Origin of the sequence: Streptomyces sp. NPDC058052 (genome assembly GCF_042885515.1) — a bacterium.
GTDB lineage: Bacteria > Actinomycetota > Actinomycetes > Streptomycetales > Streptomycetaceae > Streptomyces.
Genome location: NZ_JBHVRX010000029.1, coordinates 1 through 106394, shown reverse-complemented (window position 1 = coordinate 106394; position 106394 = coordinate 1). Strand labels below are relative to the sequence as shown.

At 73.3% G+C, this 106394-nt stretch carries 87 protein-coding genes, 1 pseudogene and 1 riboswitch; of the genes and pseudogenes, 27 read left to right on the top strand and 61 right to left on the bottom strand.

The window, feature by feature from the left end; genetic code table 11:
* The first annotated feature begins 292 nt into the window (after nt 1-292).
* The 3 genes from ACFVU3_RS31140 to ACFVU3_RS31130 all read left to right on the top strand — a co-directional run bounded on the left by ACFVU3_RS31140 (nt 293) and on the right by ACFVU3_RS31130 (nt 1862).
* The gene (locus tag ACFVU3_RS31140; RefSeq protein WP_390071461.1) at nt 293-481 is read left to right on the top strand and encodes a hypothetical protein; all 189 of its coding nucleotides are present in this window, start codon (nt 293-295) and stop codon (nt 479-481) included.
* 98 nt (nt 482-579) lie between these two features.
* Entirely contained in the window at nt 580-1164 is a 585-nt protein-coding gene (locus ACFVU3_RS31135; protein WP_390071460.1) for a hypothetical protein, read from the top strand.
* Entirely contained in the window at nt 1161-1862 is a 702-nt protein-coding gene (locus tag ACFVU3_RS31130) for a hypothetical protein (protein ID WP_390071458.1), read from the top strand. The genes ACFVU3_RS31135 and ACFVU3_RS31130 overlap by 4 nt, the downstream gene beginning before the upstream one ends.
* A 686-nt stretch (nt 1863-2548) precedes the next feature.
* On the opposite strand, the gene ACFVU3_RS31125 is transcribed toward ACFVU3_RS31130, so the two are convergent.
* Both ACFVU3_RS31125 and ACFVU3_RS31120 read right to left on the bottom strand, forming a co-directional pair.
* Nucleotides 2549-3877: a class I SAM-dependent RNA methyltransferase gene (locus ACFVU3_RS31125; protein WP_390071457.1), complete on the bottom strand. Its 1329-nt coding sequence runs from the start codon at nt 3875-3877 to the stop codon at nt 2549-2551.
* Nucleotides 3878-3937: 60 nt separating this feature from the next.
* Nucleotides 3938-5989, bottom strand: a complete 2052-nt coding sequence (locus ACFVU3_RS31120) for an APC family permease (protein ID WP_390071455.1) — start codon at nt 5987-5989, stop codon at nt 3938-3940.
* Nucleotides 5990-6223: 234 nt separating this feature from the next.
* Between ACFVU3_RS31120 and ACFVU3_RS31115 the strand changes: the two genes are divergently transcribed.
* Together ACFVU3_RS31115 and ACFVU3_RS31110 are read left to right on the top strand one after the other, a co-directional pair.
* Entirely contained in the window at nt 6224-6892 is a 669-nt protein-coding gene (locus tag ACFVU3_RS31115) for a potassium channel family protein (RefSeq protein WP_390071453.1), read from the top strand.
* Nucleotides 6892-7566, top strand: coding sequence for a TrkA family potassium uptake protein (locus ACFVU3_RS31110; protein ID WP_169094115.1), 675 nt, complete (start codon nt 6892-6894; stop codon nt 7564-7566). The genes ACFVU3_RS31115 and ACFVU3_RS31110 overlap by 1 nt, the downstream gene beginning before the upstream one ends.
* 112 nt (nt 7567-7678) lie before the next feature.
* Here the strand turns inward: ACFVU3_RS31110 and ACFVU3_RS31105 are convergent, their stop codons facing one another.
* From ACFVU3_RS31105 to ACFVU3_RS31070, 8 genes are all read right to left on the bottom strand, one after another.
* Nucleotides 7679-8431: a DUF3159 domain-containing protein gene (locus tag ACFVU3_RS31105; protein WP_390071451.1), complete on the bottom strand. Its 753-nt coding sequence runs from the start codon at nt 8429-8431 to the stop codon at nt 7679-7681.
* 3 nt (nt 8432-8434) lie between these two features.
* Nucleotides 8435-8833, bottom strand: a complete 399-nt coding sequence (locus ACFVU3_RS31100) for an OB-fold nucleic acid binding domain-containing protein (protein WP_078868359.1) — start codon at nt 8831-8833, stop codon at nt 8435-8437.
* A 45-nt stretch (nt 8834-8878) separates the two neighbouring features.
* Nucleotides 8879-9565: a response regulator gene (locus ACFVU3_RS31095; protein WP_390071449.1), complete on the bottom strand. Its 687-nt coding sequence runs from the start codon at nt 9563-9565 to the stop codon at nt 8879-8881.
* Between the two features lie 129 nt (nt 9566-9694).
* On the bottom strand, nt 9695-12241 hold the full coding sequence (locus ACFVU3_RS31090; RefSeq protein WP_390071447.1) for an ATP-binding protein: 2547 nt from the start codon (nt 12239-12241) through the stop codon (nt 9695-9697).
* A 134-nt stretch (nt 12242-12375) separates the two neighbouring features.
* Nucleotides 12376-13044: an ABC transporter ATP-binding protein gene (locus tag ACFVU3_RS31085; protein ID WP_390071468.1), complete on the bottom strand. Its 669-nt coding sequence runs from the start codon at nt 13042-13044 to the stop codon at nt 12376-12378.
* 335 nt (nt 13045-13379) lie between these two features.
* Nucleotides 13380-14147 carry a DUF3710 domain-containing protein gene (locus ACFVU3_RS31080; protein ID WP_390071445.1) on the bottom strand — a complete coding sequence of 256 codons (768 nt, stop codon included), beginning with the start codon at nt 14145-14147 and terminating at the stop codon, nt 13380-13382.
* Nucleotide 14148: 1 nt separating this feature from the next.
* On the bottom strand, nt 14149-14661 hold the full coding sequence (dut, locus tag ACFVU3_RS31075) for a dUTP diphosphatase (protein ID WP_390071444.1): 513 nt from the start codon (nt 14659-14661) through the stop codon (nt 14149-14151).
* Nucleotides 14661-15245: a PaaI family thioesterase gene (locus tag ACFVU3_RS31070; protein WP_390071442.1), complete on the bottom strand. Its 585-nt coding sequence runs from the start codon at nt 15243-15245 to the stop codon at nt 14661-14663. Before ACFVU3_RS31070 ends, dut begins: the two co-directional genes overlap by 1 nt.
* A 58-nt stretch (nt 15246-15303) precedes the next feature.
* Between ACFVU3_RS31070 and ACFVU3_RS31065 the strand changes: the two genes are divergently transcribed.
* Nucleotides 15304-15819, top strand: coding sequence for a DUF3093 domain-containing protein (locus tag ACFVU3_RS31065; RefSeq protein ID WP_390071440.1), 516 nt, complete (start codon nt 15304-15306; stop codon nt 15817-15819).
* A 55-nt stretch (nt 15820-15874) separates the two neighbouring features.
* Here ACFVU3_RS31065 and ACFVU3_RS31060 read toward each other — a convergent pair whose 3' ends face one another.
* The 4 genes from ACFVU3_RS31060 to ACFVU3_RS31045 form a co-directional block, all read right to left on the bottom strand.
* Nucleotides 15875-16939 carry a hypothetical protein gene (locus ACFVU3_RS31060; protein ID WP_390071438.1) on the bottom strand — a complete coding sequence of 355 codons (1065 nt, stop codon included), beginning with the start codon at nt 16937-16939 and terminating at the stop codon, nt 15875-15877.
* Nucleotides 16940-16952: 13 nt separating this feature from the next.
* A complete protein-coding gene (locus ACFVU3_RS31055) occupies nt 16953-17249 on the bottom strand; it encodes a DUF4193 domain-containing protein (protein WP_003955561.1) in 297 nt (98 codons plus the stop codon).
* 396 nt (nt 17250-17645) lie between these two features.
* A complete protein-coding gene (locus ACFVU3_RS31050) occupies nt 17646-18884 on the bottom strand; it encodes a sensor histidine kinase (RefSeq protein ID WP_390071436.1) in 1239 nt (412 codons plus the stop codon).
* A gap of 4 nt (nt 18885-18888) precedes the next feature.
* Nucleotides 18889-19542 (bottom strand): response regulator transcription factor, encoded by a 654-nt coding sequence (locus tag ACFVU3_RS31045; protein ID WP_189852678.1) that lies wholly within the window; start codon nt 19540-19542, stop codon nt 18889-18891.
* A 369-nt stretch (nt 19543-19911) separates the two neighbouring features.
* Between ACFVU3_RS31045 and ACFVU3_RS31040 the strand changes: the two genes are divergently transcribed.
* Nucleotides 19912-20094: a hypothetical protein gene (locus tag ACFVU3_RS31040; protein ID WP_356728754.1), complete on the top strand. Its 183-nt coding sequence runs from the start codon at nt 19912-19914 to the stop codon at nt 20092-20094.
* 82 nt (nt 20095-20176) lie between these two features.
* Here the strand turns inward: ACFVU3_RS31040 and ACFVU3_RS31035 are convergent, their stop codons facing one another.
* Both ACFVU3_RS31035 and ACFVU3_RS31030 read right to left on the bottom strand, forming a co-directional pair.
* Nucleotides 20177-20986: an inositol monophosphatase family protein gene (locus tag ACFVU3_RS31035; protein ID WP_390071434.1), complete on the bottom strand. Its 810-nt coding sequence runs from the start codon at nt 20984-20986 to the stop codon at nt 20177-20179.
* A gap of 11 nt (nt 20987-20997) precedes the next feature.
* Entirely contained in the window at nt 20998-22125 is a 1128-nt protein-coding gene (locus ACFVU3_RS31030; protein WP_390071432.1) for a ferrochelatase, read from the bottom strand.
* A gap of 159 nt (nt 22126-22284) precedes the next feature.
* Between ACFVU3_RS31030 and ACFVU3_RS31025 the strand changes: the two genes are divergently transcribed.
* Together ACFVU3_RS31025 and ACFVU3_RS31020 are read left to right on the top strand one after the other, a co-directional pair.
* Complete coding sequence (locus ACFVU3_RS31025; protein ID WP_390071430.1) at nt 22285-23544, top strand: MFS transporter; 1260 nt, start codon at nt 22285-22287, stop codon at nt 23542-23544.
* The gene (locus ACFVU3_RS31020; protein ID WP_390071429.1) at nt 23486-24823 is read left to right on the top strand and encodes a D-arabinono-1,4-lactone oxidase; all 1338 of its coding nucleotides are present in this window, start codon (nt 23486-23488) and stop codon (nt 24821-24823) included. Before ACFVU3_RS31025 ends, ACFVU3_RS31020 begins: the two co-directional genes overlap by 59 nt.
* 7 nt (nt 24824-24830) lie before the next feature.
* Here the strand turns inward: ACFVU3_RS31020 and ACFVU3_RS31015 are convergent, their stop codons facing one another.
* Nucleotides 24831-25850, bottom strand: coding sequence for a hypothetical protein (locus tag ACFVU3_RS31015; protein WP_390071427.1), 1020 nt, complete (start codon nt 25848-25850; stop codon nt 24831-24833).
* Nucleotides 25851-26228: 378 nt separating this feature from the next.
* Between ACFVU3_RS31015 and sepH the strand changes: the two genes are divergently transcribed.
* Nucleotides 26229-27287 (top strand): septation protein SepH, encoded by a 1059-nt coding sequence (sepH, locus tag ACFVU3_RS31010; protein WP_390071425.1) that lies wholly within the window; start codon nt 26229-26231, stop codon nt 27285-27287.
* A 61-nt stretch (nt 27288-27348) separates the two neighbouring features.
* Here sepH and ACFVU3_RS31005 read toward each other — a convergent pair whose 3' ends face one another.
* Complete coding sequence (locus ACFVU3_RS31005) at nt 27349-28176, bottom strand: sulfurtransferase (protein WP_390071423.1); 828 nt, start codon at nt 28174-28176, stop codon at nt 27349-27351.
* Between the two features lie 161 nt (nt 28177-28337).
* Here ACFVU3_RS31005 and ACFVU3_RS31000 point away from each other — a divergent pair, with 161 nt between their 5' ends.
* On the top strand, nt 28338-29114 hold the full coding sequence (locus ACFVU3_RS31000; protein ID WP_390071421.1) for a VOC family protein: 777 nt from the start codon (nt 28338-28340) through the stop codon (nt 29112-29114).
* Between the two features lie 21 nt (nt 29115-29135).
* Here ACFVU3_RS31000 and ACFVU3_RS30995 read toward each other — a convergent pair whose 3' ends face one another.
* The 7 genes from ACFVU3_RS30995 to ACFVU3_RS30965 all read right to left on the bottom strand — a co-directional run bounded on the left by ACFVU3_RS30995 (nt 29136) and on the right by ACFVU3_RS30965 (nt 40073).
* Nucleotides 29136-30497, bottom strand: coding sequence for a polysialyltransferase family glycosyltransferase (locus ACFVU3_RS30995; protein ID WP_390071419.1), 1362 nt, complete (start codon nt 30495-30497; stop codon nt 29136-29138).
* Between the two features lie 2 nt (nt 30498-30499).
* Entirely contained in the window at nt 30500-31465 is a 966-nt protein-coding gene (locus tag ACFVU3_RS30990; protein WP_390071417.1) for a glycosyltransferase family 2 protein, read from the bottom strand.
* 64 nt (nt 31466-31529) lie between these two features.
* Complete coding sequence (locus tag ACFVU3_RS30985; RefSeq protein ID WP_390071415.1) at nt 31530-34154, bottom strand: YfhO family protein; 2625 nt, start codon at nt 34152-34154, stop codon at nt 31530-31532.
* 328 nt (nt 34155-34482) lie between these two features.
* Nucleotides 34483-35133 (bottom strand): thymidine kinase, encoded by a 651-nt coding sequence (locus tag ACFVU3_RS30980; protein ID WP_390071413.1) that lies wholly within the window; start codon nt 35131-35133, stop codon nt 34483-34485.
* Nucleotides 35134-35202: 69 nt separating this feature from the next.
* Complete coding sequence (locus ACFVU3_RS30975; protein ID WP_390071412.1) at nt 35203-36408, bottom strand: alkaline phosphatase family protein; 1206 nt, start codon at nt 36406-36408, stop codon at nt 35203-35205.
* Nucleotides 36408-37004: a DUF5998 family protein gene (locus ACFVU3_RS30970; RefSeq protein WP_390071410.1), complete on the bottom strand. Its 597-nt coding sequence runs from the start codon at nt 37002-37004 to the stop codon at nt 36408-36410. Before ACFVU3_RS30970 ends, ACFVU3_RS30975 begins: the two co-directional genes overlap by 1 nt.
* 39 nt (nt 37005-37043) lie before the next feature.
* Nucleotides 37044-40073, bottom strand: coding sequence for a GNAT family N-acetyltransferase (locus ACFVU3_RS30965; protein ID WP_390071408.1), 3030 nt, complete (start codon nt 40071-40073; stop codon nt 37044-37046).
* A 204-nt stretch (nt 40074-40277) separates the two neighbouring features.
* On the opposite strand from ACFVU3_RS30965, the gene ACFVU3_RS30960 reads away from it, so the two are divergent.
* Complete coding sequence (locus ACFVU3_RS30960; RefSeq protein WP_043227291.1) at nt 40278-40559, top strand: HPr family phosphocarrier protein; 282 nt, start codon at nt 40278-40280, stop codon at nt 40557-40559.
* A gap of 204 nt (nt 40560-40763) precedes the next feature.
* Here ACFVU3_RS30960 and ACFVU3_RS30955 read toward each other — a convergent pair whose 3' ends face one another.
* The 4 genes from ACFVU3_RS30955 to ACFVU3_RS30940 form a co-directional block, all read right to left on the bottom strand.
* On the bottom strand, nt 40764-41447 hold the full coding sequence (locus ACFVU3_RS30955) for a GntR family transcriptional regulator (RefSeq protein WP_390071406.1): 684 nt from the start codon (nt 41445-41447) through the stop codon (nt 40764-40766).
* Nucleotides 41448-41640: 193 nt separating this feature from the next.
* Nucleotides 41641-42411 (bottom strand): M23 family metallopeptidase, encoded by a 771-nt coding sequence (locus ACFVU3_RS30950; RefSeq protein ID WP_390071404.1) that lies wholly within the window; start codon nt 42409-42411, stop codon nt 41641-41643.
* Nucleotides 42412-42418: 7 nt separating this feature from the next.
* Nucleotides 42419-42580: riboswitch (cyclic di-AMP (ydaO/yuaA leader) on the bottom strand.
* 200 nt (nt 42581-42780) lie between these two features.
* Nucleotides 42781-44145, bottom strand: a complete 1365-nt coding sequence (locus ACFVU3_RS30945) for a M16 family metallopeptidase (RefSeq protein ID WP_390071466.1) — start codon at nt 44143-44145, stop codon at nt 42781-42783.
* Nucleotides 44146-44171: 26 nt separating this feature from the next.
* Nucleotides 44172-45593: a M16 family metallopeptidase gene (locus tag ACFVU3_RS30940; protein WP_390071402.1), complete on the bottom strand. Its 1422-nt coding sequence runs from the start codon at nt 45591-45593 to the stop codon at nt 44172-44174.
* A gap of 182 nt (nt 45594-45775) precedes the next feature.
* Here ACFVU3_RS30940 and ACFVU3_RS30935 point away from each other — a divergent pair, with 182 nt between their 5' ends.
* On the top strand, nt 45776-48235 hold the full coding sequence (locus ACFVU3_RS30935; protein WP_390071401.1) for a DNA topoisomerase (ATP-hydrolyzing) subunit A: 2460 nt from the start codon (nt 45776-45778) through the stop codon (nt 48233-48235).
* Between the two features lie 215 nt (nt 48236-48450).
* Here ACFVU3_RS30935 and ACFVU3_RS30930 read toward each other — a convergent pair whose 3' ends face one another.
* Nucleotides 48451-49119, bottom strand: a complete 669-nt coding sequence (locus ACFVU3_RS30930; protein ID WP_390071399.1) for a TetR/AcrR family transcriptional regulator C-terminal domain-containing protein — start codon at nt 49117-49119, stop codon at nt 48451-48453.
* Nucleotides 49120-49222: 103 nt separating this feature from the next.
* Between ACFVU3_RS30930 and ACFVU3_RS30925 the strand changes: the two genes are divergently transcribed.
* Nucleotides 49223-50689, top strand: coding sequence for an FAD-dependent monooxygenase (locus ACFVU3_RS30925; protein WP_390071397.1), 1467 nt, complete (start codon nt 49223-49225; stop codon nt 50687-50689).
* Between the two features lie 4 nt (nt 50690-50693).
* Here ACFVU3_RS30925 and ACFVU3_RS30920 read toward each other — a convergent pair whose 3' ends face one another.
* A complete protein-coding gene (locus ACFVU3_RS30920; RefSeq protein WP_390071396.1) occupies nt 50694-51746 on the bottom strand; it encodes a CobW family GTP-binding protein in 1053 nt (350 codons plus the stop codon).
* 260 nt (nt 51747-52006) lie between these two features.
* Between ACFVU3_RS30920 and ACFVU3_RS30915 the strand changes: the two genes are divergently transcribed.
* Both ACFVU3_RS30915 and ACFVU3_RS30910 read left to right on the top strand, forming a co-directional pair.
* Entirely contained in the window at nt 52007-53710 is a 1704-nt protein-coding gene (locus tag ACFVU3_RS30915; protein WP_390071395.1) for an ATP-binding protein, read from the top strand.
* Nucleotides 53707-54387, top strand: a complete 681-nt coding sequence (locus ACFVU3_RS30910; protein WP_390071393.1) for a response regulator — start codon at nt 53707-53709, stop codon at nt 54385-54387. Before ACFVU3_RS30915 ends, ACFVU3_RS30910 begins: the two co-directional genes overlap by 4 nt.
* Nucleotides 54388-54403: 16 nt before the next feature.
* Here ACFVU3_RS30910 and ACFVU3_RS30905 read toward each other — a convergent pair whose 3' ends face one another.
* The 3 genes from ACFVU3_RS30905 to ACFVU3_RS30895 all read right to left on the bottom strand — a co-directional run bounded on the left by ACFVU3_RS30905 (nt 54404) and on the right by ACFVU3_RS30895 (nt 58767).
* Nucleotides 54404-55996, bottom strand: coding sequence for a cation acetate symporter (locus ACFVU3_RS30905; RefSeq protein WP_390071392.1), 1593 nt, complete (start codon nt 55994-55996; stop codon nt 54404-54406).
* On the bottom strand, nt 55993-56433 hold the full coding sequence (locus ACFVU3_RS30900; protein ID WP_390071391.1) for a DUF485 domain-containing protein: 441 nt from the start codon (nt 56431-56433) through the stop codon (nt 55993-55995). The genes ACFVU3_RS30905 and ACFVU3_RS30900 overlap by 4 nt, the downstream gene beginning before the upstream one ends.
* A gap of 216 nt (nt 56434-56649) precedes the next feature.
* Complete coding sequence (locus ACFVU3_RS30895) at nt 56650-58767, bottom strand: type IIA DNA topoisomerase subunit B (RefSeq protein ID WP_390071390.1); 2118 nt, start codon at nt 58765-58767, stop codon at nt 56650-56652.
* A 436-nt stretch (nt 58768-59203) separates the two neighbouring features.
* Here ACFVU3_RS30895 and ACFVU3_RS30890 point away from each other — a divergent pair, with 436 nt between their 5' ends.
* Nucleotides 59204-59434 carry a hypothetical protein gene (locus ACFVU3_RS30890; protein ID WP_030495106.1) on the top strand — a complete coding sequence of 77 codons (231 nt, stop codon included), beginning with the start codon at nt 59204-59206 and terminating at the stop codon, nt 59432-59434.
* Between the two features lie 127 nt (nt 59435-59561).
* Here ACFVU3_RS30890 and ACFVU3_RS30885 read toward each other — a convergent pair whose 3' ends face one another.
* From ACFVU3_RS30885 to ACFVU3_RS30855, 7 genes are all read right to left on the bottom strand, one after another.
* Nucleotides 59562-60383 (bottom strand): S1 family serine peptidase, encoded by an 822-nt coding sequence (locus ACFVU3_RS30885; protein WP_390071388.1) that lies wholly within the window; start codon nt 60381-60383, stop codon nt 59562-59564.
* A gap of 150 nt (nt 60384-60533) precedes the next feature.
* Nucleotides 60534-62090 carry an RNA polymerase sigma factor gene (locus tag ACFVU3_RS30880; protein WP_390071386.1) on the bottom strand — a complete coding sequence of 519 codons (1557 nt, stop codon included), beginning with the start codon at nt 62088-62090 and terminating at the stop codon, nt 60534-60536.
* 381 nt (nt 62091-62471) lie between these two features.
* Nucleotides 62472-63362, bottom strand: a complete 891-nt coding sequence (locus ACFVU3_RS30875; protein WP_390071384.1) for a FadR/GntR family transcriptional regulator — start codon at nt 63360-63362, stop codon at nt 62472-62474.
* A 160-nt stretch (nt 63363-63522) separates the two neighbouring features.
* A complete protein-coding gene (locus tag ACFVU3_RS30870) occupies nt 63523-65262 on the bottom strand; it encodes an ATP-binding cassette domain-containing protein (RefSeq protein ID WP_390071383.1) in 1740 nt (579 codons plus the stop codon).
* 123 nt (nt 65263-65385) lie between these two features.
* Entirely contained in the window at nt 65386-66150 is a 765-nt protein-coding gene (locus ACFVU3_RS30865) for an NUDIX domain-containing protein (protein ID WP_390071381.1), read from the bottom strand.
* A 108-nt stretch (nt 66151-66258) separates the two neighbouring features.
* The gene (locus ACFVU3_RS30860; protein WP_390071379.1) at nt 66259-68316 is read right to left on the bottom strand and encodes a glycogen debranching N-terminal domain-containing protein; all 2058 of its coding nucleotides are present in this window, start codon (nt 68314-68316) and stop codon (nt 66259-66261) included.
* A gap of 115 nt (nt 68317-68431) precedes the next feature.
* On the bottom strand, nt 68432-69823 hold the full coding sequence (locus tag ACFVU3_RS30855; protein WP_390071378.1) for a DUF4192 domain-containing protein: 1392 nt from the start codon (nt 69821-69823) through the stop codon (nt 68432-68434).
* A gap of 142 nt (nt 69824-69965) precedes the next feature.
* On the opposite strand from ACFVU3_RS30855, the gene ACFVU3_RS30850 reads away from it, so the two are divergent.
* Together ACFVU3_RS30850 and ACFVU3_RS30845 are read left to right on the top strand one after the other, a co-directional pair.
* Complete coding sequence (locus ACFVU3_RS30850; protein WP_390071376.1) at nt 69966-72149, top strand: RecQ family ATP-dependent DNA helicase; 2184 nt, start codon at nt 69966-69968, stop codon at nt 72147-72149.
* Between the two features lie 228 nt (nt 72150-72377).
* A complete protein-coding gene (locus tag ACFVU3_RS30845; protein WP_390071374.1) occupies nt 72378-73004 on the top strand; it encodes a hypothetical protein in 627 nt (208 codons plus the stop codon).
* A 52-nt stretch (nt 73005-73056) separates the two neighbouring features.
* On the opposite strand, the gene ACFVU3_RS30840 is transcribed toward ACFVU3_RS30845, so the two are convergent.
* From ACFVU3_RS30840 to ACFVU3_RS30830, 3 genes are all read right to left on the bottom strand, one after another.
* Nucleotides 73057-73680, bottom strand: coding sequence for a hypothetical protein (locus ACFVU3_RS30840; RefSeq protein WP_390071372.1), 624 nt, complete (start codon nt 73678-73680; stop codon nt 73057-73059).
* 106 nt (nt 73681-73786) lie between these two features.
* Complete coding sequence (locus ACFVU3_RS30835) at nt 73787-74494, bottom strand: ribonuclease HII (protein WP_390071370.1); 708 nt, start codon at nt 74492-74494, stop codon at nt 73787-73789.
* Nucleotides 74495-74679: 185 nt separating this feature from the next.
* Nucleotides 74680-75057, bottom strand: coding sequence for a TetR/AcrR family transcriptional regulator C-terminal ligand-binding domain-containing protein (locus ACFVU3_RS30830; RefSeq protein ID WP_390071368.1), 378 nt, complete (start codon nt 75055-75057; stop codon nt 74680-74682).
* A 76-nt stretch (nt 75058-75133) separates the two neighbouring features.
* On the opposite strand from ACFVU3_RS30830, the pseudogene ACFVU3_RS30825 reads away from it, so the two are divergent.
* Nucleotides 75134-75292 (top strand): annotated as a pseudogene (locus ACFVU3_RS30825) (MFS transporter); the annotation flags it as partial.
* 138 nt (nt 75293-75430) lie between these two features.
* On the opposite strand, the gene ACFVU3_RS30820 reads toward ACFVU3_RS30825, so the two are convergent.
* From ACFVU3_RS30820 to ACFVU3_RS30810, 3 genes are read right to left on the bottom strand one after another with little or no spacing between them, the layout of a single operon-like run.
* Complete coding sequence (locus ACFVU3_RS30820) at nt 75431-76345, bottom strand: ADP-ribosylglycohydrolase family protein (RefSeq protein WP_390071366.1); 915 nt, start codon at nt 76343-76345, stop codon at nt 75431-75433.
* 12 nt (nt 76346-76357) lie between these two features.
* Entirely contained in the window at nt 76358-77017 is a 660-nt protein-coding gene (locus ACFVU3_RS30815; RefSeq protein WP_390071365.1) for a histidine phosphatase family protein, read from the bottom strand.
* A gap of 33 nt (nt 77018-77050) precedes the next feature.
* The gene (locus ACFVU3_RS30810; RefSeq protein ID WP_390071363.1) at nt 77051-78667 is read right to left on the bottom strand and encodes an ABC-F family ATP-binding cassette domain-containing protein; all 1617 of its coding nucleotides are present in this window, start codon (nt 78665-78667) and stop codon (nt 77051-77053) included.
* A 92-nt stretch (nt 78668-78759) separates the two neighbouring features.
* On the opposite strand from ACFVU3_RS30810, the gene ACFVU3_RS30805 reads away from it, so the two are divergent.
* Complete coding sequence (locus ACFVU3_RS30805; RefSeq protein ID WP_390071361.1) at nt 78760-79440, top strand: TetR/AcrR family transcriptional regulator C-terminal ligand-binding domain-containing protein; 681 nt, start codon at nt 78760-78762, stop codon at nt 79438-79440.
* 48 nt (nt 79441-79488) lie between these two features.
* Here the strand turns inward: ACFVU3_RS30805 and ACFVU3_RS30800 are convergent, their stop codons facing one another.
* Nucleotides 79489-80094 carry a YdbC family protein gene (locus ACFVU3_RS30800; RefSeq protein WP_390071359.1) on the bottom strand — a complete coding sequence of 202 codons (606 nt, stop codon included), beginning with the start codon at nt 80092-80094 and terminating at the stop codon, nt 79489-79491.
* Nucleotides 80095-80337: 243 nt separating this feature from the next.
* On the opposite strand from ACFVU3_RS30800, the gene ACFVU3_RS30795 reads away from it, so the two are divergent.
* Nucleotides 80338-80865 carry a TerD family protein gene (locus tag ACFVU3_RS30795; RefSeq protein ID WP_390071357.1) on the top strand — a complete coding sequence of 176 codons (528 nt, stop codon included), beginning with the start codon at nt 80338-80340 and terminating at the stop codon, nt 80863-80865.
* Between the two features lie 64 nt (nt 80866-80929).
* Here ACFVU3_RS30795 and ACFVU3_RS30790 read toward each other — a convergent pair whose 3' ends face one another.
* Together ACFVU3_RS30790 and nrdR are read right to left on the bottom strand one after the other, a co-directional pair.
* Nucleotides 80930-83830, bottom strand: coding sequence for a vitamin B12-dependent ribonucleotide reductase (locus tag ACFVU3_RS30790; protein ID WP_390071355.1), 2901 nt, complete (start codon nt 83828-83830; stop codon nt 80930-80932).
* A 173-nt stretch (nt 83831-84003) separates the two neighbouring features.
* Nucleotides 84004-84510, bottom strand: a complete 507-nt coding sequence (gene nrdR / locus ACFVU3_RS30785) for a transcriptional regulator NrdR (protein ID WP_390071353.1) — start codon at nt 84508-84510, stop codon at nt 84004-84006.
* Nucleotides 84511-84946: 436 nt separating this feature from the next.
* On the opposite strand from nrdR, the gene lexA reads away from it, so the two are divergent.
* Nucleotides 84947-85735, top strand: a complete 789-nt coding sequence (gene lexA / locus ACFVU3_RS30780) for a transcriptional repressor LexA (RefSeq protein WP_031010805.1) — start codon at nt 84947-84949, stop codon at nt 85733-85735.
* Nucleotides 85736-85862: 127 nt separating this feature from the next.
* Here lexA and ACFVU3_RS30775 read toward each other — a convergent pair whose 3' ends face one another.
* The 5 genes from ACFVU3_RS30775 to ACFVU3_RS30755 all read right to left on the bottom strand — a co-directional run bounded on the left by ACFVU3_RS30775 (nt 85863) and on the right by ACFVU3_RS30755 (nt 94048).
* Nucleotides 85863-87836: an ATP-dependent DNA helicase gene (locus tag ACFVU3_RS30775; protein ID WP_390071351.1), complete on the bottom strand. Its 1974-nt coding sequence runs from the start codon at nt 87834-87836 to the stop codon at nt 85863-85865.
* Between the two features lie 50 nt (nt 87837-87886).
* The gene (locus ACFVU3_RS30770; RefSeq protein ID WP_390071349.1) at nt 87887-89704 is read right to left on the bottom strand and encodes an IucA/IucC family protein; all 1818 of its coding nucleotides are present in this window, start codon (nt 89702-89704) and stop codon (nt 87887-87889) included.
* Between the two features lie 60 nt (nt 89705-89764).
* The gene (locus ACFVU3_RS30765; RefSeq protein WP_390071347.1) at nt 89765-90679 is read right to left on the bottom strand and encodes a GNAT family N-acetyltransferase; all 915 of its coding nucleotides are present in this window, start codon (nt 90677-90679) and stop codon (nt 89765-89767) included.
* 82 nt (nt 90680-90761) lie between these two features.
* Nucleotides 90762-92642, bottom strand: a complete 1881-nt coding sequence (locus ACFVU3_RS30760; RefSeq protein WP_390071346.1) for an IucA/IucC family protein — start codon at nt 92640-92642, stop codon at nt 90762-90764.
* Between the two features lie 38 nt (nt 92643-92680).
* Nucleotides 92681-94048, bottom strand: coding sequence for a diaminobutyrate--2-oxoglutarate transaminase family protein (locus tag ACFVU3_RS30755; protein ID WP_390071464.1), 1368 nt, complete (start codon nt 94046-94048; stop codon nt 92681-92683).
* Between the two features lie 662 nt (nt 94049-94710).
* On the opposite strand from ACFVU3_RS30755, the gene ACFVU3_RS30750 reads away from it, so the two are divergent.
* Both ACFVU3_RS30750 and ACFVU3_RS30745 read left to right on the top strand, forming a co-directional pair.
* Nucleotides 94711-95886, top strand: coding sequence for a trypsin-like serine peptidase (locus ACFVU3_RS30750; RefSeq protein WP_390071344.1), 1176 nt, complete (start codon nt 94711-94713; stop codon nt 95884-95886).
* Between the two features lie 95 nt (nt 95887-95981).
* A complete protein-coding gene (locus tag ACFVU3_RS30745; RefSeq protein ID WP_390071343.1) occupies nt 95982-97181 on the top strand; it encodes a trypsin-like serine peptidase in 1200 nt (399 codons plus the stop codon).
* 69 nt (nt 97182-97250) lie between these two features.
* Here the strand turns inward: ACFVU3_RS30745 and hflX are convergent, their stop codons facing one another.
* The 6 genes from hflX to miaA form a co-directional block, all read right to left on the bottom strand.
* Nucleotides 97251-98744, bottom strand: coding sequence for a GTPase HflX (gene hflX, locus ACFVU3_RS30740; protein ID WP_390071341.1), 1494 nt, complete (start codon nt 98742-98744; stop codon nt 97251-97253).
* 142 nt (nt 98745-98886) lie between these two features.
* A complete protein-coding gene (locus ACFVU3_RS30735) occupies nt 98887-100425 on the bottom strand; it encodes a M1 family metallopeptidase (RefSeq protein WP_390071339.1) in 1539 nt (512 codons plus the stop codon).
* Between the two features lie 86 nt (nt 100426-100511).
* A complete protein-coding gene (locus ACFVU3_RS30730; RefSeq protein ID WP_390071337.1) occupies nt 100512-102647 on the bottom strand; it encodes a RelA/SpoT family protein in 2136 nt (711 codons plus the stop codon).
* A gap of 286 nt (nt 102648-102933) precedes the next feature.
* Nucleotides 102934-103809, bottom strand: coding sequence for a diaminopimelate epimerase (gene dapF / locus ACFVU3_RS30725; protein ID WP_390071335.1), 876 nt, complete (start codon nt 103807-103809; stop codon nt 102934-102936).
* Between the two features lie 67 nt (nt 103810-103876).
* The gene (locus ACFVU3_RS30720) at nt 103877-104329 is read right to left on the bottom strand and encodes a hypothetical protein (RefSeq protein WP_390071463.1); all 453 of its coding nucleotides are present in this window, start codon (nt 104327-104329) and stop codon (nt 103877-103879) included.
* Nucleotides 104330-104437: 108 nt separating this feature from the next.
* On the bottom strand, nt 104438-105376 hold the full coding sequence (miaA, locus tag ACFVU3_RS30715) for a tRNA (adenosine(37)-N6)-dimethylallyltransferase MiaA (protein WP_390071333.1): 939 nt from the start codon (nt 105374-105376) through the stop codon (nt 104438-104440).
* Nucleotides 105377-105547: 171 nt separating this feature from the next.
* Here miaA and ACFVU3_RS30710 point away from each other — a divergent pair, with 171 nt between their 5' ends.
* On the top strand, nt 105548-105961 hold the full coding sequence (locus tag ACFVU3_RS30710) for a hypothetical protein (RefSeq protein ID WP_390071331.1): 414 nt from the start codon (nt 105548-105550) through the stop codon (nt 105959-105961).
* Between the two features lie 28 nt (nt 105962-105989).
* Entirely contained in the window at nt 105990-106271 is a 282-nt protein-coding gene (locus ACFVU3_RS30705; RefSeq protein ID WP_390071329.1) for an antitoxin, read from the top strand.
* The last annotated feature ends 123 nt before the right edge of the window (nt 106272-106394 follow it).

Below are 106394 nucleotides of genomic sequence, written 5' to 3'. Positions count from 1 at the left end.
GGGAACGGCGTGACGACATCCACGAAGCCTTCCTGGGCCTCGCGGCCTGCCTGATCACCCACCGTCATGTCCAACGCCTTTGTTAGGACCTCTAAAGGCTGTCGCAACGACAACCCGCGCGCCATCGCATACTACGAGGCCGCCGCACGGCCACCACGCGCCTCCCCCTGGCCGAGACCTCCATCGGCAAGCCGGCCGCCGCAGCCGGAGACTCCCGGCCGCCCACTACTCCCCCGGCCGCTGGGCACACGGATCTGGCATGATTCTCGTTTGCCTCGGCGACCTAGGAGCCGTGCGCCTCCGCCAAGGCGACGTCGACGGAGCCCTGGCCACCTGGCGTGACTTCCTCGACTGCGCCGACGGCATCCGCTCCGTCAAGGTCCACGCCGCCCTCCAGGACATGCGCGTCCGCCTCCGCCGGTACGACGGAGTCCCGGAGGCCCAGGAACTGCGCGAGAGGGCGATCCGCACTTCGGCGTGACGTGGCGAACCAATCCACACACGATCGACTACTTAGAGTTACCGTGAGAAAGCAATGAGACACCGCCGCCGAAAGGCTTCCCTTTGATTCGCCTCAGCATGTTCACCGTCGCCACAGCCCTCCTGCTCTGCGGGGCTCCCGCGCATGCCGTGGACGGGCCGGAGAAACTGGCCATCATGTCGGACGAGCAATACCAAGAAATGCTCGACAGGCATGAGCTGCGACCCCCGCCGGCCGATTCGACGCCTCGAACCACCGGCAGCACCCTCGCGGCCGCGGGCCCGGGCTGGGCCGCACTGAAGTTCAACAGCAAGGACAAGAGCGGCAGGGTCGTGCCGACTCGCGTGGGAAACGGCACGCTGGGCTGGAAGCACTTCTCGGGACGGCACAACATCACCGATCCCGACGTCATCAAGACGATCATCGGCAACACCAGAAACCCGACGAAGAGCAAAGAGCAGCCGCACAGGCTCGTCTACGACGGCGCCCTCGTCAAGACCAGCAGCAATCCGTTCGTCCTCCCCCGCAAGGTCGCCCATATCCGCATCATCGTCCAGTACCACTGGCAGACAGCGGACGCGCAATACTCGCTCATCGACAGGAGAGCGAAGATCGGGGTCATCACGGCCTACTGCCGCAATGTCGCCCGCAACCGGTGCCCCGACGGAGTCAACCAGACGTGAGCGAGGAACTGCTCCCAAAGGGGGACCCCGAAGGGCTGGCCGACCTCCACCGCATCCTGGTGCGCCGACTGATCCGCTTCACGGTGCCGCCTCTCTCCGGTGGGGCCGGTGCAGTTCTCGTTCGGGGCTGCCTGCCTCCGCCTGAACGACAGGGCGTCACCCGAGTCGTGTTGTGGGACGGCCACGCGCTGGAGAACTCCGTGGCATACGACCTCCCCTTGACCTACCCACAGGGCGGCAATATCCCCTGGTCCCACCTGATCGGAGCCTTCCGGCAGGTCCTCGCCCCTCCACCCGCGCCCGCCGGAACCGACCCCACGGGCATCCCGCTCGCCGACGCCCGACCGCGCATCCTCGAAGCCCTCGACTCCATGACGTTCGACACCGGAGACGCCCTCCATGCCGCCGCTTCCATGATCCAACTCCCTGCCGAGCCGGAGGGCGGCGCCCGTCTCCGGCTGGACGGCTTCCTGCTACAGGACCGCGCCATCGCGCGCCTGTACGTCACCACGCCCGGCATCGTCGGCCCTCTCGGACTCGACGTGTCCCTCTACGACGAAACCGGTCGCGTACGCGTCGGCAATACCGCCCTCATGGCCGCCCTGCCCTCGCTCGTCCCCGACGAGCTCGCATGCAACCGCTCCCCCGCCCAAGACCCTTATGCTCCCGCAGGCGTCTACGACTTCACCCATTGGTAAGAACCCGGACGAGCGCGGACTTCCCGAAAACGTCCGGAGTTTTCGGGAGTGGCCGGCGACCGAGTACGTCCGTGCAGGTCAGCGCCACCCCGCTCCCCCATCCACCGAGTGCCTTCTCAGCGCTTGGCCGCAGGTTCGAGTCCTGCGAAGAGCAAGACGGAAAGCTTTCTTCGGTTACGCGCAGTTCCTCAATGACAATCGGAGGAGCGGCACAGCCGGCGCGTGGGACCGCGTGTTCGACTCCCAAGCTTCGGAGGAAGTTCAGGGGCGGCCGCTGACCGCCCCCAAGCACTCGATTCGGCCCGAAGATGACGCCCCTCTGTGCCCCTGATCATCAGCGCGGTCGGCACGGAGCCATCCCCGCGCCCTGGCCATCAGCACCTGGTCGCCCGTGTCGGAACGGGCGACCGAGGGCTCGTAGAGGAGCGCGTGCGGCATCCGAACACACGCGGGACGGGGCTCTCAGTCGTAAGGAGGCCGCCACAACGCCCAGCGCCACCCAGTGGACGGAGAAGACGCCTTGCGTAGTCAGCGGGACGGGGAGGGGAACGAACCTGAGCGACCCAGCCCTGACCTGACACCCCATCAGAACGAGCGTCAAATGAGCGTCACGAGCGTCGTCTCAGCGTCAGGACATCGCCCGTAACGCCCACCCGGCACATACCGCGCACCCGCGAAACTGCAGGTCAGGCGCCCTTCTTCACCGGCTCCAGGATCGCCACGCACTCCACGTGGTGCGTCATCGGGAACAGGTCGAACGCCCGCAGGGTCCGGACGCGGTAGCCGGACTCCGCGAAATAGCCGAGGTCTCGGGCCAGGGCGGCCGGGTCGCAGGCCACGTAGGCGATGCGGCGGGCGGAGAGGCCGGCGAGGTGGCGGACGGTCTGCTTGCCGGCGCCGGCGCGGGGCGGGTCCAGGACGATGAGGTCGACCTCGGTGATGCCGGTGCGCGGGAGGACGGACTCGACCTTGCCCTGTTCGATGCGGACGCGGGGGAAGTCGGCGAGGTTGTGGCGGGCGTCCTCGACGGCGCGCTTGCCGGACTCGATGCCGAGGACGGCGCCCTGCTCGCCGACGCGGTCGGCGAGGGCGCCGGCGAAGAGGCCGACGCCGCAGTAGAGGTCGAGGGCGGTGTCGCCCTTGCGCGGGAGGAGGCCCTGCATGACGGCCTTCATGAGGGTGTCGGCGGCCTTCGGGTGGACCTGCCAGAAGCCGCCGCTGCCGACGCGGTGGGTGCGCTCGTCGGCGCGCTCGCGGACGAAGGCGCGGCCGTGGACGCGGTGGACGCCGCCGTCCTTCTCGTCGACGCGCATCACGGAGACCGGCTTGTCGAGCTCGACCAGCGGGAGGCGGGCGCCGGGGCGGGGGGTGAGGATGACCTGGCGGTCGTTCGAGCCGGAGGCGGCGATCGCCTCGACGGTGGCCATGCCCTCCCAGGTGCGGGATTCGATGCCCAGCTCGGAGACGCCCTGGGCGGCGATCATGCAGTGGTCGATGATCTCGACCTCGTGGGAGCGGTGCTTGCGCAGGCCCGCGTGGCCCTCGGCGTCGACGGCGTACTGGACGCGGGTGCGCCACTGCGGGACCTCGCCGGCGGGGAGCTTGTCGCCCTCGGCCGGCATGACGGTGCCGTCCCAGCCGGCCTCCTCGGGGGTGAGGCCGGCGAGCCGCTGCAGCTGCTCGGCGATCACCTCGCCCTTGAGGCGGCGCTGCGCGCCGGGCTTGGCGTGCTGCCAGTCGCAGCCGCCGCACTTGCCGGGGCCGGCGAAGGGGCAGGGGGCCTCGACGCGGTCCTTGGAGGGTTCGAGGATGGCGACGGCGTCGGCGCGCAGGAAGCGGGAGGTCTCCTCGCCCTCGGTGACGCGGGCGACGACCCGCTCGCCGGGCAGCGCGTGGCGGACGAACAGGACGCGGCCGGCGTCCGTGCGGGCGATGCAGTGGCCGCCGTGGGCGACCGGGCCGACCTCTACCTCGTACTCCGCCCCGACCAGCGACGTAACAGGGGTGTTCTGCATGACCGGGGACTCCAGAGGAAGAAGAGAGTGGGCTGCCGTGTGCAACGGCAGCCCACCAGTCTAGTTGTTCTTCGCCGTCGGTTCCTTCTTGGCCTTCTCGACCGGGCCGCGGCGGACCGAGCCCGGCGCGTTCCACTCCTGGCGCTTGCGCGCCCGCTTCTTCGCGGCCTCGGAGGACTGGAGCTGGTACGGGACGGAGGTCACCATGACGCCCGGGGTGAAGAGGAGCCGGCCCTTGAGGCGGAGCGCGGACTGGTTGTGGAGCAGGTGCTCGTACCAGTGGCCGACGACGTACTCGGGGATGTAGACCGAGACGGCGTCGCGCGGGCTCTCCTTGCGGAGGTTCTTCACGTACTCGATGACCGGGCGGGTGATCTCGCGGTACGGCGAGTCGAGGATCTTCAGGGGCACGTTGATGCCGCGCCGCTCCCACTCCTCCTTGAGCGCCTTGGTCTCCGCCGGGTCGACGTTGACGGTGAGCGCCTCCAGCTCGTTGGCGTGGAGGAGCTTGGCGTAGGCGAGGGCCCGGAGAGTGGGCTTGTGGAGCTTGGAGACGAGGACGATCGAGCGGACCCGGGAGGGGCGCACGTACTCGTCGGGGCGCTGCTCGGCGGCGGCGATCTCCTCGGAGACGGAGTCGTAGTGGCGCCGGATGGCGGTCATCGTCACGTAGAAGATCACCATGCCGAGGAGGGCGACCCAGGCTCCGTGGGTGAACTTGGTGGCGAGGACGACGACGAGGACGAGGCCGGTGAAGAAGGCGCCGAAGGCGTTGATCGCGCGGGAGCGGATCATGTGGCGGCGCTTGGCGGGGTCGCGCTCGGTCCGCAGGTGCCGGTTCCAGTGCCGGACCATGCCGATCTGGCTGAGCGTGAAGGAGACGAAGACGCCGACGATGTACAGCTGGATCAGGCGGGTGGAGTCCGCGCCGTAGACCCAGACGAGGAGGGCGGCGGCGCCGGCGAGGAGGACGATGCCGTTGGAGAAGGCGAGGCGGTCGCCGCGGGTGTGGAGCTGGCGCGGCAGGTAGCGGTCCTGGGCGAGGATCGAGCCGAGGAGCGGGAAGCCGTTGTACGCCGTGTTGGCGGCCAGGAAGAGGACGAGCGCGGTGGCGGCGGCGAGCAGGACGAAGAAGAACGTCCCGTCGCCGAAGACGGCGGCCGCGACCTGGGAGATGACCGGGTCCTGGACGTAGCCCTCGCCGACCGGCACCCCGTTGTGGAGCAGGTCCTCGGCGGGCTTCTCGGCCATCCGGACGTCGGTGGCCATGGCCAGGAAGATGATGCCGCAGAACATGGTGACGGCGAGGCCGCCCATGAGCGCGAGGGTGGTGGCGGCGTTCTTCGACTTCGGCTTGCGGAAGGCGGGGACGCCGTTGGAGATGGCCTCGACACCGGTGAGGGCGGCACAGCCGGACGAGAAGGCGCGGAGCAGCAGGAAGACCAGGGCGAAGCCCGCGAGTCCCTGGTGCTCGGGCTTGATCTCGAAGTCGGCCGTGGGGGCCTTCATGGTCTCGTCGAGGACGATGCCCTTCCAGGCGCCCCAGAGGATCATGCAGAAGACGCCGAAGACGAAGACGTACGTCGGGATGGCGAAGAGGCTGCCGGACTCCTTCACACCGCGGAGGTTCATCACGGTGAGGAGGATGATCACGCCGACGGCGCAGGCCACCTTGTGCTCGACGACGAAGGGGATCGCGGAGCCGAGGTTCTCGATGCCGGAGGAGATCGACACGGCGACGGTGAGGACGTAGTCGACGAGCAGGGCGCTCGCGACGGTGAGTCCGGCCTTCGGCCCGAGGTTGGTGGTCGCGACCTCGTAGTCGCCGCCGCCGCTCGGGTAGGCGTGGACGTTCTGCCGGTAGGAGGCGACGACCGTGAACATCAGGACGACGACGGCCAGCGCGATCCACGGGCTGAAGTGGTAGGCCGACAGACCGGCGACGGAGAGGACGAGGAGGACCTCGCCCGGCGCGTACGCCACCGAGGACAGCGGGTCGGAGGCGAAGACGGGGAGGGCGACCCGCTTGGGGAGGAGGGTCTCTCCCAGCTTGTCGCTGCGCAGGGCCCGCCCGATCAGGATCCGTTTGGGCACGTCGGTCAGTTTGGACACGCAGAGGATCGTAAGCGTTCGAAAAGAGCCACGCGCACCGGCACCCCCGATGGGCACCGAATCTCCCTGAGTATCACCTCGGATGCGGTCCCGGCCAGCGTTGCCGCTTAAGCTCGGACCGGGCAACCCGGCAGGGTGTTGTCCGCCACGGCCCGGGCCGATCGGGCGAGGAAAGTTGTGAGCAGGGTGTTTTCGCAGGTCAGTAGGGCGATCAGGAGTGCGGGGTAAGGGGACGTGCACATCGTCATCATGGGCTGCGGGCGAGTGGGCGCCGCTCTCGCGCAGACCCTGGAGCAGCAGGGCCACACGGTCGCCGTCGTCGACCAGGACCCGACGGCTTTCCGCCGCCTGGGCTCCGGCTTCGGCGGCCGGCGCGTCACCGGCGTGGGCTTCGACCAGGACACACTGCGCGAGGCGGGGATCGAGGAGGCGGGGGCCTTCGCCGCGGTGAGCAGCGGCGACAACTCCAACATCATCGCCGCCCGGGTGGCCCGCGAGATGTTCGGCATCGAGAACGTGGCGGCGCGCATCTACGACCCGCGGCGTGCCGAGGTCTACCAGCGCCTGGGCATCCCCACGGTGGCGACGGTCCGCTGGACCGCCGACCAGATGCTGCGCCGGCTGCTGCCCTCGGGCGCGGAGCCGCTGTGGAGCGACCCGAGCGGCGGCGTCCAGCTCGCCGAGGTGCACACGTCCCCGGCCTGGATCGGCCACAAGATCAGCCGGCTCCAGGACGAGACCGGCGTGCGGGTCGCCTTCCTCACCCGGCTGGGCGAGGCGGTCATCCCCACGTCCCAGACGGTGCTCCAGGAGGGGGACCTGGTGCACGTGATGATGCGGACGGACGAGATCGCGAAGGTCGAGGAGGCTTTCGCCGAGGGTCCTGAGGAGGGCGGTCACTGATGCGGGTCGCGATTGCGGGCGCGGGTGCGGTGGGCCGTTCCATCGCGGGCGAGCTCCTGGAGAACGGCCACGAGGTCCTGCTCATCGACAAGGCGCCGACCGCCATCTCGGTGGAGCGGGTGCCGCAGGCGGAGTGGCTGCTGGCCGACGCCTGTGAGATCACCTCGCTGGACGAGGCGGCGCTCCAGCGCTGCAACGTGGTCATCGCGGCCACCGGCGACGACAAGGTGAACCTGGTCGTCTCGCTGCTCGCGAAGACCGAGTACGGGGTGCCCCGGGTGGTCGCCCGGGTGAACAACCCGAAGAACGAGTGGCTGTTCAACGAGGCGTGGGGCGTGGACGTCGCCGTCTCCACCCCGCGTCTGATGTCGGCCCTGGTGGAGGAGGCGGTGAGCGTCGGCGACCTGGTCCGGCTGCTCCGCTTCAGCCACGGCGACGCCAACCTGGTGGAGCTGACGCTGCCGCCGGAGTCGGCGGTGGCCGGTACGCAGGTGGGTGAGGTCGCCTGGCCGCAGGACACCTCGCTGGTGACGATCATCCGCGGTTCGCGGGTGCTGACGCCGAGCCCCGAGGAGACGCTGGAGGCCGGTGACGAGCTGCTGTTCGTGGCCGCGCAGGCCCGCGAGGAGCAGCTGGAGGAGCTGCTCCAGGTCCGCCGGGAGCCGGCGGAGTAGAGCCGTACCGTACGGGGAAGGGCCCGGGACCAGCGACTGGTCCCGGGCCCTTCCCCGTACGTGCGCGTTCCCGGGCCGCCCCGGCGGGATCCGTGAGGACCCGGGTGTGGGCCTAGGGGGCGTCCTGTCCCCCGGCGGCGCGGGCGGCGGCCTCGCGCTCCTTCTCGGCCTTCTCCTCCGCCTCCATCTCGGCGAAGACGTCGATCGGCGGCGGCGCCTTGGCGAGGAAGACCCAGGTGAGGTAGACGGCGAGCAGGAAGGGCGGGATCTTCAGCGCGACGAGGACCCAGCCGAGCTGGGTGGTGTCGGCCCACCAGTAGAGCGGGAAGAGGATCGCGCACTTGGCGAGCAGGATCAGGCCCCAGGCCCAGCTGGCCTTGGCGTACGCCTTCTTCCGGCCGGGGTTCCGGGTCCGCCAGGAGAGGTTCTCCTTGAAGACCGGGCCGAGGATGAGGCCGATGAGCGGGACGCCGGCGAGCGTGGTGATGATGTACGCCAGGCCGAGGCCCAGCGTGTACAGCATGCCGGGGAGGTAGAAGTCCTTGGCGTTGCCGGTCATCATCGCGAAGACGACGCCGAAGCCGACGCCGAAGACGCCGCTGAAGGCGTGCTTGACGGTGTCGCGGCGGACGAGCCGGACGACGACGAGCACGAGGGAGATGGCGAGCGCGGCGATGGCCGAGCCGCGCAGGTCCTTGTTGATCGTGTAGATCGTGACGAAGAGCAGTCCGGGCAGGACGGTCTCGACCATGCCCCGGATGCCGCCGAACGCCTCGAAGAGCGCGGCCTCGGTCACCGCCTTGTCGGTCCGGGCGTTCTGGTCCGGGGTCGGCGGTGCGGTGGTCGGCTTGTCGACGGACGTCACCGGCTACTCCTGTCCGAGCGGTCGGAGCTCGTATTTGGGGTTGAAGAGGACCCGCCGGCCGTGGCTCATGGAGATCCGGCCGGAGGCGATCAGCTTGCGGCCCGGCTCGATGCCCACGATGGAGCGCCGGCCCAGCCAGACGACGTCGAGCGGCGCCGTGCCGTCGAAGAGTTCGGCCTCCAGGGCGGGGACACCTGCCCGGGGGCGCAGGGTGACCGTGCGCAAGGTACCAGTCACCTTGACGATCTGGCGGTCGGAACAGTCGGAGATCCGCGTGCAGCCCGAGGCCGCCGTGTCCTCCTGGAGCTCCTCCGACTCCAGGTCCTCCGGCGAGGAGGAGAGCCGGTCGAGCATCCGGCGGAACCGGCCTGCCGGCTTGTCGGTACGGGGTGCAGCACTCATACCCAAAAGCGTACCGGCCGCGGCTCCGGCGGGAAGATCCCCGGTTCAACGTTCGAAGCGGTACCCCATGCCCGGTTCGGTGACGAAGTGACGGGGATGCGAGGGGTCGGTCTCCAGTTTGCGGCGGAGCTGCGCCATGTAGACCCGGAGGTAGTTGGTCTCGGTGCCGTACGAGGGCCCCCAGACCTCCTGGAGGAGCTGTTTCTGGCTCACCAGCCGGCCGCCGTTGCGGACCAGGACCTCCAGGAGGTGCCACTCGGTGGGGGTGAGCCGGACGTCGCGCCCGTCGCGGTGGACCTTCTTGGCGGCGAGGTCGACGGTGAAGTCCTCGGTCTCGATCACGACGACGCCGTCCTCGGCACCGCCGACGGGCTCGGCGCGGCGGACGGCGGCGCGCAGCCGGGCGAGGAGCTCGTCCATGCCGAAGGGCTTGGTGACGTAGTCGTCGGCGCCGGCGTCGAGCGCCTCGACCTTCTCGTCGGAGGTGTGGCGGGCGGAGAGGACGATGATCGGGACCCGGGTCCAGCCGCGCAGTCCCTTGATGACGTCGACGCCGTCGATGTCGGGCAGGCCGAGGTCGAGGACGACGACGTCGGGGTGGCGTTCGGCGGCGAGCTTGAGGGCGGTGGCGCCGTCGGGGGCGGAGTCGACCTCGTACTTCCGCGCCTTGAGGTTGATCACCAGGGCGCGGACGATCTGCGGCTCGTCGTCGACCACGAGGACCCGGGTCATGTCGGGGGCCTTCCTTCTGCTGTGCGGGTGCGGGTGCGGTTGCGGGGAGCGGGCGGGGCGGGGCGGGGCGGGGCGGGTGGCTCGGTACTACAGGTACACGTACGGGGCGGGTGCGAGTACGGGGCGGGCTCAGCTCACGACGTGGGCCGGGAGGTCGGCGGCGGGCGGCGGGGCGCCTCCGCCGGTCGCCCGCAGGGTCAGGACCATGGTGAGGCCGCCGCCCGGGGTGTCCTCGGCGCTGAGGGTGCCGCCCATGGCCTCCACGAAGCCGCGGGCGACGGCGAGCCCGAGGCCGACGCCGGAGCCGCGCGGGGCGTCGCCGAAGCGCTGGAAGGGCTCGAAGATGCCGTCCTTGGACTCGTCGGGGACGCCGGGGCCGCGGTCGACGACCCGGAGCTCGACGCGGTCGCCGAGGGCGCTGGCGGCGACGGCGACGGGGACGCCGTCGGGGCTGTACTTGACGGCGTTCTCGACGATGTTGGCGACGGCCCGCTCCAGGAGGCCCTTGTCGACCTCGACCATGGGCAGGGTCTCGGGGACGTCGGCCTCGGCGCTGCCGTCCGGGACGCCGCCCAGGGCCATCGGGACGACCTCGTCGAGGTCGACGGCGCGGATGAGCGGGGTGACGGTGCCGGTCTGGAGGCGGGACATGTCGAGGAGGTTGCCGACGAGGTGGTCGAGGCGGTCGGCGCCGGCCTCGATGCCTTCGAGGAGTTCGGCGCGGTCCTCCTCGGACCACTCGACGTCGTCGGAGCGGAGCGAGGAGACGGACGCCTTGATGCCGGCCAGCGGGGTGCGCAGGTCGTGGCTGACGGCGGCGAGCAGCGAGGTGCGGATCTTGTTGCCCTCGGCGAGCTTGCGGGCCTCCTCGGCCTCGCCGACCAGCCGCTGCCGGTCGAGGACGACGGCCGCCTGCGCGGCGAAGGCGCCCAGCACCCGGCGGTCCTCGGCGGGCAGCACCCGGCCGCTGAGCGCGAGCGCGAGGTGGTCGCCCACCGGCATGTCCACGTCGGCGTCCTCGGGCCGGAGGGCGGGGTGGGGGCCGACGGTGGCGGCCTGGTTCCAGGGCTCGGCGCCGTCGGCGCGCTCCAGCAGGGCGACGGACTCCATGGAGAAGGTCTCGCGGACCCGTTCGAGGAGGGCGTCGAGGCTGGTCTCGCCGCGCAGCACGCTGCCGGCGAGGTAGGAGAGCACCTCGGACTCGGCGCGCAGCCGGGCCGCCTGGTGGGTGCGGCGGGCGGCGAGGTCGACGACGGAGGCGACGGCCATGGCGACGCCGAAGAAGACCGCGATGGCGACGATGTTCAGCGGGTCGGCGATGGTGATCCGGTGGATCGGCGGGGTGAAGAACCAGTTGAGCAGCAGGGAGCCGACGGCCGCCGAGGCGAGCGCCGGCAGGAAGCCGCCGAGCAGCGCCGCGCCGACGGTGAGCGCCAGGAAGAGCAGCATGTCGTTGGCGAGGCCGAGGTCCGCGTCGGTGTGGGTGAGGAGCAGGGCGAGGGCGACGGGCCCGGCGACGCCGACGAGCCAGCCGCCGAGGATCCGGGAGCGGCCGAGGCGGGCGCCGCGGGCGACCGGGAGGCCGCGCCCCTTGGCGACCTCGCCGTGGGTGACGATGTGGACGTCCAGGTCGGGGCCGGATTCGCGGGCGACGGTCTGGCCGACGCCGGGGCCGAGGACGTACTGCCAGGTGCGGCGGCGGCTGGAGCCGAGGACGATCTGGGTGGCGTTCACCCCGCGGGCGAACTCCAGGAGGGCGGTCGGTATGTCGTCGCCGATGACGTGGTGGAAGGTGCCGCCGAGGTCCTCGACGAGGGTGCGCTGGACGGCCAGCTCCTTGGGCGAGGCGGCGGTGAGGCCGTCGCTGCGCGCTATGTAGACGGCGAGGACCTCCCCGCCGGCGCCCTTCTCGGCGAGCCGGGTGGCCCGTCGTATCAGGGTGCGGCCCTCGGGTCCGCCGGTGAGGCCGACGACGATCCGCTCGCGGGCCTGCCAGGTGGAGCGGATGTTGTGCTCGCCCCGGTACTGGCGGAGGTACTCGTCGACGCGGTCGGCGGTCCAGAGGAGGGCGAGCTCGCGCAGGGCGGTGAGGTTGCCGGGGCGGAAGTAGTTGGAGAGGGCCGCGTCGACCTTGTCGGAGGTGTAGATGTTGCCGTGCGCCATGCGGCGGCGCAGCGCCTCGGGCGACATGTCGACCAGTTCGATCTGGTCGGCCCGGCGGACGATCTCGTCGGGGACGGTCTCGCGCTGCCGGACGCCGGTGATCGCCTCGACGACGTCACCGAGCGATTCGAGGTGCTGGATGTTGACGGTCGAGACGACGTCGATGCCGGCGGCGAGGAGTTCGGCCACGTCCTGCCAGCGCTTGGGGTTGCGGGAGCCGGGGACGTTGGTGTGGGCGAGTTCGTCGACGAGGGCGACGGCGGGCCGGCGGGCGAGGACGGCGTCGACGTCCATCTCGGTGAAGACGGCGCCCCGGTACTCGATCTCGCGGCGGGGCAGCTGCTCCAGGCCGTGCAGCATCACCTCGGTGCGCGGCCGGCCATGGTGCTCCACGAAGCCGACGACGCAGTCGGTGCCGCGCTCCACCCTGCGGTGGGCCTCGGCCAGCATCGCGTACGTCTTGCCGACGCCGGGTGCCGCGCCGAGGTAGATCCGAAGCTTGCCACGTCCCATGGACCGACCATACGTCCGGCCGATCGGACATTCCGCACGCGGAGGAACACCCCGGTGCGGTATTGACGTGATTCTGATGCGGGTCCCGGTGCCGGGGGCGCGGCGCGCCCCCGGGGGTGCGGGCGGGGGCGGGGTCAGACCTCGGCGATCTCTCCGTCGCGGAGTTCGAGGACCCGGTCGGCGAGGCCGAGGAGCTGGTGGTCGTGGGTGGCGACGAGGGCGGTGCAGCCCTCGCTGCGGACCACGGCCCGGAGCAGCTGCATCACGGCGAGGCCGGTCTCGGCGTCGAGCTGGCCGGTCGGTTCGTCGGCGATGAGCAGGGCCGGCTTGTTGGCGAGGGCGCGGGCGATGGCGACGCGCTGCTGCTGGCCGCCGGAGAGCTCGCCGGGACGCTGGTTGGCGTGGTCGGCGAGGCCGACGAGGGCGAGCAGCAGGGCGACCCGCTCCTCGCGCTCGGCGGGGTCGGCCTTGCGCAGCCGCAGCGGGACGCCGACGTTCTCGGCGGCGGAGAGGATGGGCAGCAGGCCGAAGGACTGGAAGATGAAGCCGATCCGGTCCCGGCGCAGCTCCAGGAGGCCCTCCTCGCCGAGGGTGGAGAGGTCGGTGCCGTCGATGACGATCCGGCCGCCGTCGGCGCTGTCGAGGCCGCCGACGAGGTTGAGGAGGGTGGTCTTGCCGGAGCCGGAGCGGCCCTTGAGGGCGACCAGCTCGCCGCGGGGGATGTCGAAGGAGACGCCCTTGAGGGCGTGGACGGCGGCCTCGCCCTCGCCGAACGACCGGCGCACCTCCTCGACGCGGATCATCGGCCTTCCGGCGGGGTCCTCGACGACGGCCGTCGCGGACTGCGTGCTGTTCTCGCTCACCCTGCGCTCCCCCTCCTCGAACACGTGCGCAGGCCAGTATGGTCGGCGCCCGCCGCCGAGACCAGAGCCCGGCGCCCCCGAGCCCGCCCGATCTTCGGACGGGCCACCCCGCACTTCGGACGGCCGGCCCCGGTCGATGCAGGTCAGGAAGGGGTACGGGCCTGCGGCCGCCGGTCGCCGCGCGCCCCGGAACAGACCGGTGGGCCGCCGTCCGTACGTCGTGCGTACGGTCGGCGGCCCACCGGACCGGGTGTCCCGAAGGGTTCCCGGGTGCGTCAGCGGATCTCGGAGATCTCCGGGCCGCGCTGGAGCTGGCCCATGCCGCCGGAGAAGCGGGAACCGGCCTGCTCCTCCTGCTGGACGCCGTCCGGCACCATCTGGGCGTCGTTCGGCAGCTTGAGGACGATCGGGTCGCGCGGGGCCATCGGGCCCTCGCCGCGGGTCACCACGGTGTCCCGGACGATCTGCTCCAGGAGACCGGCCGCCTCGGGCTGGACCGCGCCCTGGCCGGAGATGACACCGCGCAGGAACCAGCGCGGGCCGTCGACGCCGACGAAGCGCACGATCTGCACGCCGCGGTTGCCGTCGGGCAGCTGGACGGGGACCTGCGCGCGCAGCTCCCAGCCGAGCGGGCCCTCGACCTCGTCGATGACGCCGCCCTGCTGGACGATGCCGGTGGCGATCTCCTCGCGGACCTCGCCCCAGATGCCCTCCTTCTTGGGCGCCGCGAACGCCTGGAGCTGCACGGCGCTGTCGCGCAGCACGATGGTCGCGGCGACGATCGCGTCACCGGCCACCTCCACGCGGAGTTCCATGCCCTCGACACCGGGCACGTAGAGACCGCCGAGGTCGACGCGGCCCTCTTCGGGCTTGGCGACCTCGGAGATGTCCCAGGGGCCGTCGGGCCGGGGCGCCGGCGGAAGGTTCGCCCTGCGCGGCTGGTCGGCCGCGTCCGCGGCGTCCTCGCCGGTCACGGCGTCGACGACCTGCTCGGCCTCGCCCGCCTCGTCGGCGGCACCGCTCTTCTTGCGACGTCCGAACACGTCACTGTCCTTCCCGGTCGGATACGGCCGAAGCGTATCGATTCCCACCCGTCGTGCCGTCCACGGCGGCATGACCGCCGGTGGACCCGAAGCCCCCCTCGGCCCGCGCCGAGCCGGGAAGCTCCGCCACCTCGTGGAAGCGCACCTTCTCGACCTGCTGGACGACCAGTTGGGCAATCCGGTCGAACCGTTCGAACCGCACGCTCTCGCGCGGGTCGAGATTGACCACGATCACCTTGATCTCTCCACGGTACCCGGCATCCACCGTCCCCGGGGCATTCACGAGCGCGACTCCGCAGCGGGCGGCCAGTCCGGAGCGGGGGTGGACGAAGGCGGCGTAGCCGTCGGGGAGGGCGATCGAGACCCCGGTGGGCAGCACGGCGCGCTCTCCGGGGGCCAGGACGGCGGCCTCGGTGGTGACGAGGTCGGCGCCGGCGTCGCCGGGGTGGCCGTAGGCCGGGATCGGCACGTCCGGGTCGACCCGGCGGATCAGTACGTCGACGGGAGGGCGCATCAGGGGTTCACCTCGAAGGCGCGGGCGCGCCGGACCTGGTCGGGGTCGGACATGGCGGCCTGGATCTCCTCCGGCCGGCCGTTGTCGATGAAGTGGTCGACCTTCACCTCGACGAACATGGCGTCGGCGCGGACGGCGACGGGGCCGTCGGGGCCGCCGATGCGGCCGGTGGCGGTCGAGTAGATCTTGCGGCCGTGGACGGCGGTGACCTCGGCCTGGAGGTGGAGCACGGTGCCGACCGGCACGGGCCGGCGGAAGTCGGTCTCCAGGCGGCCGGTCACGGCGATGACGCGGAGCAGCCAGTTCAGGGAGCCGAGGGTCTCGTCGAGCGCGGTGGCGAGCACGCCGCCGTGGGCGAGCCCGGGGGCGCCCTGGTGGTCGGCGGTGACGGTGAACTCGGCGGTGACGGTCACGCCGTCGCCCGCGCGGGCGTCCAGGTGGAGGCCGTGGGGCTGTCCCTCGCCGCACCCGAAACAGTGGCCGTAGTGCGAGCCGAGCGGCTCGCCGGGGGCGGGCGCGTCCGGATGGCGGGTCGGCGCCACGGCGTCGGCCGGCGGGGTGAGGGCGGCAGATGTTGCAGTCACAGGCGCAGACCTTACCCGCGCGGCCGGGCGCCGGTCGCGCCGTGCCAAGCTTGGGGGCATGCAGCCTTCCGCACCGTCCTCCCCGTCCGGGGCCCCCTCCCCCGAGACTCCCGCGTCCCCGGCGGCGCCGCGCTTCGACGAGCGGCTGACCGTGCCCGGTTCCTGGTGGGTGATCGTCGGGCTGCTGGCGCTCTCCGGCGGTCTGATCATGTTCCCGTTCGGGACGGTTCCGCTGCTGGGCGGCCTGATCGCTGCGGGTGTGGCGGCCGGTGTGGCGGCGTCCTCGTACGGCTCGGCCCGGATCCGCGTGGTGGCCGGTTCGCTGGTGGCGGGCGACGCCCGGGTGCCGGTGTCGGCGCTGGGCGCGGTCGAGGTGCTGGACGAGGAGGAGGCGCGCGCCTGGCGCACGCACAAGGCCGATCCGCGCGCCTTCATGCTGCTGCGCAGCTACGTGCCCCGGGCGGTGCGGATCGTGGTGACGGACCCGGCCGACCCGACGCCGTACCTGTACCTGTCGAGCCGTGACCCGGAGGGTCTGGCGGCGGCGGTCGAGGCGGTGCGGGCGGAGGGCTGAGCCCTCCGCTCCCGGAGTGTCCGTCCCGGGGCCGCTCCAGGCGGCCCGGGGCGGTCTAGAAGCCCAGTTCCCTGGGGTTCTCGGGCCGTTCCAGCGGGGGCAGTCCGGCCAGTCTGTCCCAGGGCACCTGGCGGGCTCTGAGGTCCTTGCGGATGTGCCCGGCGAGCTTCTTGGTGTCGCGGCGGTTCATGACCGCGCCGACGGCCGCTCCCACCATGAACGGCGTGAGGTTCGGCAGGTTGCGCACCATGCGCTTCATGATCTGCTGGCGCAGTTCGCGCTTGAGCTGTCCGCCGAGGGCCGCGTTGATCGTCGTGGGCTTGGTGGGGTCGATGCCCCGCTCCTCGGCCCAGGAGGTCAGGTAGGCGGCCGAGCGCTGGGGCAGGGTGCCGGGCGGCCGCAGGCCGTAGACCTCGTGGAGTTCGGCGATGAGCTTGAGCTCGATCGCCGCGACGCCGGTGATCTCCGCTGCCAGCTCGGCCGGCATGGCCGGCGGTACGGGGAGCATGGCGGCGGCGCCGATGCCCGCGCCGACGGTCGAGCTGGCGTTGGCCGCGCCGAGGACCAGCTTGTCGGCCAGCTCCTCGGGGCCGAGCCCGGGGAACTGTTTGCGCAGGGTCGCGAGGTCGCGGACGGGGACGCGCGGGGCCAGGTCGATCAGGCGGTCGGCCAGATAGCCGATGCCCGCCTTGGCTCCGTCGCCGCTCCGCTTCACGCCCTGCTTGACGCCTTCCACGCTGCGGCGGACGGCGTCGATGCGCGAGGCGTCGATCTTGATGCGGTCGAGCTGCGCGCGTGCCGGGTTGGCCAGCCGCCTGACGGCGTCCAGCCTTCCGTGACGGCTCGCGTCACGGTCCTCGGGCACCTCGGGGTCCGAGGGGCCTTCGGGGTCCCGCTCCGCGGGGAGCGGTGCCTCGCCCTGTCCCGGGACGCCGGCAGCTGCGAGCGAGGCCGTGGGGCCTCGCTCGTCGTCCGCCACGCCGAGGGAGGGCAGGGGGGCGGCCTGCACGGCGTCGGGAGCCTCCTGGGCGCCCTCCGTCGGGCCTGTGCCGCCCTTGTACGTCCGGGGCTTCACGGGAAGCCTCAGACGCCGCTTCCGGGACGGTGTGTCGCCTGCCACGGCCGCGCCTGACTCAGTCGCAGTCGCGGCAGATCGGCTGGCCGTTCTTCTCGCGCGCCAGCTGGCTGCGGTGGTGCACGAGGAAGCAGCTCATGCAGGTGAACTCGTCGGCCTGCTTGGGCAGGACCCGGACGGCCAGCTCTTCGTTCGAGAGATCGGCGCCCGGGAGTTCCAGGCCCTCGGCGGCCTCGAACTCATCGACGTCGACCGTGGAGGTCGACTTGTCGTTCCGACGAGCCTTGAGCTCCTCGAGGCTGTCCGAGTCGACGTCGTCGTCGGTCTTGCGTGGGGTGTCGTAATCCGTTGCCATGTCGCTCTCCCCCTCTGGGTGGTTGCGGGTGTCTCAGCGCACGTAACGCGTGAGAGGTCGGACTTGTGCCCGACCTGAGGCGCAGATTTTGCCTCACATCAAGGTCTGTTACTCAATCGACACCCGTCCCGCGCTCTCACGAGTGATCGGGTACGAGTGGCGATGCGGACCGTACACGGTCCTGGGACCGCCCGGGTGAGCCGCCACCCCGTGTACTTTCCGCCGCCCGGCGCCCGGGAAACCCGGACTTTTCCGGGTTTTCCCCCGGAATTCACGGTCACGGAGCGCGATCCTTCGGGCACTCGCGCTTGTGATCGATCACACATGCCCGTCTCGGGACGGGGGTCCCGGAATTCCGCTCAAAGCGAACAGATCGGGCTCCGCCCCTGCAGTCTGTCAGATCGGCAGAGTGACACGCATCACCAGGCCACCGCCCTCGCGGGGTTCCGCGCTGATGCGTCCGCCGTGCGCCCGGGCCACCGAGCGCGCGATCGACAGCCCGAGGCCGACGCCCTTGTCGCTGCCGGTCCGCTCCTGGCGGAGGCGGCGGAACGGCTCGAAGAGGTTGTCGATCTCGTACGCGGGGACCACCGGGCCCGTGTTCGACACCACGAGCACCGCCTGACCGTGCTGGGCCTCGGTGGTGACCTCCACCCAGCCTCCGTCCGGGACGTTGTACCGCACGGCGTTCTGGAGCAGGTTCAGGGCGATCCGCTCCAGCAGGACGCCGTTGCCCTGGACGACCGCGGGGCCCCGCTCCCCGCGGATGTCCACGCCCTTCGCCACGGCCTCGGCGTGCGCCTGGTCGACCGCCCGCTCGGCGACCTCGGCGAGGTCGACGGGCTTGCGCTCGATGATCTGGTTGTCGCTGCGGGCGAGCAGCAGCAGGCCCTCGACCAGCTGCTCGCTGCGCTCGTTGGTGGCCAGCAGGGTCTTGCCGAGCTGCTGGAGCTCCACCGGCGCCCCGGGGTCGGAGAGGTGGACCTCCAGGAGCGTGCGGTTGATCGCCAGCGGGGTGCGCAGCTCGTGCGAGGCGTTGGCGACGAAGCGCTGCTGGGCGGTGAAGGCCCGCTCCAGGCGGTCCAGCATCTCGTCGAAGGTGTCCGCCAGCTCCTTCAGCTCGTCGTCCGGGCCGTCCAGCTCGATCCGCCGGGCCAGGTCGGAGCCGGCCACCTGGCGGGCGGTCCGGGTGATCCGGCCGAGCGGCGAGAGCACCCGGCCGGCCATGGCGTAGCCGAAGGCGAAGGCGATGATGCTCAGCCCGAGCAGGGCGAAGAGCGAGCGGCGCAGGAGGTCCTGCAGGGCCAGGTCGGTCTGGTGGCGGAGGCAGATGGAGACGGCGGCGTTGAACTGCTCGCCGGTGCCCTTGTCGGGCAGCACGCACTCCGCGGTGGTGGGCTGGACCTGCCCCTCGACGATCTTGAACGGCAGGGTGGCGACGCTGTCGGTCAGGCTCTGCGCCGTGAAGAGGTAGATGATCGAGAGCAGCAGGATGCCGGCGATCAGGAACATGCCGCCGTAGAGCAGCGTGAGCCGTATCCGGATCGTGGGCCGGAGCAGCGGCCTGACGGGGTCCCGGGGGTCCCAGGTGGGTTTCGGTGGCGCCTGCGGGTGCGGCGCCGAGGTGGCGGCCATCGGGTCAGATCCGGTAGCCGGAGCCGGGGACCGTGACGATGACGGGCGGCTCGCCCAGTTTGCGGCGGAGGGTCATGACGGTGACCCGGACCACGTTGGTGAACGGGTCGGTGTTCTCGTCCCACGCCTTCTCCAGGAGCTGCTCCGCCGAGACGACGGCGCCCTCGGAGCGCATCAGGACCTCCAGGACGGCGAACTCCTTGGGCGCGAGCTGGACCTCGCGGCCGTCCCGGAAGACCTCGCGGCGGTTGGGGTCGAGCTTGATGCCGGCCCGCTCCAGGACCGGCGGCAGCGGCACCGAGGTGCGGCGCCCGAGGGCGCGCACGCGCGCGGTGAGCTCGGTGAAGGCGAAGGGCTTGGGGAGGTAGTCGTCGGCGCCCAGCTCCAGGCCCTCGACCCGGTCGCTGACGTCGCCGGAGGCCGTGAGCATCAGGATGCGGGTGGGCATCCCCAGCTCGACGATCCTGCGGCAGACGTCGTCCCCGTGGACCAGCGGCAGGTCGCGGTCGAGGACGACGACGTCGTAGTCGTTGACCCCGACGCGCTCCAGGGCGGCGGCGCCGTCGTACACGACGTCGACGGCCATGGCCTCCCGGCGCAGTCCGGTGGCCACCGCATCGGCGAGCAGCTGCTCGTCCTCGACGACGAGTACACGCACGTCGTTCTTCCTTCCTTCGGCGCTCCGGTCGGGGTGGACCGGTGGGCAGTTCTGAACACTGACTGTGCGTGTCCATCCTGCCCCGTACGCGCGTAAACCGGCTGTAAGGCGGCGGTGCCCGACCGTGCCCGGCCCCGGCGCGGCGGGGGCCCCGGGGCGGGGGCGCGGACGGGGGCACGAAGAATTCACCTGACGCGCGGGCCAGTTGAGGTTTCCGTGCGCGGAGGGGTGGGGAGGAGCAGTGCACACCCCGCGATCACGCCCTGTAAGTGGCACGCCCACGGCTCTTCCGTCCCCCGGGAGCGGACAGTGTGTGATCCACCCACCCTCGGCACACCCCCGTGCCGCCGGACCCACGAGGAGGGGCGCATGGACGCTTTCACCGCAGGGCTGCTGCACCGCATCAGGACCACGCAGTCCGACCTCACGCGGGCCCGCGAGACCGGCGACGAGTACCTCGCGGAGGTCGAGCAGGCCGAGCTGGAGGACCTGCATCGCCTGGCCGCGGAGCACGGCGTGGAGGTCGCGCCGGTCTGCGCGCAGAGCGCCTGAGCGCGGCCGCTCCCCCGGGAGCGGCATGACGGTGCCCCGGAGCCGGCAGGCTCCGGGGCACCGTCATGTCCGGGGGCCGGTCTCAGTCGTGCCAGGCGCCCAGCCGGTCGAGCAGCTCCTGGAGGGGCTCGAAGAGCCCCTCGGGGGCCGCTACGGCCAGTTCGCCGGACTCGGGCTCTCCGGGGCGCCCGCCGGTGCGCGCGCCCGCCTCGCGGGCGATCAGGGCCCCTGCGGCGTGGTCCCAGGGGTTGAGGCCCCGCTCGTAGTACGCGTCGAGCCGGCCGGCCGCCACGTCGCACAGGTCGATGGCGGCCGAGCCGCCGCGCCGGATGTCCCGGACCAGCGGCAGGACCTCCCGGACGACCTCGGCCTGGTGGGCGCGGCGGGACTGCACGTAGCCGAAGCCGGTGCCCAGCAGGGCCTGGTCGAAGGGGGGCGCGGTGCGGACGGCGAGCCGGCGCTCGCCCAGGTACGCGCCGCCGCCGAGGACGGCCCGGAAGGTCTCGCCGCGCAGCGGGGCCTCGACGACGCCGACGACGGTCTCGCCGTCGAGCTCGGCGGCGATGGAGACCGCCCAGGACGGCAGGCCGTAGAGGTAGTTCACGGTGCCGTCGAGGGGGTCGATGATCCAGCGGACGCCGCTGGTGCCCGGGGTGGCGGCGCCCTCCTCGCCGAGGAGGCCGTCCTGGGGGCGGTGCTCGGCGAGGAAGCCGGTGATCAGCTTCTCGGCGGCGATGTCCATCTCGGTGACGACGTCGATGGCGCTGGTCTTGGTGGCGGCGACGGCGAGGTCCTCGGGCCGGCCGTCGCGCAGCAGGGCGCCGGCCCGCCGCGCGGCCTCCAGGGCCAGGTCGAGCAGCTCGGCGGGCAGGGGGGCGGGTGCGGGGGTCACTGCGTGGCTCCTCAGGCGTAGGGGCTGTCGGCGCCGGCGGCGGCGGGGCGCTCGGCGCGGGCCGGGCAGCAGCCGATCGGGCAGAGGTCGTGCGAGGGGCCGAGGGCGCCCAGCGCGCACCGCTCCGCGCGCGTGCCGCGCTCGGCGGCGGCGCGCTCCAGGAGCAGCTCGCGGACGGCGGCGGCGAAGCGGGGGTCGGCGCCGACGGTGGCGGAGCGGCGGACCGGGAGGTCCAGCTCGGCGGCCTTGGCGGTGGCCTCGGTGTCGAGGTCGTACAGGACCTCCATGTGGTCCGAGACGAAGCCGATCGGCACCATGACGGCGGCGGGGGCGCCGGCGTCGCGCAGCTCCTCCAGGTGGTCGCAGATGTCCGGTTCCAGCCACGGGATGTGCGGGGCGCCGCTGCGGGACTGGTAGACGAGCTTCCAGGGGTGGTCGACGCCGGTCCGCTCGCGCACCGCGCTGGCGACGAGCCGGGCGACGTCGAGGTGCTGGCGCACGTAGGCGCCACCGGAGCCGTGGTCGGCGACCGGGCCGGAGGAGTCGGCGGCGGAGTCCGGGATGGAGTGGGTGGTGAAGGCGAGGTGGGCGCCGTCCCGGACGGCGTCGTCGAGCTCGGCGAGGGAGGCGAGGACGCCCTCCACCATGGGCTCCACGAAGCCGGGGTGGTTGAAGTAGTGGCGGAGCTTGTCGACCCGGGGCAGCGGCAGGCCCTCGCCCTCCAGCGTGGCGAGCGCGTCGGCGAGGTTCTCGCGGTACTGGCGGCAGCCGGAGTAGGAGGCGTACGCGCTGGTGGCGAGGACGGCGATGTGGCGGCGGCCGTCGTGGACCATCTCGCGGAGGGTGTCGGTGAGGTACGGGGCCCAGTTGCGGTTGCCCCAGTAGACCGGCAGGCCGAGGCCGGCCTCGGCGAAGTCGGTCCGCAGCGCGTCGAGCAGCGCGCGGTTCTGGTCGTTGATCGGGCTGACGCCGCCGAAGAGGAAGTAGTGCTGCCCCACCTCCTTGAGCCGCTCCTTGGGGATGCCGCGGCCGCGCGTCACGTTCTCCAGGAACGGGACGACGTCGTCCGGGCCCTCGGGACCGCCGAAGGAGAGCAGCAGCAGGGCGTCGTACGGGGCGGGATCGTGCTGATCGGACATGGCACCGATCCTGCCACCCGCCGCCGGCGGCCCGGGGCGCGGCCCGTCCGGAATTCGGGGGTGACCCCGGGGCTTCGAACCCTTAGGCTTTAGCTGTTAATTACACGTGTTGACCGTGACGAGCGGACGGCACGCCGCGTCGCAGAGCCGGAGAACCCCTTGCCCAGTCCCTACCGCGCGATCTTCTCGGCGCCCGGTACCACCTCGTTCTCCGTGGCCGGCTTCTTCGGCCGGATGCCGCTCTCCATGATGGGCATCGGCATCGTCACGATGATCTCCCAGGTCACCGGCCGCTACGGCCTGGCCGGCGCCCTCTCGGCGACCCTGGCGATGTCCGCCGCCGTGCTCGGCCCCCAGGTCTCCCGCCTCGTCGACCGGTACGGGCAGCGCCGGGTGCTCCGCCCGGTCACCCTGATCTCCCTCGTCGCCGCCACCGGACTGCTGCTCTGCGTGCAGCAGAAGGCGCCGGACTGGACGCTCTTCGCCTTCACGGCCGTGATCGGCGTCGTGCCGAGCGTCGGCGCCATGACCCGGGCCCGCTGGGCGGACATCTACCGGGGCGACGCCCGCTCGCTGCACACCGCGTACTCGTGGGAGTCGATCGTCGACGAGGTGTGCTTCATCTTCGGCCCGATCATCTCCATCGGCCTGTCGACCACCTGGTTCCCCGAGGCCGGCCCGCTGCTGGCCGGCGTCTTCCTGGCGATCGGCGTCTTCTGGCTGACCGCCCAGCGCGGGACCGAGCCCGCGCCGCACCCGCAGCCCGCCGTCAAGCGCGGCTCGGCGCTCCGCTCCCCCGGCCTCCAGGTCCTCGCCCTGGCCTTCGTCGCCACCGGCGCGATCTTCGGCTCGGTGGACGTGGTGACCGTCGCCTTCGCCGAGGAGCGGGGCCAGAAGGCCGCCGCCAGCCTGGTCCTCGCCGTCTACGCGCTGGGCTCCTGCCTGGCCGGCGCGGTCTTCGGACTGCTCCACCTCAAGGGCGAGCCGTCCCGCCGGTGGCTGCTGGGCGTCTGCGCGATGGCCGTGAGTATGATCCCCCTCCTACTGGCCGGGAACCTGCCGTTGCTGGCCGTGGCGCTCTTTGTCGCGGGCCTCTCCATCGCGCCGACGATGGTGACCACGATGGCCCTCGTCGAGAAGCACGTACCGCACACCCAGCTCACCGAGGGCATGACCTGGACCGGCACCGGCCTCGCGATCGGCGTGGCGCTCGGCTCCTCGGCCGCCGGCTGGGTGGTCGACGCCTCGGGGGCGGAGTCGGCGTACGTGGTGCCCGTCGTCTCGGGCGCGCTCGCGGTCGTGGTGGCCGTCCTCGGCCACCGCCGGCTGCGCACGCCGGTGACGGACCGGGAGGGGCGAGATGAGCACGAGGACAGCGGGACCGGGGAGCTCCAGGACGGCGGGCAGCCCGTGGCGTAACTGGGCGGGGAACGTCACCTCCCGCCCGGTGCGGGAGGTGAGCCCGGCCTCGGCCGAGGAGCTGGCCGCCGAGATCCGCCGGGCGGCCGGGGACGGGCTGCGGGTGAAGACGGTCGGCACCGGCCACTCCTTCACCTCGATCGCGGCCACCGACGGGGTGCTGGTCCGCCCGGACCTGCTCACCGGGATCCGGCGGATCGACCGCGGGGCGATGACCGTGACCGTGGAGTCGGGCACCCCGCTGAAGCGGCTCAACGTGGCGCTGGCCCGGGAGGGCCTGTCGCTCACGAACATGGGCGACATCATGGAGCAGACGGTCGCCGGGGCCACCTCCACCGGCACCCACGGCACCGGCCGCGCCTCCGCCTCGATCGCGGCCCAGATCCGCGCCCTGGAGCTGGTGACGGCCGACGGGACCCTGATGACCTGCTCCGAGAAGGAGCGTCCCGAGGTCTTCGCGGCGGCCCGGATCGGCCTGGGCGCGCTCGGCGTGGTCACCGCGATGACCTTCGCCGTCGAGCCGGTCTTCCTGCTCACCGCGCGGGAGGAGCCGATGCGCTTCGACCGGGTGATCGCCGACTTCGACGAGCTGCACGCGGAGAACGACCACTTCGAGTTCTACTGGTTCCCCCACACGGACAACTGCAACACCAAGCGCAACAACCGCAGCGCCGGTCCCGCCGCCCCGCTGCCGCGCCTCGGCGGCTGGTTCGAGGACGAGTTCCTCTCCAACGGGGTCTTCCGGGCGGCCTGCTCGCTCGGCCGCGCGGTGCCGCCGGCCATCCCGGCGATCGCCCGGATCTCCAGCCGCGCCCTGTCGTCCCGTACGTACACCGACATCCCGTACAAGGTCTTCACCTCCCCGCGCCGGGTCCGCTTCCTGGAGATGGAGTACGCGCTGCCGCGCGAGGCCGCGACGACGGCGCTGCGCGAGCTGAAGGCGATGGTGGAGGGCTCGCCGCTGAAGGTGAGCTTCCCGGTGGAGGTGCGCACCGCGCCCGCCGACGACATCGCGCTGTCCACGGCCTCCGGCCGGGAGACGGTCTACATCGCCGTGCACCTCTACAGGGGAACGCCCCACCGCGGGTACTTCACCGCGGTGGAGCGCATCATGACCGCCCACGGGGGACGGCCGCACTGGGGGAAGGTCCACACCCGGGACGCCGCCTACCTGGCCGGCGTCTATCCGCGCTTCGCCGAGTTCACGGCGCTGCGCGACCGGCTCGACCCGGACCGCCTCTTCGGCAACGACCACCTGCGGCGGGTCCTGGGCGACTGACGGGTCCTCACCCGGCCTGATCCGAAAGCGACGGCCAGGAGTCGCCCGACGGGGCCGTCGGGGCGTCCTGGGCGCCCGTGCCGGGGGTCCCGGCGGGGGCGGACGGCGTCGCGGGGGCCGTCGGGTCCGTCGTCGGCGCGGTGGGCTCCCGCGTGGGGTCCGTGCCGCCGCCGGAGCCGGTCGGGTCCGGGGTGGGCGCGGTGGTGGCGTCCCCGCCCGGCGTCCCCGTCCCGGGGTCGGGGGTGGGGCCGGTGGACGGGGGGCCCGTCTCCGTGCCGGATCCCTCCCCGGTCTCCACCCGGTCGTCCTGGCCGGCGGAGCCGGTGGGCGCGGGCGCCTGCGGCTCCTGCCCCCGCTCGCCCTCCTCCCCCTGCTGCTCCCGCTGCTCCTGCCGCTGCCCGGGGGCGTCCTGCTGGGTACCGCCGCCGCGGACCACGGAGCCGAAGGTGGTGGTGCCCTTGGTGCCGCTGAAGTCCTCGCCGGAGACCAGCTCGTAGGTGGTGATGCCGCCCATGGTGACGCCGAAGACGAGCGCGGCGGCCAGCATCGGGCGCTTCCAGCCGCGCAGCCGGGTGCCGTGGGTGGTGGCCTCGCCGAAGGCGTCGTCGTACGGGAACGGCGCCGCGGCGACCCCGGGCCCGGTGCCGTGCGCAGGGGTGCGGCGGTCGTCGGCCGGGGAGGGGAGCGGGACCTGACGCGCCTTCGGCTTGGCGGCGGCGGTCGCGTCCCGCACCTGCTCGCCGGTGCGGGAGAAGAGCTGCTGGAAGAGCGGTCCGCCGCAGGTGGCGACGACGCTGATCACGCCGGCGCCCAGGATGGTCCCGTAGACGCCGAGGGTGGAGGCGAGTTTGGCGGCGATCACGGCGGCGAGGGCGCTGCCGGCCACCTGAGGCACGCTCAGGTCGATCTTCCGCTTCGCCCCCTTGCCGGGCTCCGGGGTCTCGCCGCCGGGCTCCGGAGTCCGTATCTCCGGCTCGTCCGTGTCGGTCGGCTGCCTGTGACGCATCTCCACCCTCTGCTTGCTCATCTGTTCCACCGTGCACCCAGAAGGGACATATGAGCGAAGCGAATAGTTCCGGTTCAGGGGGTTCTGTGAAGAGTGCCACGCGGGAGGAATGAAGGCGGAGGCTCAACTCCCGCGCACCCCGAGAAGTTGGGCGGCGCGCCGGTCCACCCGAGTGGCCCGAATGGAGTACATTGACGAACCCTGGGTCCGGACGCCTTCCGGGGCGCCCGGGAACGGAACCGCTACCCAGTGTGACGCCCAGTCACTCCGGGTAGTGAACAGGTAACCGTGCCATAACGGCGGGCCAGGGTCCACGCCCGACACGCCGGGCAACTCGGCAAGGTAGTGGCAGGCTGCACCCGGGCAGGCCACACTCGACTAGCGGAAGCAGCGACGCACGTGACGTCGGCAGGCACCACCCGGGAGGTCCCCATGCCCGAACTGCGTGTCGTGGCCGTCTCCAACGACGGCACACGACTGGTGCTCAAGGCTGCCGACAGCACGGAGTACACACTTCCGATCGACGAGCGGCTGCGGGCCGCCGTGCGCAACGACCGCGCGCGCCTCGGCCAGATCGAGATCGAGGTCGAGAGCCACCTCCGCCCCCGCGACATCCAGGCTCGGATACGAGCCGGTGCCTCCGCGGAGGAGGTCGCCCAGCTCGCCGGCATCCCCGTCGACCGCGTCCGCCGCTTCGAGGGACCCGTGCTCGCCGAGCGCGCGTTCATGGCCGAGCGCGCCCGGAAGACCCCGGTGCGCCGGCCCGGCGAGAACAGCGGGCCGCAGCTCGGCGAGGCGGTGCAGGAGCGGCTGCTGCTGCGCGGCGCCGACAAGGACACCGTGCAGTGGGACTCCTGGCGGCGCGACGACGGCACCTGGGAGGTGCTGCTCGTCTACCGGGTCGCCGGCGAGGTGCACACCGCCAGCTGGACCTACGACCCGCCGCGCCGGCTCGTCCAGGCCGTGGACGACGAGGCGCGGGCGCTGATCGGCGAGACCGACGACACCCTCGCCGCCGCGCCGGAGCCGAGCTTCCCCTTCGTGCCGCGGATCGCCCGGCTGCCCCGGGACCGGCCGCTGGACCGCGCCCTGGACCGGCAGCTCGACCGGATCGCCCCGGCCCCGCCGCCGGAGCCCGATGAGGAGCGGGACTCGCTCACCAGCCTCCTGGAGGCGGTGCCGAGCTTCCGCGGCGACCTGGTGGTCCCCGAGCAGCCCGACGGCGAGCCGTCGGACGAGGTCGAGGCGGAGGAGCCCCCGGCTCCCGCCGCCTCCGCCGGGGCGGGCGCGGCCTACGCCGACGTCCTCATGCCCCGCGCCGTCTCCGGCCACCGCGACCGGCTGCACGGCGCCACCGACCGGCAGGCGGAGGCCGACGGCGTCCGCCCGGGCCGCCGCGCGGCGGTCCCCAGCTGGGACGAGATCGTCTTCGGGACCCGCAGGAAGAAGCAGGACTGACGCCACGGGCGTACGGAGGGGCCCGCACCGGACGATCCGGTGCGGGCCCCTCCGCGTTCCGCTACCGCGGGTCCGGGCCGGTCGCCACGGGACGGGACGGGTCCGAGGACCACTCCGACCAGGAGCCGGCGTAGAGGGCCGCCGGAATGCCCGCGAGCTCCAGGGCCAGCACCTCGTGGGCGCCGGAGACGCCGGACCCGCAGTAGACGCCGACCTCCGCCGCCTCCGCCGCGCCCAGCGCGGCGAACCGGTCGCGCAGCGCGCCGGCCGCGAGGAAGAGGCCGTCCCCCGCCACGTTCTCCGTCGTCGGGGCCGAGTGGGCGCCCGGGATGTGGCCGCCGACCCGGTCGATGGGCTCCACGTCGCCCCGGTACCGCTCGGCGGCCCGGGCGTCCAGGAGCAGCCCCGAGCGGGCCAGGGCCGCCGCCTCGTCCGCGTCGAGCAGCCGCAGCCCGCCCGGCTTCGGAGCGAAGTCGCCCGCCTCCGGTTCCGGCACCTCCGCCGACAGCTCCCCCGGCCAGGCGGCCAGGCCGCCGTCGAGCACCCGCACGTCCGGGTGGCCCGTCCAGCGCAGCAGCCACCAGGCCCGGGCGGCGCCCCAGCCGAGCCCGCCGTCGTACACCACCACCGGAGCGTCGGCGCGGACGCCGGCCCGCCGCATGACCGCCCCGAACGCCTCCGGGTCGGGCAGCGGGTGCCGGCCGCCCTCTCCGGGCGGTCCGGCCAGTTCGGTGTCGAGGTCCACGTAGACGGCGCCGGGCAGGTGCCCGGCCTCGTACGCCGGGCGGCCGGGCGGGCCCCCGAGGGTCCAGCGCACGTCCAGGAGGACCGGCGGCCGGGGTCCCGCCGACTCGCTCACGAGTTCGCTTGCGGAGATGATGGGGTTCATGGGGCCATCCTCGCGCAGCCATGCCCGCGCCGGGGACGGACCCGGCGTCCTCCCGATGGATCGCGCCAGGCAAGGGTGCGACCGGGGCGCGCCGTGCGCGGCCCGGCGGAACCCACCGGCGGCGGGGCACGGTCACGACCAGGGCCGAGGAGAGAGCGACGATGACCGAGGCGGCTCGACGCAGCCCGGGTACACCCTGCTGGGTGAGTCTGATGGTGCACGGGATCGAGGCGACCCAGGAGTTCTACCGGGCGCTCTTCGGCTGGGACTTCGTCCCGGGACCTCAGGCTCTCGGCCCGTACGTCCGGGCGCTGCTGGGCGGGCGGGAGGTCGCCGGCATCGGGCAGCTGCCTCCGGACCGGCACCTGAACATCGCCTGGACCACCTACCTGGCCACGCAGGACGCCGACGAGACCGCGGAGTCCATCCGCTGCTGCGGCGGGACGGTCGCGGTGGGCCCGCTCGACGCGGGCGAGGCGGGCCGCATGGTCATCTGCGCCGACCCGACGGGCGCCGTCTTCGGCGTCTGGCAGGCGGAGGCCCACCACGGCACCGCGCTCGCCGGCCCGCCCGGGACGCCGGTGTGGAACGAGCTGCTCACGTACGAGACGGCCACGGTCGGCAAGTTCTACCGGACGGTCTTCGGCTACGACGTCGAGCCGGTGGTCTCGGCCGCCGACTTCGACTACGCCACCCTGCACGTGGAGGGGCGCCCGGTCGCCTCGCTCCACGGCGTGGGCGAGGAGCTGCCCCGGGACCGGGGCCCGCACTGGATGACGTACTTCGAGGTGGACGACACGGACGCGGCGGCCCGGCTGGTGGTCGAGCTGGGCGGCCAGGTGCTGCGGCCGCCCCGGGACGGCACGGCCGGGCGGCTGGCCCTGGTCGCGGACCTGGAGGGCGCCGTGTTCACCCTCGTGAGGTCACGCGACCGTTGACGGCACCGGCCGCGGCCGGCGTCAGCGGCGGCCGCGGGCGAGGCTCCGGCGGAGCAGCGAGGGGCCGGCCGGGGCGGGCTCGCCGCCCGGGAGGCCCAGCTGGGTGAGGCGTACGGGGCCGAAGTGGTGGGCGACGGCCGGATCGGCGTGGTGCGCCGCCAGGTACAGCTCGGTCTCGGCCCGCATGCCGGGGTGGGCCTTGTGCCGCATGCAGTAGCTCACCGCGCGGACGAGCGGGGCGAGCGAGCCGGGCGCCGGGCCGGGCACGGCCGGCGCCCCGTCGCCCTCCAGGGCGGGCACGAGGTGGTCGACCACGGTGAGCGGGATCCGGTTGCTGTTCTCGAAGGGGGTCAGCCGCTCCAGCAGCTCCTCGGTGCCGACCCGGGCGACGGGCACCCCGTAGTAGACGGCGGCGGTGAGCATCGCCGTGGAGAAGCAGCCGACGACGAGCCGCAGCTCGCAGCGCTCGTAGAAGGTCTCGGCGAGCAGCGGCACGTCGAGGACGGTGAGCCGGACCCCGGCCTCCTCGGCGGCCTCCTGGAGCGCGGTCGAATAGCCGGCGGGCGCGGTGGGGTGCGGCTTGAAGACGATGCTGCGGTGGCCGAGCGCGGCGGCGCCGCGGACCATCCGGACGTGCAGTTCCTCCTCCTCCTCGACGGTGAGGAGGCCGAGCGCGGCAAGGTACTGGCCGAGGAGGAGCGCGGTGGGCGCGGCGGCCACGGCGGCGGCGACCGCCGGGTCGTCGCCGGCGTCGGCGGCGATCTCGGCGAGGACCGCGCGGAAGGCGGCGTCGGGCACCAGTTCGGAGCCGATGCCGTACTCGGTGAGCAGCATCGGGGTGAGGCCGGGCACCAGGTCGAGGTGGAGAAGCCGGCGGATCCGGCAGGCGAGGGACTGGGCGACGTCCGAGCGGGTGGGGCCGTAGCTCATCAGCCCGTCGGCGTACACCTCCACGGAGCTCTCCGGGAAGCAGGCGCCGAGCGCCTTGGCCGGGTTGACCTGGATGGACTCCACGATCAGCTCGACCCGGGCGGTGCCGAGGTCCCAGGCGGTGCGCAGCACGCGCTGCCAGAGCGGGGTCTCCTCGGGCCGGGGGGCCCAGGCGGCCGGGTGGTACGGGTGGATCGTCTCGTTCCAGTCGAGGACGCCGTCGAAGCGGGCGGCGATCCGCGCGTAGCCCGTCATGGACTCCAGGCGGAGCGCGGTCTCCGGGATCTCGGCGTTGTGCGAGAGCAGCAGGAGGCGGCGGGCGTCGCCCGGGGCGCCGTACAGGCCGGCGTCGATCGCGGCGGCGACGGTGGCGGCCCCGTAGAGGGTGGAGACCTGGAAGATCTGGACCGGGAGCGGGCCGGTGACCGGGGCGGCGGCCGTGTCGGTGGTCATGGTCAGAGGTTCCTTCCGGTCTCGCGCAGGCTCCGCAGAAGGGTGGCGCGGGGGGTGTCCATGGTGGCGAGGGTCTCTTCGAGGACGTCCTGGTCCATGCGGAGCAGGGCGTCGGCGACGTCGGCGCGCAGCCGCTCGGCGACCTCGGGCTCGTACTTCCCGGCCTTGTTCACGTGGAAGGCGATCATGGCGCAGTAGGTGCGGACGGCCTTGGGCAGGAAGCGGTCGGCGTCGCGGTCCCGGGAGACCTCCTCCAGGAGGAGGTCGTAGGACGGGATGAAGTCGAGCTGGCGGTTGTCGCTGATCTGGGTGAGCGAGGTGGTGACTCCGCGCCGGTAGAAGACGCCGTGCAGGGAGAGGGCGGCGAAGGTGGTGGCCTTCAGGTGGAGGCGCCAGACCCAGAGGCGGTCCTCGGCGGTGCGGAGCTTGGTCTCGAAGCGGGACGCGCCGTCCTCGAAGAGCCGGCCGCTGTAGATCCCGAAGGGGACGAAGGGGTAGTCGACCATCGTGACCATGCTGGCCGGGGCGATGCCGTCGCGGGGGTCCATGACGGCGTCGCGGACCTTCGCGGGGGCGTACTTGACGTGCCGCTTGCGGCCCTCGGCGAGGACGTGGTCGGTGCGGGCGAAGTCGCAGCCGAGGCGCTCGATGCCGTCGACGGCGGCGCGGAGGTGGCCGGGGGCGTACCAGTCGTCGCCGTCGAGGAAGGTGAGGTAGTCGCCGGTGGCGGCGTCGATGCCGGTGTTGCGGGCCTGGGCGACGCCGAGGTTGGTCTCGTGGCGGATGACCCGGGCGTTCGGGATCCGGTCCTTCCAGCGGTCGAGGACGTCCGGGGTCTCGTCGGTGGAGCAGTCGTCGACCAGGAGGAACTCGAAGTCCGGGTCCGCGTTGAGGGCGAGGCTGCGCACGGTGTCGGGGGCGTACGGCCCGACGTTGTGGAAGGGGACGACGACGGAGAGTTTGGGCACGCGGAGAATCCCCACACTGGATCGGGAGGCGGACACGGATGGAATCGCAGGTGTCTTCCGGCTGTCAGGCGCCGGTACGGCGGGCAGCGTAATCGGCGTCCTGGCCGCCCGAACGAGCCTCGTGTGGACGGTCGGTGAACTCTTGTCGCCCCTCGGGCGAACCGCCCGCCGGGCGCCGCGCGCGCCGTCGGGCGAGGGCGGCGGTGGCGAGGAGGGCGAGGAGCGCGGTCGCCCCGGCCGCGGCGCCGAGCACGACGCCGGGGGGACGGAAGGTGCAGCTCACGCGGGTCGCGCGGCCGTCGAGGGGGATCGCGAGCAGGCCCCGGTGGGAGCGGGCGGAGACGGCCTCGGCGTCGCCGGCGGCGCACCGCCAGCCGGTGGCGCGGGGGACGGCGACGACGGCGACACCGGTGCTGCCGGGCGGCAGTTCGGCGGTGAGGCCGTGGCCGGTGGTGGTGACCCGGGTGGCGCCGGTGGCGGTGAGGCGGGCGACGGCGGTGGCGAGCCGGCCGCGGTCGAGGCAGCCGACGGAGAGGCGGGGCAGCGTGATCGCCCGGTCGGTGACCAGGTCGACGCGGACGGCGCCGCCGGCCGGGACGGTGCCGAGCGCCCGCATGGGGGCGCGGACGGCGGGCGGGCGTCCGTCGTAGTCGGCGGGGGCGGCGCCGGCGAGGGCGGCGGTGCCCTTGAACGCGGGCGCCCAGAACCAGACCTCGGTGCCGGCCGGGCAGCGGGCGGTGAGGGTGGTGCCGGAGCGGCGGACGGCGGGCAGCGTGTAGACGGAGGAGCCGAGGAGGAGTTCCTGGTTGCGGAAGGCGGACTCCTCCGGGTCCACGGTGGCGTTCCCGGCGGGATGGACGGTGACGAGCGGCGGTACGGGGGTGGTGGTGGCGCTCGCGGTGCCGCGGGGCGCCGCGTCCTGGCGCACCGGCCCGTCGGCCTCGGAGCGGACGCGGGTGCCGATGGAGAAGATCGCGTCGGTGACGGGGTTGTCGAGGGTCTCGGGGTGCCGGCCCTTGGCGTAGTGGCCGAAGCCGAGGGAGTCCAGGGTCCGTGAGGTGTTCTCGGTGGTGAGGCTGGAGTAGGCGTCCGCGCCCTCGCCGCCGAGGAGCAGCGGTTCGTTGCCGCCGGGCAGCGGCCCGGGGTCGGTGCGGTACGCCGGCCAGGCGTCGGCCCGGGCGACCTCGGCGGCCACCGCCCGCTGCCAGGGGCCGATCCGGGGCGCCCAGGCGACATCGGCGCGCTGCTGCGCCTCGACGCGCATCCCGCTGACGGCCGTCTCGCCCGCCTGGGCGGCGAGCAGCAGCGCGGCGGCGGCGACGGGCACCGCGCGGGCGGCCGCCGGGCGGGCGGCGCGGAGGGCGAGGAGCGCGGCGCCGAGGGCGAGCAGGACGGCGGCGCCGGCGGCGGGGTACGTCCAGGCGTCGATGTCGGAGCTGCCCCGGGCGGCGAGCGCGAACGCCCCGGCGAGGGCGGCGGCGCCGAGCAGGGCGGCCGGGCGGGGCGGTCCGGGGGCGGCGGAGAGCCAGGCGGCGACGAGGAGCAGGCCGCACAGGACGAAGGTCTGGCGGTAGGGGTTGCCGTTGGGCGAGGCGCCCGCGTGCCAGAGGAGGTGGGTCGGCCCCCACTGGAGGGAGAGCGTCACCAGGACGATCAGCGCCGACCAGCCGAGCCGTACCCGCGGGGCGACGGCCCGGTTGAAGGGCAGGGTGAGGGCGAGCACGAGCGCGGGTGTGCCGATGAAGAGCGCCGGGGTGTCCACGTTGGCGGTGGCGGGCAGGAAGCGGCCGAGCAGCTCGGCCCAGGAGGCGGGCGCGAAGACGGTCTCGGGGGTCGGGTCCGCGTATCTCGTCCCGCTGAAGACGACGAGGACGAGCGGCGCGGCGAGCCCGACGCCGAGGCCGACGGTCCACCCGGCGCGGAGCAGGACGGCGAGCCGGCGGCGGGTGCCGGCCGGCTCGGCGGTGAGGAGCCGCACGGCGAGGAAGAGCGCCGCGCCGAGGGTGGCCATGTAGGCGGTGTAGAAGTTGGCGATCCAGGCGACGGCGACGACGAGCGGGCCGAGGACGGACCGGCGGCCGGCCCTGGCCCACTCCGCGACCAGGCAGAGCAGCGGGAAGGCGATGAGGCCGTCCAGCCACATGGGCACGGAGGCGCCGTGGTTGAAGGTCCAGCCGGAGAGCGCGTACGCGGCCCCGAGGAGGGCGGCGAGCGGCCAGGGGCCGGTGCGGGCGGTCGGGCGGAGCCGGATCAGCAGCGCCGCCATCGCCGCCCCCGCCGCGGCGATCTTGAGCGCGGTGATGACGTACAGCGCCAGTTCGGGCCGGTCGGCCGGGAAGAGGACGACGAGCAGCGAGAAGGGGCTGCTCAGATAGGTGCCGATGTCGCCGAGGAAGCCCGCGCCGAAGCCGGAGTTCCAGTTGAGGAAGGCGTCGCCGTGGGTGTCGCCGAGCAGGAAGGCGCGCCAGTAGGCGTGGTACGGCAGGTACTGCTGGCCCAGGTCGACGACGTTCCGGGTGTACGGGCCGAGGGGGTGGCTGCGGGCGAGCGCGGTGGCCAGGACGAACACGGCGGCCGTGAGCAGTCCGGCGCCGGCGGGGGCGAGGAACAGCGGGTTCCGGGCCCGCCGGGGGCCGCCCCGGGCCCCGTCCCGGTCAGGGGCGGGCACGGGTGTGGCGGCGGGTGGCACGGGTCCTCCAGGAGCACGGGGCTCTCGTCGATCACCCGCGGCGAACGCACGGCGGGACGAACCCATTACTCCTGGTGGGGGCGACCCGAAAGGGATCACCCGGCGATCTCCCGGCAGCCCGGAGGTGAACACCCGGTGTCACCACCGCCGTCCGGGGGAAGCGGCGGGCGACGGGGACGCGTCCGGGAGGGGACGTCCGCCGGACCCGGGAGGGGACGCCAAGCACGCCGGGCCGGCGTCCGGGAGGGGCGCGAGGCACGCCGGGACCCGCCGGACCGGCGTCCGGCAGACCAGGTCCGCCGGACAAGCGTCCAGCGGACCGCGTCCGTCAGGCCGGTGTGACGGGCAGGACGTCCGGCGACAGGGAGGCCGCCCGGGCGCTCGCGCTCGTCATCCGGCGGCGGTGGTGCCGGCGGCACAGCACCTCGTACCCGACGACCTCCGCGGCGGTGTTCACGTCGCCGACGACGACCTGCTCGCCCTCGACGACCATGTGGCCGCCGACGGTCCGGGCGTTGTGGGTGGCGCGGGCGCCGCACCAGCACAGCGCCTCGACCTGGAGCTGCTCGATCCGGTCGGCGAGCTCGATCAGCCGCTGCGAGCCGGGGAAGAGCTTGGTGCGGAAATCGGTCGTGATCCCGAAGGCGTACACGTCGAGCCCGAGGTCGTCGACGATCCGCGCGAGCTGGTCGATCTGGGCCGGGGCGAGGAACTGCGCCTCGTCGACGATCACGTAGTCGGCCTTGCCGCCCTGGGAGAGCTGGTCGACCAGGTAGGCGTAGACGTCCATGCCCTCCGGCGCCTCGACGGCCTCGGTCACCAGGCCGAGCCGCGAGGACAGCTTGCCGGTGCCCGCCCGGTCGTCCCGGGTGAAGATCACGCCCTGGAGTCCGCGCGCGTCACGGTTGTGCGCGATCTGGAGAGCCAGCGTGCTCTTTCCGCAGTCCATCGTTCCGGAGAAGAACACCAGCTCGGGCATGACGGGTCGGAGACCTTTCGGGTCGGGGTGGGGAGAGGACGGGACGGGAGGGGACAGGGTCGGGAAGGGTCAGGGACGGACTTCGAGGAGCGGCACGAACTGCTCGGCGGGGGTCATCGACCCGTGCATGCCGGTCATCTGGGTCTCCAGCGGCTCGCCGACGGAGGCGACGAGGGCGACGTCCTCGTGGGCGGCGGCGACGACGTCACCGATCCGGCCGTACACCCGCTCGTCCACCGTGTCGCCGAACCAGCCGAGGGCGATGGCCTCGTCGCGGCCCGCCACCCAGAACTGCTCGCCGAGGACCTCGCGCCAGCAGGTGAGGACGTCGGCCTCGGCGCCGGGGACGGCGTAGACGTGCCGGGCACGGCCCTCGCCGCCGAGGAGGGCGACGCCGGCGCGCAGCTCCCAGTCCTCGTCGACGTCGATGCGGTGCTCCTCGTCGAAGGGGACGTCGACCATGCCGTGGTCGGCGGTGACGTACAGCGCCGAGCGGGCCGGCAGCTGCTCGGCGAGCCTTCGCACCAGCCGGTCGACCAGCATGAGCTGGCCGCGCCAGGCGTCGGAGTCGATGCCGAAGCGGTGCCCGGCGCCGTCGAGTTCGCTGTAGTACGTGTAGACCAGCGAGCGGTCGCCGCCGGCCAGCTGCTCGGCGGCGAGGTCCATCCGCTCCTCGCCGGAGAGGCGTCCGTGGAACGTGCCGCCGCTCAGCGCGATCTGGGTGAGCGGGGTCTGCTCGAAGATCGGGGAGGACACCTGCGCGGTGTGGATCCCCGCCTCGTGCGCCAGCCGGAAGACGGTCGGGTACGGCTGCCAGACCTTCGGCGGGGTCCAGGGACGCCACTTGAGCTGGTTCATCAGCTCGCCGGACTCCGGGTTGCGGACCGTGTAGCCGCCCAGGCCGTGGGCGCCGGGGGCGCGGCCGGTGCCGACGGAGGCGAGGGAGGTCGCGGTGGTGGCGGGGAAGCCGGCGGTGATCGGCCGGCCGGTGCCGCCGCGCGAGGTGCCGAGGAGCGAGGCCAGGTAGGGGGCCTCGTCCGGGTGGGCCTTGATCTGCTCCCAGCCGAGCCCGTCCACCAGGAAGACGCAGACGCGGTCGGCGGGGGTCAGCTCGGTGATCCGCGCCTCGAAGCCGGGCACGCCCTGGCCGGCGACGAGGGTGGGCAGCAGGTCGCCGAGGGAGCCGGAGCCGTACTCGGGGACCGGAGCGGTCTCCGGGGCGAGCGGGACCGGGTCGTCGGGCCAGCCGTGGGCGACGGAGGTCGGCTGCGCCATCAGCGGCCGGCCGTCGGGATGGCGGCCGTGGCCTCGGAGAGCGCCTGGGCGAAGATGAGGGTCTGCCGGACGGTGTCCGGGCCGTCGCCGGCCTCGCTGACGCGCAGGCTGAGGTCGTCGGCGGTGGCGTTGCCGGTGTAGCCGTGGTCGGCGTCGCAGTTCGGGTCGCCGCAGGCCGCGGGCTCCAGGTCGATCCGGGAGACGGCGCCCCAGCCGATGGTGAGGACGACCTCGCGGGGCACGGTGCCCGGGGTGTACGACTCCGGGTTGGCGACGACGCGGCTGACCACGACCGACGAGATCCGGTCGAGCTTCACGGACTCGGTGGACGTGGTGGCGTACGGGCTCGGGGAGCTGTTGTCGGCCGCCTGCTCGTCGGTGTGGCTGACGATGAAGCGGCTCGGGGTCAGCACGAGGACGGTGACGTGGCGCCGGACCTCGTTGGCGTCGAAGGTGGTCTCCTGGTGGACCACGTACGACGCGACCTCCTCGCCGCCGACGGCGGCCTCCACCGCCTCGGCCACGAGTGCCGGGTAGTAGCCGCTGCGCTCGATCGCCGCGCGCAGCCCCTGGGTCGTCGTACCGCTTTTCGCCATGGACTCCATCCTACGGGGCCGCGGACACCCCCGGACCCGTCAGTAGCTGGGCAGGCGGCGCGGGCCGAGGTCGGTGGTGGGTGCGGCCGGGGCGAGCCGGACCGCGGCGCCGAGGACGGAGACGCCGGTGGGGGCGACCACGGCCGGTTCGAGCGCGACGGAGACGATCTCCGGGTGGTCGTCGACCAGCCGGGAGACCCTGAGCAGCAGTTCCTCCAGGGCGGGGGTGTCGACGGGGGCCGAGCCGCGCCAGCCGAAGAGCAGCGGGGCGGTGCGGATGGAGCGGACCAGTTCGGCGGCGTCCCGGTCGGTGGCCGGGACGAGCCGGTGGGCAGTGTCGCCGAGCAGTTCGGAGGCGGCGCCGGCCAGACCGAAGGAGAGGACGGCGCCGGCGGCGGGGTCGATCGTGGCGCGCACCACGGTGTCGACGCCCCGGGGCGCCATCGCCTGGACGACGGGCTGGAGCTCCTCGGGCTTGCCGAGGGCCTCGGTCAGCTCGGCGTAGGCGGTGCGCAGCTGTTCCTCGGTTGCCAGGTCGAGCCGGACGCCGCCGAGGTCGGGGCGGTGGCGCAGGTGGGGGGCGGTGGTCTTGAGCGCCACCGGGTAGCCGAGCCGTGCGGCGGCCGCGACGCCGGCGTCGGGTCCGGGCGCGGGCAGGGTGGGGCGCAGGGCGATGCCGTACCGGCCGAGCAGTTCGCCGGCCTCCTCGGCGGTGAGGGTCACGCCCCGGGACTCCTGTCCGGCGCCCCGCTCGCCGAGGACCCGGTCGATGAGGGCGGCGGCGCCGGCCTCGTCGATGGAGTCGTACTCCGGTACGCGTCCCGGCTCGGCGGCCTGCCGGCGCCACTGGCCGTAGCGCACGGCCTCGGCGAGCGCGCGCACGGCCCGCTCGGCGGCGGGGTAGGCGGGGATGTTCCGCGCGGGAGCGGGCGCCGGGGCGTCCGGCGTCCCCTGGGGCGCGGAGCCGGCGGGGGTCTCCGTGCTCGCGGGGGTCTCCGTGCTCGCGGCGGTCCCCGGGCTCGCGGCGGTCCCCGGGCTCGCGGCGGTCCCCGGGCTCGCGGCGAGCACGGGGGTCCCCGGGGCCGCGGCGGCGACGGGGGGCTCCGGGGCCGCGGCGGCGGGGCGGCGGGTGCGTCCGGGGGCGGGGCGGGTGCTGGTGGCGGCGGAGAGCGCCTCGGCGAGGCCGCCCATCTCGACGTGGACGACGACGACCGGCTTGGCGGCAGCGGCGGCGCCGCCGCCGGCGACGGCCTCCCGGAGGGAGGCGGCCAGCACCTCGGTGGTGCCCTCGATGCCCACCCAGGGGATCGCGGTGACGACGACCGCGTCGCAGGAGTCGTCGGTGAGGGCCGCGGCGAGCGCGTCCCGGAAGTCGGCCGGAGTGGCGGCGGTCGTCAGGTCCACGGGCCGCTGCGGCCGCAGCCCCTCGGTCAGGCAGGCGTCGTACGTGAGCAGGCCGAGGGACTCGGAATTGCCGAGGATCGCGACGCGCGGCCCGGCGGGCAGCGGCTGTCCGGCGAGGAGCAGTCCGGCGTCGACGAGCTCGGTGACGGTGTCGACGCGGATGACGCCGGCCTGGCGGAGCAGCGCGGAGACGGTGGCGTGCGGGATGCGGGTGACGGGGACGCGGTGGCCGGGCGGGGCGCTGCCGCTGTGGCGGGCGCCCTTGACGACGACGACCGGCTTGACGGCGGCGGTGCGGCGGGCGAGCCGGGTGAACTTGCGCGGGTTGCCGATCGACTCCAGGTAGAGGAGGACGACGTCGGTCGCCGGGTCGTCGTACCAGTGCTGGAGGAAGTCGTTGCCGGAGACGTCCGCGCGGTTGCCGGCGGAGATGAAGGAGGAGAGGCCGGCGCCGCGCCGGTGCAGTCCGGCGAGGAGGGCGATGCCGATGGCGCCGGACTGGGTGAAGAGGCCGATGCGGCCGGCGGCAGGCATCTCGGGGGCGAGGGAGGCGTTGAGCCGGACATCGGCGGAGGTGTTGATGATGCCGAAGGCGTTGGGCCCGATGATCCGCATGCCGTACGAGCGGGCCTGGCGGACCAGGGCCCGCTGGCGCTCGCGGCCCTCGGTGCCGCTCTCGGCGTATCCGGCGGAGAGGACGACGAGGCCGCGCACGCCGTGCTCGCCGCAGTCGGCGACGACCTCGGGGACCCGCTCGGCGGGGACCGCGACGATCGCGAGGTCCACGGGGGCGCCGATGGCGGCGACGGAGGGGAAGGCGGGCACGCCGTCGAGGTCGGTCCCCGGGGCGTCGAGGGCGGGGTTGACCGCGTACGCCCGGCCGGTGAAGCCGGCGCCCAGCAGGTTCCGCAGCACGGTCCGGCCGACTCCGCCGGGGGTGCGTCCGGCGCCGACGACGGCGACCGAGCCGGGGGCGAGGAGCCGCTGGACGGAGCGGGCCTCGGCGCGCTGCTCGCGGGCGCGCTGGACGGCGAGGGAGCGGTCGGTGGGCTCCAGGTCGAGGTGGAGCCGGACGGAGCCGTCCTCGAAGCTGCGCTTCTGGGTGTAGCCGGCGTCCGTGAACACCTTGATCATCTTCGTGTTGGCGGGGAGCACCTCGGCGGCGAAGCGGCGGATGCCGCGCTCGCGGGCGACGGCCGCGATGTGTTCGAGGAGGGCGGAGGCGACGCCGCGGCCCTGGTGGGCGTCCTGGACGAGGAAGGCGACCTCGGCCTCGTCGGCGGGCGCCGAGGCGGGCAGGCCCCGCCCGTCGATCCGGTCGTAGCGGACGGTGGCGATGAACTCGCCGCCGACGGTGGCCGCGAGGCCGACCCGGTCGACGAAGTCGTGGTGGGTGAAGCGGTGGACGTCCTTGGCGGAGAGCCGCGGGTAGGGGGCGAAGAAGCGGTAGTACTTCGACTCGTCCGAGACCTGCTCGTAGAAGCTGACGAGCCGGCCGGCGTCGTCGGCGGTGATGGGCCGGACGCGCGCGGTGCCGCCGTCGCGCAGCACGACGTCGGCCTCCCAGTGGTCGGGGTAGGCGTGTTCCCCGGGGGCCGGGTGCTCCCCCGCTCCCGTCCCGCCCGCCCGCTCCGGTCCGTCCGCCTGCTCCGACGCGCTCCGCATGGGGCAAAGCCTACGACCGGGGTGCGACGGCGGCACCGTTCGCGCGCCCACTCCTCGGCGGTACACGGCTCGCGCGCCCCCGGCACCCCGTGCAAGGTAGGAGGGCCGAACGTCGCACGGACGCGGGACCCAGGTCGGCCCGAGCACGCCGCGACCCGTGAGAGACTGGTCTAGACAACCGCTGAAGACCCGAAGGGCAACACCATGGCTGAGCGCCGCGTCAACGTCGGCTGGGCCGAGGGCCTGCACGCCCGCCCCGCCTCCATCTTCGTCCGTGCCGCCACGGCCTCCGGTGTCCCGGTGACCATCGCCAAGGCCGACGGCAACCCGGTGAACGCCGCCTCCATGCTCGCGGTGCTCGGCCTGGGCGCGCAGGGCGGCGAGGAGATCGTGCTCGCCTCGGACGCCGAGGGTGCCGAGGCCGCGCTGGAGCGCCTCGCCAAGCTCGTCGCCGAGGGTCTCGACGAGCTCCCCGAGACGGTCTGACCCGGCGGGTCGTACCCCAGCCCTTCCCTGACGGCCGCGCCCCCGGACCTCCCGGCGGACGGGGCCGTCCGGCATTTCCGGGCACAGGGACGTCCGGGATTTTCGGGTACAGGCGTCTCCGGCATTCCCGGACTCACGTCATTCCTTTTTCGGGCAGCACGAAAAAGGCCCCGGAATTACTATTCTTTGTATACGACACCCGTGTTAATTCCGGGCACTCGCCGTGTTGACGGCATGTTGCGAAACCCTCACACGGCCCCGCTCGGGCCTTTTCAGCCGGTGCAGCGGAAGCGTGTGCTCGGCGTGCAGGGCGGTCAGCGCGCGGGCGCGCTCGGCGTCCCCGCGCGCGATGGCGTCCACGATCGCCCCGTGCTCGGCCCAGGCGTCCACCGGCCGGTCCGGCTGGTCCACCACGTACATCCAGGCGATCTTGTGGCGCAGCTGGGTGAGGAGCGCGGTCAGCGCCGGGCTCCCGGACGCCTGCGCGAGCGTCTCGTGGAACCAGCCGCCGAGCGCCCGCAGATCCTCGCCCTGGCCCCGCCTGGCCCGCTCCTGCCCCAGCCTCACCAGGCCGCGCAGCACCTTGAGGTGGGCGTCGGTGCGCCGCTGGGCGGCCCGGGCGGCGCCGAGCGGTTCGAGCAGCGCCCGTACGTCGAGGAGGTCGGCCGCCTCCTGCTCGGTGGGTTCGGCGACCTGGGCGCCCGCGTGCCGCCGGCTGACCACGAAGCCCTCGGACTCCAGGGTGCGCAGCGCCTCGCGGACCGGGACGCGGGAGACGCCGTAGCGGCGGGCGAGCTGGTCCTCGGTGAGCCGGCTGCCGCGCTCGAAGACCCCCGAGACGATGTCGTCCCGGATCGCCGTGCATACCGATTGCGCGGGAACCCGCATGTCCGACCTCCGCTTTCGCTCCGCGCGCACCGAATTCGAGCGGCGCTTCCTCCGCGACTCTATTGCAGCGCGCCGGAAATTCCGATGCCCCCTCGGAATTCGTCCGGTTCGCGGAAGCGGTCGTCATGGGCGAAGGGCGACGAAAAGGCCCCGGCTCGTGGGAGCCGGGGCCGTTTCGACGCGGGGTGACGGGTCAGAGGCTGACGCCGCGGGCGCGGAGGTACGCGACGGGGTTGAGGTCGGAGCCGTACTCGGCGGTCGCCCGGGCCTCGAAGTGGAGGTGGGGGCCGGTCGAGTTGCCGGTCGAGCCGGAGACGCCGATCTGCTGGCCGGGCTCGACGGACTGGCCGACGTAGACGCCGATGGACGACAGGTGCCCGTACTGGGTGTACGTGCCGTCGTTCATCCGGATCACGATGTTGTTGCCGTACGCGCCGCCCCAGCCGGCCTCGACGACGGTGCCGGAGCCGACGGAGACGACCGAGCTGCCGTAGGCCGCGTGGAAGTCGACGCCGGAGTGGCTGCCGGAGGACCAGAGCGAACCGCCGGTCTTGTAGCCGGTGGAGACGTACGAGCCGGCGACCGGGAGGTTGAAGGAGGCGAGGCGGCGGCGCTCGGCCTCACGGGCGGCGCGCTCCTTGGCCTCGCGGATCTCCTGGGCGCGGGCCTCGGCCTTGCGCTTCGCCTCCGCGCGCACCTTGGCCCGGGCCTCGGCCTCGACGGCCTCCTGCTCCTGGACGGCGACCTGGGCGCTGATCTGGTCGGCGATGGACTCGTCGGCGATCACCTGGATGAGGCCGGTGTCCTCGGCGGAACGGTCGTCCGTGTCGGCGGCGAGCGCCGGAGAGGCGAGGGTGCCGACGACGCCGGTGGTGGCGAGGGCGGCCACGCCGGCGATGCCGGCGCTGCGGCGAGCCATGCGGCTCGCACCACGGTGCTTCCCGGTGGCACGGGTGAACGCCAAGACGGTTCCTTTCCTTCCTTCTCGCCTACCGGGTTAGCTGACGGGTTCGGAGCAGGAAGGTCTCCTACGGACCCCTCCGCGTGACGAAGGCGTCCGATTCACCCCAGGGACTGCGTGGGTCCCCGGCTCCCCAGGCTCGCGCCTGACGGGGACTCGGCGATGACTGTCCGGTTGCCGCGGGTGCGGCGCGTGCGTGGGTCGGACAGACGCACCGACGCTAGGCCGGACGGGTGTCGATCGCCAAACAGACACGTGTTTTTGTAAGACATGCCACAGGGCATACGATCATTTTCTAGTGCCATAACGGACAAAGCGGAGGTCTCCGATGCGTCGTCACATCGGAGACCTCCGCCGGGTGCCGACGGGACGTCAGCTCACCACGGTCACCTCACCGATGCCGAGGGCCCGCACGGGCTCCTCGATCTGCGCGGCGTCGCCCACCAGGACGGTGACGAGCCGGTCCACCGGGAAGGCGCTGACGACGGCGGCCGTGGCCTCGACCGTGCCGGTCTCGGCGAGCCGCGCGTACAGCCGGGCCTGGTAGTCGTCCGGGAGGTGCTGCTCGACCTGGTCGGAGAGGGTCGCCGCCACCGACGCGGCCGTCTCGTACTTGAGCGGGGCCACGCCCACCAGGTTCTGCACGGCGACGTCCCGCTCGGCGTCGGTCAGACCGCCCTCCGCCAGGGTGCGGAGCACCTTCCACAGGTCGCCGAGGGCCGGACCGGTGTTGGGGGTGTCGACCGAACCGCTGATGGCGAGCATCGAGGCGCCGTGGCCCTCGCCGTCCGAGCGGAGCACCTGCCCGAAGGCGCGCACGCCGTACGTGTACCCCTTCTCCTCGCGCAGCACCGCGTCCAGACGCGACGTCAGAGTGCCGCCGAGGCAGTAGACGCCGAGGACCTGCGCGGCCCAGACGGCGTCGTGGCGGTCCGGCCCGATCCGGCCGATGAGCAGCTGGGTCTGGACGGCCCCGGGGCGGTCGACGATGACGACCCGTCCGGTGTCGTCGGCCGTGATCGGCGGCATCGGGCGCGGCGCGGCCGGCTTGCCGGTCCAGCCGCCGAGGGTCTCGGCGAGGACCTCGTCCAGGTCGACGCCGGTGAGGTCGCCGACGACGACCGCGGTGGTGGCGGCGGGCCGCAGGTACGCGTCGTAGAACGCGCGGACGGCGGCGGCGTCGATGGCCTCCACGGTCTCCTTGGTGCCCTGGCGCGGCCGGGACATCCGGACGGTGTCCGGGAAGAGCTCCTTGTAGAGCTGCTTGGCCGCCCGGCGGCCCGGGTTGGCGGTCTCGTGCGGGATCTCGTCGAGCCGGTTGGCCACCAGGCGCTTGATCTCGTCGGCGTCGAAGGCCGGGGAGGTCAGGGCCTCGGAGACCAGCCCGAGCGCCTTCGGGAGCCGGGAGACCGGGACCTCCAGGGAGACCCGGACACCGGGGTGGTCCGCGTGCGCGTCGAGGGTGGCGCCGCAGCGCTCCAGCTCGGCCGCGAACTCCTCGGCGCCGCGCTCGGTGGTCCCCTCGGAGAGGGCGCGCGCCATGATGGTGGCGACGCCGTCCAGGCCCTCGGGCTCGGCGTCCAGCGGCGCGTCGACGAAGATCTCGACGGCGACGACCTGCTGGCCGGGACGGTGGCAGCGCAGCACGGTCAGCCCGTTGTCCAGGGCGCCGCGCTCGGGGGCCGGGAAGGCCCACGGCTTCGCCGCGCCGGCCTGCGGCCGCGGGTGGAACTCCATGCTGGTCAGGGACTCGGCGGTGTCCGTCACTTCTCCGCTCCCTCTTCCTCGTCGCTGTCCTCGGTGGCGCCGGCGGCGCCGGCGGCCTCCGCCGTGCCGGTCGCGCTGTTCGCGCCGTTCGCGCCGTTCGCGCCGTTCGCGCCGTTTTCTACAGGCTCGTAGACCAGCACCGCGCGATTGTCGGGGCGGAGCCGGGCCGCGGCCACCTCGCGCACCTCGTCGGCGGTGATGCCGAGGACGCGGTCGACGGCGGTCAGGGCGAGCTGCGGGTCGCCGAACAGCACGGCGAACCGGCACAGTTCGTCCGCGCGGCCGGCCACCGTGCCGAGCCGGTCCAGCCACTCGCGCTCCAGCTGGGCCTGGGCGCGCTCCATCTCCTCGGCGGTCGGTCCCTCCGCGGCGAAGCGGGCCAGCTCCTCGTCCACGGCCGCCTCGATGACCGGGACCTCGACGCCGCCGGACGTCTTGACGTCCAGCCAGCCGAGCGAGGGGGCGCCGGCGAGCCGGAGCAGACCGAAGCCGGCGGCGACGGCGGTGCGGTCGCGGCGGACCAGCCGGTTGTGCAGACGGGAGGACTCGCCGCCGCCGAGCACGGTGAGGGCGAGGTCTGCGGCGTCGCACGCGCGCGTGCCGTCCTCGGGCAGCCGGTAGGCGGCCATCAGGGCGCGGGCCGGGACCTCGGCGACGACGACCTCGCGCAGCTGCTCGCCGATGACCTCCGGCAGGCCGCCGTCGCGCGGGGCGGGCTTGCCGTCGTGGCCGGGGATGGAGCCGAAGTACTTCTCGACCCAGGCGAGCGTCTGCTCCGGGTCGATGTCGCCGACGACCGACAGGACCGCGTTGTTGGGCGCGTAGTAGGTGCGGAAGAAGGCCCGCGCGTCCTCCAGGGTGGCCGCGTCCAGATCCGCCATCGAGCCGATGGGGGTGTGGTGGTACGGGTGGCCCTCCGGGTACGCGAGCGCGGTGAGCTTCTCGAAGGCGGTGCCGTACGGCACGTTGTCGTACCGCTGGCGGCGCTCGTTCTTCACGACGTCCCGCTGGTTCTCCATCGACTCGTCGTCGAGGGCGGCCAGCAGCGAGCCCATCCGGTCGGCCTCCAGCCAGAGCGCGAGCTCCAGCTGGTGGGCGGGCATGGTCTCGAAGTAGTTGGTGCGCTCGAAGCTGGTCGTGCCGTTGAGCGAGCCGCCGGCGCCCTGCACCAGCTCGAAGTGCCCGTTGCCGTGCACCTGCTTCGAGCCCTGGAACATCAGGTGCTCGAAGAGGTGGGCGAGGCCCGTGCGGCCCTCGACCTCGTGGCGCGAGCCGACGTCGTACCAGAGGCAGACCGCGGCGACCGGGGTCAGGTGGTCCTCGGAGAGGACCACCCTCAGGCCGTTCGCCAGCCGGTGCTCGGTCGCTGTCAGGCCGCCGGAGCCGGCCTCGGCCGTGGCCGTGTGACCCATGGGCATGTACGTCCCTTCGATCGCGATCTGGAAAAGTCCTGCCACTGTATGCAAGCGCGTCGACACCTGGCGAAGTTCCCGGACCCCCGAGATGTCCCTCGTCCGGGTCGCGGTCAGTCTTGTCGGTGGCACGGTCCACAATGGTCCGCGTCAGATCAAGCCTTGTCGGAGAAGGAGCAGCAGCCGCGATGGCCCGCCGCAGCACGAAGACACCGCCGCCGGACGACGCGTACGAGGAGAGGATCCTCGACATCGACGTCGTCGACGAGATGCAGGGCTCCTTCCTCGAGTACGCCTACTCGGTCATCTACTCGCGTGCCCTGCCCGACGCCCGCGACGGCATGAAGCCCGTCCAGCGGCGCATCGTCTACCAGATGAACGAGATGGGCCTGCGCCCGGACCGCGGGTTCGTGAAGTGCGCCCGCGTGGTCGGCGAGGTGATGGGCAAGCTGCATCCGCACGGCGACGCCTCCATCTACGACGCCATGGTGCGCATGGCGCAGCCCTTCTCCATGCGCGTGCCGCTGGTCGACGGCCACGGCAACTTCGGCTCGCTGGGCAACGACGACCCGCCCGCCGCGATGCGGTACACGGAGTCGCGGATGGCCCCGGCCGCCCTCCTGATGACCGAGTCCATCGACGAGGACACGGTCGACTTCGCGCCCAACTACGACGGCCAGGAGCGGGAGCCGGTCGCGCTCCCCGCCGCGTACCCGAACCTGCTGGTGAACGGCGCCTCGGGCATCGCGGTCGGCATGGCGACCAACATGCCGCCGCACAACCTCGGCGAGGTCGTCGCGGCCGCCCGCCACCTGATCCGCTACCCGAACGCCGACCTGGACGCGCTGATGCGCTTCGTCCCCGGCCCCGACCTGCCGACCGGCGGCCGGATCGTCGGCCTGAACGGCATCCGGGACGCGTACGAGTCGGGCCGCGGCACCTTCAAGATCCGCGCCACCACGTCGGTGGAGACCGTGACGGCCCGCCGCAAGGGCATCGTCGTCACCGAACTCCCCTTCACGGTCGGCCCCGAGAAGGTCATCTCCAAGATCAAGGACCTGGTCGGCTCGAAGAAGCTCCAGGGCATCGCCGACGTCAAGGACCTCACCGACCGGGCCCACGGACTCCGCCTGGTCATCGAGATCAAGAACGGCTTCGTGCCCGAGGCCGTCCTGGAGCAGCTCTACAAGCTGACGCCGATGGAGGAGTCCTTCGGCATCAACAACGTGGCCCTGGTGGACGGCCAGCCGCTCACCCTGGGCCTCAAGGAGCTGCTGGAGGTCTACCTCGACCACCGCTTCGAGGTCGTCCGCCGCCGCTCCGAGTACCGCCGCGGCAGGAAGCGCGACCGGCTCCACCTGGTCGAGGGCCTCCTCGTCGCGCTCCTCGACATCGACGAGGTCATCCGCCTCATCCGGGAGAGCGAGAACTCGGCGCAGGCGAAGGAGCGCCTGATGGAGCGCTTCTCGCTCAGCGAGATCCAGACCCAGTACATCCTGGACACCCCGCTGCGCCGGCTCACCAAGTTCGACCGCCTGGAGCTGGAGACCGAGCGGGACCGGCTGACCGGCGAGATCGACGAGCTGACCGGGATCCTGGACTCCGACTCCGAGCTGCGCAAGCTGGTCTCGGCGGAGCTGGCCGCGGTGGCCAAGAAGTTCGCCACCGACCGGCGCACGGTCCTCCTGGAGTCGGCGGGCGCGCCCGTCTCGGCCGTCCCCCTGGAGGTCGCGGACGACCCGTGCCGGGTCCTGCTCTCCTCGACCGGCCTGCTGGCCCGGACGGTCTCGGCGGAGCTGCCGCCGGCCGAGCCGGACGCCAAGCGGACCAAGCACGACGCGATCGTCTCGTCGGTGGCCGCCACCCAGCGCGGCGACGTGGGCGCGGTGACCTCCGCGGGCCGGCTCCTCCGGATCGCCGTCATCGACCTGCCGCAGCTGCCCGACACGGCCGCCGCGCCGAACCTGGCGGGCGGCGCGCCGCTGAGCGAGTTCCTGACCCTGGAGGCGGACGAGACGGTGGTCTGCCTGACCACCCTCGACGAGTCCTCCCCCGGACTCGCGCTCGGCACCCTCCAGGGCGTCGTCAAGCGCGTGGTGCCGGACTATCCGGCGAACAAGGAGGAGCTGGAGGTCATCACCCTCAAGGACGGTGACCGGATCGTCGGCGCGGTCGAGCTGCGGACGGGCGAGGAGGACCTGGTCTTCATCACGTCCGACGCGCAGCTGCTGCGCTACCCCGCCTCCCAGGTGCGGCCGCAGGGCCGTCCGGCCGGCGGCATGGCGGGCATCAAGCTGGCGGCCGGCGCCGAGGTGCTGTCCTTCGCCGCGGTGGACCCGGCGGCGGACGCGGCCGTGTTCACGGTGGCGGGTTCGACGGGCACCCTGGGCGGTGCCGCGGCGATCTCGGCGAAGCTGACCCCGTTCGACCAGTACCCGCGCAAGGGCCGGGCGACCGGCGGCGTGCGCTGCCAGCGCTTCCTGAAGGGCGAGGACGTGCTGGTCCTGGCCTGGGCGGGGACCCTGCCCGCGCGGGCCGCGCAGAAGAACGGCACCCCGGTCGACCTGCCGGAGCCGGACCCGCGCCGCGACGGCTCGGGCACCCCGCTGCCGCAGCCGGTGGACGTGGTGGCGGGCCCGGCGAGCTAGCCGCCCGCGCCCGGCCCCGCACGACGGCCGTACGACGAAGCCCCCGCTGCGTTCGGAGCGGGGGCTTCGTCGTACGGGGCTCGTCGTACGGGGGGTTCGTCGTACGGGGCTGTCGTACGGGGCTTCTTCGCACGCGGGCCCGCCCGACGGGAGCTTCGTCGCACCAGGAGGACGCGGCCTCCCTGGCGCGAGGAGGCCCGGCCCCGGACGCCCCGTCAGGACCGCGCGGCCCCGGGGGCGTACACCGTCTCGATGCCCGCGACGATCAGCCTCAGGCCCTCCTCGAACCGGTCGTCGTAGCCGGCGAAGATCTCCGCGCCGGCCGCGGCCGCCAGGGGGTACGCGGCGAGACGGCGGGCGCGCTCCTCGATGTCGAAGCCCTCCCGGGGTTCTCCGGGCTGGGACTCGGTGCCCTGCTCCTCGGTGACGAAACCGAGCGTGTACATGTACGCCGTGGTGCTGGCGCGCACCGCCTCGCGCAGCGTGAACCCGGCGTCGACCAGGGCCCCGAGCTGCCGCTCCATGTCCTGGGCGTGTTCGGTGCCGGTGAACCGGGCGCCGCTGTAGACCTTGGCGCCGTCGCGGTAGCGCAGCAGTCCGGCCCGCAGCCCCCGGTTGGCGGTGAGGATCAGCTCCTGCCAGCTCCCTCCGGCGGCCGGGCGGGCCTCCGCTTCGGCGACCATCCGCCGGTACATGACGGTCGCCATCTCGTCGAGCAGGGCCTGCTTGTTCTTGAAGTGCCAATACAAGGCGGGGGCCTGGACGTGCAGCTCCTGGGCGATGGCGCGGAGCGTGAGCCCCTCCAGGCCCCGCTCGTTCAGCAGCCGCAGGGCTGTCTCCGCCACCTGGCCGGGGTCCAGCTTGCTCGTCTTCTTGGTCGCCACCCCGTCACGGTATCCCGTTGCTCCCCCTTGACTCCTTAACACCGTTAAGGAGATGCTGTGGCCGCCGGCATTTAACAGCGTTAAGGACTGGAGGCGGTCACCCATGCCCGTGGACAGGGACACCGACGTCGTCATCTCCGGGGCGGGCCCCACGGGGCTCGTCCTCGCCCTCGACCTCGCCCGCCGGGGCGTCCGCGCGCTCCTCGTGGAGCGGGCGGACGGACTCTTCCCCGGCTCGCGCGGCAAGGGGCTGCAGCCGCGGAGCCAGGAGGTCCTGGACGACCTGGGGGTCCTCCCCGGGATCCTGGCGGCGGGTGGCGCGTACCCCCGGATGCTGGCCTGGGAGGGCACCGAGCGGCGCGGCGCGTGGGACATGGTCGAGCGCTCGGAGCCCACCGAGCAGGTGCCGTACGCGAACACCCTGCTGATCCCGCAGTCCCGCACCCAGGAGCTCCTCCACGAGCGTCTGGCGGCCCTGGGCGGCGGCGTCCGGTTCGGGGCCGCCCTCACCGGCTTCCGCCAGGACTCCACGGGCGTGGAGGTGGAGCTGAGCACCGGAGAGACGGTCCGGGCCGCCTACCTGGCCGGGGCCGACGGGGGCCGTTCCACCGTCCGCCGGGCGCTCGGCATCGGCATGAGCGGCGAGACCGTGGACCCGCGCCCGATGCTCGTCGCCGACGTGCGGATCGCCCCCGGGACCCTCGCCGACCGCGACCACTGGCACGTCTGGCGCGCGGCGGACGGCGGGGTGGCGCTCTGCCCGCTGCCGGGCGACGACACCCTCTTCCAGCTCGCCGCCACCTTCGAGGACGAGACGGCCGCGGTGGACACGACCCCGGAAGGCGTCCGCGCGCTGCTCGCCGCCCGGACCCCGCTCACCGCCGACGCGATCCCGGACGTGCCGTGGGCCTCGGACTACCGCGCCCGGGCGGCGCTGGCGGACCGGTACCGGGACGGCCGGGTCTTCCTCGCGGGCGACGCCGCCCACGTCCACTCCCCCGCCGGCGGCCAGGGCCTCAACACGGGCGTCCAGGACGCGTACAACCTCGGCTGGAAGCTCGCCCAGGTCCTGCTCCACGGGGCACCCGCCGCGCTGCTCGACAGCTACGAGGCCGAGCGCCGCCCGGTCGCGGCGGACGTCCTGGGGCTCAGCACCCGTCTCCACCGGGCGACCGCCGACGGCGAGGCCACCCGGCGGGGCAAGGACGTCCAGCAGCTCGGCCTCGGCTACCGGGACTCGGCCCTCGCGGTCGACACCCGCCCTGACACCCCCGGGGACGGCCTGCGCGCGGGCGACCGCGCCCCCGACGGCCGGTACGGCGGGACCCGGCTCTTCGACCTGTTCCGCGGCCCGCACTTCACCCTGCTCGCCGCCGGTACCGCCGAGCCTCCGGCGGGGCTCCCGGAGGCGGTCCGCACGGCCCGGATCCCGGCGGACGGACCGTACGGCACGGGCGTCTTCCTGATCCGGCCGGACGGGTACGTGGGCTGGGCCGGCGAGCACGCCGACGCGAGCCTCGACACCTACCTGACGGCGGTCGGCCTGGCACCGGCGGGCCGGGCGGCCTGAGCGGCTACGCGTCCGGCGCGGGCGGCTCGTCGCCCTGCGGCACGTACCGGAGGACACCCCACATGCTGTGCTCGTCCGGGGCGTCCCCGGGGCCGTCCACCTCGCAGGCGGCCAGCTCCTTGCGCAGGGCGGCCGCGTCGACACCGGAGCCGATCAGGACGAGCTGGGTGAGGCGCTCCTCCCCGGCCGGCCAGGGCTCGGGGAAGAAGCGCAGGAAGCGGCCGACCGCGTGCACCGCGTACCGGTGATCGGGGTCGGCGGCACCGAGGTCGACGAAGCCCTTGAGCCGGTACAGGCCCTCGGGACGGGAGTCGAGGAAGGCCATCAGCCGCCGCGGGTGCAGCGGCACCGCCGTGGCCAGGGAGACCGTGTCGTAGGCGGCGTGCACGTGCGCGTGCCCGTCGTCGTCGCCGTAGAGGATGTCCTCGATCGACATCTGGCCGGCGATCTCGTCCTCCGGGACGACCCGGTCGAAGAGCAGCTCGGGGTCGATCCGGCCGTGCGCCGCCTCGATCACCGCCGCCCGCTCCGCGAGCCCCGCCACGGTCTCCCGGACGGCCCGCAGCTCCTCCTCCGGCACCCGGTCGGCCTTGTTGACGACGACCAGGTCGGCGAGGGCGAGGTGCCGGTCGGTCTCCGGGTGCCGCCGCCGGGTGGCGGCGAACTCGGCGGCGTCGATCACCTCGACGAGACCGCCGTAGACGATCCGCCGGTTCTCGCTGGCGAGCACCATCCGGACCAGCTCCTGCGGCTCGGCGAGACCGCTCGCCTCGATCACGATCACGTCCAGCCGCAGCTCGGGCCGGGTCAGGACCTCCAGGTACTCGTCCAGCTCGCTCGCGTCCACGGCGCAGCACAGGCACCCGTTGCCGAGGGAGACCGTGGACCCGACCTGCCCGGCGACGGTCATCGCGTCGATCCCGATGTCGCCGAAGTCGTTGACCATGACCCCGATCCGGGTCCCCCGGGCGCTGCGCAGCAGGTGGTTCAGGAGCGTGGTCTTCCCCGCCCCGAGAAACCCGGCGAGGACGACGACGGGGATCTGCTGCGTGCTCAAGAAGCATGCCTTTCGGTGGGACGGCCACGAACGGCCACGAGGGGACGACGGCACGGGGACGAGGATCCAGGATAGGCAGCCCGCCCCGGCGGGACGGGCGCACGCGCGCGTGGCCCCCGGTCCTCCTGCGCGACCGCGCCGAAGCCGACCGGCGACGGGCGCACGCGCGCGTGGCTCCCGGTCCCGCGCCTTCTCCCCGCCGTCCCCGCCGTCCCCGCGGCATTTCCGGTCGCCCGCGCCGTCCCCGTACCGTTTCGGGCATGAGCAGCCTCGGATCGATCCCCTCCGCGCGCCCGGCCGTGCGCCGGCGGCGCCGGCTGGGGTGGCCGCGGCGGGTGTTCTCGCAGGTGCTGCTGATGCAGCTGGCCGTCGCCACCGGCGTCACCGTGCTGGCCACCGGGTTCTTCCTGGCTCCGCTGAGCGCCCAGCTCGACGACCAGGCCATGCGCCGGGCGCTGGCCATCGCGGAGACCATGGCCTCCTCGCGTACGGCCGCCGATATGGCCGGCGGGCCGCCGTCCGCGACGGGGCCGGTGCAGCGCGAGGCGGAACGGGTCCGGGAGGCGACCGGCGCCGAGTACGTGGTCGTCATGGACACGGGCGGCGTGCGCTGGTCGCACCCCGACCCCGTCCAGATCGGCCGGACCGTCTCCACCGACCCGAGCGAGGTCCTGGCGGGCCGCGAGGTGATGGAGATCGACAGCGGCACCCTCGGCCGCTCGGCGCGCGGCAAGGCGCCGCTGCGGAACGCCGACGGCGGGATCGTCGGCGCGGTCTCCGTCGGCATCGAGTACGACAGCGTCCGCGACCGGCTCCTCTCCGCGATCCCGGGACTCCTGGCCTACGCGGGCGGCGCGCTCGCGGCCGGCGCGCTCGCCGCCTATCTGATCTCCCGGCGGATCCAGCGGCAGACCCGTGACCTGGCCTTCTCCGACATCTCGGCGCTGCTCGCCGAGCGCGAGGCGATGCTGCACGGCATCCGCGAGGGCGTGGTGGCCCTGGACCGCAAGGGTTCCGTACGGCTGCTCAACGACGAGGCCCAGCGGCTGCTCGGGCTCGGCCCCGAGGCCGCCGGGCGGCCGCTCGACGCGCTCCTCGGCCCCGGCCGCACCGCGGACGTGCTCACCGGCCGGGTGACCGGCGCCGACCTGGTGACCGTCCAGGGGCACCGGGTGCTGATCGCCAACCGGATGCCGACGGACGACGGGGGCGCGGTGGCGACCCTGCGCGACCGCACGGAGCTGGAGAGGCTGGGCCGGGAGCTGGACTCCACCCGCGGTCTGATCGACGCCCTGCGCGCCCAGGACCACGAGCACGCCAACCGTCTGCACACGCTCCTCGGCCTGCTGGAGCTGGAGCTGTACGACGAGGCGGCCGACTTCGTCACCGAGGTCGTGGGCGTGCACCGGGCGACCGCCGAGCAGGTCACCGAGAAGGTCCACGACCCGCTGCTCGCGGCCCTCCTGGTCGGCAAGGCGACGGTCGCCGCCGAGCGCGGGGTCTCGCTGCGGATCGCCCCGGACTCCCTGCTCCCCGACCGGCTGGTCGACCCGCGCGAACTGGTCACCGTCGTCGGCAACCTCGTCGACAACGCCCTGGACGCCGCCGCCGGCACCCCGGACGCCCGGGTCGAGGTCGCGCTGCGCGCCGACGGCCGGACGGTGGTCCTGCGGGTCGGCGACAGCGGCCCCGGCGTCCCCGAGGACCGCCGGGAGCTGATCTTCACCGAGGGATGGACGACGAAGGAACCGCCCTCCCACGGCAGGCGCGGCCTCGGTCTGGCGCTCGTCCGCCGCCTCGCCGAGCGGCGCGGCGGCAGCGCCCGCGTCACGGCCGGTCCGTCCGGCGGCGCGGAGTTCGCGGTGGTCCTGCCGGACGCCCTGACGGAACCGGCCCCGGAATCCGTCCCGCCCGCCCCGCGCGGGCCGGTGGACCCGACCACGGCCGAGGAGCGGTCCCGGTGATCGACGTGCTCGTCGTCGACGACGACGTCCGCGTGGCGCGGGTGAACGCCGCGTACGTGACCAAGCTGCCCGGCTTCCGGGTCGCGGCCACCGCCCACTCGACCGCGGAGGCCCTGGCCGTCCTCGACGGACGCGCGGTCGACCTCGTCCTGCTCGACCACCACCTCCCCGACGAGAACGGGCTCGCCGCCATCCGCGAGCTGCGGGCCCGCGGCCACCAGTGCGACGTGATCATGGTGACCGCGGCCCGGGACGTGGCGACCGTCCAGGCGGCGATGCGGCACGGCGCCCTCCAGTACCTGGTCAAGCCGTTCAACTTCGCCGGACTGCGATCGAAGCTGGAGGCGTACGCGACCCTCCGCCGCACCCTGGAGCGCGGCGGCGAGGCGGAACAGGCCGAGGTCGACCGGATCTTCGGCACGCTGGCGGCCGGCGCCGTCGCCCCCGACCTGCCCAAGGGGCACTCCCCGACGACGGCCGAGCTGGTCCGCCAGGCGCTGCTGGCCGCCGGCGGGCCGCTCTCCACCCAGGAGCTCGCCGAGCGGACCGGCGTCAGCCGCCAGACCGCCCAGCGCTACCTCAAGCTCCTCGAACGCACCGGGCGCGTCCGGCTCTCCCTCCGGTACGGCGAGACCGGCCGCCCCGAGCACCGCTACACCTGGGTCTCCTCGCCCTGACGCCCCGCCGGGGCCGTCAGACGGCCCCGGCGCCGGTGAGCGCCCGCACCTCGGTCTCGGCGTGCCGCGCCTCGTCGGGCGGCTCGGGCGAGGTGACCGTCCCGAGCCAGCCGGCCAGGAAGCCGAGCGGGATCGAGACCACCCCCGGGTTCTGCAGCGGGAAGACGTGGAAGTCGACGCCGGGGAAGAGCGCCTCGGGGCTTCCGGAGACGACCGGCGAGAACAGCACCAGCAGCACCGCGGGGACGAGCCCGCCGTACACGGACCAGACGGCGCCGCGGGTGGTGAAGCGGCGCCAGAACAGCGAGTACAGCAGCACCGGCAGGTTGGCCGAGGCGGCGACCGCGAAGGCGAGGCCGACCAGGAAGGCCACGTTGAGGTCGCGGGCGAGCAGGCCGAGCCCGATCGCGGCGGCGCCGATCACGGCGGCGGCCACCCGCGCCACCGCCACCTCGCTGTGCTGCTTCCGGCCGGGACGGCGCAGCGAGGCGTAGAGGTCGTGCGCGACGGAGGCGGAGGAGGCCAGGGTGATCCCGGCGACCACGGCGAGGATGGTCGCGAAGGCGACGGCCGCGACGATCGCGAAGAGGACCGTGCCGCCGGTGGACCCCGCTCCCCCGCCGAGGTCGAGCGCGAGCAGCGGCACGGCCGTGTTCCCGGAGGCGTTGGAGGCGCGGACCTCGGCGGAGCCGATGATCGCGGCGGCGCCGAAGCCGAGGACGATGGTCATCAGGTAGAAGCCGCCGATCAGGCCGATGGCCCAGACGACCGAACGGCGGGCGGCCCGCGCGGTGGGCACGGTGTAGAAGCGGGACAGGATGTGGGGCAGTCCCGCGGTGCCGAGGACGAGCGCGAGCCCGAGGCTGATGAAGTCCAGCCGGGCGGTCCAGTCGCCGCCGTACCGCAGCCCGGGGCCGAGGAAGGCGGCGCCGTGCCCGCTGCGCCCGGCGGCGGCGGCGAGCAGGCTGTTCACGTCGCCGTGGAAGCGGATCAGGACGAGGACGGTGAGCGTGACGGTGCCCGCCATCAGCAGCACCGCCTTGACGATCTGGATCCAGGTGGTCGCCCGCATCCCGCCGAGCGACACGTAGATCACCATCAGCGCGCCGACGCCGACGACCGTCCAGGTGCGCGCCGCCTCGCCGGTGCCGCCGAGGAGGAGGGCCACCAGGCTGCCGGCGCCCACCATCTGGGCCACCAGGTAGAGCACGGAGACGGCGACGGACGAGGTGCCCGCCGCGATCCGGACGGGCCGCTCGGCCATCCGCGCGGCGACCACGTCGGCGAGGGTGAAGCGGCCGCAGTTGCGGACGAGTTCGGCGACGAGGAGGAGCACCACCAGCCAGGCCACCAGGAAGCCGACCGAGTAGAGCATGCCGTCGTAGCCGTAGAGCGCGATGAGGCCCGAGATGCCCAGGAAGGAGGCGGCGGACATGTAGTCGCCGGCGATGGCGAATCCGTTCTCCATCGGCGAGAAGAGCCGGCCTCCGGCGTAGAACTCCTCGGCCGATCCGCGCCGGTTGCGACTCACCCAGGTGGTGATCCCGAGCGTGACGGCGACGAAGGCGCTGAAGAGCAGCAGGGCGAGCGTCTGGTGGTCTCCGGTCACCACTGGCCGGCTCCCCTCGTCATCTCCTGGGTGTCCCAGCGCAGTTCGAGCGCGGCCCGGTCCCGCCGCAGCCGCGCGTGCCGCGCGTAGGCCCAGGTCAGGACGAAGGTGGTGAGGAACTGGCCGAGGCCCGCGAGCATGGCGACGTTGACCGCCCCGGCCACCGGGCGGGCCATCAGGCCGGGGGCGGCGGTGGCCGCGACGACGTAGGCGAGGTACCAGGCGAGGAAGGCGAGGGTCGCGGGGAAGACGAAGCGGCGGTAGCGGCGCCGCACCTCCTGGAAGGCGGGGCTGCGCTGGACCTCCAGGTAGATCCCGGCCGCTCCGGGCACCGGGTGCGCGGCCTCGTCGTACCGCTGGTGCGGTGGCCCCGACGGGATCCCGCCCCGCCCGTCGTCCCGCGCCCCCGCGCGCTCCTGCTCGTCCAGCTGCTCCACCGGTCAACTCTCCTTGTCAGCGAACCGTTTCGGCCGCGTGCCCAAGGATGGACAGAGCGGGCAGATCCCGGACTCTTCTCCCTCCGGTCTTCACCCCATCAGGTGACTCTTCGCCCCGGCGCCTGACCGGACCGGGCCGATATGCGTATGGACGCCGGACGGCCCGGTCCCCGTGGTGCGGGGACCGGGCCGTCCGGTACGGAGCGGTGGTGCGGCTCAGGCGTCGATGCGCGAGCGGTCGAGCGTCGCCGCCGAGCTGGTGATGAACTCCTTGCGGGGCGCCACGTCGTTGCCCATCAGCAGGTCGAAGACCTGCTCGGCCGCGTCCAGGTCGCCGATGTTGATCCGGCGCAGGGTGCGGTGGCGCGGGTCCATCGTGGTCTCCGCGAGCTGGTCGGCGTCCATCTCGCCGAGACCCTTGTAGCGCTGGATGGAGTCCTTGTAGCGGACACCCTTGCGCTGGAACTCCAGGAGCGTCTGCCGCAGCTCGTTGTCGGAGTACGTGTAGACGTACTTGTCCTGGCCCTTCTTGGGCTGGACCAGCTCGATCCGGTGCAGCGGCGGCACCGCGGCGAAGACCCGTCCGGCCTCGACCATCGGGCGCATGTACCGCTGGAAGAGGGTCAGCAGCAGCGTCCGGATGTGCGAGCCGTCGACGTCGGCGTCGGTCATCATGATGACCTTGCCGTAGCGGGCCGCGTCGATGTCGAAGGTGCGGCCGGAGCCCGCTCCTATGACCTGGATGATCGCGCCGCACTCGGCGTTCTTGAGCATGTCCGAGACGGACGACTTCTGGACGTTGAGGATCTTGCCTCGGATCGGCAGCAGGGCCTGGAACTCGCTGTTCCGGGCGAGCTTGGCGGTGCCGAGCGCGGAGTCTCCCTCGACGATGAACAGCTCGCTGCGCTCGACGTCGTCGCTGCGGCAGTCGGCCAGCTTGGCCGGCAGCGAGGAGGACTCCAGGGCGGTCTTCCGGCGCTGCGCGTCCTTGTGCTGGCGGGCGGCGATCCGGGTACGGGCCGCGGCGACGGCCTTCTCCAGGACGGCCCGGGCCTGGGCCTTGGCGTCCCGCTTGGTGGAGGTCAGGAACGCCTTCAGCTCGCGGGCGACCACGGTGGCCACGATGCGGCGGGCGGCCGAGGTGCCCAGGACCTCCTTGGTCTGGCCCTCGAACTGCGGCTCGGCGAGGCGGACCGTGACGACGGCGGTCAGGCCCTCCAGGGCGTCGTCCTTGACGATGTCGTCCTCGGCGACGCGCAGCATCTTGGCCGAGCGCAGCACCTCGTTCACCGTCTTCGTGATGGCCTGCTCGAAGCCGGAGACGTGGGTGCCGCCCTTCGGGGTGGCGATGATGTTCACGAAGGACCGGACGGTGCTGTCGTACCCGGTGCCCCAGCGCAGGGCGACGTCCACGCCGAGCTCACGGGTGACCTCGGTGGGCGTCATGTGGCCGCGGTCGTCGAGGACCGGCACGGTCTCCTTGAAGGTGCCCTGGCCCGTGAGGCGCAGCACGTCGCAGACGGCCTTGTCCTGGGCGAGGTACTCGCAGAACTCGCTGATGCCGCCGTCGAAGCGGAAGACCTCCTCGCTCTTGCCGATCCCCTCCAGGTCCCGCTGGTCGCGGACGACGATGGTGAGGCCGGGCACGAGGAAGGCCGTCTGGCGGGCGCGCTGGTGCAGCGTCTCCAGGGCGAGCTTGGCGTCCTTGAGGAAGATCTGGCGGTCGGCCCAGTAGCGGACGCGGGTGCCGGTGCGGGTCTTGGGCACCCGCTTGCCCTTGACCAGCCCGCTCGACGGGTCGAAGGGGCTGTCCGGGCCCTGCTCGGTGAAGATGCCGGGGACACCGCGCCGGAAGCTGATGGCGTGTGTGGCACCGTTCCGGTCGACCTCGACGTCGAGACGGGCCGAGAGCGCGTTGACCACGGAGGCACCGACGCCATGCAGACCGCCGGAGGCCGCGTACGAGCCGCCGCCGAACTTTCCGCCGGCGTGCAGCTTGGTCATGACGACCTCGACGCCGGACAGACCGGTCTTGGGCTCGACGTCGACCGGGATGCCCCGGCCGTTATCCCGCACCTCGACGGAGCCGTCGTCGTGCAGGATGACGTCGATGTGGTCGCAGTAGCCCCCCAGGGCCTCGTCGACCGAGTTGTCGATGATCTCCCAGAGGCAGTGCATCAGGCCACGGCTGTCCGTGGATCCGATGTACATTCCGGGGCGCTTGCGGACCGCTTCGAGCCCTTCGAGGACGAGCAGGTGCCGCGCGGTGTAGTTGGAACCGTCACGGTCTGCGGTCAGCAGCGCACTGGACGGCACGGACGTTTCGGCGGTCACGCGGTTCGCTCCTCGCTGAATTTGAAATCTTGCCCGATGGGGTGAGTACCGGCGTCGCTCACCGCACAGAGGGTACCGATGCCTGGTAGAGCCGCTGAAACGCCACCCTCCCGGTTTCCTCATGCTAGTCCAGGCTCGTATGGATGTTCGATCCCTCGAAGGGGTGACGCGAACATCACGTTCCCTTCCACGCATGAACCATCTAGGCTCCGGGCACGTCCTCATGAACAACCGGCAACCCCGCCGGGAGGACGACCGACACACCACAGCAACGCGAAACCCGTAGAGCGACGCAATACGGCTCATTCGCCGCCAACCGGCAGCAAACAGCCACCTTGGGAAAAAGTTTCAAGGAAAAGCCACGAGCGGGAACGTTTTCGGCCTGGTTGGATGTTGACCCTGGTACGACAGCTCGTCGAGCTAGAGAAGAGGCGACGTGACTACTGTTCTGACCCCCGCGAGCCCCCTGACGGCCGCTGACCGCTGCGACCGCTGCGGCGCCCAGGCTTACCTGCGTGTCGTCCTGGCCAGCGGAGGTGACTTGCTCTTCTGCGCCCACCACGGTCGCAAGTTCGAGCCGGAACTCAAGAAGATCGCCGTTGAGATACAGGATGAGACGGACCGGCTGACCGACGTGCCGGCCCGCACGGTGGGCGACGAGCACTGACGCCGGGCAACCACGACGAGCTCAGGGCCGGTCGCTGACGGCCGGACGACGGGCGGTCATCCCCTCGACCAGGGGATGACCGCCCGTTCTCGTGCCCACGGGGCCCTGGGCGGAGCCCGGGACCCCCTCAGAACCGCTCGGGCAGCACCGCGGACACCCGCGTGTAGACGCCGGGGTTCTCGGCCTGTCCGCAGCCGCTGCCCCACGACACCAGCCCCACCAGCAGCCCCCGCGCCACCAGCGGGCCGCCGCTGTCGCCCTGGCAGGCGTCCCGGCCACCCCGGGGATCGCCGGCGCACAGCATCGTCGCCCTGCGGTACGAGACGCCGCCGAAGCCGCCGGGGTACGCCCGCTCGCAGGCCGCGTCCGGCAGGACCTGGACGGGCGCCGAGCGGAGCGAGGAGGCGTAGCCACCGTTCCCGGTCGCGTCGCCCCAGCCGTACACCTCGGCGGCCGTCCCGGGGGTCTCCGCCGCGTCCCCCGGCGCCGCCACCCGGATCACGTACGACGGGGGCAGGGCCTCGGCGAGGGTGAGCACGGCGAGGTCGCCCGAGTTGGTCGACGGGTCGTAGTCGGGGTTCACCCAGGTGTCCGCGATCCGCACCTCCTGTCCGCCCTCTCCGCGCAGCGCCGCCCGGCCGGCGATCACCGAGAAGTCCCGCAGCTGCCAGGGGGCGCCGCCGAGCACCTCGCGGCCCAGGCAGTGCGCCGCGGTGAGCACCTTGGTGGGCGCCACGACGACACCGCCGCAGAACTGACCCGCACGCGTACCTCCGAACCGGTCACGGCTGGACAGCGCCACCACCCAGGGCGCGTCCGTGATCGCGGCCGGGCTGCCGCCCACCACGACGCTGTCCGCCACGGCCGGGGCGGCACCGCCCACCTGTCCGGCCGCCGCTGTGATCAGAACCAGGGCACCCGTCAACGCTCGGATGAAGGGACCACGCATGGAGCCTCCTGACTCTCCGCTGATATCCGTTCACCCAGCGTCCGTCACGGACGGGTCCCCTGCACGCGCGAACGGCCGAAGGGCCCGGTCCCCCGAGCGGGGAACCGGGCCCTTCGTCCACTGCCGTGCGCCTCGGACGGACCGGACCGGTCAGTCGAGGTAGTCGCGCAGGACCTGCGAGCGCGACGGGTGGCGCAGCTTCGACATGGTCTTCGACTCGATCTGGCGGATCCGCTCACGGGTCACGCCGTAGACCTTGCCGATCTCGTCGAGCGTCTTCGGCTGGCCGTCGGTGAGGCCGAAGCGCATGGAGACCACGCCCGCCTCACGCTCGGAGAGCGTGTCGAGGACGGAGTGCAGCTGCTCCTGGAGGAGCGTGAAGCTCACCGCGTCGGCCGGCACGACCGCCTCGGAGTCCTCGATGAGGTCACCGAACTCGCTGTCGCCGTCCTCACCCAGGGGGGTGTGGAGGGAGATCGGCTCGCGGCCGTACTTCTGGACCTCGATGACCTTCTCGGGGGTCATGTCGAGTTCCTTGGCCAGCTCCTCCGGGGTGGGCTCCCGGCCCAGGTCCTGGAGCATCTGGCGCTGGACGCGCGCGAGCTTGTTGATGACCTCGACCATGTGCACCGGGATACGGATGGTGCGGGCCTGGTCGGCCATGGCGCGGGTGATCGCCTGACGGATCCACCAGGTGGCGTACGTGGAGAACTTGTAGCCCTTGGTGTAGTCGAACTTCTCGACCGCGCGGATCAGACCCAGGTTGCCCTCCTGGATCAGGTCCAGGAAGAGCATGCCGCGGCCGGTGTAGCGCTTGGCCAGCGAAACCACCAGACGGAGGTTGGCCTCCAGGAGGTGGTTCTTGGCCCGGCGGCCGTCCTCGGCGATGATCTCCAGCTCGCGCTTGAGCTTGGGCGCGATCTTGTCCGAGTTGGCGAGCTTGTCCTCGGCGAAGAGACCGGCCTCGATGCGCTTGGCGAGCTCGACCTCCTGCTCGGCGTTGAGCAGGGGGACCTTGCCGATCTGCTTCAGGTAGTCCTTGACCGGGTCGGCGGTGGCACCCGCGACGGCGACCTGCTGGGCGGGAGCGTCGTCCTCGTCCTCGTCGGACAGCACGAAGCCCTTGGTCTCGCCCTCGGTCTCCTCCTCGTCCTTGCCCGGCGCGACGTCCTCGAGCAGCTCCTCGCCCTCGACCAGTTCGTCGTCGGACTTCTTGGACGCGGTCTTCTTGGCCGCCGTCTTCTTGGCGACGGTCTTCTTGGCCGCCGCCGTCTTCTTGACGGCGGTCTTCTTCGCGGCCGCCTTCTTGGCGGGCGACGCGGCCTCGTCGGCCGGGTCGGCGCTCTCGGCCGCGGAGGCCGTCGAGCCGGTCGCGACGGTGGTCCTCGTCACCGTCGCCGCCCTGGCGGTGACGGTGGTCTTGGCGGCGGTGCGCTTGGCCGGGCTCTTCGCTGCTGCGCTCTTGCGGGCGCGCTTCGGCGACTCCGCTGCACTGACCATCAGCGTCACACCCTCTTCCTCGAGGATCTGATTGAGGCTGCGCAGAACATTCTTCCACTGGGTTGGCGGAATCTGGTCAGCCTCGAAGGCCCGACGCACGTCATCGCCGGCGATCTGCCCATCAGCCTTTCCCCGCTCGATGAGCGCCATCACAGACTCGGACTCGGCGATCTCCGGCGGGAGCGTACGGGATGTGCTGGCCGACACGAACAACCTCTCGGAACGATGGAAACGGCTTCCGGCCCCGCCCGGGATCGGGCCGGAGCCGACGACCGTCGACGGGGAATGTGCCGACGGCGCGGGCTGGACCGGGGAACTGCACAGCGCCTGCACCGGCTGCTGTATTCCTTCCTCGGCTGTCACCTCTTAGGTCATCGCACGGCCCGGAGGAGTGTTACGCCCAATCTTCGTGTCCCGAGTCACACCGCATCCGCGACGAACCAGGACGGAAGTGGATTCAAGCGTACATTCGGCGCCGCCGGCACCCTGGCGCGGTCCGGGGAACCCTTCTGGGCTCCCCGGACCGCGCTCGGATCCGGCGGCTCTCCCTGCGTGCACGCCCGTGCGCTTCCGGCCACGGTCCGCGGATCAGTGTTCGCGGGGGGCGGGAACGACGAGGGGCTCGACCTCGGGGTGGGTCGTGAGCAGCTGGCGCATGGCGGTCTCGGCTCCGACGGCGTCCCCGGCGGCGAGGGCGTCGACGATCCGGGCGTGGTGCGCCAGGCAGCCCTCACCGGGGCGGTCACAGCCGGTGACGGGGCCCCCGGAGACCTGGAGAGCGGCGGCGACGATGCCCGAGAGGTGTTCCAGCATGCGGTTGCCGGCGAGCTGGATCAGCAGGGAGTGGAACTCGGTGTCGGCCCGGGAGAAGGTGATGCCGTCACCCTGCGCGTACGCGTGCCCCATGATCTCGACCATGTCGGCGAGGCGCTGCTGCACGTCCTCGCGGCCGTGGCCGGCGGCGAGGCGGGCGGCCAGCGGCTCGATGGTCCAGCGCAGCTCGTTGAGCTCGCGGCGCTGGTCGTCGCGCTGGGGCCCGAAGGCGCGCCACTCGATGATGTCGGGGTCGAGCAGGTTCCAGTCGCTGACCGGGCGGACCCGGGTGCCGACGTTGGGCCGGGCGCTGACGAGGCCCTTGGCCTCCAGGACGCGGAGGGACTCGCGCACGACGGTGCGCGAGACCTCGAAGCGCTGGCCGATCTCCTCGGGGACGAGGGGGCGGTCCGCGCCGAGGTCGCCGGAGACGATCATCTGGCCGAGCTGCTGGACGAGCTGGCCGTGCAGGCCGCGGCCCCGGCTGCCGGCGGTGCGGCGGCCGACACGGCCGAGGTCCGTCTCCACGCCCTCCCAGGCGGGCGGGCTCACGCGATCGGGGGCGGGGGCCTCCGCGTAGGGGTAGCGGTCGAGATCGCCCGGGGCGCCGAGGCCGGAGTCGACGGAGCGGGCGGCGGTCATCATCGTGTGCGCAAGGGTACTCACGCATCCTTTGTCGGCGTGGCCTCCGTGACCCTTGAGGTCTTTGGTGAAAAGCACACGAAAGGGTGATCGGCACCCCCTACACAATTGACGATCATTCGGACATAACCGGCATTCTCCAAGGGAGTTGCGACCCGACCGGAACATATCGGTCTGGAAGTGATCACCAACGCGCCTGTCGGCGAAGGCCGGTGAACACATAGGCACAGAGCAGAACCGTCAACGTGAGCGCGAGGGCCACACCGGCGGGCTGGCCCACCACCTCCAGAGCCCCGGCGAACCAGCGGTCGAGGGACGGCGCCCACCGCGGCCCGGCGAACTCGCCCAGCCGGGCCGGAAGTCCGGCGACGGACCGGACCGCCGGACCGGTCAGCACCTGCCCCAGCAGCGGGACGAGGGCGACCGGGACGAAGAGGACCGCGGCCACTCCCGCCGCCGCGGCCCGGAACACCCCGGCCCCCAGCACCCCCGCCCACGCGCAGCCGACCGTGAGCCCCAGCCAACTCGCGGCCATGGCGCGCCAGTTCTCCGGCACGGAGATCAAGTCGGCACCGTAGAAGAGGCGGAGCACCCCCAGATCGGCCGCCGCCACCAGCACGCCGAGGAGCAGCGCGACGACCGCCGCGACGGCGAGCTTGGCGAGCAGCAGCGCCAGCCGGCGGGGTACGGCGCCGCGCCCCGCGGCGAGCGCGGGGTAGCGGTGCTCCTCACCGAAGGCGAAGGCACCGAGAAGCCCGGCGCCGAGCGCGGCGGGCGGCAGCGGCAGCAGATCGGGCCAGGCCGCCAGCACCGCGGGGAGCGGGGTGCCCCCGCCCCGTCCGAGCAGCACGGCGAGGACCGCCGACACGGCCAGGACGCCCGCCACGACGAGCCCGGTGGACGGGACCCCGGTGATCCGGCGCATCTCGTACCGGAGGGGGCGCAGCGGCGAGCGGAACGGCCTGCGCGCCCCCGTCGCCCGGTCCGGGTCCGTGGCGTGGACCTCCGGGACGGGCGCGCCCGTCTCCTCCCCGGGTCGGGCGGGGCCGGGGCCCGGGTCTCCGGTCTCGTCCGCGAGGCGGTGGACCGGGACGCCGTGCCGGAAGGCCGTGTCCCCCACCTGGGCGCAGTCGCCGCCGTACACCAGGAGGAGGTTCCCGTCCTCCGTGACGACCTCGACCGGGCGGCGTGCCGCCCGGGCCTCCTGGGCCACGGCGGCGGCGAGCCGGGCGGCGTGCGGGGTGCGGACGGCGACCCTCGGGCGCAGCCGGGTGCGGGCGAAGTCGCCGGCACCCTGGGCGGCGACCAGGCGGCCGGCGTCGACGGCAACGACGTGGTCGGCGTGCCGGGCCGCGTCCTTGGGGTCCCGGGTGGTGTAGAGGACCGTGCCGCCCGCCCGCGCGTGCGCGCGCAGCAGTTCATGGAGCCGGGCCTGCTCCGCCGGGGACAGCCCCGCCCCCGGATCGTCCACGAGCAGTGTGTGCGGCGCCCCCAGCAGGGCCGCGGCCAGGGCGAGGCGGCGGTCGGCCCCGCGCGGCAGGGTGCCGAGTCGGCGTCCTTCCAGCCCGCCGAGCCCCACCAGCCGGATCACCTCGTCGGCCCGGGCGACCGGAACTCCCGCCCCCGAGGCGAGCATCCGCAGCTGTCCGCGCACGGTCCGCGAGGGGTGCCCGGGCACGTCGCCGAGAACCACCCCGACCTCGCGGGCGGGCTGGGCGATCCGGCGCAGCGGCCGCCCCCGGAAGTAGGTGAGCCCCCGCCCGGGGTCGAGTTCGAGCAGGAGGCGCAGGGCGGTCGTCTTGCCGGAGCCCGGAGGCCCGACGAGGGCGGTCACGGACCCCGGTGGGGCGTCGAAGGTCAGATCGTCCACGGCGGGCGGGCGATCGCGGCGGGGGGCGCTGGTCAGTCCGATGGCCTGGAGCATCGCTTCTCTCGCGGTAGGTGTCACCGCTCCGCGGCAGGGCGGCGCTACCGCAGCAAGATAACGCCAGATTTCGGACTTTTGCCGCAGGGTTGCCGCCCCGGGGGCGGCGGACCCGTCCGCCCGTCAGACCTCGGGGCGCAGCATCGGCGGGTTGAGCAGGGTGGCGCCGCCGGCCCTGAACAGCTGGGCGGGACGGCCTCCCTGACGGGTGGTGGTCCCGCCGGTCGGGACGAGGAAGCCGGGCGTGCCGGTGACCTTGCGGTGGAAGTTGCGCGGGTCGAGCGAGACGCCCCAGACGGCTTCGTAGACCCGGCGCAGCTCGCCGACGGTGAACTCGGGCGGGCAGAACGCGGTGGCGAGCGAGGAGTACTCGATCTTGGACCGGGCCCGCTCCACCCCGTCGGAGAGGATCTGCGCGTGGTCGAAGGCGAGCGCGTCCGGGGAGTCGCTCCCCGCCGCCCTGGCCTGGTCGAGCAGTTCCTCCACGGGCGCCCAGCGGGCGCTGTTGGCGTCGCCGCCCGGCCGGGGCGCGGGCAGGTCGGGGGCGAGCGCGAGGTGCGCGACGCTCACCACCCGCATCCGCGGGTCGCGCTCGGGCGCCCCGTACGTGGCGAGCTGCTCCAGGTGCGCGCCGTTGTCCGGCACCGGCGGGGGCGCCGCAGGGTCGTGGGCGCGCAGTCCGGTCTCCTCCGCGAGCTCGCGCGCGGCGGCGGCGCCGAGGTCCTCGTCGTCGCGGACGAAGCCTCCGGGCAGCGCCCACCGTCCCTGGAAGGGCGCTTCCCCCCTGCGGACGACCAGGGTGCACAGCGCGTGGCTCCGCACGGTGAGGACGACCAGGTCGACGGTGACAGCGAAGGGCGGGAAGGCCGACGGGTCGTAGGGAGGCATGCCGCGATCATAGTCGTCTTCCTGACGATAAACACGCCCCGCGTGCTCGCCCTCAGCGACGTCCTCACCCGCTCGCGAGGGCTTCCTCGTCTCCGTGCCCGGCATCCGTCACACCCCCAGCTGCAGACCCTCGGCGGCCTCCTCGACCATACCGAGTCCGAGACGGCTCACCCGCACGGCGAAGGGCTCGCCGGCGACCACGAGCCCCGAGAACCGGATCTCCCCCAGCGGCGCGGAGGGCATCGGCTGGACGGCGACGCTCCGGCCGGGGGCGTCGGGGCGGATCCCGGCCAGGGCGGCGAGCGCGTGGACCGCACCGGCGGCCGCGACGGCGGCGGGCCGACAGGCGGCCGGGTGCGGCACGGGGCGCGCGCCCACGGTGCGCTGCTCGCCCGCGTACATCTCGGGCAGCCGGTGGCCGAAGTGCTCGGCGGCGTCGAGGAGGCCCCGCAGCAGGGCCGCGGCCTCCTTCTCGTACCCGGCGACCGCCAGCCCTCCGACGGCGACGGCCGTCTCGTGGACGCGGACGGCTCCGGACCGGTGCCCGAACGGGTTGTGTCCGGGTTCCTTGGCGCCGAGGCCGCGCAGCCCCCATCCGGAGTCGAGCGCGGGGGTGCCGAGCAGCCGCGCGACCTGTTCGGTCTCCGACCGGTCGAGCAGCCCCTGGGCGTACGTGCCTCCGCCGAGCAGTCCGGTGTCGAGGAGATGGGCGGCCCACCCGCCGAGCTGCGGCCAGGGGCGTCCCTCCGGCGCCCGGGCGGCGGCGGGGCGGCCTCCGGACGGGTCGTCGAGCCAGAGGGTGCTCCGGAACCGCTCGCGCAGACGGCGGGCGGCTGTCCGGAGTTCCGTACCGCCTGGCCGTCCGCGGGCGTCGAGGAGGTCGGCCCCGAGCAGGGCGGCCCGGTGGGCGTGCGCCTGGGTCTCGGCCCGCCGGGGTCCGCCGGGACCCGGGTCCGGCAGGAGCCCGTCGTCGTCGAGGCCGCGGCGCAGCCAGCCGAGGCAGCGCTCCGCCACCGGAAGGAGCTCGTCGAGGTCGGCCGCGGGGAGGCCCCACCGTCGGGCCTCGGCGAGGACGACGGGGAAGGCGAGGGTGGCCTCGACGCCGGTGCAGCGAGGCGGGAGGTGTGGCCCGGCGTCCCGCAGCGGACCCGGGAGGCGCCCGGCCTCGGTTCCGCCGGTGAGCTGGGTTCGGCCGAGGGCACGGAGCGTGGTGACGGCGAGCCGGGTGCCGAGCGGCAGGGCCATGCGGGCCGCCCAGAGTGCCTCCGCGGTGACCGGGCCGCAGCGCCACGGGACGCCGGCCGCGAGATGGACGTCGGCGGGGTGCGCGGGATCGCGCTGGAGGAGGGCCCGCAGGTCCTCGACGGAGGCGCGGAGCAGCGCGCCGGGCCTGCCGTCGTGACCCTCCGCCTGGGCGTCTGAGAGCAGGTGCCCGCCGGGGCGGCCGCCCCCGCCGGCCGGGCCGGCGCCGGGGGCCCGCCCGGCGTGCACGCGGAGCTGGAGGGTGAGGGCGGCGCCGGGGGCGAGGTCGGATTCCCAGCGGAGGACTCCGGCCGCCGCCAGGGCGTCCATGGGCGCCGGGTCGGCCGTGACGGCGACGGACCGTCCGTCGGGGGCGGTCCAGCGGAGGCCGGTGCCGTGGACGCTGGCCCTGAGGTCGGGACGGGCCCGGCCGGACGCGACCGCGCCCAGCTCCGCGAGATCCGTGCCCAGAGCGACCTCCACCGGGAGGCGGACGGGGCGGGGGACGGCACTGCGGAGGGTGATCCGCTCGGTGCCGTCGGCGCCCCGGGAGCGCTCGACGGTGACGCCCGGGTCGGGACCGGTGTCACCGGGGACCCGGAGGGCGCCGACGAACACGGCCCGGTCGGCGGCGGCGAGCCGTCCCTGGAGGGGGACGGGTTCGCGTCCGGCGATCCGCAGGACGCTGCGGGAGAGCAGTCGTCGTCCCGACGCGTACACGCCTTCGAGTCCGTGCCCGGTGAGCTGGCCGTGCCGGGGAGAGACGGCGAAGGCGGGCAGGGCCACGCACAGGAGGGCGTCGTGGACCGCGGGGAGCTCCCCGGGGCGGTTCCCGTGGGTGACGGGGGCTCCGCCGCCCGCGAGCGGTTGCCTGGTGGGCTGCTCCGTCGGGTGTCCGGGGGCCGGGACAGGGCTGAGGACCATGAGGGGTGCGGCGTGCTCTCTGTGCGATCCGGACGGCCGGCAGGGTGTCGGCGGCACGGCTCGCCCGGCTCCGCCACAGACGTGAACGGTCCGGTGGTGTGCGGGGTCACGGTCGTCATCGGCCACTCCTCGTGCCGCGCCGGCCGCCGTGTCGCGGGGCGGAGCCGGCCGGCCGGGTGGAGGCCCGTCCGGCGGGACGTGCGCCCGGAGCCCCTCGTCCCCGCCGCACGGCGCCGGGCTCCGCCCTGGCGAGGGCCGGCCGCGGCCCGCCCGGGCGGGCTCCCCGCGTGCGGGTCCGGGTCCGGGCGCGACGGGCGTGCGCGGCGGCGGTCCTCGCGACCGCCACCCGGTTCTCCCGTCCCCGGCGCAGGCAGGAGCGCAGCGATTCGGGGTCGAGACCCTCGTTGCACGCCTGGTGGAGCAGGCGCGCGAAGACGTACTCGGGATCCGCCCGGAGGGCGAGGTTGAGGGCGACGCGAGCGGTCGGTTCGTCGCCGGTGGACCAGGCGGCCCAGCCGGCGAGGGTGAGCGGGGCGGCCGCGTACTCCTCGTAGGGGGCGACGCAGCGCCGTGCGAGGACGCGCCAGAGCCGTACGGCGGCGGCCCCTTCGGCGCCCTCCATCCATTCGGCGAGACGGTCGCGGGTGACGCGGTCCTGGAGTCCCAGGATGAGCGCGGCCGCTTCGGCCGGTGCGACCCGGGCGTCCTCGTCGGCGTCGAGCGCGGCTTGGCCCCGGCGGGCTCCGTCCGTCCCGATCCGGCGCGGCGGCTCGGCGAACCTGCCCAGGACCCGGCCCGCGAGGGCCAGGACCGTCTCGCGCAGCCGGGCCCGTTCCCGCTCGTCCGCGCCGTCCACGACGCGGGGGACGATCTCGGCCGCGGCCGTGTCGAGGGCGGACCGCTGCTCCGTGTCACCGGGCGCGCCGGCGGGCAGGAATCCGGCCTCCAGGTCCCGGAGCGAGCCCCGCACCTGGATGCCGGCGTAGGCCGCGGCCGCGGCCATGACCGATGTGCCGGCGAGGGCGAGGGGTGTGCCCTCGGGCGGACAGCAGCGCTCGTCGGGGCAGCAGTACGAGAAGTGGCGGCCGCCGGAGATGCACAGCACTTCGTAGACGGGGATGTCGAGGGCTCCGCAGGCGGTCCTGAGCCGCTGGGCGAAGGGCCGCAGCCGCTCGTAGACCTGGCCGGCGGTCTCGTCAGGGCCCGGGTCCTGGCAGAGGAAGCCGACGATGCCGTCAGGTGGCGCGGTGCGCTGGGCGCACGCCTCGACGAGGCATTCGGCGAGGTGGTCCGCGGTGGAGTCCCACTCTCCGGACACCCGGGGAATGCCGAGCCTGATCCGGCCGCCGAAGCGCCCCTCCGGTCCGTGCAGGGCGACGAGCACGACCGAGTCGGTCGGGTGGAAGCCGAGCACGAACGGCAGGGCGTCGGCGAGCTCGGCGGGGCTGCGCAGGGTGATCTGTCGGCCTCGGGTGGATGCGCTGGTCTCGTGGTGATTCGCGTTCATGGCCAGGACGGTCTCGTGATCTCCGATTTCCTACAACCCCTGTGGATAACTCAGCACATACAGTGCGATGATCCGATATGCACTGTCCACAGATCGCCGCCTCGTTCGCCGAATGTCCGAGGCATCGGGTTGCATGGGACGCATGACCCACGCAGACCGCCCCGAGGACCGCGCCGCGCTCCGTGCCACCGCCGACGCCGTACTGGCCCGACTCGTCGGGGACCCGACCGGTACGGCGAAGCTGCGCGAGGACCAGTGGCGCGCCATCGAGGCGCTGGTCGCCAACCACCGCCGGGCGCTGGTGGTCCAGCGGACCGGCTGGGGCAAGTCCGCCGTGTACTTCGTCGCGACCTCCCTGCTGCGCGAGCGCGGCAGCGGACCCACGGTGATCGTGTCGCCGCTGCTCGCGCTCATGCGCAACCAGGTGGACGCCGCGGCGCGGGCGGGCATCCGGGCCCGCACGATCAATTCGTCGAACACCGAGGAGTGGGAGAGCGTCAACGAGGAGGTCGCGGCCGGAGAGGTCGACGTCCTGCTCGTCTCCCCCGAGCGGCTGAACAACCCCGACTTCCGTGACCAGGTCCTGCCGCGGCTCTCTGCCGCCACGGGACTGCTGGTCGTGGACGAGGCGCACTGCATCTCGGACTGGGGGCACGACTTCCGGCCCGACTACCGGCGGCTGCGCACGATGCTGGCCGACCTTCCGGCCGGCGTCCCGGTGCTCGCCACCACCGCCACGGCGAACGCCCGGGTGACCGCGGACGTCGCCGAACAGCTCGGCACCGGTGCGGGCACCGACGCCCTCGTCCTGCGCGGCCCGCTGGACCGCGAGTCCCTCAGCCTCGGCGTGGTCACGCTGCCCGACGCGGCCCACCGTCTGGCGTGGCTCGCCGATCACCTCCACGAGCTGCCCGGCTCCGGCATCGTCTACACGCTGACCGTCGCGGCCGCCGAGGAGGTCACCGCCTACCTCCGCCAGTGCGGCCACACCGTGGCCTCGTACACCGGACGCACGGAGAACGCCGACCGCCAGCAGGCCGAGGACGACCTGCTGGCGAACCGGGTGAAGGCGCTGGTGGCGACCTCGGCGCTCGGCATGGGCTTCGACAAGCCGGACCTGGGCTTCGTCGTGCACCTCGGCTCGCCGTCCTCCCCCATCGCCTACTACCAGCAGGTCGGCCGCGCCGGACGTGGAGTGGAGCACGCGGAGGTGCTGCTGCTGCCGGGCAAGGAGGACGAGGCGATCTGGCGGTACTTCGCCTCCGTGGCCTTCCCTCCGGAGGAGCAGGTGCGCCGGACCCTCGACGTGCTCGCCGGCGCGGGCCGGCCGATGTCGCTGCCCGCTCTGGAGCCGCTGGTCGAGCTCCGCCGGACCCGGCTGGAGACGATGCTCAAGGTCCTCGACGTGGACGGGGCCGTCCGGCGGGTCAAGGGCGGCTGGGAGAGCACCGGACAGCCGTGGGTGTACGACACCGAGCGGTACGCGTGGGTGGCCCGGCAGCGGTCCGCGGAGCAGCAGGCGATGCGCGAGTACGCCACCACGACCGGGTGCCGGATGGAGTTCCTGCGGCGCCGGCTGGACGACGAGGAGGCCGCGCCCTGCGGGCGCTGCGACAACTGCGCGGGCCCCCGGTTCGATCCGAAGGTGACGGACGCGGCGCTGGACGCGGCCCGGGGCGAGCTCGGCCGCCCCGGTGCGGAGGTGGAGCCGCGCCGGATGTGGCCGACGGGGCTGGCCGCCGCGGGCGTCGATCTGAAGGGCCGGATCCCGGCCGGTGAGCAGGCGTTCGCCGGTCGCGCCCTCGGGCGCCTGTCGGACATCGGCTGGGGCAACCGACTCCGGCCGCTGCTGGCCGAGTCGGCACCGGACGGACCGGTGCCGGACGACGTGGTGCAGGCCGTGGTCCAGGTGCTCGCCGACTGGGCGAAGGGGCCCGGCGGTTGGGCGTCCGGCGCGCCCGACGCCCCGTCCCGGCCGGCCGGGGTGGTCACCGTCGCCTCGCGGAGACGACCGGCCCTAGTCGGCTCGCTCGGCGCGCGGATCGCCGAGATCGGGAGGATGCCGCTCCTCGGATCGGTGGAGTACGTGCCGGAGGCGGAGGAGCTGCGCCTGTCCCGGACGAACAGCGCCCAGCGGGTCATCGGACTGCACCGGGCCCTGGAGGTTCCGCCCGGACTCGCGGAGCGGGTGGCCGCCGCCGGCGGTCCGGTCCTCCTCGTGGACGACCTGTCCGACACCGGCTGGACCCTGGCCGTGGCCGCGCGACTGCTGCGGCGCTCCGGAGCGGAAGGAGTCTTTCCACTGGTGCTCGCCGTCCAGGGGTGAGAAGGGTCGGGAAACGGCGAGTGAATACTGGGTAACTGGGCAGGGATATCAGTGGCATAACGGTTCATTACCGTCAGCCGCCTCAATTGCTCGTTGCCGCCCCCGCTCGGGCCACGCCAGAATTGGGGAACCGCCCCACACGGCTCGAAGCGGTCCGGAAGGACTGTGCCGTGCTGCGCCCTCACCCGACCTTGCCCGCCTCGCGGGCGCGTATCCGAAGGGAGGACCGTGACCCTCGGATTCGCTCCGTCCACCGCCTCGCTCGGCTCGAGCTCCGCCTCTGCCAGCCGTCTCGCCCGGATGCTGGAGCCCGCCGACTGGGCCGCGGCCGGAATCCCCTTGCTGCGCAGTCCTCGTGAGGTCGTGAGCGGACTGCACTCCCGCCATCGCCCCCTGCCCACGACCGCGGTCGTGGCGGTGCTCGACCACGAGGAGCGGCTCACCGCGAGCGCCTCGTTCGTACGCCGGCCCGGTCTCGCCGACGGGTGGGAGTTCCGGAACGCGCTCCTCGCCCACCTGCGGCGGGTGGTCCCGCACGATCTCCGGCGCCGCGCCCCGGTGCGGACCGCGGTGCTCGTCTACTGCCGTGACGGCGACGAGCGCTGGACCGAGGAGGACGGGGCCTGGATGTGGGGGCTCCGCGACGCCTGCACGCTGCACGGACTGCGCTGCGGCGCCTACATCACCCTGACCAAGGCCGGCTGGCAGGTCTTCGGCGAGGGCCGGGGCGGCCGTCGGCCGAGCTCGGATTCGACGCCGCTCGCGCTCGGCGAGCCGAACGGCGAGTTCGATCACCTCGCGCCGAGGACGGCGGGCGGCGCGGCCGAGCCCCTGCGCAGGGCCGCGGCGCGCTGAACCTCCCGGCCGCTCCGCCGGACCGTTGCCGGTCCGGCGGGGACGCGATCGGTCAGACCCCGGCGCCGAGCACCGAGGCGACCCGCTGCTGGTCACCGCAGACCACGAGCAGGGCACCCGCGCGCGACCGGGCGACCGGAAGGGCTCGGGCGAGCACCTCGTCGCCGCCGCCGTTGACGGCGACGATCACCACGGGACGGGCGGCGACCCGGTCCACCGAGGCCGCGTCCGCGAAGAACACGTCCTCGGCGGTGTCCTGCTGGGCCCAGTAGGCGGCCTCACCGAAGGACAGCTCGTGCACGGCCCACGGGTGGCGTTCGCCGGTGGTGAGCACCAGCACCTCGCCGGGCGGGCGGCCGTTGTCCAGGAGCAGGTCGAGGGCCTCCTCGGCGGCGTCGAGGGCGCCGTCGGCCGGGGCCGGGATGAGCTGGAGCTGCGCGCTGCCGTCGCCGGAACGATTCTCCGGACGACTGGGCGCGGGCGGACCCGGGACGGGTCGCTGGGCCGGCGGAGCGGGGCGGGCCGGACCGGGGCCCGGGCGACCGGGACGCGGGGAGGCCGCCGAACGCGGGCCGGGTACGGGACGAGGGGTCGGCGCGGGGCGGCCGGCGGCCGCGGTGGCGCTAGGACCCTGGGCGCTCTCGTGAATCTGAGGCTCCTCGGGAGGGAGAGGCATGGGTGGATGTCTATCAAATGCCGTTTCGGACGGCACCGTCGGGTGGGCGCACACGTGCGCCCCCGGTCCGGCGGCACCTCGTCGCTGAGGTCCCGCGGCCGGAAGTTCAGAAGTCGAAGCCGAGTTGGCCCCCGCTCTCCAGAGCGGCCGCCTCCGGGGAGAGGCGGACCTTCTTGAGATGGCTCCATCGGGGCATGGCGTCCAGGTAGGACCAGGAGAGCCGGTGGTACGGGGTGGGCCCCAGCTCTTCGAGGGCGGCTTTGTGGACGGGCGAAGGGTAGCCCGCGTTCGCCGCGAAGCCGTAGCCGGCGCCGTCGGGGCCGTTCTCCAGCTCGGTCATCATGGCGTCCCGCCGCACCTTGGCGATCACGGAGGCCGCGGCGACGGAGATGCAGGACTGGTCGCCCTTGATCACCGTGCGCACCCGCCAGGGACTGCCGAGGTAGTCGTGCTTGCCGTCGAGGATCACCGCGTCCGGACGGACCGGGAGGCCCTCGAGGGCCCGGACGGCCGCGAGGCGCAGGGCCGCGGTCATCCCGAGCTCGTCGATCTCCTGCGGGGACGCCTCGCCGAGCGCGTAGGCGGTGACCCAGCGCTCCAGCTCGGCGGCGAGCACGGTGCGTCGCTTCGGGGTGATCAGTTTGGAGTCGGTCAGTCCCTCGGGGGGACGGCGCAGGCCGGTGACGGCCGCACACACGGTGACGGGCCCGGCCCATGCCCCGCGTCCGACCTCGTCGACCCCGGCGACGATCTTGGCGCCGGTGGTGGCTCGGAGCGACCGCTCGACGGTGTGAGTAGGGGGTTCGTACGGCATGGCGCCTGACAGGTTACGCCGCCGGGTGCCACGTGCGGTACCCGGATTCCCGTCAGACGCCCCTCCGTCCGGTCGCGGCCTCGGCCAGGTGAGCCCCGAACGCACCAGCGGCACCATGATCCGGTCGATGACATCGGTCATCTCGGTGCCGCTCCCTTCGCTGTCGCACACCTTGGACAGATACCTCATGAGCGCCGGGATGACGTCGAGGACGAGGTCGGCGAGGCGTCGGGCCGCGCCTCTCCGCGCGCGATCCCACGCTCCCGCAGGCGTCCGAGGAGCTGTTCCGAGGGGCCGACGACGCCGGTCTCGATCAGGGCGCGGAAGCGCCCGGCCGAATCCTCGTCGCACTCGCGAAGGACGGCGCGCAGGGCGAGGCCGGGGCGCGAGCTCCTCACGTCGCGGACCCGGCGGAGGAGCTCGGACAGCTCGTCGCGGCCTGTGCCGGTACACCGCGGCCCACCCGTCTGCGCGCCGAGCGCGACATCCTCTTTGGTCGGGCCGTTCCATCCGACGCTGCTGAGCCGGTCGAGCGCGGCCTCCGGGATCGCGCGTTCGAGCACCGGTCCGCGTCTGCGCGGCGCCACTTCGTCCGGCCGGGCGGCGGCCGTGAAGCACGACGTCATCTCGTCGGCGACCGGGCCGGCGGCATCCTCGGCAAGCCGCCGCCTGATCAATACCACGTTCCCCGAAGGGCCGGAACGCAACCGGGCGTTCGGCGTCCTCGCCGCCGTCTCGGCCGGTGGCGGCGGCACGATCGGCCTGCCCGTCGGCGGGATGCTCACCAAGTGGCTGGACCGGCTCCGGCGGTCCTGGTGACCCGGGTCCGCAGGAGCGACCTGGAGACGCTCGGTGGCGAGGCCGAGGCCGTGGGCCCGGTCGCCTGACGGCCGGATCGGGTGCCCGGGCCCCTCCGGATCCGGGCACCCGTCACTCTCAGCCGCGGGCCGTGTCCAGCGGTACCCAGGCGGGCAGGTCCTCGGTCCGGTCCAGCCAGTCGGCCGGCGGCGCGCCGGCGTCCGAGGAGGCCACGACTCCGCCGGCGATGGCGCAGGTCGTGTCGACGTCCCCGCCGACCTGGGCCGTCGTCCAGAACGTCGCCTCGAAGTCGCCCAGACCGCGGGCCGCCGACCAGAGGGCGAAGGGCACCGTGTCGTGGGCGCTGGTTCGCCGGCCGCTGCCGAGCACGGCGGCGACCGTTCCGGCGTCGCCGTAGTCCAGCATGTCGCGGGCCCGGCGCAGCCCGGCGCCGACGGCGCTGCGCGGGACGAGGGCGATGACCCCGTCGAGCAGCGCCTCGGGCGTGGGCGGCCCCTCCGGGCCGGCCGCGAGGGCGGCCGCCGCGGCGACGGCCATGGCGCCGACGACGGCCTCCCGGTGCTGGTGGGTGGGGTAGGCGGAGATCTCGGCCTGGTGGGTGGCCTGCTCGGGGTCGTCGGCGTACCAGGCCCCGAGGGGGGCGACCCGCATGGCGGCGCCGTTGCCCCAGGAGCCCTGTCCGTTGAAGAGCGCGGCGGACAGCTCGCGCCAGTCCCCGCCCTCCCGGATCAGTCGCAGCATCCGGTTGACGGCGGGACCGTAGCCCCGGTCGAAGTCGTGGTGCTTGGCGAAGGAGTCGGCCAGGGCGTCCTGGTCGATGCGGTCGTGCCGGGCGAGGACGGCGAGGACGGAGCAGGCCATCTCCGTGTCGTCGGTCCACTGCCAGGAGCCGGGCGGCAGTTCGCGCCGCTTCAGGAGGGGGTAGTGCGCGGGGACGAAGAACTGGGAACCCAGTGCGTCCCCCACGGCCAGTCCGCGCAGACTGGCGAGGGCGCGGTCGAAGCGCCGGTCGAATGAGGAGTCAGCGATCATCGGTGCGCCACTCTATCCGGTGGGGCCGTACGGTTCCGGGGTACACCAGCGTTCGAACGGGCGGTCCAGCCGGTACCGTCCGTCCTCCCCGAGCAGCAGGACCCGGGTCTCGGCGTTGCCGGGGTTCGACAGGGATTCGAATTCGGCCACGCTCCAGTGGAACCACCTCATGCAGAAGAGCCGCATGGTCAGACCGTGGGTGACCAGCAGGACGTTCGGCGGGTGGTCGGGGGCTTCGAAGCTGCGGTAGAGGCTCTCCAGGAACGCCCCCACCCGGTCGTAGACGTCGGCGCCGGACTCCCCCTGCGCGAAGCGGTAGAAGAAGTGCCCGTACGCGTCCCGGTACACCTTCTGGAGGCGTACGTCCTCCCGGTCCTGCCAGTTGCCCCAGTCCTGCTCCCTCAGCCGTGGCTCCTCCCGGATCCTGACCCGCCCCGGCCGCAGCCGGAAGGCGTGCAGGGTCTCGTGGGTGCGGCGGTAGGGCGAGACGTACACGCTGACCGCCTCGTCGCCGAAGAGTTCCCTGAGCCGCCCGCCCGTCTCCTCGGCCTGCCGCCGACCGGTCTCGGTGAGCCGGAGGGCATGGTCGGGCTCCCGTTCGTAGACGGTGTCGTCGACATTGCCTTCGGACTCCCCGTGCCGTACGAGGACGATGCGCCGCGGTCGTGCCATGTTCCGACCCTAGAGGGAGCCGCCCCGTTCGGCTCAGTCGAGGAGGCGGCCGGAGTCCATCCGGCGTATCCGTCCGGTGAACCGGCGCCGCAGTGCGCGGTCGTGCGAGACCACCACGACCGCGCCCGGCCACGCGTCCAGGGCCTGTTCCAGTTCCTCGACCAGGCCGAGCGCGAGGTGGTTCGCCGGTTCGTCGAGGAGCAGCAGGTCGGCGGGGCGGGCGAGCAGCCGGGCGAGGGCGAGCCTGCGGAGCTGTCCTGCCGAGAGGGCCCCGACGGGCACGGTGAGATCGGCCGGCCGGAACAGCCCGTACGACAGCATCCGTTCGGCCAGGCCGTCTTCGTCGAGGTCCAGTCCCAGCCCTTCCCCGAAGGCGGTGAGGAGGGACTCGGCGGGCCGGCGGACGGTGACCTCCTGGGCCAGGAAGCCGATCCTGCCCCGGCGCCGCACCTCGCCGCGGTCGGGGACGAGGTCGCCGGCCATGACACGGAGCAGGGTGGACTTGCCCGCTCCGTTGCCCCCGTGGATCAGGAGCCGCTCCCCGGCCGCGAGGGTCAGGCTGTCGACGGCGAGTCGCCGCCCGATCCGCACGTGGTCGAGGGCGAGCAGTTCCCCCTCGACCACCCCCACCTCCGGGCGGGCGGTGAAGGCGAGGGGTGGGGCCGGTTCGGGCACCGGGTCCTCCCTGAGCCGTCGCAGCCTCTCCCTGGCGTTGCGGACGCGACCCGACACGGATGCCTGGACCCGGCCGGCGGCCCGGTCGTAGGCCATCTTGTTGTTGTCCTTCATGACCCGGCCCGCGGCCACGGCATGGGCCGTGCCCGCCGCGTACACCTCCAGACGCTCGGTCTCGGTCCGCCACTCCTCGAACTCCTGCCGCCGCCGTCGGCGGGCGGCTTCCCGGGCGGCACGGAAGCCCCCGTACCCCTCGCCGTGGCGGACGAGGTCCCGGCGGTCGGTGTCGACCTCGACGAGGGCGGTGGTGACGCGCTCCAGGAAGACACGGTCGTGGGAGACGGCGACGACGGTCCCCCGGTGGCCGCGGAGGGACTCCTCCAGCCAGTCGAGCGCGGCCGCGTCGAGGTGGTTGGTGGGTTCGTCGAGCAGGAGCACCTCGGGCGCCGCGGCGACGGCGCAGGCGATGCCGAGCCGTGCCTGCTCCCCGCCCGAGAGGGTGCCGAGCCGCCGGTCGCGGGCGATGTGGGCGAGCCCGAGGGCGTGGAGGGCCTTGTCGACGCGGGCGTCGGCCTCGTATCCGCCGCGGAGCTCGTACGTGGTGAGCAGCTCTCCGTACGCGGCGAGGTCGTCGGCGGCTCCGTCGTCCAGCCGGGCTTCGAGGGCGCGGAGTCGCACCTCCATGGCGCGGAAGTCGGCCAGGGCGGCGTCGACGGCGTCGGCCACCGTGGACTCCGGCGGCAGGTCGGGGGTCTGGCGGAGGAGCCGCAGGCCGTCGTCGGCCTGGGCGACGACCCGGCCTTCGTCCGGCACGACCTCGCCGGCCAGCAGGTGGAGAAGGGTCGACTTGCCCGCGCCGTTCTCCCCCACGATCCCGACGCGCTCGCCGGGGCGGACGGAGAGCGAGACGCGGTCGAGGAGTGTCCGCTCCCCTCGGGAGACGGTCACGTCATGGAGCGAGATCTGTGCGGGCATGGCACCTCCCAGGAGCGAACGCAAACACAACTTGTGTCGCATTAACGCCGAGTGTGGCACACTCGATCTCACTAATGCAACGGGAGTAGCAGTTGAATGATTCGATCGAGGACCCCGGCGCACCCGCACCCGGCAGCCGGCGCCCCGGCGGCCGCACCGCCCGCACCCGGGCGGCCGTGCGCGACGCCGTCCTGACCGGCCTGGCCGAGCAGGGCTATCCCTCCCTGACGGTCGAGTACGTGGCGGAGCACTCCGGCGTCCACAAGACGACGCTCTACCGCCGCTGGGGCGGCGTGGAGGGCATGGTGGCCGACGCCCTCGACCTCGCGGGCGAGGACGACTGGACACCGCCCGACACGGGCGGCCTCGGGGACGACCTGCGCGCCCTGGCCCGGGAGGTCGTCGCGGGGTTCGGGGACCCGGCCAGCGCGGCGGCGCCCACCGCCTTCGTCGGCGCGGCGTTCCAGTCGCCACGCGCCGCGGACGCGCTGCACTCCTTCTACGCGGAGCGGTTCCGGCGCTGCGAGGAGGTCGTGACCAGGGCGGTGGAGCGGGGCGAGGCACCCGCGTCGACGGATGCCGGGGCGGTGGTCCGGGCGGTCTCCGCCCCGCTCTTCCTCCGCCTCTTCGTCACCCGCGAGCCCGTCGACGAGGACCTCGCGGACCAGGCGGCCGACGCGGCCCTGGCAGCCGTGGAGGCGGGCGTCTTCACCCGGCGGCGGACGAGTGCCTCACCCACCGCCCCCTCCGGGACGGCCACGGACGAGAACTAGCCGCTCGGACCGTCGACGGAAAGAACGGAACCGACGAGAACGAGACGGTCATACCGTCCAGGCAGGTTCGAGCCGCACGACGTCACCCGAGAGGGCGGCCACGTCGGCCTCGGTCTGCGCCCGCAGACCGAGGCGCTCGACCCTCTCCTCCCGGTACTTTCCGTGCTCCGCAGCGGAGTTCCAGAGCGAGAGCACCAGGAACTCGTGGCCCGGCGCCTCGCCGAACAGCCCGCGCAGCATGCCCGGGGACCCGGCCATCGCCGGATTCCACACCTTCTCCTGCATCAGCGCGAAGTGCTCCACGCGCTCCTCATGGACACGGCAGTGCGCCACCCGGGCCACGTCCGCGTCGGAGAACCTCGGCTCGAAACCGGTCTTCACGTCGAAGCGGTGGTCGAAGAGCTTGACCTGCGCGTCCTTGAACGTGCCCACCTGCGCGGCGGCCAGCCGGTCGTGCGAGCGGGCCATGAAGGAGTCGTAGAAGGCCCGGCTCTCCCAGAACGCGAAGACGTGCGCGATCTCGGGACGGGCCCGGCTCCAGCCACCGCCCTGCCCCCGGAAACCCGGCTCCCCGAGCAGCCCCGCCCACTTCCGCTGCCCCCGCTCGAACCCTCGACGGTCCACGACGGCGCAGCGAATCCACTTGACCAGCACCGCGCCATCGTACGGGTCCGGAGTGTGCCCCGGCAGACCGTCACCACAGATGGGGAGGGCGACATGAGCCCTCGTCAGACACCCGTTCTTTTCACGCCAGTCGGGCGTCGAGATCCGGCACGTCATCGCCCCGGAACCAGGCCCGGCGGGCCGCCCGGACCCAACTGTCGTACGTGCGTGACACCATGAAGAAGGATCCGGAGCGACGGGTCCTCGTGGGGAAACGGGGAAAGGGGAGACATCGTGAGCGGACTCAACAAGGGCGTCGGCAAGGTCGAGGTGGCGCTCAAGTGGGATCCGGCACCGGCGGGCGCGCCGGCGCACGACCTGGACCTCGTCGCCGCCGTCTTCACCTCCGACGACCCCCACGGCACGCCCGCCCAGCTCGTCCACTTCGGCAGCCGCTCCCCCGACGGGACGATCACCCTGCACCGCGACAGCCGTACGGGCCAGGGCTTCGGCTACGACGAGGCGATGACGCTCGAACTGGACCGGCTGGCCGACCGGTACGTGCGTGTCGTGGTCGGCGTGGCGATACAGCAGGGCGGCGGCCGCGTGGTCTTCGGCCGCATAGCCCAGACCTCCGTCCGCGTGAGCCAGGGCTACACGGAACTGCTCACGGACGACTTCGCCGTGGCGGCCGAATCCACCGCGGCGACCGTCGCCGAGTTCGTGCGCGACGCCTCGGGCTGGACCTTCCGCCCCCTGCCGCGGGGCTTCGACACGGACCCGCAGACCTTCGGCTCCCTGATGGGCAGCGCCCGAGTCTGACCGCACCGCCCCAGACACGCCGAAGGGGACCGACCACCGGTCGGTCCCCTTCGTCAGCCGTTGATCAGCTGCAGCCGCTGGTCGAGCCGCAGCCCTCGCAGATGTAGCAGGAGCCGGCGCGCTGCATCTTCGTCCCGCAGGAGAAGCAGAGCGGGGCGTCGGCGCTGATGCCGAGCTGCATCTCGACGAGCTCCGCCGAGGTGTGCGCCTGCTTCGGGGCCGGGACCTCGGCCTTGACCACCGGGGCGGGGGCCGCGACGGCCTTCAGCTCCGTGGCGACCGGAGCCGACTGGGCCAGCGCCTCGACGTCGACGTCCACGTCGTCGGACTGCTCGTAGGAGCCGGTCTCCAGGTGACGCTGACGCTCCTCGGCGGAGTGGATGCCGAGGGCCGAGCGGGTCTCGAAGGGCAGGAAGTCGAGCGCCAGGCGGCGGAAGATGTAGTCGACGATCGACTGCGCCATCCGCACGTCCGGGTCGTCCGTCATGCCGGCCGGCTCGAAGCGCATGTTGGTGAACTTCGAGACGTAGGTCTCCAGCGGGACGCCGTACTGCAGACCGACGGAGACCGCGATGGAGAAGGCGTCCATCATGCCCGCGAGGGTCGAGCCCTGCTTCGACATCTTCAGGAAGACCTCACCGAGACCGTCGTCCGGGTAGGAGTTGGCGGTCATGTAGCCCTCGGCGCCGCCGACGGTGAAGGAGGTGGTGATCCCCGGGCGGCCCTTCGGGAGGCGCTTGCGGACCGGACGGTACTCGACGACCTTCTCGACGGCCTCGCGGATCGTCGCCTCGGTCTTCGCGGTCACCTCGGCCTTCTCGTCCTCCTTCTTCTTGGCGGAGAGCGGCTGGCCGACCTTGCAGTTGTCGCGGTAGATCGCGAGCGCCTTGACGCCCATCTTCCACGCCTCGAAGTAGACCTCCTCGACGTCCTCGACCGTGGCCGTCTCCGGCAGGTTCACGGTCTTGGAGAGGGCGCCGGAGATCCAGGGCTGGATGGCGGCCATCATGCGGACGTGGCCCATCGCGGAGATGGAGCGCTCGCCCATGGCGCAGTCGAAGACCTCGTAGTGCTCGGTCTTGAGGCCCGGGGCGTCGACCACATTGCCGTGCTCGGCGATGTGGGCGACGATCGCCTCGATCTGCTCCTCCTGGTAGCCCAGGCGGCGCAGGGCCTGCGGGACGGTGCCGTTGACGATCTGCATCGAGCCGCCGCCGACGAGCTTCTTGAACTTGACCAGGGCGAGGTCGGGCTCGAGACCGGTGGTGTCGCAGGACATCGCGAGACCGATGGTGCCGGTCGGGGCGATGACCGACGCCTGGGCGTTGCGGAAGCCGTTCTTGGCGCCGAGGCGGATCACGTCCTGCCATGCCTCCGTGGCGGCGGCCCAGATCGGCGAGTCGAGGTCGTCGATCCGGACGGCCGTCTCGTTGGCGTCGGCGTGCTGCTTCATGACGCGCTGGTGCGGCTCGGCGTTGCGGGCGTAGCCGTCGTAGGCGCCGACGACCGCGGCGAGCTCGGCGGAGCGCTTGTACGAGGTGCCGGTCATCAGCGAGGAGATGGCACCGGCGAGGGCGCGGCCGCCGTCGGAGTCGTACGCGTGGCCGGTCGCCATCAGCAGGGCGCCGAGGTTGGCGTAGCCGATGCCGAGCTGGCGGAAGGCGCGGGTGTTCTCGCCGATCTTCTGGGTCGGGAAGTCGGCGAAGCAGATGGAGATGTCCATCGCGGTGATGACGAGCTCGACGACCTTCGCGAAGCGCTCGACCTCGAAGGACTGGTTGCCCTTGCCGTCGTCCTTGAGGAACTTCATGAGGTTCAGCGAGGCGAGGTTGCAGGACGTGTTGTCCAGGTGCATGTACTCGCTGCACGGGTTCGAGCCGTTGATGCGGCCGGACTCGGGGCAGGTGTGCCAGCGGTTGATCGTGTCGTCGTACTGGATGCCCGGGTCGGCGCAGGCCCAGGCGGCCTCGGCCATCTTGCGGAAGAGCGACTTGGCGTCGACCTTCTCGATGACCTCGCCGGTCATGCGGGCGCGCAGGCCGAAGGTGCCGCCGGACTCCACGGCCTTCATGAACTCGTCGTTCACGCGGACCGAGTTGTTGGCGTTCTGGTACTGGACGGACGTGATGTCGTCGCCGCCCAGGTCCATGTCGAAGCCCGCGTCACGGAGGGCGCGGATCTTCTCCTCCTCCTTGACCTTGGTCTCGATGAAGTTCTCGATGTCCGGGTGGTCGACGTCGAGGATGACCATCTTGGCGGCGCGGCGGGTGGCGCCACCGGACTTGATCGTTCCCGCGGAGGCGTCGGCACCGCGCATGAAGGAGACCGGGCCGGAGGCGTTGCCGCCGGAGGAGAGCAGCTCCTTGGAGGAGCGGATGCGGGAGAGGTTCAGGCCGGCGCCGGAACCACCCTTGAAGATCATGCCCTCTTCCTTGTACCAGTCGAGGATCGACTCCATGGAGTCGTCGACGGACAGGATGAAGCAGGCGGAGACCTGCTGGGGCTGCGGCGTGCCGACGTTGAACCAGACCGGGGAGTTGAAGCTGAAGATCTGGTGGAGGAGGGCGTAGGTGAGCTCGTGCTCGAAGATCTCCGCGTCGGCGGGCGAGGCGAAGTAGCCGTAGTCCTCGCCGGCCTTCGTGTAGGTCTTCACGATCCGGTCGATGAGCTGCTTGAGACCGGTCTCGCGCTGCGGGGTGCCGACGGCCCCGCGGAAGTACTTGCTGGTGACGATGTTGACCGCGTTCACCGACCAGAAGTCGGGGAACTCGACGCCGCGCTGCTCGAAGTTGATCGAGCCGTCGCGCCAGTTGGTCATGACGACGTCACGGCGCTCCCAGTTCACCTCGTCGTACGGATGCACGCCGGGGGTGGTGTGGATGCGCTCGATCCGCAGGCCCTTGCTCGCCGCCTTGGCTCCCTTGGTGCGGGAACCACGTGCCGGGCCGCTCGCCGTCTCTGTCATGCCGCCTCCCATATACGGGCAAAACACCCTTTGGCGCCCAGATAATCCCAGAGCACCGTCTTCTGTACTACGTTCTGTACTGCTTGACCCACGGGCACCACAGAGGTCACCCGGGGCAGGTCTTCACGGCCGCACGGCGGCCGGTCGCCGGGCCGCGCGGGCCCGGACCGCCGTCAGTCGGCGGCGCCGGCGGGAACGGGCACCTCGGGGGCACCCGGTCCGCCGTTCTCAGCGGGAGGCCGCACGCGGAGTTCCGCGATGGCGGCCTCGAAGTCTTCGAGGTCTTCGAAAGCCTTGTACACGGACGCGAAGCGCAGGTACGCGACGAGGTCGAGCTCCTGCAGCGGCCCGAGGATCGCGAGGCCCACGTCGTGAGTGGTCAGCTCGGCGCTGCCGGTGGCGCGCACCGCCTCCTCGACCCGCTGGCCGAGCTTGGCCAGGGCGTCCTCGGTGACCGGTCGCCCCTGACACGCCTTGCGGACGCCGGAGATGACCTTGGTGCGGCTGAAGGGCTCGGTGACGCCGGAGCGCTTGACCACCATGAGCGAACAGGTCTCCACCGTGGTGAAACGGCGGGCGCAGTCGGTGCACTGGCGGCGACGTCGGATGGACGTGCCGTCATCGGTGGTGCGACTGTCCACGACCCGGCTGTCAGGGTGCCTGCAGAAGGGGCAGTGCATCGGTTACGACCCTCTTCCTCATGGCATCACTGAACAGCCTCGCGGGGCCCGTCAAGGCCCTCGAAGCGACCACCAGCATAGGCGATGGATGGCGCCCCGGCAGACCGGGGACCACTATCCCTGGGCGGCCGGTGCCATCCAACCACTAGATCTTGGGTTCAGGTCACTTCGACACCACCAGCGTGTCGCGGGGCCCCGGAGCCGCGCCCGCGCTCCGCGAATGGGAGACTGGGAGGGCGCGCCGGGGCCTGAGAACCCAGCGGGGAAGGCTACCGTAAGGGCGGGATCGACCCTGGCGGGCCCACTCCCATACACCCCCACTCGTACACGCGTAAGGCAATCTGCGGATTTTCACTCGAACGTGTGTTTGGCGCAACCTTTCGAAAGCTACTACCGTTGTGCCAGCCAGGGAGACCATTCGAGAGGGGCCGACGACGTGACCACCACCGCAGACAGCGCCACCATCACCGCCCAGGACCGCTCCCAGGGCCGACTCGAGCCGGTGCACGCCATGAACGACACAGCCATGAACGGCGAGGAGCCCGGGCGTCCCGCCCGAGCCCTCCCCGGAAGGCCGCCAGGCATCAGGGCCGACAGCTCCGGCCTCACCGACCGCCAGCGCCGGGTCATCGAAGTCATCCGCGACTCGGTCCAGCGGCGCGGCTACCCGCCGTCGATGCGCGAGATCGGCCAGGCGGTGGGCCTCTCCAGCACGTCGTCGGTGGCCCACCAGCTGATGGCCCTGGAGCGCAAGGGCTTCCTCCGCCGCGACCCGCACCGCCCCCGGGCGTACGAGGTCCGCGGGTCGGACCAGCCCAGCACCCAGCCGACCGACACCACCGGCAAGCCCGCCGCGTCGTACGTGCCGCTGGTCGGCCGGATCGCGGCCGGCGGCCCGATCCTGGCCGAGGAGTCCGTCGAGGACGTCTTCCCCCTCCCCCGGCAGCTGGTCGGTGACGGCGAGCTCTTCGTCCTCAAGGTCGTCGGCGACTCCATGATCGAGGCCGCCATCTGTGACGGCGACTGGGTCACCGTCCGCCGCCAGCCCGTCGCGGAGAACGGCGACATCGTCGCCGCCATGCTCGACGGCGAGGCCACGGTGAAGCGCTTCAAGCGCGAGGACGGCCACGTCTGGCTGCTGCCGCACAATGCCGCGTACCAGCCCATCCCCGGCGACGAGGCGACGATCCTCGGCAAGGTGGTGGCCGTACTGCGGCGGGTGTGACCCCACCCGCCGGCTCCGACCGGGCCCCGGGACCCACTGCGCCGGTCCCGGGGCCCGCTGTACGTCCCGCCCTCCTGGCTCGCGTCCGGCCCCGGCATCCGCCGGGGCCGGACACATGTCGCCTGGCTCAGGCGCCGTCCGCCTTCGCCTTCGCGTCGATCGCGGCGAGGGACTTGCGCACCTGGTTGCGGTCGGTCGTGTACCAGAAGTCGGGCATCGACGCCTTCAGGTAGCTGCCGTACCGGGCGGTGGCCAGGCGCTGGTCGAGCACCGCCACCACGCCCCGGTCGCCCGTGGCACGGACCAGACGGCCGGCTCCCTGGGCCATCAGCAGCGCCGCGTGCGTCGCCGCCACGGCCATGAAGCCGTTCCCCCCGTTCTCCTCGACCGCCTTCTGGCGGGCGCTCATCAGCGGGTCGTCCGGGCGCGGGAACGGGATCTTGTCCATGACGACCAGCTGGCAGCTGGCGCCCGGCACGTCCACGCCCTGCCACAGCGACAGCGTGCCGAAGAGGCAGGTCTTCGGGTCGGCCGAGAAGTTCTTGATCAGCTCGCCCAGGGTGTCCTCGCCCTGGAGCAGGATCGGGAACTCGGGGATCCGGGTCCGCAGCTCCTCGGCCGCGAGCTGTGCCGCACGCATCGAGGAGAAGAGCCCCAGGGTCCTGCCGCCGGCCGCCTGGATCAGCTCGGTCAGTTCGTCGAGCATGTCGCCGCGGTCACCGTCCCTGGCCGGCTTGGCCAGGTGCTTGGCGACGTACATGATCCCCTGCTTGGGGTAGTCGAACGGGGAGCCGACGTCGAGGCCCTTCCAGACCGGCAGGTCGTCCCCCGTGGTGCCCTCGGGCGCGAGGCCCAGCGAGGCGCCCACGCCGTTGAAGTCGCCGCCGAGCTTGAGGGTGGCCGAGGCGAGGACGACGGAGCGCTCGGTGAAGAGCTTCTCCCGCAGCAGCCCCGAGACCGAGAGCGGCGCGACCCGCAGCGAGGCGCCGAAGCGGTCGTGGCGCTCGTACCAGACGACGTCGTACTCGGAGCCCTGGGTGATCCGCTCCGCCACCCCGTGCACGGTCTCGACCGAGGCCATCGCCTGCTTGCGGACCGCGTCCTCGTCCTGCACCGCACGGTCCCGCGTGTTCCCCAGCGCGGTGATCACGGCGCGGGCCGCGTCGCGCAGCGCCATCAGCGCGTACGCAAGATCCTCCGGGATCTTCTCCAGGCGGCCCGGCAGCGCCAGCTCCATGACCCGTTCGAAGCCTTCCGCGGCGGTCTGGAGCTGATCGGCGACCTTCTCGTCCACGAGCTTGGCGGCCCGGCGCACCGCCCGGTTCACCTGGCCCGGGGTGAGCTCGCCGGTCGCGACGCCGGTGACCCGGGAGACCAGCTCGTGGGCCTCGTCGACGATCAGGACCTCGTGCTGGGGCAGGACGGGGGCACCCTCGATCGCGTCGATCGCGAGGAGGGCGTGGTTGGTGACCACGACATCGGCGAGCTTCGCCCGCTCCCGAGCCGACTCGGCGAAGCACTCCGCCCCGTACGCGCACTTGCTCGCACCGAGGCATTCCCGGGAGGAGACCGAGACCTGGGCCCAGGCCCGGTCGGAGACGCCGGGCGTCAGGTCGTCCCGGTCGCCGGTCTCCGTCTCGTCCGCCCAGTCGCGCAACCGGAGCAGGTCCTGGCCGAGCTTGCTGGTGGGCGCGGCCGCCTCGAAGGGGTCGAACAGGCCGTCCTCCTCGTCCTGCGGGACGCCCTCGTGGAGCCGGTGCAGGCAGAGGTAGTTCGACCGGCCCTTGAGCATGGCGAACTGGGGGCGGCGGCGCAGCTGCGGATGCAGCGCGTCGACCGTCCGCGGCAGGTCGCGCTCGACGAGCTGGCGCTGGAGCGCCAGGGTGGCCGTGGCCACCACCACCCTCTCCCCGTGCGCGAGCGCCGGCACGAGATAGCCGAGCGACTTTCCGGTGCCGGTGCCCGCCTGGACGAGCAGGTGGGAATTGTCGTCGATGGCCTCGGCCACGGCCTCGGCCATGGTGACCTGGCCGGGCCGCTCCGTGCCGCCGACGGCGGCGACGGCGGCGTGGAGGAGGTCGGGGAGGGATGGCTTCGTCATAGCGTTCCCAGCCTACGGGGCGGCACCGACAGCGGAGGCACTCCCGAGGATCACGCGAGGGGGTTGGGGACGGTGCCGTGGACGGCGGCGTGCGGCCGGTCGGCGCGGTCCCGGTAGCCGTCCATGTGCAGCCGGTTGCGATTGAGGCAGAGCCGTTCGATCCGCGGGGTGAGCAGGTCGAAGAGCTCGAACCGGTCCTTCAGCTCGGGGAAGCGCTCCTGGTGGCGGAGGATCTCGGCACGGACGAGGGCCCAGAAGTCCGGCTCGGGTACGTCCAGTTGTTCCTCGCACAGCGGGGCGAGGTAACGGAAGACGCCGACGAAGAGCCCCGAATGGATGAACTGGGTGAGGAAGCCGGGCTCCTCGGTGAGGAGGACGGCGCGGACGTCGTCGGGCATGTCCTCGTGCTCGGGAAGGGGGTGGGCGCTGATGTTGACGTCGTCGACGAAGTCCTTGATCGCCAGGCGGACGGGGACGTCCTGCTCGTCGTAGACGACGATCGCGTTCTCGCCGTGCGGGGAGAAGACCGTGCCGTAGCGGTAGAGGAAGTGGAGCAGGGGTGGCAGCAGGGCGGCGAAGAGGCGGCGGAGCCAGACGGCGGGGGCCAGGCCGGACCGCGTGACGAGTTCGGCGACGAAGGCGCGGCCCTCGGGGTCGGTGTGGAGCAGGGACGCGAGGGTGCGGGCGCGCTCGCCGGGCGGCAGGCGGAGCGGTTCGCGCCAGATCGCGCCGAGGAGTTCTTTGTACTGGTAGGGGACTTCGGGCAGCCGGTCGTAGAGGGGGTGCTCGACGGTGACGGAAGCGACCTCGCCGAGGAGGATCACGCCGCATTCCTCGTGGAGGAAGGGGTCGGCGTCGCGCAGTCCGTGGACCCAGGCGGTGACGGCGGGGGCGGCGAGGGTGCGTTCGGTGGGGAGGCCGCGCCAGACGAGGGTGTTGAGGACGGAGAGCGGCAGTTTGACGGTGTGCCGGTCGGGGCGGCTGGTGTTGAGGAAGGTACGGATGGACTGCTGCGGCAGGCGGAGGTCGCCGTCGGCGGGGAGCGGGACGATGGCACCGGAGGCGACGGCGGGGGCGTAGAGCGGGAGCAGGATCTCGTCCCACTGCCAGGGGTGCACGGGCAGCAGCAGGTAGGCGTCGGGGTCGAGGCCGCGGGCGGTGAGCTCGGCGCGGAACGCTTCCCGGACGGGCGGGTCGAGCTCCCGGGCGTAGAGGCGGTCGGGGGTGTCGAGCCCCGCCACGCCGCGGTAGGCGGCGAGGCGGTTGCTGACCGCGAGCCACGGGAGGGGGGTGGCGCGGCGGGCTTCGGGGGCCCATCGGGCGGCGTCGGTCGCGGAGAAGCCGATGCGGCCCTTGTTGAGGACGAGCCAGGGGTGTCCGGTCTGGTGGCCTTCGAGTTCGGCGTACGGGAGGTCGGCGAGGCGGTCCGCGGGGAGGGCGGTGTGGTCGAGGCGGGCCTCGGCGGCGAGGGTGGTGGAGAGCTCGCGGATGAGGTGTCCGAGGGTGGCGCCGTCGAGGTCCAGGAGGCGGCGGGCGCGGACGAGGAGGGCGAGGGGGTCGGCCAGCGGCGCGTCGTCGTGGGTGATCGTGTCGGGCTCGACGCGCCAGCTGCCGTAGGCGCCGCGGCGGGCGGTGAAGGCGAGGGTGGTGCCGTCGTCGAGGGTGAGGGCGTACCGGTCGGCGAGGTCGCCCGCGACGGGCACGGGGTCGAGGATCTCCTCGTAGGCGAACTCGCCGAGGGCCTTGGCGAGGGTACGGGCGGAGGCGCGGGTCCAGGCGGTGGGATTGAGCTCGGGGGGCGCGAGCAGTTCGGGGGCCGCGGCCGCCGCGGGTCGTGCGGAGTCGTGGGGTGCTGGGGACGTCGTCACAAAGCCTCCTCGAAGTGGGAACCGCTGTGGGTCGAGCGGTGTATCAAAGACAGAGGGTGTTCACAGAACGTGACGGAGGGCCCGGTCACGGATCATGAGCGCGGCTCGTTTGTCGGGCAGGTCGATTTCCGCCGCGTAGCGGAAGCCGGCGTTGAGAAAGGCCGAGACGGAGGGGGTGTTGCGGATGTCGGGTTCGGCGACGACCCGGGTGCAGCGGGGGCGGTGGTCGAGGACGAGATCGGCGACGGCCCGCAGAAGCGCCGTGCCCACTCCTCGGCCACGGTCGGTGACGCCTCCGAGGAGGAGATGGACGCCCGTGTCGTGCGGGCGGGCCGGGTAGGCCCGGGCGAGCGGGTCGAGGTCGGCGCGGTAGATCTCGAAGTAGCTCATCGGGGTGGAGTCGAGCACGCCGAGGCAGGGGACGCTGCGGCCGTCGCCTTCGAGCTGGGCGCGGACGTGGTCGGCGGTGACGCTCTCGGGTCCGGCGAGTTCCCAGAAGGCGGCGACGGCGGGGTCGTTCATCCACCGGGTGAGCAGGGGCAGGTCGCGGCCCGGACGGACCGGGACGAGGCGGAAGCTGCCGAAGCGGGTGTCCGTCGTGGCCCAGGAGGCGACGGAGTCGAGCAGGTCGCCGTCGAGGCGGGCGTCGACGGCGGTCCCGGCGGGGCCGGAGGTGTCCGGCCCGGACGTGACGGGGGCGGTCGGGGCCGTGGCCGCCAGGGCGGGGGCGGTCGGGGCCGTGGTGACCGGGTCGGTGGCGATCGCGTCCGGGGCGGTCAGGTCCGTGGCGGTCGGGGCCGTGGTGGCCGGTGGGGAGGGCTGTCCGGCGGTGAGGAGGGCGACGAGATCGTCGACGCGGAGGTCGAGGGTGTCGTCGCCCGTCGGGTCGGACGGTGGGAACCGGTCGGCGGCTGCGGTGCCGGCGTCGTGCCGGTGGTCCGGATGTATGGACATGGGGCGGTCTTCCGTGGTCATGGGCGTCGTCCCTTCGGTGATTGGTCGAGGGACGGGCCGGTGGGTGCGGGCGGTGGGCGGCGGCTGGTGGGCCGCCCGGGGCTCAGGCGCGGAGGGGGTTGGTGATGGTGACGTAGACGGACTGGGTGTCGACGGGGCCGACGAGTTCGTCGAGGCCGTGGAGGCGGGTGAGGAGGTTGGCCTTGCTGCGGAGGGTGGCGGCTTCGAGGAGGCGGTGCGGCAGGGGTGAGCCGAGACCGGTGGCCGAGGTGAGGAAGGAGCGGAAGGCGGCGAGCAGGATCCGCTCGTCGGCGAGGTGCTGGGCGCCGAAGGCGCCGATCAGGCCGAGGACGTTGTTGATGCCGAGGTAGTAGGCGAAGCGCTCGTCGGTGACCTGGTCGGAGACGAAGGTGTCGCTGTGTGCGCCGATGCCGGGGAGGCGGCTCTCCAGCTCGGCCCGGTGGGACTCGCGGAAGTAGTAGCCCTGGTTGTCGCGGTAGCGGCCGCCGGTGGGCCAGCCCTCGGCGTCCAGGAGGACGAGGGTGTTCTGCTGGTGGGCTTCGAGGGCGATGCCGGCGTGGCCGTCGAGCCAGAGGACGGGGCGGACGACCTGGTCGAGGTAGCGGAGGAACCACTCGGCGGAGACGGCGGCGACGGGGCGGCCGGTGCGATCGGCGAGGTGGCCGATGAGGTCGGCGAGGCGGGAGCTCATGACGGTCGCCCCGGGCCGGGGGCGGGGGGAGGTGAGGGCCGCGAGGCAGACGGCGTCGTCGCCGGCGCCGAAGGGGTTGTGCCGGATCATCAGGTCGAGGCCGGGCACGGGGGTGCCGTCCGGGGCGTCGACGGCGAGCCAGGCGGGGTCGCGGACGATGTCGAACCCGGGGTGGGCGGCCTGCCATTCGTCGACGAGGCCGGTGCGCAGGAGGCGGTGGACCTCGACGCCGCGGTGGAGTTCCTTGCGGAGGTTCTCGCGGCGGGAGTTGGTGATGCGGAGGCCGAGGGAGAGCTTGAGCATGGCGCGGGCGCCGGGGCGGTGGACGGTGCGGACGGAGGAGGTGGGGTGCCAGTGGCTGCCGTGGGGGCCGAGGTCGTGGAGGAGGCCCCGGTCGAGGAGGGCCCGGATGTCGGGGCGGTGGAGGAGTTCGCGGGCCTGCCAGGGGTGGAGGGGCAGGGGGGCGGTGCCGGTGGGGTGGGCGAGTCCTTCGGCGAGGCCGGAGGTGAGCTGTTCGGCGGTGACGGGGCGGCCCTGCTCGGTCCAGGCGGAGTCGGAGACGAGGAGGGAGTGGTCGACGGCGAACCAGTGGAGGGGGAAGGAGCCGTGGAGTTCGGGCGAGTAGAGGCGGGCCTCGGCCTCGGAGAGACCTTCGCGGCTCTTGGGGGTGGGGTGGAGCGGGTGGCCGAGGAGGAGGGACTGTTCGGCGGCGAGGAAGAGGTCGGCGTCGGGGTGGGGCCTGGGGGCGCGGCGGCGGGCGTCGAGGAAGTCGGCGGTGCGGCGGGCGGAGTCGGCGACACGGCCGACGAGTTCGGTGGCCTCGGGGCGGCCGGTCTCACGGCTGAGGAGGGCGGCGAGGGTGACGGCGTCGACGGCCGGGGCGCTGGAGGGGAGGCTCTCCAGGGCGGGGGCGCCGAAGCGGTGCCAGCCGGTGGCCGACCAGTAGCGGACGGGGACGAGGAGGGCGGTGCCGCTGGCGTCGAGGGGGACGCGGAGGGTGGACGACTCGGGGGCGGGGAGGTTCTTCTCCCGGACCCAGCAGCGGAGGAGGTTCTCGATGGCGGCGGTGTCGGCGGCCCGCTGGGGGTCGGGGTCGTCGAGCGGGTCGGCGGCGGGGGCGGCGGGCCGGGACGGGCCGGCGGCCGGGGCGGCTCCTCCGGGACGGGACGGCCGGAGGGGAGCGGGGCCGGTGTGCTGGCGCGGGACCGTGCGCTCCTCGGCGTCGGGGTGGGTCTCGGTCTCGGGCACCTGGGAGGTGGGGGTGGCGTTCACGCGGGTTTCCTTGGGGAGGGGGCCGGGGGCGGTCCGGGTCAGTGGGACGGTCCGGGGGCGGGCCGGTGGGGGGCGGGCGGCCGGGGGACGTGGGCCCGCTCGGCGGCGGCGAGGGCGTCGGCGAGACGGTCCAGGACGGCGGTGGCCTGCTCGTCGGTGAGGGTGAGCGGGGGCAGCAGGCGGACGACGGCGGAGTGGCGGCCGCCGAGCTCGACGATGAGTCCGCGGGCGAGGCACTCGCGCCGGACGGCCCGGGCGAGGGCCGGGGCGGCGGGCGGGACGGGGTCGTCGGGGCCCGCGGCTCCGGGGTCGACGAGCTCGACGCCGATCATCAGGCCGCGGCCGCGGACGTCGCCGACGCAGGGGTGGGCGGCCTGGAGGTCCTGGAGCCGGCCGAGCATCCGGGCGCCGAGGGTGGCGGCCCGTTCGGCGAGGCGGTTCTCGCGGACGTACGCGAGGGTGGCGGTGCCGGCGGCCATGGCGAGCTGGTTGCCGCGAAAGGTGCCGGCGTGGGCGCCCGGCTCCCAGGCATCGAGTCCGGAGCGGTACACGACGACGGCGAGCGGGAGGGAGCCGCCGATGGCCTTGGACAGGACCATCACGTCGGGGACCACGCCGCTGTGCTCGACGGCCCAGAAGGCTCCGGTGCGGCCGACGCCCGTCTGCACCTCGTCGACGACGAGCGGGATGGAGTGCCGGGCGGTGATGCTCCGCACGCGGCGCATCCAGGCGTCGGGGGCGGGGAGGACGCCGCCCTCGCCCTGGACGGCCTCGACGATCAGGCCGGCGGGGGCGGTGACGCCGCTCTTGGGGTCGGCGAGGAGGGTCTCGGTCCAGCGGGCGGAGAGCTCGGCGCCGCGCTCGCCGCCGACGCCGAAGGGGCAGCGGTACGACTGGGGGTACGGGAGCCGGGTGACGCGGACGTCGTCGGCGCCGCCGGAGACGGCGAGAGCCCCGGCGGTCATGCCGTGGTAGGCGCCCGTGAAGGCGAACAGCCCACTGCGGCCGGTGGCGGTGCGGACCAGTTTCAGCGCGGCCTCGACGGCGTCGGTGCCTGCGGGGCCGCAGAACTGGATGCGGGCGTCGGCGGCGAGTTCCGGGGGGAGGGTGGCGAAGAGTTCGGAGGTGAAGGCGTCCTTGACCGGGGTCGCGAGGTCGAGGACGTGGAGGGGCGCCCCGGAGTCGAGGACCTTGTGGATGGCTTCGAGGACGACCGGGTGGTTGTGGCCGAGGGCGAGGGTGCCGGCGCCCGAGAGGCAGTCGAGGTAGCGCCGGCCGTCGGCGCCCTCGATGGTCAGGCCGCGGGCGCGGACCGGGACGATCGGGAGTGAGCGGGCGTAGGTGCGGGCGCTGGACTCGCGCTGGGCCTGCCGCCGCAGGATGGCCTCGTGACCGCCGCCCGCCACCGTCCCGTAGCCGCGCCGGGTCGAGGCTGCGGGCGCCCTCGCGGGCTCCCCCGACGTCTCCCCGCCCGCAGTGCTCCCCGCCGTGCCCGGACCGGCGACCGGCACCGAGACCGGGACGGGCACCGACACCAGCACCGAGACCGGGGCCTTCGCCCCGTCCCGCACCGCCGCCGGAACGGGAGCCGGGTCCGGAAGCTCCTGGTGCGGAATCGCCCCCGGGGCGGAGGGGCTCGCCGGGGCGGGAGGGGCCTCCGGGGTGGGGGGCTGTGCCGGGGGTTCCGGGGGACGGGTGGGTGCGGTGGCTGGAGCTGGAGCTGGTTCGGTCACGGCCACGGCTCGGCGTCCTCCCGCGATAACAGTTGCGTTGCACATCGGCGGGCCGCCGGACGGCGTCCAAAGACCGCTCCGGGCGCCGCCGTTGTGTCCCCCGTACGTACCAACGACGGGAACTGCCGGGGAACACGGGCCGGAGGCAAGATCCTTGGCGTGTCGTGGATCACGGCATGGCAACGGCCGCACCGGCTCCGGAACCGGCGGCGGGGCGCGTACCGTCCCCTCCGGCACCGGCATAGTGGGGGCCGTCGGTCCCGTGTCCGTTCGGACACGGGTGCGACCGATGCTCAGACATGCACCAGTTGACGTAGTCCCAGGGGGATCACGAGATGCGATCGATTCGTCCGCTGCTGATGGCGGCGTCCGCCGTCGCGGCGCTGACGCTCACCGCGACGGCCTGCGGCCCGAGCGAGGAGAACGCCGGAGACAAGCCCAGTGCGCCGGTGAACGAGAACCCGGTCGACAAGATCAAGATTCCGGAGGACCTGAAGCAGCGGCTGAAGGACCACGGGATCGACATCGACAAGTGGCGCGACGGCGAGTGGAGGAACTGGGACAAGGACAAGTGGCTCCGTGAGGCGAAGGACTTCGTCAACCCGATCATCGAGGACCTCTGGGACCCGGACCGGATGAGGGACGCCGAGCGTCCCGAGCGGCCGGTCGAGGAGGAGGACATCTCGGGCGACGAGGGGGTCACCGACCCGACGCCGGAGCCGGTGAAGGCCGCCGCGGTGCCGGCGAAGTACCACGACAACTCGCCCGCGTCGGGCAAGGTGTTCTTCGACGGGCCCGACGGTTCCATGGTCTGCTCGGCCACCGTGGTGAAGGACCCCGCCCACCCGGGCAAGTCCAACCTGGTGTGGACCGCCGGCCACTGCGTCCACAAGGGCAAGGAGGGCGGCTGGTACCGCAACATCGCCTTCGTCCCCTCGTACAACGACGCCGCGCTGGAGACCTCCGCCCTCGAGAAGGCGTCGCGCGAGCAGATCGCCCCGTACGGCGTGTGGTGGGCGGACTGGGTCAAGACCTCCGACGAGTGGATCGCCGAGGGCGCGTCCACCGGCGGCGCGGGCGCCCCGTACGACTTCGCGGTCATCCAGGTGACCCCGGAGAAGGGCGCGTCCGGCAAGTCGCTGGAGGAGACGGTCGGTACGGCCCTGCCGGTCGACTTCAACGCCCCGGCGGTGCCGAAGATCGCGGACATGACGGCGACCGGCTACCCGGCGGCGCCGCCGTTCGACGGCCAGAAGATGTTCCAGTGCGCGGACAAGCCGGGCCGGCTGTCGCTGAAGGCGGAGCAGCCGACGATGTACCGCATCGGCTGCACGATGACGGCGGGTTCGTCCGGTGGCGGCTGGGTCGCCACGGGCAAGGACGGTCAGCCGGCGCTGGTGTCGAACACCTCGATCGGCCCGTCGACGGCCGGCTGGCTGGCGGGACCGCGTCTCGGCCCCGAGGCCAAGGCCATCTTCGACGAGGTCAGCAAGAAGTACGCCGGCCAGTAGGCCGGTGAGCCACGGCGCGTGAGCGGAGGGAGGCGGGACCGTACGGTCCCGCCTCCCTCCGCTCGCTCACGACACTTCCAGGGGGACACCACCGGATGCGCTCTGCACGATTCATACCCGCGGCCCTCGGCGTGGCGACGGCGCTCGCGCTGACCGCCACGGCCTGCGGGCCCGGCGGGACGGAGGCCGCGGACAAGCCGGCCGGCGCGACGAGCGGCTCCGCGCCCGCACCCTCCGCGGACGGCGGCGACAGCGACGGCGCGGCCGGGGCAGGCGCGGGCGACCTGGCCGGCGATCTCGCCGACAGGCTCAAGAAGCACGGCGTCGACATCGAGGCGTGGAAGCGGGGCGGGTGGAAGGACTGGTCCGCCTCCACCTGGCTGCGCGAGGCCGAGGACTTCGTCAACCCGGTCATCGAGGACCTGTGGGACCCGGCGCGGATGCAGTCGGCGAAGAGCCCGGATCCGACGATCACCGCGCAGGCCGGGGCCTCCGGCTCCGACCCGGTGCCGCGGCCGGTGACGGCGCAGCGCGAGAAGACCCCGTACCACCGCAACGCCGCCCCGGTCGGCAAGATCTTCTTCGACTCCCCGCAGGGCTCGATGGTCTGCTCGGGCACGATCGTGAAGGACCCGCGCCGGCCCGGGAAGTCGAACCTGGTCTGGACGGCCGGGCACTGCGTGCACGCGGGGAAGGGCGGCGGCTGGTACCGCAACATCACCTTCGTCCCGGCCTTCAACGACCTGGGCCGGTCCCCGGCCGCCCTGCGCGGGGCGCGGCCGCACGAGGTGTACCCGTACGGCCAGTACTGGGCGGACTGGGCGGTGACCTCGGGCGAGTGGCTCCAGCGCGGCGGCACGGACCAGGCGTGGCCGTACGACTACGCCGTCCTGCACGTGCAGCCGCAGCGCGGCGGGAAGTCGCTGGAGGAGACCGTCGGCGCGGCGCTGCCGGTCGACTTCTCCGCCCCCGCGCCGGCCCGGGCCGGGACCGTGGGGGCCTGGGGCTACCCGCAGGCCGCCCCGTACAACGGGGTGATCATGCACAAGTGCCTGACCGGGGCCTCGCGGCTGACGGCGGCGCCGGCGACGCCGGTGATGTACCGGATCGGCTGCACGATGACGGCGGGTTCGTCGGGAGGCGGCTGGTTCCGGGCGCTGCCGGGCGGGAGGACGGTGCTGGTGTCGAACACCTCGATCGGCCCGGCGCGCGGCAACGGCTGGCTGGCCGGTCCGCAGCTCGGCCGGGGCGCGCAGGCCGCGTACGACATGGTCAGCAAGAAGTTCGCCCGCTGACGGAGGCCATGAAAGGCGCCGGCCCCCTCCCGCGATCGGGAGGGGGCCGGCGCCTTCTGCGGTCCGTGCTCAGTGCGCGGCGGGGACGTACGGCGCGAGCGCCGCCGCCAGTTCCTCGTGCACCCGGGCCTTGACCAGGGTGCCCTCGGGGGTGTGCTCCTCGGAGAGCATCTCGCCCTCGGCGTGGACGCGGGAGACGAGACCGCCCTGCGTGTAGGGCAGGAGGACCTCGATCTCCACCTCGGGGCGCGGCAGCTCGCGGTCGATCAGGGCGAGCAGCTCCTCGATGCCCTCGCCCGAGCGGGCGGAGACGGCCATGGAGTGCTTCTCGACGCGGAGCAGTCGCTGGAGGACCAGCGGGTCGGCCGCGTCGGCCTTGTTGACGATCACGATCTCCGGCACGTTCACCGCGCCGACGTCGCGGAAGACCTCGCGCACGGCGGCCAGCTGCTCCTCCGGGGCGGGGTGCGAGCCGTCCACCACGTGCAGGATGAGGTCGGCGTCGGCGACCTCCTCCATGGTGGAGCGGAACGCCTCGACCAGGTGGTGCGGCAGGTGCCGGACGAAGCCGACGGTGTCGGCCAGGGTGTAGACCCGGCCGGACGGCGTCTCGGCCCGGCGGACGGTCGGGTCGAGGGTGGCGAACAGCGCGTTCTCCACCAGGACGCCGGCGCCCGTGAGGCGGTTGAGCAGGGAGGACTTGCCGGCGTTGGTGTAGCCGGCGATGGCGACCGACGGCACCTTGTTGCGGCGCCGTTCCTGCCGCTTGATGTCGCGGCCGGTCTTCATCTCCGCGATCTCCCGGCGCATCTTCGCCATCTTCTCGCGGATGCGGCGCCGGTCGGTCTCGATCTTGGTCTCACCGGGACCACGGGTGGCCATGCCGCCACCGCCGCCGCCACCCATCTGCCGGGAGAGCGACTGACCCCAGCCGCGCAGGCGCGGCAGCATGTACTGCATCTGCGCGAGGGCGACCTGTGCCTTGCCCTCTCGGGACTTGGCGTGCTGGGCGAAGATGTCGAGGATCAGGGCGGTCCGGTCGACCACCTTGACCTTGACGACGTCTTCGAGGGCGATGAGCTGGCCGGGGCTGAGCTCGCCGTCGCAGACGACGGTGTCGGCGCCGGTCTCGACGACGATGTCCCGCAGCTCCTGGGCCTTGCCGGAACCGATGAAGGTGGCCGGGTCGGGCTTGTCGCGGCGCTGGATGACGCCGTCGAGGACGAGGGCGCCGGCCGTCTCGGCGAGGGCCGCGAGCTCCGCGAGGGAGTTCTCGGCGTCCTGCACGGTCCCCGAGGTCCAGACACCGACGAGCACGACGCGCTCCAGGCGCAGCTGCCGGTACTCGACCTCGGTGACGTCCTCGAGTTCGGTAGAGAGGCCGACGACGCGGCGCAGCGCGGCGCGCTCGGAGCGGTCGAACTGCTCGCCGTCCCGGTCTCCGTCGATCTCGTGGCTCCAGGCGACGTCCTCTTCCATCAGGGCATCGGCCCGAAGGCTCTCGGTGCGGCGCGACTGCGCGAAGCTCTGCTCGTCCTGGGAAGGGGAAGAAGAGGAGGTCATTGGATCCTTACGTCGGTCGGAACGATGGTGTCGGTACAACGTGCGCCGGCCCCGGAAGATTCCCTCGCGGGATCCCGGGCCGGCCGCGTCGCCGACGTGAAAATGGTGACACGGCCGCCCCGCGCCCGTCACGCGGGTTTCCTCAGCGGGCCTGGTCCTCGGGCGGGAGGCTGCGCCAGTCCGGATGTCCGGGCATGGGCGGGGTCTTCTCGCCGTACAGCCAGCCGGTGAAGAAGGCGTCGAGCTCGCGTCCGGAGACCTGTTCGGCCAGGGCCGTGAAGTCGGCGGTCGAGGCGACGCCGTCGCGGTGTCCGGTGACCCAGCGCCGTTGCAGGCGGTCGAACGCCTCGGTGCCGATCTCGTGCCGGAGGGCGTAGAGGACGAGCGCGCTGCCGTCGTACACGACGGGCCGGAAGAGGCTGATCTTGGCGCCGGGCAGGGGCGGGCGGGGGGCCGCGGGGGGTCCTCCGTTCGCGCGCCAGCCGTCGGAGGCGGCGTAGGCGGCCTTCATGCGCTTCTCCAGGGACTGGCCGGCCGTCTCGTCGGCGTACAGCGCCTCGTACCAGCTCGCGTGGCCCTCGTTGAGCCACAGGTCGGACCATCTGCGGGGGGAGACGCTGTCGCCGAACCAGTGGTGGGCCAGTTCGTGGACCATGACCGCGTCCACGTACCACTCGGGGAAGCGGGGGTCGGTGAAGAGCCGGCGCTCGAAGAGGGAGAGGGTCTGGGTCTCCAGCTCGAAGCCGGTCGTGGCGTCGGCGACCAGCACGCCGTACGTCTCGAAGGGGTACGGGCCGACCTTGGCCTCCATCCACTCCAGGTGGCCGGGGGTGCGGCGCAGCCAGGGCTCCAGCGCCTCCCGGTCCTGGGTGCGGACCACGTCGCGGACGGGCAGGCCGCGCGGGCCCGTGCGGTGCAGGACGGTGGAGCGGCCGATGGAGACCTGGGCGAGTTCGGTGGCCATGGGGTGGCGGGTGCGGTAGGTCCAGGTGGTGGTGGCGCCGTGGTCGGAGCGGCCGGCGGGCAGGCCGTTGGCGACGGCGGTCAGTTCGCGCGGGGCGGTGATCCGGAAGGTGAAGGCGGCCTTGTCGGAGGGGTGGTCGTTGGAGGGGAAGACGCGGTGGGCGGCGTCGGCCTGGTTGGCCATGGCGAGGCCGTCGGAGGTGCGGACCCAGCCGCCGTTGTCGGCGGGGCCGCGCGGGTCGCTGGTGTGGCGGACGGTGACGGTGACGGGTTCGCCGGCGTCGATCGGCTCGGCCGGGGTGACGACCAGGTCCTCGCCGCTGGTCGCGTACGCGGCGGGCCGGCCGTCGACGGTGACGCCGGAGACCGTGCCGTGGGTGAAGTCGAGGTGGAACCGGTCGAGGTCGGCGGTGGCGAGGGCGTCGACGCGGGTGACGGCGGCGAGGGGCTCGGTGTTCACGCCGGAGTAGGTGAGGGCGATGTCGTACGCGAGGACGTCGTAGCCGGGGTTGCCGAGGTGCGGGAAGAGCGGGTCGCCGATGCCGAGGGGGGCCGGGGCGGGCAGCGCGGCGGCGACCAGTCCGGCGGAGGCGGCGACGAGGACGGCGGCCCGGAGCCACGGCCGGCGGCCCGGCCGGCGCGGCGGCCGGGCGGGGTCCTCGGCGGCCGGGACGGCGGGGGCGGGGGCCGGAGGGAGGGGGCGGGAAGTGTGCGCCATGGGCCAGGGCTACCAGGGCCCCGGCCCGCTCCCCCGGCCGACGCGCGCACCCGCCACCCGAAGGTGTCACCGGCGGGGCCGGGGTGTCAGAGGCGGTGGGTGCGGCCGACGTCGTAGACGCCGGGGACGTCGCGCATGGCCCGCATGAGGTTCGGGAGTTCGGCGGCGTCGGCGAGCTGGAGGGTGTAGGTGTGGCGGACCCGCTGCTCGCTGGGCGGTTCGACGGTGGCGGAGACGACCTCGGCGCCGGCGGTGGCGATGGCCTCGGTGAGGTCGGCGAGCAGGCCGGGGCGGCCGAACGATTCGGCGACGAGGGTGACCCGGCAGTGGGCGGCGTCGCCCCAGCGGACGGGGACGGCGGCCCGGCCGAGCCGGTGCATGACGTCCACGGCGGGACAGCCGGTGCGGTGGGCGGTGACGGCGCCGCCGCGGACCCGGAAGCCGGTGATCGTGTCGGGGGGCACGGGCGTGCAGCAGCCGGCCGGGCGGACGGGGGCCGGCGGGCCGCCGTCGACGTCGGCGTGGAGTTCCGCCCGGGAGCTGCGGTCGGCGGCGACGCTGAGCGGCGGGCGGGGGGCGGCGGCCGGCTGGTGGGCGGCTTCCGGGTGCGCCTGGAGCCAGGCGGTGATGGCGATCCGGGCGGCGGGGGTACGGGCGTGGTCCAGCCACTCCGGGGAGGGCCCGGAACCGGTGTCCTGGGCGAGGAGCAGCTGCACGGTGTCGCCGTCGGAGAGGACGGTGCTCAGCGGGGCGAGCCGGCCGTTGACGCGGGCGCCGAGGCAGGCGTGGGCGGCCTCGCCGTGGCGCGCGTAGGCGGCGTCGACGCAGGTGGAGCCGGCGGGGAGCCCCAGGGTCCCGCCGTCGGCCCGGAAGACGGTGATCTCGCGGTCCTCGGCGAGGTCGGCGTGGAGCGAGCTCCAGAAGGTGTCGGGGTCGGGGGCGGACTCCTGCCAGTCGAGGAGGCGGGCGAGCCAGCCGAGCCGGGTGGGGTCGGTGCGCTCGCCGTCCTCGGCGGTCTCGGGGAGGTCGGCGGGTTCGGGGGCGGTGCCGTAGGGGCTGCCGAGGGCGACGACCCCGGCCTCGGCGACCTTGTGCATGCGGTGGGTGCGGATGAGGACCTCGGCGACGGCCCCGTCGGGGGCGGCGATCGCGGTGTGCAGCGACTGGTACAGGTTGAACTTGGGGGCGGCGATGAAGTCCTTGAACTCCGAGATCAGCGGGGTGAAGCAGGTGTGCAGCTCGCCGAGGACCGCGTAGCAGTCGGCGTCCTCGGCGACGAGGACGAGGAGCCGCCCGAAGTCGCAGCCGCGCAGGTCGCCGCGCTTGAGGCGGACGCGGTGGACGGAGACGAAGTGGCGGGGGCGGACGAGGACTTCGGCGGCGATGTCCGCCTCGCGCAGGACGGCGCCGACCTGTTCGGCGACGGCGGCGAGCGCGTCCGGGGAGCCGGAGCCGGTGGCGTCGGCGATGAGCGCGCGGGTGGTCTCGTACTCCTCGGGGTGGAGGATGGCGAAGACCAGGTCCTCCAGCTCGGTCTTGAGCGCCTGGACGCCGAGCCGTTCGGCGAGGGGGATGAGGACGTCCCGGGTGACCTTGGCGATGCGGGCTTGCTTCTCGGGCCGCATCACGCCGAGGGTGCGCATGTTGTGGAGCCGGTCGGCGAGTTTGATCGACATGACCCGGACGTCGTTGCCGGTGGCGACGAGCATCTTGCGGAAGGTCTCGGGTTCGGCCGCGGCACCGTAGTCGATCTTCTCCACCTTGGTGACGCCGTCGACGAGGTAGGCGACCTCGTCGCCGAACTCCCGGCGCACCTGGTCGAGCGTCACCTCGGTGTCCTCGACGGTGTCGTGGAGGAGGGAGGCGGTCAGGGTGGTGGTCTCGGCGCCGAGCTCCGCGAGGATCAGGGTGACGGCGAGCGGATGGGTGATGTACGGCTCGCCGCTCTTGCGGAACTGTCCCCGGTGCGAGGACTCGGCGAGCACGTACGCCCGGCGCAGCACCGACAGGTCGGCCTCGGGGTGGTGGGCCCGGTGCGCCTCGGCGACGTGGCCGATGGCGTCGGGCAGCCGGTCGCGCGGGGCGGGGCCCGCGGTGGCACCGAGCAGGGCGGCCCGGCCGAGCCTCCGCAGATCCAGCCGGGCGCGTCCGCGCCTGCGGACGCCCGTGTCGGTGGCTGCGGCCTCGGCCGCGCTCACGGGGTTCGTGGCCTCTGCGCTCATGGGGCACCTCCGGCGACGTCGACCGGCGGTGGACGGGCGAGGAGAGCCCGGGGGGCCGGTGCTTGATGCTACCGACCCCACCACGTGGCGCAGTCACGCTCTCGCCCAGCGTGAATCGGATCACCCATTCGAGCGACACGAGAGTCGTTGACTGTTTCGATTACGCCGCCCGGCGGAGCCCCTCGGACGGGCACCCTCCGGACGGGCCTGGCCCTGGGCGGTCCGGGCCCGGGCGGGCAGCGCCCCGGGCGATCCGGGCCCGGGACGCGCTCAGCCCTGGGCGCGCTCAGCCCTGGGCGAGCCAGGAGGGCTCCAGGGTGCCCTCCGCGACGATGACGGCCGGTCCGGTCATCTCGATCTCCCCGCCGGGGTGCTCGGTGATGACGAGGGTGCCGCCGAGGACGTCGACGGTGTACGTGGCGGGGGCGCCGGTCTCGGCCGGGTCGACGCCGTCGCGGCGGGCGGCGGCGACGGCGACCGCGCAGGCGCCGGTGCCGCAGGAGCGGGTCTCGGCGGCGCCGCGCTCGTGGACGCGCATGGCGACGTGGCGGGGGCCGCGGTCCGCGACGAACTCGATGTTGACCCCGTCGGGGTAGACCGCCGCCGGCTCGTACGGCGGCTCGTCGTACAGCGTGCCCGCGTGGGCAAGGTCCTCGACGAAGGCGACGGCGTGCGGATTGCCCATGTTCACGTTCCGCGCGGGCCAGCTGCGCCCGTCGACGGCGACCGTGACGCCCTCCTCGGGGAGGACGGCGCGGCCCATCGCGACGGTGACGGAGCCGTCCTTGTCGAGGTGGACGCGCTTGACCCCGCCGCGGGTGGCGACGGCGACCTCGCCGGCGGTGACGTGGCCGGCGTGCTCCAGGTAGCGGGCGAAGACCCGGACCCCGTTGCCGCACATCTCGGCGACCGTGCCGTCGGCGTTCCGGTAGTCCATGAACCATTCGGCCTCGTCGGCCATGGCACGGGCCTCGGGATGGGCGGCGCTGCGCACGACGTGCAGCACGCCGTCACCGCCGAGACCGGCGCGGCGGTCGCAGAGCCGGGCGACGAGGGCGGGGGGCAGGTCGATCTCGTTCGCCGCGTCGGGGACGATCACGAAGTCGTTCTCGGTGCCGTGGCCCTTGAGGTAACGGAGCGGGGTGGTCTGCGTGCTGGTCACGAGATCAACTGTACGGTGCCGCCCGGACACCCGTTCCGGTTGTCCGCGAGGCGAGCCCCGCGGGGGCTCAGCGGAGCCGGGCGACGCGCCAGACCGCGAGCGCGACGAGGGCCGCGATGGTGGTCACGTACAGGGCGAGCACCCGCCAGTCCGGCCGCTCGCCGGAGCCGCGCTGCGGCAGTCCCGGCCAGGTGTAGCCGACCTTGCGGGCGGCCATCATGCCCCAGCCGGCGGCGCAGAAGCTGATGAGCAGGCCGAGCATGGCGACGACCGCGCCGCCGTCGCCGGAGCCGAAGGCCAGCGGGAAGGCGAACATCAGGGAGCCGACGGCGGCGAGACCCACGATCGGGGCGAGCTGCCAGATCCGCAGCAGGCGCCGCGGGCGCAGCTCGACCTCGACCTCGGCGGTGTCGACCTCGACGGCGGAGCCCTCCGCGTCGTCGGGCCCGTCGGGCGTCAGCCCCGGGGCACTCCCGGGCACCGACTCGTGCTGTTCTCTGTCGCGAGGGCCGGCCTCCATCGCCACGCGCCCTCCCAACTCGGACTCCACTTGGTCGATCGATGCTCGATGATGGCACGCTCCCGACCGCCGAAATGACGGGCAGGGCGTCCCGATGCCATCACGTGATCAGGCTGTAACCGCTCGTTCGACCAACGACAGCGCCTCTCGCGGGAGTTCCCCGCGGTGATCGGCCGCCCCGCTGAGCCAGTGGACGCGCGGGTCGCGGCGGAACCACGAGTCCTGGCGGCGGGCGAAGCGCTTGGTGGCGCGCACGGTCTCGGCCCGTGCCTCGTCCTCGGTGCACTCCCCCGCGAGCGCCGCGAGCACCTGCTGGTAGCCGAGCGCGCGGGAGGCCGTGCGCCCCTCGCGCAGCCCGAGCGCCTCCAGGGCGCGGACCTCGTCGACCAGGCCGGCCTCCCACATGCGGTCCACGCGCGTGGTGATCCGCTCGTCGAGCTCGGGACGGGCCACGTCCACGCCGATCTGGACCGTGTCGTAGACGGACTCGTGGCCGGGGAGGTTGGCGGTGAAGGGCTTCCCCGTGATCTCGATGACCTCCAGGGCACGGACGATCCGGCGTCCGTTGCTGGGCAGGATCGCGCGGGCCGCCTCGGGGTCGGCGGCGGCGAGCCGGGCGTGCAGGACGCCGGAGCCGCGCTCGTCGAGCTCCGCCTCCAGGCGGGCCCGGATCCCGGGGTCGGTGCCGGGGAACTCCAGGGCGTCCACGGCGCCGCGCACGTACAGGCCGGAGCCGCCGACGAGGACGGGGGTACGGCCCTCGGCGAGCAGCCGGTCGATCTCGGCGCGGGCGAGGCGCTGGTACTCGGCGACGCTGGCGGCCTCGGTGACGTCCCAGATGTCGAGGAGGTGGTGCGGGACGCCGCCTCGCTCCTCCACCGTCAGTTTGGCGGTGCCGATGTCCATCCCGCGGTAGAGCTGCATCGAGTCGGCGTTGACGACCTCGCCGCCGAGCTGCTGGGCCAGGAACACACCCAGATCGGACTTTCCGGCCGCCGTGGGGCCGACGACGGCGATGACCCGCGGTGCGGGAGCTGCGCTTCTCACCGCCCCAGTCTCGCAAACCTCGGGAGGCGTCCCCGAACGAGCGACGTGACAGGGGGGTGGGGGGTTCGTTGCCCGTGCGTGTGTTCCGGCCGAGTTCCATGGGGTTCCGGCCGAGTTCGGGCCGTCGCTCCCCCGCACGGCACCCCCTGACGAGTACGCTATGGAGTGAATATGGGCGTTTTCGCAATGTTTCGGCGGAAGAAGAAGGGTACGGCGGACGGTGTGGCCGAGGTCTCCCCGGAGACCGCGGAGGCGGAGACCGGTACGACGGAGGAGTCCGGCGCGACGGAGAGCACCGGGGCGGACGGACCGGTGACACGGGTGACCGTGGCGGGCCTCACCGCCCCGGCGGGATCCGCCCCGGAGGCCGCCGCCGACGAGGCCGCCGCCGGGACGGCCGCCGACGGACCGGACGCCTCCGGACCGGACACTCCCGGGCCGGACGCGGCCGTACCGGTGTCCGGCGAGGAGGGCGCCCCGGAGGAGGCCGGGGCCGTCGCGGAGGTCGTGGAGATCCCGCGGCAGCAGTCGGCCGGCACCGCGTCGGACGCGGAGAGCGAGACCGGCGAGACCGCCCGCAGGTAGGCAGGACACGGACACGGAGAGGTGCCCCATGGGTCTCCTGGATTCACTGAAGGCCAAGCTGGGCCCGGCCAAGGACAAGGTCTCCGACCTCGCGCAGCAGCACGGGGGCAAGATCGACCAGGGTCTGGACAAGGCCGCCAAGATGGTCGACGAGAAGACCAAGGGCAAGTACAGCGACAAGATCCAGTCCGGTACCGGCAAGGCCAAGGAGGCCATCGACCGGATCGGGCACAAGAACGACGGCACGCCCGGCGGCGACGGCACGCCCGGAAGCGACGGCACGCCTCCGCCCACGCCTCCGGCCGCCTAGGTCCTCGTCCCGGGGGCACGCGCGGACGGGCGGTGGCCGCGGAGGACGTCCTCCCCGGGCACCGCCCCGGCGGGGGGGGCGGGCGGCCCGGAGGGCCCGCGGGGGGCCGCGGGATCGGCGGCG

Excerpts from the sequence above, each read along its gene's own strand:
- ACFVU3_RS30855 (WP_390071378.1), bottom strand. The coding sequence starts at position 69,823 with ATGAACGCGAATCACCACGAGACCAGCGCATCCACCCGAGGCCGACAG.
- ACFVU3_RS30960 (WP_043227291.1), top strand. The coding sequence starts at position 40,278 with ATGGCTGAGCGCCGCGTCAACGTCGGCTGGGCCGAGGGCCTGCACGCC.
- ACFVU3_RS31065 (WP_390071440.1), top strand. The coding sequence starts at position 15,304 with ATGCAGCCTTCCGCACCGTCCTCCCCGTCCGGGGCCCCCTCCCCCGAG.
- ACFVU3_RS31110 (WP_169094115.1), top strand. The coding sequence starts at position 6,892 with ATGCGGGTCGCGATTGCGGGCGCGGGTGCGGTGGGCCGTTCCATCGCG.
- ACFVU3_RS30730 (WP_390071337.1), bottom strand. The coding sequence starts at position 102,647 with ATGAGCGCAGAGGCCACGAACCCCGTGAGCGCGGCCGAGGCCGCAGCC.
- ACFVU3_RS30835 (WP_390071370.1), bottom strand. The coding sequence starts at position 74,494 with ATGCCGTACGAACCCCCTACTCACACCGTCGAGCGGTCGCTCCGAGCC.
- ACFVU3_RS30820 (WP_390071366.1), bottom strand. The coding sequence starts at position 76,345 with ATGATCGCTGACTCCTCATTCGACCGGCGCTTCGACCGCGCCCTCGCC.
- ACFVU3_RS31040 (WP_356728754.1), top strand. The coding sequence starts at position 19,912 with ATGGACGCTTTCACCGCAGGGCTGCTGCACCGCATCAGGACCACGCAG.
- ACFVU3_RS30995 (WP_390071419.1), bottom strand. The coding sequence starts at position 30,497 with ATGACCACCGACACGGCCGCCGCCCCGGTCACCGGCCCGCTCCCGGTC.
- ACFVU3_RS30705 (WP_390071329.1), top strand. The coding sequence starts at position 105,990 with ATGGGTCTCCTGGATTCACTGAAGGCCAAGCTGGGCCCGGCCAAGGAC.
- ACFVU3_RS30850 (WP_390071376.1), top strand. The coding sequence starts at position 69,966 with ATGACCCACGCAGACCGCCCCGAGGACCGCGCCGCGCTCCGTGCCACC.
- ACFVU3_RS31135 (WP_390071460.1), top strand. The coding sequence starts at position 580 with ATGTTCACCGTCGCCACAGCCCTCCTGCTCTGCGGGGCTCCCGCGCAT.
- ACFVU3_RS30955 (WP_390071406.1), bottom strand. The coding sequence starts at position 41,447 with ATGCGGGTTCCCGCGCAATCGGTATGCACGGCGATCCGGGACGACATC.
- ACFVU3_RS30735 (WP_390071339.1), bottom strand. The coding sequence starts at position 100,425 with ATGGCGCACACTTCCCGCCCCCTCCCTCCGGCCCCCGCCCCCGCCGTC.
- ACFVU3_RS30980 (WP_390071413.1), bottom strand. The coding sequence starts at position 35,133 with ATGCCCGAGCTGGTGTTCTTCTCCGGAACGATGGACTGCGGAAAGAGC.
- ACFVU3_RS31100 (WP_078868359.1), bottom strand. The coding sequence starts at position 8,833 with ATGAGTGCTGCACCCCGTACCGACAAGCCGGCAGGCCGGTTCCGCCGG.
- nrdR (WP_390071353.1), bottom strand. The coding sequence starts at position 84,510 with ATGCACTGCCCCTTCTGCAGGCACCCTGACAGCCGGGTCGTGGACAGT.
- ACFVU3_RS30935 (WP_390071401.1), top strand. The coding sequence starts at position 45,776 with ATGGCCCGCCGCAGCACGAAGACACCGCCGCCGGACGACGCGTACGAG.
- ACFVU3_RS30710 (WP_390071331.1), top strand. The coding sequence starts at position 105,548 with ATGGGCGTTTTCGCAATGTTTCGGCGGAAGAAGAAGGGTACGGCGGAC.
- ACFVU3_RS30865 (WP_390071381.1), bottom strand. The coding sequence starts at position 66,150 with ATGCCTCCCTACGACCCGTCGGCCTTCCCGCCCTTCGCTGTCACCGTC.
- ACFVU3_RS30745 (WP_390071343.1), top strand. The coding sequence starts at position 95,982 with ATGCGCTCTGCACGATTCATACCCGCGGCCCTCGGCGTGGCGACGGCG.
- ACFVU3_RS31005 (WP_390071423.1), bottom strand. The coding sequence starts at position 28,176 with ATGAACCCCATCATCTCCGCAAGCGAACTCGTGAGCGAGTCGGCGGGA.
- ACFVU3_RS30765 (WP_390071347.1), bottom strand. The coding sequence starts at position 90,679 with ATGACCACGGAAGACCGCCCCATGTCCATACATCCGGACCACCGGCAC.
- ACFVU3_RS31020 (WP_390071429.1), top strand. The coding sequence starts at position 23,486 with ATGAGCACGAGGACAGCGGGACCGGGGAGCTCCAGGACGGCGGGCAGC.
- ACFVU3_RS30860 (WP_390071379.1), bottom strand. The coding sequence starts at position 68,316 with ATGGTCCTCAGCCCTGTCCCGGCCCCCGGACACCCGACGGAGCAGCCC.
- ACFVU3_RS30815 (WP_390071365.1), bottom strand. The coding sequence starts at position 77,017 with ATGGCACGACCGCGGCGCATCGTCCTCGTACGGCACGGGGAGTCCGAA.
- ACFVU3_RS30945 (WP_390071466.1), bottom strand. The coding sequence starts at position 44,145 with ATGGAGTTCCACCCGCGGCCGCAGGCCGGCGCGGCGAAGCCGTGGGCC.
- ACFVU3_RS31055 (WP_003955561.1), bottom strand. The coding sequence starts at position 17,249 with ATGGCAACGGATTACGACACCCCACGCAAGACCGACGACGACGTCGAC.
- ACFVU3_RS30940 (WP_390071402.1), bottom strand. The coding sequence starts at position 45,593 with ATGCCCATGGGTCACACGGCCACGGCCGAGGCCGGCTCCGGCGGCCTG.
- ACFVU3_RS30915 (WP_390071395.1), top strand. The coding sequence starts at position 52,007 with ATGAGCAGCCTCGGATCGATCCCCTCCGCGCGCCCGGCCGTGCGCCGG.
- ACFVU3_RS31085 (WP_390071468.1), bottom strand. The coding sequence starts at position 13,044 with ATGATCCGCGTCGAGGAGGTGCGCCGGTCGTTCGGCGAGGGCGAGGCC.
- ACFVU3_RS30775 (WP_390071351.1), bottom strand. The coding sequence starts at position 87,836 with ATGACGAAGCCATCCCTCCCCGACCTCCTCCACGCCGCCGTCGCCGCC.
- ACFVU3_RS30970 (WP_390071410.1), bottom strand. The coding sequence starts at position 37,004 with ATGGCGAAAAGCGGTACGACGACCCAGGGGCTGCGCGCGGCGATCGAG.
- ACFVU3_RS31030 (WP_390071432.1), bottom strand. The coding sequence starts at position 22,125 with ATGTCCGATCAGCACGATCCCGCCCCGTACGACGCCCTGCTGCTGCTC.
- hflX (WP_390071341.1), bottom strand. The coding sequence starts at position 98,744 with ATGACCTCCTCTTCTTCCCCTTCCCAGGACGAGCAGAGCTTCGCGCAG.
- ACFVU3_RS31050 (WP_390071436.1), bottom strand. The coding sequence starts at position 18,884 with ATGGCCGCCACCTCGGCGCCGCACCCGCAGGCGCCACCGAAACCCACC.
- ACFVU3_RS30790 (WP_390071355.1), bottom strand. The coding sequence starts at position 83,830 with ATGACAGAGACGGCGAGCGGCCCGGCACGTGGTTCCCGCACCAAGGGA.
- ACFVU3_RS31125 (WP_390071457.1), bottom strand. The coding sequence starts at position 3,877 with ATGCAGAACACCCCTGTTACGTCGCTGGTCGGGGCGGAGTACGAGGTA.
- ACFVU3_RS31090 (WP_390071447.1), bottom strand. The coding sequence starts at position 12,241 with ATGGGACGTGGCAAGCTTCGGATCTACCTCGGCGCGGCACCCGGCGTC.
- ACFVU3_RS30975 (WP_390071412.1), bottom strand. The coding sequence starts at position 36,408 with ATGGCGCAGCCGACCTCCGTCGCCCACGGCTGGCCCGACGACCCGGTC.
- ACFVU3_RS31015 (WP_390071427.1), bottom strand. The coding sequence starts at position 25,850 with ATGAGCAAGCAGAGGGTGGAGATGCGTCACAGGCAGCCGACCGACACG.
- ACFVU3_RS30750 (WP_390071344.1), top strand. The coding sequence starts at position 94,711 with ATGCGATCGATTCGTCCGCTGCTGATGGCGGCGTCCGCCGTCGCGGCG.
- ACFVU3_RS30925 (WP_390071397.1), top strand. The coding sequence starts at position 49,223 with ATGCCCGTGGACAGGGACACCGACGTCGTCATCTCCGGGGCGGGCCCC.
- ACFVU3_RS30965 (WP_390071408.1), bottom strand. The coding sequence starts at position 40,073 with ATGCGGAGCGCGTCGGAGCAGGCGGACGGACCGGAGCGGGCGGGCGGG.
- ACFVU3_RS30840 (WP_390071372.1), bottom strand. The coding sequence starts at position 73,680 with ATGCCTCTCCCTCCCGAGGAGCCTCAGATTCACGAGAGCGCCCAGGGT.
- dut (WP_390071444.1), bottom strand. The coding sequence starts at position 14,661 with ATGCGCCCTCCCGTCGACGTACTGATCCGCCGGGTCGACCCGGACGTG.
- ACFVU3_RS31000 (WP_390071421.1), top strand. The coding sequence starts at position 28,338 with ATGACCGAGGCGGCTCGACGCAGCCCGGGTACACCCTGCTGGGTGAGT.
- ACFVU3_RS31095 (WP_390071449.1), bottom strand. The coding sequence starts at position 9,565 with ATGACCCGGGTCCTCGTGGTCGACGACGAGCCGCAGATCGTCCGCGCC.
- ACFVU3_RS30810 (WP_390071363.1), bottom strand. The coding sequence starts at position 78,667 with ATGCCCGCACAGATCTCGCTCCATGACGTGACCGTCTCCCGAGGGGAG.
- ACFVU3_RS30720 (WP_390071463.1), bottom strand. The coding sequence starts at position 104,329 with ATGGAGGCCGGCCCTCGCGACAGAGAACAGCACGAGTCGGTGCCCGGG.
- ACFVU3_RS30885 (WP_390071388.1), bottom strand. The coding sequence starts at position 60,383 with ATGCGTGGTCCCTTCATCCGAGCGTTGACGGGTGCCCTGGTTCTGATC.
- ACFVU3_RS30870 (WP_390071383.1), bottom strand. The coding sequence starts at position 65,262 with ATGCTCCAGGCCATCGGACTGACCAGCGCCCCCCGCCGCGATCGCCCG.